This window comes from Nostoc sp., from assembly GCF_036917395.1.
Taxonomy (GTDB): Bacteria; Cyanobacteriota; Cyanobacteriia; order Cyanobacteriales; family Nostocaceae; genus Nostoc.
In genome coordinates, this window is record NZ_JBALDI010000004.1 from 115,343 (window position 1) to 230,685 (window position 115,343).

97 protein-coding genes, 1 tRNA gene, 1 pseudogene and 1 CRISPR repeat array (2 of these 100 running past the window's edge) are annotated in these 115,343 nt (G+C 41.7%); of the genes and pseudogenes, 63 read left to right on the forward strand and 36 right to left on the reverse strand.

Annotated features, from left to right (window positions below; translation table 11 throughout):
- From V7K46_RS02860 to V7K46_RS02885, 7 genes are all read left to right on the forward strand, one after another.
- A protein-coding gene (locus V7K46_RS02860) for an ATP-binding cassette domain-containing protein (RefSeq protein ID WP_335110854.1) crosses the window boundary here: on the forward strand, positions 1-1,840 show its 3' portion. 158 nt of this gene lie to the left of the window's left edge; 1,840 of the gene's 1,998 nt are visible here — the last part of the coding sequence; its start codon lies off the left edge, out of view; its stop codon occupies positions 1,838-1,840.
- A gap of 19 nt (positions 1,841-1,859) precedes the next feature.
- On the forward strand, positions 1,860-2,999 hold the full coding sequence (locus V7K46_RS02865; protein ID WP_335110856.1) for an ABC transporter permease: 1,140 nt from the start codon (positions 1,860-1,862) through the stop codon (positions 2,997-2,999).
- 200 nt (positions 3,000-3,199) lie between these two features.
- The gene (locus V7K46_RS02870; RefSeq protein ID WP_335110858.1) at positions 3,200-4,324 is read left to right on the forward strand and encodes an ABC transporter permease; all 1,125 of its coding nucleotides are present in this window, start codon (positions 3,200-3,202) and stop codon (positions 4,322-4,324) included.
- Positions 4,325-4,546: 222 nt separating this feature from the next.
- Positions 4,547-4,753: a pentapeptide repeat-containing protein gene (locus tag V7K46_RS02875; RefSeq protein WP_335110860.1), complete on the forward strand. Its 207-nt coding sequence runs from the start codon at positions 4,547-4,549 to the stop codon at positions 4,751-4,753.
- Positions 4,750-4,941 carry a pentapeptide repeat-containing protein gene (locus tag V7K46_RS31925; RefSeq protein ID WP_442939799.1) on the forward strand — a complete coding sequence of 64 codons (192 nt, stop codon included), beginning with the start codon at positions 4,750-4,752 and terminating at the stop codon, positions 4,939-4,941. The genes V7K46_RS02875 and V7K46_RS31925 overlap by 4 nt, the downstream gene beginning before the upstream one ends.
- A 297-nt stretch (positions 4,942-5,238) precedes the next feature.
- Positions 5,239-5,730, forward strand: coding sequence for a hypothetical protein (locus tag V7K46_RS02880; protein WP_273769091.1), 492 nt, complete (start codon positions 5,239-5,241; stop codon positions 5,728-5,730).
- Between the two features lie 1,218 nt (positions 5,731-6,948).
- Positions 6,949-8,058, forward strand: a complete 1,110-nt coding sequence (locus tag V7K46_RS02885; protein WP_335110862.1) for a response regulator — start codon at positions 6,949-6,951, stop codon at positions 8,056-8,058.
- A 649-nt stretch (positions 8,059-8,707) separates the two neighbouring features.
- Here the strand turns inward: V7K46_RS02885 and V7K46_RS02890 are convergent.
- Entirely contained in the window at positions 8,708-9,679 is a 972-nt protein-coding gene (locus V7K46_RS02890; RefSeq protein ID WP_335110864.1) for an SGNH/GDSL hydrolase family protein, read from the reverse strand.
- Positions 9,680-10,062: 383 nt separating this feature from the next.
- Between V7K46_RS02890 and V7K46_RS02895 the strand changes: the two genes are divergently transcribed.
- Together V7K46_RS02895 and V7K46_RS02900 are read left to right on the forward strand one after the other, a co-directional pair.
- A complete protein-coding gene (locus V7K46_RS02895; RefSeq protein WP_335110866.1) occupies positions 10,063-11,412 on the forward strand; it encodes a helix-hairpin-helix domain-containing protein in 1,350 nt (449 codons plus the stop codon).
- Between the two features lie 202 nt (positions 11,413-11,614).
- Positions 11,615-12,196 (forward strand): hypothetical protein, encoded by a 582-nt coding sequence (locus tag V7K46_RS02900; RefSeq protein WP_335110868.1) that lies wholly within the window; start codon positions 11,615-11,617, stop codon positions 12,194-12,196.
- Between the two features lie 891 nt (positions 12,197-13,087).
- Here V7K46_RS02900 and V7K46_RS02905 read toward each other — a convergent pair.
- Entirely contained in the window at positions 13,088-13,447 is a 360-nt protein-coding gene (locus V7K46_RS02905) for a 2OG-Fe(II) oxygenase (RefSeq protein WP_335110870.1), read from the reverse strand.
- 766 nt (positions 13,448-14,213) lie between these two features.
- On the opposite strand from V7K46_RS02905, the gene V7K46_RS02910 reads away from it, so the two are divergent.
- From V7K46_RS02910 to V7K46_RS02920, 3 genes are all read left to right on the forward strand, one after another.
- Positions 14,214-14,744, forward strand: coding sequence for a hypothetical protein (locus V7K46_RS02910; RefSeq protein WP_335025993.1), 531 nt, complete (start codon positions 14,214-14,216; stop codon positions 14,742-14,744).
- A gap of 182 nt (positions 14,745-14,926) precedes the next feature.
- Positions 14,927-15,241, forward strand: a complete 315-nt coding sequence (locus V7K46_RS02915) for a hypothetical protein (RefSeq protein ID WP_335110872.1) — start codon at positions 14,927-14,929, stop codon at positions 15,239-15,241.
- Positions 15,231-15,599 (forward strand): pentapeptide repeat-containing protein, encoded by a 369-nt coding sequence (locus V7K46_RS02920; RefSeq protein ID WP_335110874.1) that lies wholly within the window; start codon positions 15,231-15,233, stop codon positions 15,597-15,599. Before V7K46_RS02915 ends, V7K46_RS02920 begins: the two co-directional genes overlap by 11 nt.
- A 182-nt stretch (positions 15,600-15,781) precedes the next feature.
- Here the strand turns inward: V7K46_RS02920 and V7K46_RS02925 are convergent, their stop codons facing one another.
- Positions 15,782-16,774 (reverse strand): LysR substrate-binding domain-containing protein, encoded by a 993-nt coding sequence (locus tag V7K46_RS02925; RefSeq protein WP_335110876.1) that lies wholly within the window; start codon positions 16,772-16,774, stop codon positions 15,782-15,784.
- A gap of 314 nt (positions 16,775-17,088) precedes the next feature.
- On the opposite strand from V7K46_RS02925, the gene V7K46_RS02930 reads away from it, so the two are divergent.
- From V7K46_RS02930 to V7K46_RS02940, 3 genes are all read left to right on the forward strand, one after another.
- Complete coding sequence (locus V7K46_RS02930) at positions 17,089-17,784, forward strand: cadmium resistance transporter (RefSeq protein WP_335110878.1); 696 nt, start codon at positions 17,089-17,091, stop codon at positions 17,782-17,784.
- 437 nt (positions 17,785-18,221) lie between these two features.
- Positions 18,222-18,884 carry a hypothetical protein gene (locus V7K46_RS02935; protein ID WP_335110880.1) on the forward strand — a complete coding sequence of 221 codons (663 nt, stop codon included), beginning with the start codon at positions 18,222-18,224 and terminating at the stop codon, positions 18,882-18,884.
- 320 nt (positions 18,885-19,204) lie between these two features.
- The gene (locus V7K46_RS02940) at positions 19,205-19,633 is read left to right on the forward strand and encodes a YidH family protein (protein ID WP_335110882.1); all 429 of its coding nucleotides are present in this window, start codon (positions 19,205-19,207) and stop codon (positions 19,631-19,633) included.
- A gap of 8 nt (positions 19,634-19,641) precedes the next feature.
- Here the strand turns inward: V7K46_RS02940 and V7K46_RS02945 are convergent, their stop codons facing one another.
- From V7K46_RS02945 to V7K46_RS02970, 6 genes are all read right to left on the reverse strand, one after another.
- The gene (locus V7K46_RS02945) at positions 19,642-20,364 is read right to left on the reverse strand and encodes a class I SAM-dependent methyltransferase (protein ID WP_335110884.1); all 723 of its coding nucleotides are present in this window, start codon (positions 20,362-20,364) and stop codon (positions 19,642-19,644) included.
- A complete protein-coding gene (locus V7K46_RS02950; RefSeq protein WP_335110886.1) occupies positions 20,357-20,623 on the reverse strand; it encodes a hypothetical protein in 267 nt (88 codons plus the stop codon). The genes V7K46_RS02945 and V7K46_RS02950 overlap by 8 nt, the downstream gene beginning before the upstream one ends.
- A gap of 321 nt (positions 20,624-20,944) precedes the next feature.
- Positions 20,945-21,565 carry a hypothetical protein gene (locus V7K46_RS02955; protein ID WP_335110888.1) on the reverse strand — a complete coding sequence of 207 codons (621 nt, stop codon included), beginning with the start codon at positions 21,563-21,565 and terminating at the stop codon, positions 20,945-20,947.
- 144 nt (positions 21,566-21,709) lie between these two features.
- Entirely contained in the window at positions 21,710-22,426 is a 717-nt protein-coding gene (locus tag V7K46_RS02960) for a pirin family protein (protein ID WP_335110890.1), read from the reverse strand.
- 539 nt (positions 22,427-22,965) lie between these two features.
- The gene (gene dps / locus V7K46_RS02965) at positions 22,966-23,538 is read right to left on the reverse strand and encodes a DNA starvation/stationary phase protection protein Dps (protein WP_335110892.1); all 573 of its coding nucleotides are present in this window, start codon (positions 23,536-23,538) and stop codon (positions 22,966-22,968) included.
- Positions 23,539-23,652: 114 nt separating this feature from the next.
- Complete coding sequence (locus tag V7K46_RS02970) at positions 23,653-24,702, reverse strand: aldo/keto reductase (protein WP_335110896.1); 1,050 nt, start codon at positions 24,700-24,702, stop codon at positions 23,653-23,655.
- 130 nt (positions 24,703-24,832) lie between these two features.
- On the opposite strand from V7K46_RS02970, the gene V7K46_RS02975 reads away from it, so the two are divergent.
- The 9 genes and pseudogenes from V7K46_RS02975 to V7K46_RS03015 all read left to right on the forward strand — a co-directional run bounded on the left by V7K46_RS02975 (position 24,833) and on the right by V7K46_RS03015 (position 35,189).
- Positions 24,833-25,081 carry a hypothetical protein gene (locus V7K46_RS02975; protein WP_335110899.1) on the forward strand — a complete coding sequence of 83 codons (249 nt, stop codon included), beginning with the start codon at positions 24,833-24,835 and terminating at the stop codon, positions 25,079-25,081.
- A gap of 87 nt (positions 25,082-25,168) precedes the next feature.
- Positions 25,169-25,774: a Uma2 family endonuclease gene (locus tag V7K46_RS02980; RefSeq protein ID WP_335110901.1), complete on the forward strand. Its 606-nt coding sequence runs from the start codon at positions 25,169-25,171 to the stop codon at positions 25,772-25,774.
- Positions 25,775-25,924: 150 nt separating this feature from the next.
- On the forward strand, positions 25,925-26,329 hold the full coding sequence (locus tag V7K46_RS02985) for a thiol-disulfide oxidoreductase DCC family protein (RefSeq protein WP_335110903.1): 405 nt from the start codon (positions 25,925-25,927) through the stop codon (positions 26,327-26,329).
- A gap of 476 nt (positions 26,330-26,805) precedes the next feature.
- Complete coding sequence (gene treZ / locus V7K46_RS02990; protein WP_335110905.1) at positions 26,806-28,653, forward strand: malto-oligosyltrehalose trehalohydrolase; 1,848 nt, start codon at positions 26,806-26,808, stop codon at positions 28,651-28,653.
- 421 nt (positions 28,654-29,074) lie between these two features.
- Positions 29,075-31,897 (forward strand): malto-oligosyltrehalose synthase, encoded by a 2,823-nt coding sequence (gene treY / locus V7K46_RS02995; protein WP_335110907.1) that lies wholly within the window; start codon positions 29,075-29,077, stop codon positions 31,895-31,897.
- Between the two features lie 91 nt (positions 31,898-31,988).
- A complete protein-coding gene (locus V7K46_RS03000) occupies positions 31,989-32,207 on the forward strand; it encodes a hypothetical protein (protein WP_335110909.1) in 219 nt (72 codons plus the stop codon).
- A 315-nt stretch (positions 32,208-32,522) separates the two neighbouring features.
- On the forward strand, positions 32,523-34,055 hold the full coding sequence (locus tag V7K46_RS03005) for a trehalase family glycosidase (RefSeq protein WP_335110911.1): 1,533 nt from the start codon (positions 32,523-32,525) through the stop codon (positions 34,053-34,055).
- Positions 34,056-34,160: 105 nt separating this feature from the next.
- Positions 34,161-34,295 (forward strand): annotated as a pseudogene (locus V7K46_RS03010) (BrnT family toxin); the annotation flags it as partial.
- A gap of 246 nt (positions 34,296-34,541) precedes the next feature.
- A complete protein-coding gene (locus tag V7K46_RS03015) occupies positions 34,542-35,189 on the forward strand; it encodes a DUF938 domain-containing protein (RefSeq protein WP_335110913.1) in 648 nt (215 codons plus the stop codon).
- Positions 35,190-35,341: 152 nt separating this feature from the next.
- On the opposite strand, the gene V7K46_RS03020 is transcribed toward V7K46_RS03015, so the two are convergent.
- Entirely contained in the window at positions 35,342-35,491 is a 150-nt protein-coding gene (locus tag V7K46_RS03020) for a nicotinate phosphoribosyltransferase (RefSeq protein WP_334721861.1), read from the reverse strand.
- 451 nt (positions 35,492-35,942) lie between these two features.
- On the opposite strand from V7K46_RS03020, the gene V7K46_RS03025 reads away from it, so the two are divergent.
- From V7K46_RS03025 to V7K46_RS03040, 4 genes are all read left to right on the forward strand, one after another.
- Complete coding sequence (locus tag V7K46_RS03025; protein WP_335110915.1) at positions 35,943-37,352, forward strand: nicotinate phosphoribosyltransferase; 1,410 nt, start codon at positions 35,943-35,945, stop codon at positions 37,350-37,352.
- Positions 37,353-37,458: 106 nt separating this feature from the next.
- Positions 37,459-38,058, forward strand: coding sequence for a nicotinate-nucleotide adenylyltransferase (locus V7K46_RS03030; RefSeq protein WP_335110917.1), 600 nt, complete (start codon positions 37,459-37,461; stop codon positions 38,056-38,058).
- Positions 38,019-38,765: an NUDIX hydrolase gene (locus tag V7K46_RS03035; protein WP_335110919.1), complete on the forward strand. Its 747-nt coding sequence runs from the start codon at positions 38,019-38,021 to the stop codon at positions 38,763-38,765. Before V7K46_RS03030 ends, V7K46_RS03035 begins: the two co-directional genes overlap by 40 nt.
- A 139-nt stretch (positions 38,766-38,904) precedes the next feature.
- Positions 38,905-40,623 (forward strand): NAD+ synthase, encoded by a 1,719-nt coding sequence (locus tag V7K46_RS03040; RefSeq protein ID WP_335110921.1) that lies wholly within the window; start codon positions 38,905-38,907, stop codon positions 40,621-40,623.
- Between the two features lie 383 nt (positions 40,624-41,006).
- On the opposite strand, the gene V7K46_RS03050 is transcribed toward V7K46_RS03040, so the two are convergent.
- Together V7K46_RS03050 and V7K46_RS03055 are read right to left on the reverse strand one after the other, a co-directional pair.
- On the reverse strand, positions 41,007-41,189 hold the full coding sequence (locus V7K46_RS03050; protein ID WP_335111321.1) for a hypothetical protein: 183 nt from the start codon (positions 41,187-41,189) through the stop codon (positions 41,007-41,009).
- Between the two features lie 115 nt (positions 41,190-41,304).
- The gene (locus V7K46_RS03055; protein WP_335110923.1) at positions 41,305-44,268 is read right to left on the reverse strand and encodes a COR domain-containing protein; all 2,964 of its coding nucleotides are present in this window, start codon (positions 44,266-44,268) and stop codon (positions 41,305-41,307) included.
- 485 nt (positions 44,269-44,753) lie between these two features.
- On the opposite strand from V7K46_RS03055, the gene V7K46_RS03060 reads away from it, so the two are divergent.
- Positions 44,754-45,662 carry a peptidoglycan-binding protein gene (locus tag V7K46_RS03060; RefSeq protein WP_335110926.1) on the forward strand — a complete coding sequence of 303 codons (909 nt, stop codon included), beginning with the start codon at positions 44,754-44,756 and terminating at the stop codon, positions 45,660-45,662.
- A 185-nt stretch (positions 45,663-45,847) separates the two neighbouring features.
- On the opposite strand, the gene hemJ is transcribed toward V7K46_RS03060, so the two are convergent.
- The 4 genes from hemJ to psbQ form a co-directional block, all read right to left on the reverse strand.
- Positions 45,848-46,429, reverse strand: a complete 582-nt coding sequence (hemJ, locus tag V7K46_RS03065) for a protoporphyrinogen oxidase HemJ (protein WP_298919039.1) — start codon at positions 46,427-46,429, stop codon at positions 45,848-45,850.
- Between the two features lie 188 nt (positions 46,430-46,617).
- Positions 46,618-47,469 carry an alpha/beta fold hydrolase gene (locus V7K46_RS03070; RefSeq protein ID WP_335110928.1) on the reverse strand — a complete coding sequence of 284 codons (852 nt, stop codon included), beginning with the start codon at positions 47,467-47,469 and terminating at the stop codon, positions 46,618-46,620.
- A 551-nt stretch (positions 47,470-48,020) separates the two neighbouring features.
- Positions 48,021-49,190: an NAD(P)/FAD-dependent oxidoreductase gene (locus V7K46_RS03075; RefSeq protein WP_335110930.1), complete on the reverse strand. Its 1,170-nt coding sequence runs from the start codon at positions 49,188-49,190 to the stop codon at positions 48,021-48,023.
- Between the two features lie 191 nt (positions 49,191-49,381).
- Positions 49,382-49,837 carry a photosystem II protein PsbQ gene (gene psbQ / locus V7K46_RS03080; RefSeq protein WP_335110932.1) on the reverse strand — a complete coding sequence of 152 codons (456 nt, stop codon included), beginning with the start codon at positions 49,835-49,837 and terminating at the stop codon, positions 49,382-49,384.
- Between the two features lie 664 nt (positions 49,838-50,501).
- Here psbQ and V7K46_RS03085 point away from each other — a divergent pair.
- Complete coding sequence (locus V7K46_RS03085; RefSeq protein ID WP_335110934.1) at positions 50,502-50,945, forward strand: hypothetical protein; 444 nt, start codon at positions 50,502-50,504, stop codon at positions 50,943-50,945.
- A gap of 104 nt (positions 50,946-51,049) precedes the next feature.
- Here the strand turns inward: V7K46_RS03085 and V7K46_RS03090 are convergent, their stop codons facing one another.
- A complete protein-coding gene (locus tag V7K46_RS03090; RefSeq protein ID WP_335110936.1) occupies positions 51,050-52,741 on the reverse strand; it encodes an NAD-binding protein in 1,692 nt (563 codons plus the stop codon).
- A 212-nt stretch (positions 52,742-52,953) separates the two neighbouring features.
- Complete coding sequence (locus V7K46_RS03095) at positions 52,954-53,265, reverse strand: hypothetical protein (RefSeq protein ID WP_335110938.1); 312 nt, start codon at positions 53,263-53,265, stop codon at positions 52,954-52,956.
- A 165-nt stretch (positions 53,266-53,430) separates the two neighbouring features.
- Here V7K46_RS03095 and V7K46_RS03100 point away from each other — a divergent pair, with 165 nt between their 5' ends.
- The 3 genes from V7K46_RS03100 to V7K46_RS03110 all read left to right on the forward strand — a co-directional run bounded on the left by V7K46_RS03100 (position 53,431) and on the right by V7K46_RS03110 (position 55,981).
- Complete coding sequence (locus tag V7K46_RS03100; RefSeq protein ID WP_335110940.1) at positions 53,431-54,531, forward strand: D-alanine--D-alanine ligase family protein; 1,101 nt, start codon at positions 53,431-53,433, stop codon at positions 54,529-54,531.
- 200 nt (positions 54,532-54,731) lie between these two features.
- Positions 54,732-55,385, forward strand: coding sequence for a hypothetical protein (locus V7K46_RS03105; protein ID WP_335110942.1), 654 nt, complete (start codon positions 54,732-54,734; stop codon positions 55,383-55,385).
- 332 nt (positions 55,386-55,717) lie between these two features.
- Positions 55,718-55,981 carry a hypothetical protein gene (locus tag V7K46_RS03110; RefSeq protein ID WP_335110944.1) on the forward strand — a complete coding sequence of 88 codons (264 nt, stop codon included), beginning with the start codon at positions 55,718-55,720 and terminating at the stop codon, positions 55,979-55,981.
- Between the two features lie 250 nt (positions 55,982-56,231).
- On the opposite strand, the gene V7K46_RS03115 is transcribed toward V7K46_RS03110, so the two are convergent.
- A complete protein-coding gene (locus tag V7K46_RS03115; RefSeq protein WP_335110946.1) occupies positions 56,232-56,363 on the reverse strand; it encodes a hypothetical protein in 132 nt (43 codons plus the stop codon).
- A 97-nt stretch (positions 56,364-56,460) separates the two neighbouring features.
- On the opposite strand from V7K46_RS03115, the gene V7K46_RS03120 reads away from it, so the two are divergent.
- Complete coding sequence (locus tag V7K46_RS03120) at positions 56,461-56,868, forward strand: hypothetical protein (protein ID WP_335111305.1); 408 nt, start codon at positions 56,461-56,463, stop codon at positions 56,866-56,868.
- Here V7K46_RS03120 and V7K46_RS03125 read toward each other — a convergent pair.
- Positions 56,857-57,132 carry a hypothetical protein gene (locus V7K46_RS03125; protein WP_335110948.1) on the reverse strand — a complete coding sequence of 92 codons (276 nt, stop codon included), beginning with the start codon at positions 57,130-57,132 and terminating at the stop codon, positions 56,857-56,859. The two genes, V7K46_RS03120 and V7K46_RS03125, sit on opposite strands and share 12 nt — an antisense overlap.
- A gap of 273 nt (positions 57,133-57,405) precedes the next feature.
- Between V7K46_RS03125 and V7K46_RS03130 the strand changes: the two genes are divergently transcribed.
- Entirely contained in the window at positions 57,406-58,179 is a 774-nt protein-coding gene (locus tag V7K46_RS03130; RefSeq protein WP_335110950.1) for a hypothetical protein, read from the forward strand.
- A 1,117-nt stretch (positions 58,180-59,296) separates the two neighbouring features.
- Here V7K46_RS03130 and V7K46_RS03135 read toward each other — a convergent pair.
- The 3 genes from V7K46_RS03135 to V7K46_RS03145 form a co-directional block, all read right to left on the reverse strand.
- A complete protein-coding gene (locus V7K46_RS03135; RefSeq protein WP_335110952.1) occupies positions 59,297-60,181 on the reverse strand; it encodes a hypothetical protein in 885 nt (294 codons plus the stop codon).
- Positions 60,182-60,251: 70 nt separating this feature from the next.
- Positions 60,252-60,842 (reverse strand): DUF1517 domain-containing protein, encoded by a 591-nt coding sequence (locus V7K46_RS03140; protein WP_335110954.1) that lies wholly within the window; start codon positions 60,840-60,842, stop codon positions 60,252-60,254.
- A 232-nt stretch (positions 60,843-61,074) separates the two neighbouring features.
- The gene (locus V7K46_RS03145) at positions 61,075-62,652 is read right to left on the reverse strand and encodes a pentapeptide repeat-containing protein (RefSeq protein WP_335111307.1); all 1,578 of its coding nucleotides are present in this window, start codon (positions 62,650-62,652) and stop codon (positions 61,075-61,077) included.
- 67 nt (positions 62,653-62,719) lie between these two features.
- On the opposite strand from V7K46_RS03145, the gene V7K46_RS03150 reads away from it, so the two are divergent.
- Positions 62,720-63,559, forward strand: coding sequence for a prephenate/arogenate dehydrogenase (locus V7K46_RS03150; protein WP_335111309.1), 840 nt, complete (start codon positions 62,720-62,722; stop codon positions 63,557-63,559).
- A 238-nt stretch (positions 63,560-63,797) separates the two neighbouring features.
- Positions 63,798-64,091: a hypothetical protein gene (locus V7K46_RS03155; RefSeq protein ID WP_335110956.1), complete on the forward strand. Its 294-nt coding sequence runs from the start codon at positions 63,798-63,800 to the stop codon at positions 64,089-64,091.
- 150 nt (positions 64,092-64,241) lie between these two features.
- On the opposite strand, the gene V7K46_RS03160 is transcribed toward V7K46_RS03155, so the two are convergent.
- Positions 64,242-64,754, reverse strand: a complete 513-nt coding sequence (locus V7K46_RS03160) for a DUF3122 domain-containing protein (protein WP_335110958.1) — start codon at positions 64,752-64,754, stop codon at positions 64,242-64,244.
- 392 nt (positions 64,755-65,146) lie between these two features.
- Here V7K46_RS03160 and V7K46_RS03165 point away from each other — a divergent pair, with 392 nt between their 5' ends.
- Positions 65,147-65,305: a hypothetical protein gene (locus V7K46_RS03165; RefSeq protein WP_335110960.1), complete on the forward strand. Its 159-nt coding sequence runs from the start codon at positions 65,147-65,149 to the stop codon at positions 65,303-65,305.
- A 118-nt stretch (positions 65,306-65,423) separates the two neighbouring features.
- Here V7K46_RS03165 and V7K46_RS03170 read toward each other — a convergent pair whose 3' ends face one another.
- Both V7K46_RS03170 and V7K46_RS03175 read right to left on the reverse strand, forming a co-directional pair.
- Positions 65,424-66,014: a prolyl hydroxylase family protein gene (locus V7K46_RS03170; RefSeq protein ID WP_335110962.1), complete on the reverse strand. Its 591-nt coding sequence runs from the start codon at positions 66,012-66,014 to the stop codon at positions 65,424-65,426.
- A gap of 139 nt (positions 66,015-66,153) precedes the next feature.
- Positions 66,154-71,736 (reverse strand): translocation/assembly module TamB domain-containing protein, encoded by a 5,583-nt coding sequence (locus V7K46_RS03175; RefSeq protein WP_335111311.1) that lies wholly within the window; start codon positions 71,734-71,736, stop codon positions 66,154-66,156.
- Between the two features lie 1,169 nt (positions 71,737-72,905).
- Between V7K46_RS03175 and V7K46_RS03180 the strand changes: the two genes are divergently transcribed.
- The gene (locus V7K46_RS03180) at positions 72,906-74,351 is read left to right on the forward strand and encodes a pentapeptide repeat-containing protein (RefSeq protein WP_335110964.1); all 1,446 of its coding nucleotides are present in this window, start codon (positions 72,906-72,908) and stop codon (positions 74,349-74,351) included.
- 511 nt (positions 74,352-74,862) lie between these two features.
- Here the strand turns inward: V7K46_RS03180 and V7K46_RS03185 are convergent.
- From V7K46_RS03185 to V7K46_RS03205, 5 genes are all read right to left on the reverse strand, one after another.
- On the reverse strand, positions 74,863-75,081 hold the full coding sequence (locus tag V7K46_RS03185; RefSeq protein ID WP_335110966.1) for a hypothetical protein: 219 nt from the start codon (positions 75,079-75,081) through the stop codon (positions 74,863-74,865).
- Between the two features lie 73 nt (positions 75,082-75,154).
- Positions 75,155-75,433, reverse strand: coding sequence for a hypothetical protein (locus tag V7K46_RS03190; RefSeq protein ID WP_335110968.1), 279 nt, complete (start codon positions 75,431-75,433; stop codon positions 75,155-75,157).
- Entirely contained in the window at positions 75,433-76,533 is a 1,101-nt protein-coding gene (locus V7K46_RS03195; protein ID WP_335110970.1) for a T3SS effector HopA1 family protein, read from the reverse strand. Before V7K46_RS03195 ends, V7K46_RS03190 begins: the two co-directional genes overlap by 1 nt.
- Before the next feature lie 26 nt (positions 76,534-76,559).
- The gene (locus tag V7K46_RS03200; protein ID WP_335110972.1) at positions 76,560-77,732 is read right to left on the reverse strand and encodes a phosphotransferase family protein; all 1,173 of its coding nucleotides are present in this window, start codon (positions 77,730-77,732) and stop codon (positions 76,560-76,562) included.
- Positions 77,733-77,936: 204 nt separating this feature from the next.
- Positions 77,937-78,167 (reverse strand): hypothetical protein, encoded by a 231-nt coding sequence (locus V7K46_RS03205; RefSeq protein WP_335110974.1) that lies wholly within the window; start codon positions 78,165-78,167, stop codon positions 77,937-77,939.
- 460 nt (positions 78,168-78,627) lie between these two features.
- Between V7K46_RS03205 and V7K46_RS03210 the strand changes: the two genes are divergently transcribed.
- The 5 genes from V7K46_RS03210 (at position 78,628) to V7K46_RS03230 (ending at position 85,124) form a co-directional block, all read left to right on the forward strand.
- On the forward strand, positions 78,628-79,188 hold the full coding sequence (locus tag V7K46_RS03210; protein ID WP_335110976.1) for a helix-turn-helix domain-containing protein: 561 nt from the start codon (positions 78,628-78,630) through the stop codon (positions 79,186-79,188).
- 26 nt (positions 79,189-79,214) lie between these two features.
- Positions 79,215-82,256, forward strand: coding sequence for a peptidase domain-containing ABC transporter (locus tag V7K46_RS03215; protein WP_335110978.1), 3,042 nt, complete (start codon positions 79,215-79,217; stop codon positions 82,254-82,256).
- 66 nt (positions 82,257-82,322) lie between these two features.
- Positions 82,323-83,705, forward strand: a complete 1,383-nt coding sequence (locus V7K46_RS03220; RefSeq protein WP_335110981.1) for an HlyD family efflux transporter periplasmic adaptor subunit — start codon at positions 82,323-82,325, stop codon at positions 83,703-83,705.
- Between the two features lie 90 nt (positions 83,706-83,795).
- Positions 83,796-84,527, forward strand: coding sequence for a peptidylprolyl isomerase (locus V7K46_RS03225; RefSeq protein ID WP_335110983.1), 732 nt, complete (start codon positions 83,796-83,798; stop codon positions 84,525-84,527).
- A gap of 366 nt (positions 84,528-84,893) precedes the next feature.
- Positions 84,894-85,124: a hypothetical protein gene (locus V7K46_RS03230; RefSeq protein ID WP_335110985.1), complete on the forward strand. Its 231-nt coding sequence runs from the start codon at positions 84,894-84,896 to the stop codon at positions 85,122-85,124.
- A gap of 125 nt (positions 85,125-85,249) precedes the next feature.
- Here V7K46_RS03230 and V7K46_RS03235 read toward each other — a convergent pair whose 3' ends face one another.
- Positions 85,250-85,615: a surface-adhesin E family protein gene (locus V7K46_RS03235; protein ID WP_335110987.1), complete on the reverse strand. Its 366-nt coding sequence runs from the start codon at positions 85,613-85,615 to the stop codon at positions 85,250-85,252.
- 1,296 nt (positions 85,616-86,911) lie between these two features.
- Here V7K46_RS03235 and V7K46_RS03240 point away from each other — a divergent pair.
- The 14 genes from V7K46_RS03240 to V7K46_RS03305 all read left to right on the forward strand — a co-directional run bounded on the left by V7K46_RS03240 (position 86,912) and on the right by V7K46_RS03305 (position 101,790).
- Complete coding sequence (locus tag V7K46_RS03240; RefSeq protein ID WP_335110989.1) at positions 86,912-88,651, forward strand: Mu transposase C-terminal domain-containing protein; 1,740 nt, start codon at positions 86,912-86,914, stop codon at positions 88,649-88,651.
- A gap of 62 nt (positions 88,652-88,713) precedes the next feature.
- Positions 88,714-89,550 carry a TniB family NTP-binding protein gene (locus V7K46_RS03245; RefSeq protein WP_335110991.1) on the forward strand — a complete coding sequence of 279 codons (837 nt, stop codon included), beginning with the start codon at positions 88,714-88,716 and terminating at the stop codon, positions 89,548-89,550.
- Positions 89,550-90,053 (forward strand): TniQ family protein, encoded by a 504-nt coding sequence (locus tag V7K46_RS03250; protein ID WP_335110993.1) that lies wholly within the window; start codon positions 89,550-89,552, stop codon positions 90,051-90,053. Before V7K46_RS03245 ends, V7K46_RS03250 begins: the two co-directional genes overlap by 1 nt.
- 58 nt (positions 90,054-90,111) lie before the next feature.
- On the forward strand, positions 90,112-90,246 hold the full coding sequence (locus V7K46_RS03255; RefSeq protein ID WP_335110995.1) for a hypothetical protein: 135 nt from the start codon (positions 90,112-90,114) through the stop codon (positions 90,244-90,246).
- 216 nt (positions 90,247-90,462) lie between these two features.
- Positions 90,463-91,098 carry a hypothetical protein gene (locus tag V7K46_RS03260; RefSeq protein WP_335110997.1) on the forward strand — a complete coding sequence of 212 codons (636 nt, stop codon included), beginning with the start codon at positions 90,463-90,465 and terminating at the stop codon, positions 91,096-91,098.
- A gap of 14 nt (positions 91,099-91,112) precedes the next feature.
- A complete protein-coding gene (locus tag V7K46_RS03265; protein WP_335110999.1) occupies positions 91,113-92,675 on the forward strand; it encodes a type I restriction-modification system subunit M in 1,563 nt (520 codons plus the stop codon).
- Positions 92,665-93,996, forward strand: coding sequence for a restriction endonuclease subunit S (locus tag V7K46_RS03270; RefSeq protein ID WP_335111001.1), 1,332 nt, complete (start codon positions 92,665-92,667; stop codon positions 93,994-93,996). Before V7K46_RS03265 ends, V7K46_RS03270 begins: the two co-directional genes overlap by 11 nt.
- A gap of 41 nt (positions 93,997-94,037) precedes the next feature.
- On the forward strand, positions 94,038-94,292 hold the full coding sequence (locus V7K46_RS03275; RefSeq protein WP_335111003.1) for a hypothetical protein: 255 nt from the start codon (positions 94,038-94,040) through the stop codon (positions 94,290-94,292).
- A gap of 180 nt (positions 94,293-94,472) precedes the next feature.
- Complete coding sequence (locus V7K46_RS03280) at positions 94,473-95,159, forward strand: hypothetical protein (protein ID WP_335111005.1); 687 nt, start codon at positions 94,473-94,475, stop codon at positions 95,157-95,159.
- A gap of 5 nt (positions 95,160-95,164) precedes the next feature.
- A complete protein-coding gene (locus V7K46_RS03285) occupies positions 95,165-98,269 on the forward strand; it encodes a type I restriction endonuclease subunit R (protein WP_335111007.1) in 3,105 nt (1,034 codons plus the stop codon).
- A 144-nt stretch (positions 98,270-98,413) separates the two neighbouring features.
- Positions 98,414-98,830 carry a hypothetical protein gene (locus V7K46_RS03290; protein WP_335111009.1) on the forward strand — a complete coding sequence of 139 codons (417 nt, stop codon included), beginning with the start codon at positions 98,414-98,416 and terminating at the stop codon, positions 98,828-98,830.
- Between the two features lie 192 nt (positions 98,831-99,022).
- On the forward strand, positions 99,023-99,259 hold the full coding sequence (locus tag V7K46_RS03295; RefSeq protein ID WP_335111011.1) for a hypothetical protein: 237 nt from the start codon (positions 99,023-99,025) through the stop codon (positions 99,257-99,259).
- 197 nt (positions 99,260-99,456) lie between these two features.
- On the forward strand, positions 99,457-99,777 hold the full coding sequence (locus V7K46_RS03300) for a hypothetical protein (RefSeq protein ID WP_335111013.1): 321 nt from the start codon (positions 99,457-99,459) through the stop codon (positions 99,775-99,777).
- Between the two features lie 90 nt (positions 99,778-99,867).
- The gene (locus tag V7K46_RS03305; protein ID WP_335111015.1) at positions 99,868-101,790 is read left to right on the forward strand and encodes a GmrSD restriction endonuclease domain-containing protein; all 1,923 of its coding nucleotides are present in this window, start codon (positions 99,868-99,870) and stop codon (positions 101,788-101,790) included.
- A gap of 208 nt (positions 101,791-101,998) precedes the next feature.
- Here the strand turns inward: V7K46_RS03305 and V7K46_RS03310 are convergent, their stop codons facing one another.
- Positions 101,999-102,244 (reverse strand): hypothetical protein, encoded by a 246-nt coding sequence (locus V7K46_RS03310; protein WP_335111017.1) that lies wholly within the window; start codon positions 102,242-102,244, stop codon positions 101,999-102,001.
- An 88-nt stretch (positions 102,245-102,332) separates the two neighbouring features.
- On the opposite strand from V7K46_RS03310, the gene cas12k reads away from it, so the two are divergent.
- Positions 102,333-104,507, forward strand: a complete 2,175-nt coding sequence (gene cas12k / locus V7K46_RS03315; RefSeq protein WP_335111019.1) for a type V CRISPR-associated protein Cas12k — start codon at positions 102,333-102,335, stop codon at positions 104,505-104,507.
- A gap of 504 nt (positions 104,508-105,011) precedes the next feature.
- Positions 105,012-105,770: a CRISPR direct-repeat array (repeat unit 37 nt; unit sequence GTTTCAACAACCATCCCGGCTAGGGGTGGGTTGAAAG).
- A 255-nt stretch (positions 105,771-106,025) separates the two neighbouring features.
- On the opposite strand, the gene V7K46_RS03320 is transcribed toward cas12k, so the two are convergent.
- Positions 106,026-106,099, reverse strand: a tRNA-Pro gene (locus V7K46_RS03320).
- Positions 106,100-106,235: 136 nt separating this feature from the next.
- On the opposite strand from V7K46_RS03320, the gene lipA reads away from it, so the two are divergent.
- From lipA to V7K46_RS03340, 4 genes are all read left to right on the forward strand, one after another.
- Positions 106,236-107,114 carry a lipoyl synthase gene (gene lipA, locus V7K46_RS03325; RefSeq protein WP_335111021.1) on the forward strand — a complete coding sequence of 293 codons (879 nt, stop codon included), beginning with the start codon at positions 106,236-106,238 and terminating at the stop codon, positions 107,112-107,114.
- Between the two features lie 58 nt (positions 107,115-107,172).
- Positions 107,173-108,099: an NAD(P)H-dependent glycerol-3-phosphate dehydrogenase gene (locus V7K46_RS03330; RefSeq protein WP_335111023.1), complete on the forward strand. Its 927-nt coding sequence runs from the start codon at positions 107,173-107,175 to the stop codon at positions 108,097-108,099.
- A 690-nt stretch (positions 108,100-108,789) separates the two neighbouring features.
- Positions 108,790-110,040 (forward strand): RNA polymerase sigma factor SigC, encoded by a 1,251-nt coding sequence (sigC, locus tag V7K46_RS03335; RefSeq protein ID WP_335111025.1) that lies wholly within the window; start codon positions 108,790-108,792, stop codon positions 110,038-110,040.
- Between the two features lie 671 nt (positions 110,041-110,711).
- The gene (locus V7K46_RS03340; RefSeq protein WP_104906331.1) at positions 110,712-111,167 is read left to right on the forward strand and encodes a Fur family transcriptional regulator; all 456 of its coding nucleotides are present in this window, start codon (positions 110,712-110,714) and stop codon (positions 111,165-111,167) included.
- A gap of 132 nt (positions 111,168-111,299) precedes the next feature.
- On the opposite strand, the gene V7K46_RS03345 is transcribed toward V7K46_RS03340, so the two are convergent.
- Positions 111,300-112,409: a peptidoglycan-binding domain-containing protein gene (locus tag V7K46_RS03345; protein ID WP_335111027.1), complete on the reverse strand. Its 1,110-nt coding sequence runs from the start codon at positions 112,407-112,409 to the stop codon at positions 111,300-111,302.
- A 9-nt stretch (positions 112,410-112,418) separates the two neighbouring features.
- Positions 112,419-115,343: the 3' portion of a cobaltochelatase subunit CobN gene (cobN, locus tag V7K46_RS03350; protein WP_335111029.1), read on the reverse strand. Its footprint extends 1,266 nt past the window's final position; only the last 2,925 of its 4,191 coding nucleotides appear in the window; the start codon falls outside the window, past its right edge — the gene reads right to left on this strand; it ends in the stop codon at positions 112,419-112,421.

Below are 115,343 nucleotides of genomic sequence, written 5' to 3' on the forward strand. Positions count from 1 at the left end.
CTTAATTGGCCCTGATGGTGCGGGAAAAACAACCACCTTCCATATTTTGGGTGGGGTCATGGAAGCATCTGCTGGCAATATCCAGATTTTAGGCAAACCACCCCGCGATGCTCGTTTATCTATTGGTTATTTGACACAGCAATTCTCACTGTATCTCGACTTGAGTATTGATGAAAATCTGCGTTACACTGCGGGATTGCGGGAAGTTCCCGAACAGCAATTCTTTGGGCGTCGTCAGAAATATCTGCGATTAATGAGTTTGGATAAATTTGGCGATCGCTTGGCTGGTCGCCTCTCTGGTGGGATGAAGCAGAAATTAGCTCTGTGCTGTGCATTGATTTCTCAACCCGAAATTCTCCTGTTGGATGAGCCAACTACAGGAGTTGACCCGGTATCTCGGCGAGAATTTTGGGATGTTCTCGCCGCCATTGCCGCAGAGGGAGTGACAGTAGTTGTGGCGACACCTTATTTAGATGAAGCCGAAAGGTGCGATCGCATTGCTTTAATGTATGAAGGCGAAATTCAGCAAATTGGCACCCTTTCTCAGTTGCGAGAGAGTCTGGGTTTGCAGCGTTTGGAAGTTCGGACTCAGCACATTGAAGCAGCTGAACGAGTATTACATGAGGCGACAAATAGCAAACAGACATCAATTGTCGATGTGCAAACCTTTGGCGATCGCCTGGATGTACTAGTTAAAGATGTCGCAGTCGGTACAGCCGCAGTTGAAACAATTTTCACTCAGCAGCGGCTACAACTTGACAGCATTCAAACTACTGACGCTACCTTAGAAAACGTTTTTGTTTCCCGTCTGCGTGCAGCTGGGAATGACCCAGAATTTATGGCTTTTCCCAGTACAAAAAGAAGGTCTGAGGAAAGAGGAATTACATCTATTGCTATTGGTGCAAATAGACTCAGAAAGGTATTTGGTGACTTCCAGGCAGTTAAGAGTGTAGATTTGGAAGTTAGCTATGGTGAAATTTACGGGTTGCTAGGAGCGAATGGTGCGGGAAAGACAACTACGATTAAGATTCTCTGCGGTCTTTTAGAACCAACATCTGGAAAAATTTCTTTAGCTGGACAAACTCAGAATCTGCGTAGTAGGGCTGTGCGCCAACGCATCGGTTATATGAGCCAAAAATTCACCCTCTACGATGATTTGACTATTATCCAGAATCTGGAATTTTACTGTGGAGTTTATGGTGTACCAAGTCGGTTACGCCGCACCAAAATTGATTGGGTACTTGCCACCTGTGGTTTAGTTGGCAGAGAAAATATGCTCACAGGACAACTACCAGGAGGATGGAAGCAACGGGTAGCTTTTGGCGCTTCAGTGATGCACGAGCCAGAAATTTTGTTTTTAGATGAACCGACATCAGGAGTAGACCCCTTAGCACGTCGTCAGTTCTGGCGATTGATTAATGAGTTTGCCAGAGCAGGTACAGCAGTACTGGTGACTACCCATTATTTAGAAGAAGCAGAACAATGTAACAGGATGGGGTTTATGGTGGCGGGTGAAGTGGTAATACAGGGTTCGCCGAGTCAGATTAAAGCTGCTCAACCTGGTCAACTGGTGGAGGTAGTGACCGATAAAATCCAAAATGCCTCTAATTTACTCAAAACTCAGTTGGCACCGTGGCGGGTATCGATTTTTGGCGATCGCTTACATCTTGTTCTCGATCATCCAGACTCAGATATTCCTTATATCCGCTCAATTTTACAAACACAGCAGATCAATATTCGCTCTCTACGACCTATTCCCTTTTCTCTTGAGGATGCATTTATTGGTATTGTGCAACGGACTCAAGAAGAGGAAAAGGGGCAGGGGGGAATTAATAACTAAGGAAAAATGACCAATAAAAATGAAACGAATTTTTTCTCAATGTCGCAAGGAATTAGCCCAATTTCAGCGCGATCGCTTTACTTTAGCACTAGCATTCCTCCTACCATTTATCAGCTTAATTATCTTCGGTTTTGCTATTCGATTAGAATCTAAAAACATTCCTTTATTCGTACAAGATTTTGACATCAGTCCCCTCAGCCGTGCTTATACTGAGCGTTTATTTGCGACCAATCAATTTGAACAAATTAATAATTATAGCTTTTCGCTTCTGAATTCAAATGCAAAGCCTAAAATCCAAAATCCTGAATGGGCAATTGATCAGGGACTTGCAAAAGCTGCTGTGGTCATTCCCCCAGATTTCAGTCGTCGCATTAAATCTGGTTTAATTAGCACAGTACAAATTTTAGTTGATGGAACTGATGTTAATAACGCACGAGTTATCAAAAACAGTATTCAAGCAACAACAAGGTTCTTTCTTCAACATTCTGGTTTCCAACCTTCATCTGATAAAGTTATTGCCCATATCCGCCTCTGGTTTAATCCAGGAAGAAAAGAGTCTCTTTCAATAGTACCAGGTGTTTTTGCAGTGATTTTGTGGATTTTTCCCTCATTATTAACAGCAATTACTATGGTGCGAGAAAAAGAAAAGGGGACAATATTACAAGTATATACTTCTAGCCTCAGCGCTGAAGAATTCCTTTTAGGAAAAGCTTTAGCTTACCTACTAATTGGAATTAGCGAAGCTTCACTTATTATGATCATGAGTGTAATAATTTGGCAATTGACATTAGCTGGAGATCCAACACCATTATTAATGGGTACACTAATGTTTTTGATAGATAGTACTATGTTTGGTTTATTAATTGGGATTCGCTCTCCCACTCAAAATGCTGCCGTCCAGACTATTGCGTTACTAGGTTTTTTGACATCTTTATTACTAAGTGGATTCATTTATCCGCTTAGTAATATACCCTTTCCACTCTCACTAATTACTTATATTGTTCCAGCACGTTATTATATTGAAATTACTCGTGATGCCTATGTACGCGGCACTGGGTGGGCAGGGGTCTGGTTATCATTTTTAATGCTAGTTATCTTAGGGTTATTGCTATTTAATGCAGCCCGTGGGATATTAAAACGAATGCAATTACCAGATTAATCATTACCTGAATATTATATTTATTCTTTTATACAGCAGTTTGCAACTAAATCAAGTACAGTACCTCACCCTGAAAGCCAGATATAAAGCTTCTTTAACTCCTGTAGAGACGCGATTAATCGCGTCTCTCCTCCTAACTCTTGTACAGACGCGATTAATCGCTATATATACCCTTTTTATAATTTAGAACTAAATTAACTATGAAATTAATCCAAAAATTGTTCAATAGCCGATTCTGGAGTTTAGCAATTAAAGAATTTCACCAAATATTGAGGAGTAAAGAAACACTAGTATTATTGATAATTCCTCCCACAATTCAAATGCTAATTTATGGGTTTTGTCTGAATCCAGATGTGCATTATCTAAAATTAGGAATCGTTGATTATGCTAATACTTATGAAAGCCGAGAGCTAGTTGCTGAATTAACTGAAAATAAAGTCTTTGTAGTTGAAAAATATATGTTCAACGATCAGGACTTAGGTGAGCAAGTGCGACAGGGAAAAATCACAGCAGGATTGGTAATTCCCTACGATTTTAACCGCCATTTATCCGAAGAGAAACCAGCCGACATACAGGTTTTAGTTGATGCAGTAGATGCTAATACTGCTGGGATTGCTCAAGGTTATTTAAATCAGATTATTTATCAATTTAATCAGCGTTTTTCATCTAATCAAGCACCAGCATTAATTAACCCGGAAACAACCTTTCTTTATAATCCTGGACTAGTGAGTAGTTGGTTTTTCATCCCAGGAGTTTTAGGAGTAGTTTTAACACTAATTAGTTCTCTAGTTTCTTCAGTCACAGTTGTCCGAGAAAAGGATACAGGAACTCTGGAACAACTGTTAATGACTCCAGCTGAAGCTTGGGAAATTTTGTTAGCTAAAATTGTGCCGCTGTTTATTCTGTTGATGGGCGATGTCATCTTAGCTTTAAATTTGGGAAGATTAGTTTTTGGAGTGCCTTTTCGAGGCAATGCTTTTCTATTTTTAGGACTATCAGGACTTTATTTATTTGTAGGAATTGGCATTGGGATTATGCTGGCAACAATATGTCGTACTCAGCAACAAGTTGTACTGACATCATTTTTTATTAATTTACCATTGATTCAACTTTCTGGTGCGATCTCTCCCGTTGAAAATATGCCTTTAATATTGAAGTATATATCGCTACTAAATCCTCTACGTCATTATGTAGCGATTGTCCGGGGGATACTGCTCAAAGGCTCAGGTTTGGACGTACTTTGGTTGAATGCGATCGCACTTTTGGTTTTTGCAATAGTACTTTTATCTATCAGTATTAACCAATTTCGTCGTCAACTAAGCTAACCTTCATTGGTAGCTTAATTTAGGACTAGCAACACTTATCATCAACTTTTAGCACTGCCACAATATTTAAGTCAAACTATACTGCATATAAACCACTACCGATCATTTTTTTCGTTTCCAGCCAAAGGCTAGAAATGCATTAAAAGCGGCTTTGCCGCAAATTCAGGAGGCGGCAGCCCGTACATTAGCCATTCTCAGTCAGAGACTGGGAACTAGGTAACTATGACTGCTGAGGAATTGTTGCAACGTTACGCTGCCGGGGAACGGGATTTCAAAGGTGTTGACTTGAGTGGAGCTAACTTGAGTGGAGCTAATTTGAGTGGGATTAATCTGACTAACGCTGACTTAAGCAGCATCGACCTGACTGGATCGGATTTGACTGGGGCTGATTTGAGTGGCAGTAACTTGATGTACAGCTGCGAGGTGTGAGGCTCATTGGTTGCAAATTCAATAGCACTAACCTCTTGGAAGTTGAATGGCGAACCACCGATTTTACGGATGTCAAATTGTCCGGAGCCATTAATTTCTACTCTGGATTGCTGGAGAACGTTTTGCTTTGCAACACCACGATGCCGGATGGCAATGTCATCACTGAAGAGACTTATTGGGAAGCCTGAATGATGGTAGGTTTCTGTGCTTGCTAGCAGAGAATAAACTAACGCATCTCCCTTGCTATTGCTATCGATATTGCTTGACCAGTTACTTTCGATATAAAAAAATTGAGTATTTCTAACAGGTAAAATCTATGTAAATTACTTTTTAAAATATCTTAATATTTCTCAACTAAGTTTAAAAAATCTTGGGATTGGATTAAGAATGAATTAAGAGCGATCGCTTTGTAAAGGTTAATTGATATTTCTTGTCAAACAGCGGAAGAAGTTAGAAACTAAGAATACAACACATGCAATTATTTTATGACTGCTATTTCTAGCCTTGAATTCAAACGACCAATTTGGCAAACTGCGATCATATTGACTTTGGGCTTTTGGCTCAGTGCTAGTCTAGTTTTAGACTGGGTAATTATGCCTAGTCTTTATCTTTCTGGGATGATGAGCCAAGCAGGTTTTACGACAGCAGGCTATACGATTTTTTGGAATTTCAATCGGATGGAATTATTATCTGCTGCTGTAGTATTGACTGGGGCACTAGCTTTGGGCAAAATCCGATATCACTGGCGTATTGGCAGTATTGTTTTATCTGGGCTGCTACTAACTATAGCTATGCTTGACACCTATTTCTTAACTCCGCAAATGTGCGCTATAGGAGTTCAACTCAACCTATTTGAAGCTGCTGCTGCTATTCCATCGACAATGAATTTACTACACGGCAGTTATTGGGTACTGGAAGTAGTTAAGCTGGTGGCTGGTGGTACACTTTTAAGCTGGTGCTGGCGGGAGCAATTTTAAGTAAATGACGAAGTATAACAGTGAGATTATTCACTTCTAAATCTCACGTCAAAGACGCAAAGAATTTCTTTGCGTCTTTTTGCTACATATATCTTATGAGTTAATGAATGCGATGTCTACCACGGGCTACGCCTACGCGTACAACTTCGTATTTATATTTGTGACTTTTAAAACTTGAGATTCTTATGGTAAATTGCTACCATAAAATGATTCACTCATTTATAAGTGTAATTCAATAAGCAGAGAAAATTATCTTTTACTGTACATTTTCAGTCTTTCAGGACATCTGAACAAATAAATACTAGAAGATTATATTAATTAGTTTTCATGTTTACTTTACTGATTTATCATGAAGTTTATATATTTCTGCTAACTTTTTTTGAAAATTATAGTAATCTGAATTTTAGTGAGTACGTTACTTGTTATCTACCATCTAGCTGAAAATAGCTATTTTGCAGGTATGTACTAGCAATCAAGAACATCGCTGTAAGTTCTTGAATTTGTCACTCCAGTGTAGGGTGACTATTTAGCCCCACACAACATTAGAACCCGTTTCCAGTGCTTATGAAGAGATTCCCTTCTGCTGATTTAGTCGCCTGTGCATCTCACCACACACCATCATGGCGGCAATTATCAGCTAACTCATTTTTGGTCGGAGGTTACCATTCTTGTTGTGCAAGTGATAATTTTGCCCAATCCCAACACTAAGAGTTGCTCTACAATCACAAACCTAAGTAAGACATTGAACTCTTTATTGGGGATTAGAGACTGAGAACTGGGAAGATCAGGGGCAAAACAACTTTTGTAAGATAACTAAGTATCTGCAATTTTAGGCTGCAAAATACGGATAACAATGATACTTTTGTGACTGATGGGCGAGAGCCAATGGTGTGTGCGTCACATTTAAGCTACTGTTAGATCGGCTAGATTAGCGAAAGATACAGAAAACCAATCTAATTTTTGAAATACTATATCCTGGCAACCAGTCAGGCGATTTTGCTATTGGGCTATAACATGAATTGGTTTAGTTGTAATTCGTGCCTTATAGCTTAACAGAGATTGGTGAATTAGGAGTTGGGGGGTGTGGAATCTCTGTACTAACTCAAATGTGACCGCTATATTTATCTGATAGTGCTTCCAACAAAGTCGCGGTGAATTCCGATAAGGTAATTCACTAATTTTGCCTGCAAATGTTAATTTTATTCCAGAGCCATCCCAATGAAGACACTTCCGATTAGTAGATACAGATTTTTCCAAAAGCTCCAGCCTTTACCTCTGTTGAAAAAAATCACTGGTAAGTCGGTTACTGGTTGTTTGCAGGTGTTTAGCACGTCAGGCTGTTGGTCTATATATGTGGACGAGGGTAAACTCATTTATGCCTCCTACTCAGAGAAAATGTTTGAGCCGCTTTACAGGAATTTGCAACGCTTGAGTCAGGAAATTTCTACTCTCCCTGGCGGAATCAAAGAACAGTTGCGGGCGATATTTGAAACTGGTATTGAAAATCAGGCAATACCAAACCCAGATTATCTGGCTATTTGCTGGTTAGTCAATCAGAAATATATCAGTCCCTTCCAAGCGGCGATACTGATAGAGGAACTGGCCTTAGAAGTTCTAGAGTCTTTTCTGAACTTAGAACAGGGGAGTTATGAATTTATTCCTGAAAGCTTTCTGGATGACATGCCAAAGTTTTGTCATCTAAATCTCCGCTTATTAGTTGAACGATGTCAAACACCCCGAAGCGTTAGCGTCTCTGAAAGAGAAGCCTCTCGTAGAGAAGCGGCTTATCATCAGACATCGCCAACTTCTCAATCGCACCCCTCACAATTGTTCCAAATAAATGAGCTGAAACCTAAAACTACACCAAAGTCGTCTAAAACAAACAGCTATAAACCACCAGCTTACTCTATTAATACTAATGAACATAGGGATCAACGAATCACCCAACCACCTGTTGATAAAAAAGTCTACACAATCCTTTGTATTGATAACAGTCCTACGGTATTGAATGCTATTAAGAGTTATTTAGATGAGCAAACCTTTTCTGTTGTTGGAGTCACGGATTCTTTAAAAGCTTTAATGCAGATTATTCGCACAAAACCCGACATAATTTTGTTAGATATTTCAATGCCTAATTTAGACGGATATGAACTCTGCTCTTTGCTGCGTAAACACTCACATTTTAAAAATACACCCGTGATTATGGTGTCAGGAAAAGTAGGATTTCTAGATAGAGCTAAAGCTAAGATGGTCAGAGCATCAGGCTATTTAACTAAGCCTTTTACACAAGGGGATTTACTAAAAGTAATCTTTAAACATATCATTTAATTTATTAATATAATAAGTAACTCCATGAAAGCCAACATATTTTTTTGGAGATTTAAGGTTGGTTCTTACCTAAATTGCTACTATTATAGTTATAAAATATTGTCTGATTAAATTGAAATTAATTAGTCATTATCTCAGCGCTCAGGATAAAATGTAATTAAAGTAATTAGTGCTAAATAAGCTCTAGAAATAATCTTAGAAGAAAAGCCTGATGCGATTGTTACGGATGTAGTAATACCAGGAATAAGTGAATTTGAATTGTATCGCTTCATCAAAACAAATCCGACCAATCAAAAAGCAATACGCTTGGGTTAGCGCCAAAAACCTTTCAGGACTTAGGGAAAAACTCTCTAAAACTCTTATTCCTACCCTGCGGGTTCGCTCTTAGCGTTCTCGCAGAGTAGCCGCTGCTGCGTCTATGTGTCCTTTGCGACGGCACTCGCTCATAGGGGAAACCCCCAGACGCTCTCTACGAGACACGCAAGGGACGCAGGCTCGCTACCGCTGCGCTATGCGCGGCATCATCTCCCCTTCTCACATTGGGAGAGGCTAACGCCTGCCGTAGGATGCCCAAAGGGCTGTAGGGAGAAGACCGCGCTGCCTCCCCTTTGCTCACTACGAACCTTTTTTTGGGTTGAAATTGACAACTTTAATAGCTCTGAGGAAGTGATGCCTCCCCCAGTATTTCCAAAAGCGATCGCTCCATAACTTCACTGACAAATTTATTACCTTGTAAGTTGAGGTGAATGTGATCGTGATACAAACCTTGCGGGTTGGTAGTTGAATTGAATAGTGGTAAAAAATCTATATACTTAATTTGCTGTACTTTGGTAAAATCGTTCAAGCGCTGCCGTGCTCTAATTTCGTAATCGCGGGGGCCTAATTCACCAATTTCTCGCAGCAAGGGAGTCATGACTAGTATAAATTGGCTGTTGGTTTGGCGAGTCAGGGCTTGAATTTTGCTGATCGCCTCTAGATTAATCCCAACGCGATCGCCTGCTTCATTATGCACTGCTTTCATTTCCGGAATTGGCTTTTGCTTGACGATATAACGTTGCCACACTTCCACTAATGCCAGGGGAGGTTTACTGTCGGGATAGTTGCGATCGCGTCCTACCGGCAAGGAAGTGGGAGGAGTAGCAAACAAATCATCGGTATTAATTAATAACACTACCACCTGCGCGTTGAAATTGCTAAATTTCTGTAAATAAGCTAACTCGTTCCTTGGGCCCCAAGAGTTAGCTGAAGCATTCAGCACTTCTACTTCCTGATAATTACTATTAGCGAATGATGCCAGAGAACGCATCATCATCGTGGATATTGTATTAGTCTGATCTGTCCACCAGCCACCATTAGCAATAGAATCCCCTAACAGTAAAACTCTCAGCCCAGAAGGTGCAGGTATCTTTTTGATCGGACTACCTCGCATAGAATACTCATTAATTTCAATGCGATTACCAAAACGACGGGTACGCTGGTTAGGAGCCAATAAATAACCAATCTGCTCATCACCAATGTAAATCAGGGGATTACCAAAGCCAAAGAGCGATCGCAGTCCGATCTCAACTACCACAAACAATCCCACAACCACCGCCAAAATTACGATCAGCGCCACTTTCACCTACTCACACCCTTTTATACCGAGTTGCTTTTCAACGATCGTAACTGACGCATTGGGCATTGGAAAGAGGCAGAGGGGCGTGGTGCAGAACGGAAAACTTTTTTCCCCTACTTCTTCCCGACTCCCCAGGCATCTGACTAAGCGGATTAATATCTATTGAAATGTGTTTAATAAGCTTTAAAAACAGCAATTACATGCTTATTAACTGTTTATCTAATAGTTTACCAACGTTTTGATATATTTGGGCTACTTTTGTGTAAGAGTATAGCAGTGTTTTCTAGTGATTTATTTTGTATTATAGGTATTACTATAGCTACAATTTTGAGCGTTTTATCAATTAATTTCGCAAAACTTCGCAATTTTTTTTTCGGGGGTAGGGTAGGATGATCAAAATAGCCACACGTAAATATTTAGGCAAACAAAATGTCTATGACATTGGGGTTGAGCAAAACCATAATTTTGCGATCAAAAATGGCTTAATAGCTTCCAATTGCTTCAATAAATCCCATTCGACTGCCTATGCTTATGTAACTTATCAAACAGCATATTTAAAAGCTAATTACCCATTGGAATATATGGCGGCACTGTTGACGGCAAACAGTGGCGATACAGATAAGGTACAGAGATATATTACTAACTGTACTAATATGGGTATTTCTATAGATCCGCCAGATATTAATCGTTCTGGGGTTGATTTTACACCGACAGCGGGAAAGATTCTGTTTGGATTTTCGGCGGTGCGTAATGTGGGACAGAATGCGATCGCCTGTATTTTGGAGTCGAGAAATGAGATAGGATTTAAATCCCTTGCTGATTTTTGCGATCGTGTCGATTTACGTGCTGTTAACCGCCGGACTCTGGAATCGCTGATTTATTGTGGAGCCTTTGACAAAATTGAACCAAACCGCCAACAGTTAATTAACGACTTAGAATTAGTGTATGATTGGGCACAATCTCGCGCTAAAGATAGAGCCAGTGGTCAAGGGAATCTTTTAGATTTATTAGGTGACGGATTTTCTTATACTCAGAATAAAAAAGCAAATAATGCCTTTGAAACTGCTCCCAAATCTAAACCTGTGATGGATTTTACCCCACAGGAAAAGTTGCAAAAGGAGAAAGAATTATTAGGCTTTTATGTATCAGATCATCCCCTGAAATCCTTACGGCAAATAGCACCACTTTTAACTCCAATTAACCTTTCGCAACTGGGAGAACAAAAGGAAGAAATAAGGCTTTGTGCAGTTGTCATGTTGAATAACGTGAAAAAAGTGGTTACTAAAAAAGGCGATCAGATGGCAATTTTGCAAATAGAAGACCTAACTACACAATCAGAAGCTGTAGTTTTTCCTAAAACCTATGAACGCATTAGTTCCCTACTGCAAGTTGATACTAGATTGATTATTTGGGGAAAAGTAGATCGACGCGACGAGCAAACTCAATTTATTCTAGAAGATGCAGAACCAGTGGAAACAGTGCAAATGGTGATGGTGGAATTAAATCCCCAGCAAGCAGGTAATATCGAAGAACTACATCGCTTGAAAACAATTTTGCAAGAACAGTCAGGAGACAAAGAAAAGGCAAAAATGCCAGTGATTGGAATTATCCAAACTGAAAATTCTCGTAAACTTGTTCGTTTGGGTTGGCAATTTTCCGTACAAGATTCTAGAATAACTGTTCAAGCTTTGCAAAACGCCAGTTTTCCTGCTCATCTAAAATCGTTAACTAGTAGCTGACGCCAAGACTGAAAAGTTCACTAATACTGAAAAGCAGCTAAAAAATCAGTTTTACTGAACTGTCAACAGTAAATAGACTTAAGTACATAGGATTCTGATCAGTTTTTTAGTTACTTCTGCGGATGATGATTTCCGTTAGAAAATAGTATCTTTTTATGCCAAGGGACTTGAGGCTGCGATCGGGGGAAGGAGTTAGAACTTGATGATTGTCAACGAGCTAGATAAATTTGTTTCATACTGTAAAAGAATTCAACCCCAAACTCAGGAGGACATTCAAAAGTTTTTTGAAGGAGTAATCTTGTTTCCTTATGATAAGGAACTTCTATTACAAGCTTATTTATTTCTGAATATCAAAGAGTTGTTTCCTTCATGCGCCCAACTGCTGTTATTTGAAAAATCTCCAATTTCAGATTATACAGATTTAGGGAAGTGTGATTTTGTCTACCTGACCTTTAAAGGTAGTCTGTTTTTAATTGAAACTAAGTTTATTGATACAGAAGCAACGGGAGCGACAGAAAGAAAAAGAAGAAATAAGCATAGAAACAAGGTATTTGAGCAAGTTATTACTTTAAAAGGTCGATTTAGTGAATATTGGAATATGAGGCTAGATCAATTAGAGTGCGGGGTTTTCACAACAGATGCAGAAGTTGCTTGGCGAGGAAATGGTGTAAATGTTGTATCTAAATCAATATCTATAGATAATCTCGAAAAATGGCGAAGAAGTTATCACACTAGTGAAAAAGGTTATCAAGTAAGCAAAATGGCAGTACAAAAACCGAATTAGTCTTCGTGATGCAAGTCAGTTAGTTGCAGTTTCGTTTTTAATTTTCGCTAAAACTGAATCCCTACCACTTTAGTCTAATTTTTAGCAATTTTTAATTTTACAAGCATAATTCTGCCTGACGATGCTTTCATCTTCGTAGATAGTATGATGTATGTAAATAATCGTTACGATATTACAATACGGTTCAGTTAGTCCTAAAAATCTTAAGCTGCGTAGGTTGGGTTGCAGCAAGATACCCGTAGGGTATGAAGTGAAACCCAACAATTAACGCTTAATGTTGGGTTTCGTTCTTCAACACAACCTACGATTATTCTTAACTGAGCCGTATTGTACGATATTATTGATATTAATGTCAAACTTTTAATAACAAGTTAATCTTAAAACTTTAGTTGTATATTCTTAACCTTAACTTAATTATATTACCGGAATCTTTTCATTATCAATCACAAAATTGGTAGCAATCAAGTTGAAATTAAAATAGCAAATTCTCAAGATAAATAATTCCTGAAACACCGATAAATATGATAAAGAAAATTTCAACTTTAACGAATTAGTAACCAAATACCTTTGTAACCAAGTATTTATCACAGCATTCTATATAGTTTGAGCTTCGCTGGTTCAGTTCTCCAACTATTAATTCTATTGAATCATAATAACAAATATCTTACCTATGACCTTACCAATGGGCCTTCAGGTAAGAGAGTTGATGACTTTTCTGCTCCAGAAATGAATCTTAAAGTTGCCTTGGAAAATGGCAAATTAGTTGATCAATCAACTGTTATAGAGGGGAGTATTCAGCGATACCTACGGTACACTGCGTGAACGCTCGTTTTTTGCCAATCTCACAAAATCACATTGCTCCTATCTACCAGTAACACTGGAATTTTTGCGCTATTCCTTGGTTGACTCTTCCTTTAAAGCAGACCCAAGAAGATGCTGATTTGCCTGCCGAACCTTAGCTCTTGCCTCATCATAGAGGAAGGGTAAATAGGCATACCGCCGTCCTTGAGTTATAGGTGTCGCTTCGTGCAACAGGGAACAGGAAAAGACGATAGCTCCACCCACAGGCGGTTGATAGGTTTGCTGACCAAATTCTGGAAATCGCAAACATCCACCTTCGTATTCACCCGTATTCAGATTCAATGACACCGCAAAGCAGGGATGAGCAGTCCCTTTCGTAGTATTGTCCCGGTGGGGTCTAAAGTGTCCACCGATTTGGCTGTCATAGCAAGCAACAATGTGACGCTCCATTCGGCTTGCTTGAAACTGAAAGGCTTTGAAAATTTCGGTTCTTTCAATTCCTACTCAGCCTGGTTTTCGGATGCAGCGTTTTTTAAAGAAAGTAGCATTACTAAAATCTTATCGGGGTATAACAACGATTCATAAAAATTTCGCCATTTGGTGTGAAATGCTTTACTTAGACAAAAACAAATGAGAGATGTTTTCTGTACTTAAACCCTTGGCTGTCTTATTGGTATCTAATAACGAATTTGAAAGCTTGAACCCCACCATAATCGTTAAGGAATAAACGCAAATAAGCTAAAACACATTTAATTTGCATATTAAATTTTCTTAATATCTTGTGGGGTGAGCATCTTGCCTGCCCTAATTATGCAACTTGGATGCCGATTAGCTTATACTCAGGACTTACGCACGGGTCATGAGAGAACGAACCACAGAGACACAGAGTACACGGAGGAATGAGAGTTTGAGAGGTTTTTTGCGTAAGTCCTAATACTGATTAAACAGTCAGGGACTCCAACTCCAAATGAACTGATAGCAAACAATTTCGCTGATAGACAAAATCTAAAGAGGTATATCAGGAGCCACAGAGCCAACCAAAAACGCACTTTTAACAATTGGTACTCGTGATCAAGCCTTATTTAGAGCCGCTGTCATGAGAAAGTGCTTTTTCTTCTCCAGTAAAAATCGCGTCCAACCATAAGCAACCTTTACCCGAAAAACATGTCAGATTAGTTGAACAAGTAACCAAAAATCTGACAGGAAAACCATACTAATGAGAATTTGGGCTACTATTGCTGTGCTAGCTTCTTCTTGGCTAATATTTGGGGTCATAGCTTCTGAGCCGATCGCTGCTAATTCTATTGTAGTACAAAATGTAATACCTTTTCCTTTGCCAACAAATGCCAAACAGATTACTGTCAGTAGCGCTCTGTTTGGGTTGAAGAGAGTTGACACCAAAGGTAACGTTACCATTTTCCAGACAACAAGAGTGCCACTTCAGGAAGGAAACGCCTACGGATGGCGAATTAAACTCAAAGATTATCAAGGTGAAGTGAAATGGCGCGAAGTCTTGCATTTACCAAAACCTCCAGAAAGTTGGGGTACAGATAATGGTGAAGACTTCTCAATATCAGCAGACGGCACTACATCTGTGACACGGCGCACACAGTCGGCTCCAGAGGGTGTGATTGAGAATTTTTGGACGATCGCTCCTGGCGATCCAGTTGGTAAGCATAGAATAGAGGTCTATATTGATGACCGTTTGATCAGTACTTTCGAGTTTGAAATTATTCCAGTCAAGTAGATATGAGAGGATGTTTAGAAAGTGGGGAGTATTGTAAGAAAGGTCACAAAGCTTAGAGGATGTTTGGAAAGTTAAAAAAGCTCTAGTCTTTGCCCCCCTGCAACGCCAGCTCCCTGCTCCCCTTAACCTTAAGTTGAGGAGTATCTTAGATATAGAAGTTTAATTCTTGTTGGGTGGCGATCGTGAATACAGAGGAATTCCTGCGATTAATCGAAAAGCAGCCCCTATGTCCTCAGACACTGCCAAAAGGGCTGCAAGCAATGTGGTATGACAAAAAAGGTGATTGGAACAAAGCTCATGAAATACTTGGAAATGCCAGCGATGCCGATAGTGCTTGGGTTCATGCTTACCTGCACCGCAAAGAAGGCGATTTGAACAATGCCCATTACTGGTATCAGCGCACTGGTCAGCCAGAGTTTCCAGGAGAACTAAGCCAGGAATGGGAACAAATAACTTCTGTATTGTTAACGAAGGTCAACGTGACGCATGAATGCTGAAGAATTAAAACGGCGTTTTGCCGCCGGGGAAAGATATTTTCCAGCCGTCAACTTGAGTAGGGACAAGCTGATTGGAGCTTATTTGCCTGGAATCAATTTATGGGGATCTGACTTGAGTGAAGCTAACCTAGCTAAAGCTAAACTCTGGGGAGCAGATTTGAGTAGAGCTAACTTAGCCAAAGCGAACTTGACCAGAGCTAATTTGAGCGGTGTCAAACTGAATGAAGCAAATCTCCGGGGAGCCAAACTCAACTATGCCAAGTTATATGGAGCGAATCTGACTGGCGCTTACTACGATGAAAGCACGCGGTTTTCTAGAGGTTTTGACCCCATCAGTAGAAATATGCAGAAGGTGTGAAGGAGATTGGGGAACTCGGAGTTCCCTCTGGGGATAAGGGCAATGGGGACTGGGGACTTCCTTGCAAGCGGATTTAAGATTACAGCATTTTTCAATTCATCCGCTAGTCATAGAGAATTCAGCATGAGTTCTCTATGACTAACTCCTTGATTATTTCTAATTAAATTGGCGAAAATGTTGCTTTAAATAACTGATTTTGATCCGTGTTGATGTGAGCCATCTAACATAGATGATATCAACATTTGTTCAAAGACTTTAGAAAGAGCAGTTTGAAAACGTTGACGATGTTTGAGTTTGAAAAAAGGTCGAATTATTTCTGCGTAGGCGTAGCCCGCCGTAGGCATCGCACCGTTGCCTTCTCTGTTATCAATAACTCGAATTGTCCGCAGAGTTCCCAACTGTATTTCTTTTTTTACCATCAACTCAGAAATTCCAATTGCACCGACACCATCTTCGATCGCAGCTTTTGTCATCTCTCCACTGTTGAATACTAAAATTACATCCAGTTCACTGAGATTGATTCCCCAATTTTGTAAGGCTTCCTCAAACCTTTGCTGGGTTCCAGAACCTGGTTCTCGCATCACCCAAACGGTTTTAGTCAATTGGGTTAAATCAATTTCTCCCCACTCAAACCAAGGGTGTTTTTGACCTACCACAATTTGCAAGCGATCGCTCCCCACTATTTCGTACTCTAGAGTATTCTGGAGCGCTGGCTTCACATCTCCTTCTACCAAACCCAAATCAAACTGTCCTGTCGCCGTTCCGACACAAATCTCTTCTGTATTGGCAAGGCTACAGTCAATCTGGATACCGGGATATCGGCTCTTAAACTCACTAATCTTGCTTGGTAGCCAGTAGTTACCAATTGTCAGACTCGACCCTAATTTCAATTCACCCCGTTGCAGATTGTTCAATTCTCGCAATCCCCTTTCAGTCAAGGAAACTTGATCGAGAATTTTCTGCGCTTCCACTTGCAGTAATTTACCAGCCTCAGCAATCTCAATATGGCGACCAATCCGATGGAACAGTTTCACTCCGTATTCTTGCTCTAAGTTGTGGATCGCTGCACTGACGGCAGGTTGTGTAATATAAAGCTCCTCAGCTGCGCGAGTAAAGTGTAACTGCTGCGCTACAGCCAGAAAGATTTTTAGCTGCTCAAGCGTCATTCCTGCCATTTATGGTATCCCTACAACTTGGTGTCAAAATTTTAATCACTTTCATTTATCATTTTGACAAACAAAAGCATTTGATTCTATCGGTTAGTTTGACTAAAGTATAAATCAAGGCTTCGGCACAGACCAAAACAGCCAAAGCAGAGTTTAAAAATTTCAGCAGAGCGAAGTACATGACGCATCAGTGACAACGACACAGGTCATAATTTAGTATTCCTATTCAATATAAGATTTTTGATACCAATATTTTGGATATCGTAAATCCAATCCAAAATCCAAAATTGAATGACCAAGTATGAAAATAAGGACTTCCACAAATGAGCGGTTTAGTAACTGCAATTACCACAGGGATCACAGCATTTAGTGCCACCAACATTGATGATATTGTCATTCTGACGTTGCTTTTTTCACAAATAAATAAAACGTTCCGCAGTCGTCACATCCTTGCTGGTCAGTATCTCGGTTTTGCTGCATTGATCATTGCTAGCCTTCCTGGTTTCTTCGGTGGACTAATCATACCGCAGGACTGGATTAGACTACTTGGTTTAATGCCCATAATCATTGGTATGAGTAGTTTACTAAAACGCGAAGAGGATTCATCAGAGGAAGCCGAAGAAGAAACCGAGCCGTATTGTCCTTCTATAATTGCCAGTTTTTTCTCTCCGCAAACATGCAATGTAGCTGCGATCGCCTTTGCAAATGGTAGTGATAATATTAGCGTCTATGTACCTCTGTTTGCCAATTCTGAATTAGATAGTCTACTGGTAATACTAAGTGTATTCTTTTCTTTAGTAGGTGTGTGGTGTTATACCGCTTATAAGTTAACCTACTTACCTGCGATCGCACAATTTTTAACTGAGAATGGCAATACTTTTGTGCCTTGTATATTGATTGGACTGGGTATATTTATTGTTACAGAAAATGTTACTTTGACTCTTATATCTGTAGTTTCTAGTTATATATTTTCATTGATTTTAAGTTTCAATACTCAGCCGTCGAGTGAAGAACATTGAAGAAAGAGACTTGGGGACAAGGGGAGTCTTGTAGATGCGGATTGGAACACCACCTGAAGATCAGCCACTAAAAAGTGGTGCTTTTGTATTAAATCCAAGGGTGTAGACCTACTTGAGGACTCTTAGAGGATGTTTGAAAAGTCCTCTTGTCGGTAGCAAAACGTTTTAGATCCCTCTAAATCCCCCTTTTTAAGAGGGACTTTGATTCCGGTTCCCCCCTTTTTAAGGGGGGTTAGGGGGGATCTAGAAGTGCCTAAAGTCACAGCGAAACACTTTTCAAACAACCTCTTAGACAATTTCTCCAAGTCTCCAAATCTGGCCAGCCCTTGAGTCCTCCTAATAAAAATTTAGTATCTAAAAATAGGTGCATCATGAATTTTCTGCTCAAAATGAATTCCAAACTGCAAAATATATTATCCATTAACAGGAGTCAAAACATGAAAATCTGGAAATCTCTGCTAATTGTCTTGATGATTTTCGCTAATCTCGCCTTTACTCAACCTTCTTTTGCTGATAGACCAAAATTTAGCAAAAACCCTGACTATATCGAAGTCACTAAAGCTCTTAACGAAATTTCTCAGACAAAAGATGCCCAAACTGAAGTTGAAGGTTTCACACCAAAAGAAATTCAGAAGAGAATCGAGGAATTAACACTGCAAAAATATGCTTTAGAGACGGGAATCAACTGGGGTCAATGCAATAACCAAACAGGTAATACCATAGCAGTATACGGCAAAAAACCAAATGATGAAGACAATGAAGATGCCGTATACGACAATAATTTGTATTTTCTAGCTAATGGTCAGTCTACTAAAAAGAATTGGGATTGTGATGGGATCTATCTAGGGAATGATGTCAAGATAGCAAATTTCACTTCTAGTCTTAATGGGCAAGGTCAAAAATTAACAGGCCCGGCTGCTCTCAAGATCCTTGATGGAACTCAGTTGGTGATTAAAACAAATCCAGATACTGCTGCGATTGAATTGAATGTTCCGACTGTGAAAGTTCTTAACAGCAATGAGGCTAACTGGTTTATCCCAGATATATCGCAGGCTCTCATAGATACACGAGTTCCTAATGCGCCTAGCAATCACTCTTGAAATAGAACTGCATAGTCTATTTTTGAACGATTGTTCTGAATTTAAATAGGGTAACAGCCAAAATCAGAGGATAAACCTGACTTGCACTGGTGAAAAATCTCTCTGATCTTGGCTGTTTTCTTGAATTTATCTATCCTCAATCTCAGGCTTGTTTTATTTATATATCTGCATTAAAATAAATTTTGAAAAAAATGTACAATCACAAGAGGTATATTTCATGAGCGCAACTATTGCGCTGGATGCAAGTCATCTGGAAGGAGATTTGCTATTGCCTCGGCATTTTTATAATAAGAGCCGCTTTAGGGATACGGGTGTTATTCATGCAGTTAAAATTGAAATCTACAGAAGAAGATAAAGATAAAAAAAAGCCAGGACGACTGAATCCGTCCCGAATCCGAGATCACTTGGCAAATGAGCGTACCTACCTCGCTTGGATGCGGACAGGGATCGCTCTTTTAGGTTTTGGTGTCGTCATCGTGCGTTTGCGTGCTTTCCAAGTACCTTTGATACCCCGTCCTGGCAATGGCTGGAAGTTGGGTTTAGTCTTCTCGCTGGTGGGTTTAATCACAGTGTGGCTCTCAACAGGACACTATTTTGCAGTCCGTCGTGATATCGAAGAAGATACTTATGAACCAACAGACCGTTGGGTGCTGCTGTTTAGTCTCGCCGTGATGATTCTTGGAGCTGGGGTAATCTATTTTGTTTTTACAACTTCTTTAGATCCATCGAGTTCACTTATCCCTGAGTAACAGTATTTTTAAAACCGCACCTTATACAACTCGAATAATTCCCCTGATTTGTGCGTTACTACTTTACCACCAGCCGCCTTAATCGTTTTTTCCCACTTAGCCAAAGGTTCTAAAAATACCTCAGCCCCCAAATAGGTTTCCAGAACTGCCCAATCTTCCGCCAAAGGCTGTTCTGGATTGAGAACGTCAAACACAAAATGTCCACCTGGTTTTAACACCCGCTTGACCTCTATCAGTACAGCATCCCAGTATTCGAGTGGAAAATAGCAGCTGAATCCTGTTGCGATCGCTAGGTCAAACTGCTCTGATGAGTAGCTTAACTGATGAGCTGCTCCCAACTCAACACCTTTGAACAGCTTAGAATTCAACTGCGGACCACGAGAATTAAGCGTATCCCGTGCCATATTACTGATTTCTTGCCCATGAAAAAATGCTTGCCAATCCCGCCAAGGATAGATTAAAAAGCTGATACCACAGCCGATATCTAAACAGTGCTGGTTTTTTTGAGGTTTGGCAATTTCCCAGAAAGGGGAAGCAATTCTCCCTGAAAAACTACCTCCAATCCACTCGCTAAATATCGGCATCGCCTGTACTTCTGTTGGAAGTTCAAAGGTTTCACCTTGATACTCTCGGTTAAAGCGATAGGCGATTTGGGGTAATCTTTCGTCCCAGTTTGTTGATTTGGGTGAACTAAAGAGATTTTGGAACTGAGAATCGGACTTTTTAGACATTTAGGTTTTTACTGCTCTTTCTAAGGATTGTAGTTAAATTTGCTTTGCGATGGCGTAACCGCCCGCCGGAGGCAATCGCACCCCTAGCCAATATCCTACTGGGGTTTGTTTGTCCGACTTCGTAGGTGTAGCCAACATCCCAAAAGCTGATACTGTAGTCAGTGCGGTTATGCAAGCACTGGTTCATAAACTGGTTGAGTTTATGGCTATTGTAGCGACCATCAACATATTCAACTGTTCGTTTCTCTAAAAAAACCATAGTTGCTGCTTGCAGTGCAAGTTAAATGGCAGTCGTTTTGGTTTTGGCTAATGCACCGACAATTTGATGTTGATAGGTATAGTTGTATCCGCCGTGGTAGTAGCCGTAGTTGGTAATCGAGGTGAGATTATTAAGCAGAATTTTAACTTCAGTTATCAGAGTTAGAGTTGCTTCCTTTGGTGATTCTTCGTAGACAATTTATGTTTATTCAATTTTTTGCTAATGCTTAAAAGCCAGCTAAAAGCTGTTCATTTTATGATTTTCACTGAATTTTTAATTACATATATTTATATCTTTCCATAAATTCCGAGAATAACTGTTTCATGAAGATGCTTCTAATAAAGCATAATTAAAAGGTTGCAACAGAATGCTGAGAATTTTTTCAACATCATTAATATAGTATTCAACTATATCAATGTATGCTGTTACTCCTTGCAACATTAAAAACCGCCAGTTCGTTCCACTGGTGACAACTCCATAGATTGTCTTAACTTCTTGTTGAGTATTTTTATTAAAAAATTGGGCAGATATCATAGTGGCAATACATTGTCCTAATCCACTTTTAATATTTTCATTCTTGGCTTCAACAATTGTAATGACAGGCGCTTTAATGTAAAACTGTTCTTCAGAACCACAGAGAATGAAATCACAAAATCCATTCAATCCCTTACTAGTATCTACATCAAAATCTGTACCAGAAAACAGAGAAATTTGATAATTTAACTGCCGTCTAACTTCCGTTAAAACTGGCATAATTAGTAATTCCGAACGGGCCTTTTCAGTGTTGATGGCAGTTGCTAGTTGGGTATATTCTTCTAAGAGCGTTGTTAAGGTGGCGGAAGGTTGAATAGGCGATACTTCTTTGAAAAGATTGCGCTTTTCATCAATTACAAGCTGAAAAGTATCTCGAACTTTGGCGAGTGTGAAATCACTGTATGCCATCTACAACATCCTTCATTATTCACAGTTTGATTTATTATTGCCCACTTATAGTAATTCTAAATCAAACGCCCATAAATAAGATCCCCGACTTCTCAAAGAAGTCGGGGATCTGGGGCTTACAATGCTCACTTTACAGACTTAAGATTAGCCCAAATCAAAAAGCAAGATTTCGCCGCCGATGTTGGTGCTAATTTCTAGCTGTTCTTCGCCGTTGATTTGCACTCCATCGCCTGCTCTGAGTTCCTCGCCATTCAAGTTAACTATGCCTTGCGCTATTTGTAACCAGGCATAGCGACCAGGTTTGACTTGATAATTAATAACATCACCATCCTCTAAAACAGATGTGTATAAATCAACATCTTGGTAAATTGTCACAGCACCATCGCGCCCATCCCTAGCAGCAATTAAGCGGAGTTTGCCGCGCTTTTCTTCTAGAGGAAAAGTTTTTTGTTCATATCTTGGTGTCAATCCTTGTTGCTCAGGAAGAATCCAGATTTGCAGCAAGTGTAGTGGTTCAGTTGGCGAAGGATTAAATTCGCTGTGGCTGATTCCAGTACCAGCACTCATAATCTGTACATCACCGGGATAAATTATCGAGCCTGTACCCAAGCTGTCTTTATGCTCTACTGCACCTTCTAAGACGTATGTGAGGATTTCCATGTCGCGATGACCGTGGGTAGGGAATCCAGCACCAGGGGCCCCGCGATCGTCGTTAATCACCCGCAGAGAGCGAAATCCCATCCGGTTAGGATCGTAAAAACTACCGAAGGAAAATGTGTGATAAGTATCGAGCCAGCCCATATTAACGTGACCACGGGAATTGCGATCGTGAATTAAGTGGGTAATTGTATTTTGAGACATAAATTTACCTCGTTGTTAATGAATATTTAGTTAGAAGTCGGTCAATTTTTGATTTTAGATTTTCCTTCAATTGCCGAAGATATTTTTTAATTTTTCAACCTTGTTTTGAACTATTTCAATAGTAAAGCATGTACATATAAAATGAAAAGTACGCACTTAAAAGTGGTGTACTTACCAAAAAGATACTGTGAGATTTTGATTTAAATCAGTCGTGCTAGTAGGGTGTGTTATGCCGTAGGCTAAGGCATCTTTAATGGTCGCTGGTGCTGTACTTTTAGCAATCACACATTATATATAGCAATCCTATCTGAGTTGCGGAAAATTATTTTGTTTAATGAACCAGGACGCATACTCCTACGGAGAAGCAAGCTACGCGCAGAGTCTTGTAGAGAAGGACGCAAAGTGGAGAAAGAGAAAATTTTACAAATGATTTAGAACTGCTATATCAATTCTGGATCAAGATGTCCTATGAAATGGTGCGTTAGGCTAAAGCCGTAACGCACCCTACTACTAATGAAAGCGGATCTTCTCAGAAGTGCTTATATTACACCAGCAGGTATCTTTTGAGTTGTAGTAGTATCCGCTTTGCCATTCTCTGCCTTAATTTCTGCTACTTGCAGATGAGCTTCTAAGAACCAGAGTCGTTTGTCAATGGTGCGGGAAATTTCAGTGTAAAGGTCGGCGGTATCAGCATCACCTAAGTCATTAGTTTTAGCGATCGCCTCTCTAATATGTTTAGCATAGGGTGCAAAGCGATCTGCTAAGGCTGTCACATGGTCTTTACCATCCAAAATATCTAAGGGATATTCTGGCAAAATTGAATCACTAGCAGCAGAACGGACTGTTCCTAAGGCATATCCGCCTAAAGCAGTGATGCGTTCAGCAACTAGATCGATGTACTCTTCCAATTCACCAGCAAGTTCATCAAACAATTGGTGTAGCTGATAGAAGTCAGTGCCTTTAACATTCCAGTGCGCTTGCTTTGTCTGGGTTTTCAGATCCAAAGTAGCTGCCAAAGTTTGATTGAGAAGTACCACGATTTGCACTCGTGCTTGCGGGGGAATGTCAATCCGGGTGGGGTACAGGCGTGATGAAAGGGTGTTGTCACTCATGATTCTACTTAATGCCTCTTATATCTAACTCTACAGATAGTGGTTGGCTGTGCGAAACTCTCTGACAAGAGATTGAATTAATGCCTGAATCTGTCAATATTTATGACTATTGCGTTAACTGCGATGGTTTTCTATGGTATCGAATGTACCACCGAAAAGGCGTTCGTGAATTATATCACTCTGCAAAAAGTCATGGGGAAAACCCAGTTCAATTTGACTCACTTCATCTAACCGTTGCAAATGTTCTGGTGAGAGGCTGACATCTAAAGAAGCTAAGTTATCTTGAAACTGAGTTAATTTACGTGCGCCAATGATCGGAATAATCACACCACTTTGAGCGCGTAACCAAGCTAATGCTACCTGTGAGGGTGTGTGTCCAATTTTTTCTGCAACTTCACTGACAACTTTCGCGATCGCTAAATTCTTTTCAGAAACCTCTCCCCCCGTAGTTTTGAATCGCCCTTGTTCACCCCCTTCTTGAGGAGGTTTATTGTACTTCCCTGTTAGCACACCACCACCCAAGGGCGACCACGGCGTTACTGCTAAATCAAAGGCTTTAGCCATCGGTAGTAAGTCACGTTCTGGTGTTCGCTGAATTAAACTATACTCAATTTGCAGGGCGACAAACTGCGTCCATCCTTGGTATTGGGCGATGGTATTTGCTTGGGAAATGATCCAAGCGGGTGTGTCAGAAATGCCGATGTAAAGTACTTTACCTTGACGGACTACATCATCAAGCGATCGCAATACTTCTTCAATAGGTGTTGTAAAATCCCAAGCGTGCAACCAGAATAAATCAATGTAATCGGTATTCAGCCGTTTTAGGCTAGCTTCTAAAGACTGAATTAAGTTCTTGCGATGGTTTCCACTGGCGTTAGGGTCGCCCGTCTTATTATTCATCTGCAAGGGAAAGGAATATTTTGTAGCAACTACAAAGCGTTCCCGTTCTTTAGCGATCAACTCACCAACAATTTTTTCACTGCTACCATCGGTATAACCGTTGGCGGTGTCAATGAAATTGCCCCCTGCTTCTACATAGGCATCAAAGATTTTACGACTTTCGTCAACAGATGCACCCCAACCCCAATCTTCACCAAAGGTCATGGTTCCCAAGGAGAGTTCAGAGACTCTTAACCCGCTTTTGCCCAAGAGTTTGTATTTCATGAATATTTTCTCATTAATGAAAAAAACTATCGAATACCATCCCAAAAGCATGATAACTGCAAACCGGGGGTGATGTTTGAGGACAAGCCCTTTAGTCTATCTAAATGTAACCTCTTGCATTGTGAATGCGATGGCTTACATTGTGAATGCGACGACTTGCATTGTGAATGCGATGGCTTGCATTGTGAATGTGATGGCTTACATTGTGAATGCGACGACTTGCATTGTGAATGCGATGGTTTACATTGTGAATGCGACGACTTGCATTGTGAATGCGATCGCTTACATTGTGAATGCGATGGTTTACATTGTTAATGCGACGGTTGCCTTGTTAAAAGTAGGTAAACTTCTGCCGTGCTGTACTAGTGTATGGGACTGACGCAATAATTATTGAAACCTTATTCCTGACTGTACTTTGCAACGGCAGTCGCTAGAATAAGCCAAAGTCCAAGTAAAAGTAAGACCTATGACCTATACCTCACCCAAACTATTTACCTTTGAGGAATTTATAGTCCAATATGGTGATAATACACGCTACGAACTAATCGATGGACAAATAAGAGACATGGAACCTACAGGGCCACACGAAGCTGTTGCTGGTAGTATTGCTGGTAGAATCTATGTTGAAATTTTTAGTTCTAATTTCAACTGGCTAATTCCAAAAACTTGTCTGATAAAACCACCTGCCGCTGAAGCAACAGCGCTGCGTCCTGATGTAATTGTTTTAGATAAAGCCGAACTTAGTAAAGAACCGCTCTGGCAAAAAGAACCTATTATTTGTAACGGCAGTACAGTCAAGCTTGTTGCTGAAGTTGTAAGCACTAACTGGCAAGATGATTATGCAAGAAAAGTGGAAGAATATGCTTTTCTTAATATTCCAGAATATTGGATTGTGGACTTTCGTGGCTTAGGTGGTTTGCAATTTATCGGTAATCCCAAACAACCCACATTCACCGTTTGTCAGTTAGTTAACGGTGTGTACCAGCAGGAACAATATCGCTTAGGGGATACTATTTCGTCTGATATCTTGCCAAATTTACAACTTAAACTCGACGATATTATGCATATTTAACAAATCAAATTTTGTTTTGGCTGAGGTGAATCGGATTACTCAGCACTGCTTTAGTGATGCCAAAGCGATCGCCACGGTTTTCTAAGCTAGAATACCAAAGTTGTATTTAAACACATCTGACAAGTCAATTGTCAAAGAACCGTTATTTTTATGAATTACTACGTAATCTACGACGAAAATTGTAATCTCTGCGTTAGTCTAGTGCGATCGTTAGAATCCTTAGACCAAGGAAAGCTGTTTCGCTACGCTCCTATGCAAGATGAGCAGACACTTTTACGATGGGGAATTACAGCCCAAGACTGTGAACAGGGGATGATTTTAATTGATGCCAACGAACCTCAAAGACGTTGGCAAGGTAGTAACGCTGCGGAAGAAATTGGGCGGTTATTGCCAGCAGGAAGTATATTTGTAGACGCTTATCGAGCATTACCGGGGATGAAGTGGGCAGGCGATCGCTTTTACGAACAAATCCGCGATAACCGCTATGCACTCTTCGGTAAACGTTCTAATACCTATGAATCGTCATACTGTGTTGATGGTAGCTGCAAGCCGTAGGTAGTAGAGGTGAGGGTATTGCCAGTCTGAGGCAGGAAGCAGTTCTTGCTGACTTCGCCGTGAGCGTCAGCCGAAGGGGAGCAGGGAGATGAGGGGAAACCCCATAAATAAATGTATTGGCTCTGAGACAAATACGCATTATTTCTCGTCGCACTTTCCGCTCAAAATAAATATTTTTCCCTTGAGCATAAATATATTTATTAGCTTGTAACCCTTGACTGCTAGGGAATTCCAGCATCTTTCTCCCCCTGCGCCCTGCCCCCTGCTCCCCTGCCTCTTTGGTCATTAGACAGAATTTATTTTGGTAAAAATCCGCCTCCAGGTGCTAGTAAAAAGTCTGCAAGACCAACCATTATGCTATCTGGCGTGTTTGTAAACATTGTACAATCAATGACATTTGTGATCGCCTACGGCGGGCGGGTACGCCATCGCGCCACAATTCGGCACAACAAACTGAACTGATGGGAGGATACTGCGTGAGAATTGGTGCTAACTACTTGGGTAACGGAGAGTGTGAGTTTACAGTTTGGTCTCCGCTATTAGATAGCGTCACTGTAAAAATTTTGACGCCAGAACCGCAGTTAATTCCTCTCAAGCCTCAGTCTGAGGGATACTGGCAGATAAAAGTGAACGATGTGTATCCAGGCACGCTTTATCAGTATGTCTTGAATGGCCAAGATACCTTTGCTGATCCGGCGTCGCAGTATCAACCTGAAGGGGTACATGGGCCGTCTCAAATTGTCGATCAACACTTTGAGTGGACTGATGAAGGGTGGACTGGCATTCCTGTGGAGTCGCTGATTTTTTATGAACTTCACGTTGGGACATTCACGCCTGAAGGAACTTTCACCGCCATCATTTCCCGCTTACCGGAACTGAGGGAACTGGGAATTAATGCCATTGAAATCATGCCCATCTCCCAGTTTCCGGGAGATACCCATGTTGAAGCTTCTTTGACATATCGCAACTGGGGCTATGATGGCGTTTACCCTTATGCTGTCCAAAATTCCTACGGTAGCCCAGCTGACCTGAAGCAACTGGTAAATGCTTGCCACCAACACGATATCGCCGTAGTGCTGGATGTGGTGTATAACCACTTTGGTCCAGAAGGTAATTATATGGCGCAGTTCGCGCCCTACTTTACTAAAACCTATAAAACACCGTGGGGCGATGCGCTAAATTTTGACGATGCCCATAGTCAAGGTGTGCGAAACTATTTTATCGAGAATGCGCTTTACTGGTTAGGTGAGTTTCACATTGATGCATTGCGGCTGGATGCCGTTCAAGCAATTTACGACTTGGGAGCCAAGCATTTTTTGTGGGAACTGGGGGAAGCAGTTCATCATTTTTCACAACAAGGGCAAAAATGGAAACGCCATTTAATTGCCGAAAGTGATATGAATAATCCGCAATTAATTCGTCCGGCAGAATTGGGCGGATATGGACTTGATGCCCAGTGGAGTGATGATTTCCACCATGCATTACACGCACTTTTAACAGGCGATCGCCAAGGATATTATCAAGATTTTGGGCAAACTGCTCAGTTGGCGAAAGCTTATGAAGATACTTTTATCTACGATTGGAAGTACGCACCACATCGCAAGCGATTTCATGGCGTATCTTGTCGTGATCGCCCTTTATCACAGTTTTCTGTCTGCATTCAAAATCACGATCAAATCGGCAATCAAATGAAAGGAGAACGCCTTACCCAGCGGATCTCTTTTGAAGGATTAAAGTTAGCCGCCGGCGCTGTGCTGCTGTCGCCCAATTTACCCCTGTTGTTCATGGGAGAGGAATACGGAGAAACAGCACCCTTCATTTACTTTGTCAGTCACTCCGATACTGATTTAATTCAATTAGTTCGAGCCGGACGCAAACAAGAATTTGAAGCATTTCACTACGCAGATGATCCCCCAGATCCAGAATCGGCAGAAACTTTCTTAAAGTCCAAACTCAATTGGGAATTACGTAATAACGGTAAGCACAAAGTTTTGTGGGATTGGTATCGCCAGTTAATTAATTTACGCAAGACGCATCCAGCCCTTTTGAATCAAGACCGCAATTTCATCCAAGCGACTAATGATAAAGAGAAGGAGTTGGTCATTGTGCGTCGTTGGTGCGAATCAACTGAACTAATATTTGTGATGAATTTCAATTCGTCTGCAATGACGGTGGCTTTGCCAATTGGGCAAAATGCTCATAAGCTATTAGACTCAGCAGATACCTCATGGTCTGGGCATGGTTCTGAAGCCGCTGAACATCTCTCTGTGGGCCAAGAAGTGAAAATAAAACCTACTAGTATAGTCCTGTATGAAAGGGAATGAGGGGGAGAGTTAGAACTTAAAGTTTCAGCCTCATAACCTCAAGTTTCAAGCTAAAAGGCTTAATGTTCAAGCTAAAAGGCTTAACGTTCAAGCTAAAAGGCTTAACGTTCAAGCTAAAAGGCTTAACGTTCAAGCTAAAAGGCTTAACGTTTGAGCTAAAAGGCTTAACGTTCGAGCAAAAAGGCTTAACGTTCAAGCAAAAAGTTTCAAATTCCTGCAAGTAATATCATGTCCGCTAAATTACCCATAAAAAAAGAACCCCACCCCCAACCCCTCCCCGCAAGCGGGGAGGGGAGACAAAGCACAGCTTTGGCGGGGTGGGGTTCTTCGGGTTTAATTAAGCAATCAAGCGAACATGATATAAGTCCTCATCCCCCTCACTCCCCACTCCCTACTCCCTACTCCCACTAGAAAAAAAAATATGCGAATTCCTACCGCAACTTATCGAATTCAGTTTACACCTGAGTTTGGCTTTGACAACGCTAAAGCGATCGCAGCTTATCTGGCAGATTTAGGTATTTCCGATTTATATGCCTCCCCCATTTTCAAGGCACGATCCGGGAGTACGCACGGCTACGATATAGTAGATGCCAATCAACTTAATCCAGAACTGGGAACTAATGAGTCCTTTGATGCATTAGTTGGCGAAGTCCAATCCCTTGGTATGGGCTGGTTACAAGATATTGTGCCAAACCACATGGCCTATACCAGCGAAAACCCTTACTTGATGGATATTTTAGAATATGGCCCAGATTCCAGCTATACCGACTACTTCGACCTTTCTTGGAATGCTCCCTTTGGCGATCGCCAAGAGCGAATCCTAGCGCCGCTACTGGGAGACTTCTACGGTGTATCCTTGGAAAACGGAGACATTAAACTAGAATATGAAGAAAACGGTTTAACTGTAAACTATTACAGCTTGAAACTGCCGTTGCGGTTAGAGTCTTACACAAAAGTTATCACTCAGAATCTGGGTAAACTCACGCGCACACTAGGACGCAATCACCCCGATTTTATTAAGCTATTGGGGATTCTATATATTCTCAAAAGTGTGCCCTCAGAGGTTGGGGGAAAACAGCGACAAGACCAAATTGCATTTATTAAAGGATTAGTTTGGGAACTTTACACCACAAACGATATTATCCGCGAGTTCATTGACGAAAATATCCAAACTTTCAACGGAGAACCAGGCAATTCAGAAAGCTTTAACCTCCTAGATGATTTACTGAATGACCAGTTTTACCGTCTCGCCTATTGGAAAGTTGGGGCGGAGGAAATGAATTACCGCCGTTTCTTTACTGTCAATGAACTGATTTCCGTTAAAGTTGAAGAAGTGCGAGTTTTTAATAACACCCATAGCCTAATTCAAAAGCTGGTTGAGGAAGGCGTATTTACAGGTTTAAGAATTGACCATATTGATGGACTTTATAACCCAATCCAGTACCTCGAAAGGCTGCGGGAAAAGACAGGTGATGTTTACATCACGGTGGAGAAGATTTTAGAAGTCAACGAAGATTTGCCGGAAAATTGGGCAATTGAAGGGACATCTGGATATGACTTTTTGAACTATGTAAATGGCATCTTTTGTCATACGGAAAATAAATCGAAGTTCGATAAAATATACCAGAACTTTATCGGCTCCAGAGTAGATTATGCATCGGTGGTGAGGGATAAAAAGCACCTGATCCTGGAAAAAAATTTAGCAGGAGATATTGACAATTTGGCTCTTTTGTTAAAGAATATTTCCAGCAAATATCGCTTTGGCAATGATTTTACACTGAATGGACTAAAAAGAGCGATCGCCGAAGTTTTAACACTGTTCCCGATTTACCGGACATACATTACGCCCGATGGAATTGGAGATAGCGATCGCGCTACCATTCAAGAAGTAATTGACCAAGCCAAAGAACAAGCGCCCCTGTTATATCATGAATTGAACTTTATTGAAAAGTTAATGCTGCTAGAGTTTGATAATTCTCTTACTCAAACAGAACGCGAACAGTGGATATATTTTGTCTTGCGGATGCAGCAATACAGCGGGCCTTTGATGGCGAAAGGCGTAGAAGACACCACATTATATGTTTACAATCGCTTGCTTTCGCTCAATGAAGTTGGAGGTAATCCTGGTCATTTTGGGATTTCAGTAGCCAAATTTCATACCTTTAACGAACAGCACCAAGCAACCTGGCCTCACACAATGAACACCACAGCCACCCACGACACCAAACGCGGCGAAGATGTGCGCGCCAGGTTGAATGTCCTCTCAGAAATCCCCGATGAGTGGGAACAACAGGTAAATACTTGGAGCGCCATGAATCAAGGATATCGTAGCGATGGCTTCACCAACCCCTACGGTGTACGCCACGGGTTTGCTATGCCCGATCGCAACGATGAGTATTTTATCTATCAAACCCTAGTAGGGGCGTTTCCCTTTGGAGAAGATGAATATGCATCCTTCATGGAACGGGTGAAAGACTATATAATTAAGGCAATCAGAGAAGCGAAAGTCCACACAGCATGGTTGCGACCTGATAGTAGGTATGAAGAAGCTTGTACCTCCTTTATTGACAAGGTACTCGACCCTTCGATCTCCGGGGAATTTCTAGAAGCCTTTCGTCCCTTTCAACAGCGAATTGCAGACTATGGTATATTCAATTCCCTTTCCCAAACTCTGCTGAAGACTACCGTACCCGGCGTACCCGACTTTTACCAGGGAACGGAACTTTGGGAACTAAGCCTAGTCGATCCAGACAATCGCCGTCCCGTGGATTTTGAACAGCGACGTACTTACTTAAGCGCCATCCGCGAACAAGTAAAAACAGACATTCTCGGACTAATTCAGGAGTTATTGAACGACAAAACAGACGGCAGAATCAAACTATTTTTAACGGCTCAATTACTCCAAGCCAGAACAAACTATGTCTCATTATTCCAGGACGGTGACTATCTGCCACTAGAAGTTCAGGGAAGCTACGCCAATCACATTATCGCCTTTGCGCGGCGGGAAGGGAATCAAACTGCGATCGCGATCGCGCCTCGCTTTTTAACTAGCCTCATCCAGCCTGGAGACAACCCCTTGGGCGAGTCAGTTTGGCAAGATACGCACCTGCAATTACCCCCTGGAACTCCCCTCACCTGGAAAAACGTCCTAACTCAGCAACCTTTGGAGGTTACAGAAACATTATCTATCGCAGCAGCCCTTACCCATTTTCCAGTTGCTCTGTTAGTTAGTAGTGCCGAGTAAAACAGGACTTACGCACTGAAACAACCTGAAGCCTCGATTCCCCACTCCCCACGCCAGTCGCTCATGGGGAGTCACTGTATTGGGGAGTGGCGTGGAAACCTTCAGACGTTCGCGGACTCGTAAAGCCTACGGCATAGCTACGCTTAGGGCAAAGCCTCTGGTAGAGTTGAGGCTACGCTATGGCGATATCGTCTCACGCCACTTGACGCTAGTTCGCTCAAGTCGCCACCACCTACACGCCTGGCTCCTCTACTTGGGGAAACTTCAGTTAAGGCAGTGGCTCCCCTTCTTCACATTAGCCACAGCCTAACGCCTCCCGTAGGATGCCCGAACGCGAACAGCGTCTCCTGTCTTGAGAAGGGCTGTAGGGAGAAGACCGCGCCCACTCCCCTTAAAAGGGGGGATCTCTTCTGCCTAAGTCCGATAAAAAAATAAATCTGTCTCGCCCAGAGAAAACGCCGTAAAACCTCTGCGTTACAACCATTCGCGCAGTGTGTCGCTTAGGATAAGTTCAGATGTCTGACGAGAAACCGCTTCGCATCAATGGCAAAAGCCGCCGCTTATACTTCTCTCTGCGTTAAAAAATCCGAACTCTTCAACACCCCGTAAAATTGAAAATGATACTATGACCACTCCATCTTCTATCCAAACTCCAGCGTTTACTACCACGCAGATTGATACCGTGCGGGCCCACATCAAAAAGACATGGAAAACCTTAACGCGATCGCACGAACATTTATTGCAATCTGCAAAGGATACTAAGCTAGAACACAATACAGGCGCTCCTTGGATTGTCTACATTTCACCTTTAGAAGATTGTCCCAATATTCAGAGTGTGTTGGAGCGATCGCTATCTCCCAAGGATATCCAACAGCTGGAAATTCGCACTTTGCCACCTGAAGTCGAGGCGATTAAAAAGCATGGGTTACTATACTTACCAGGGCCTTATGTCGTACCAGGTGGTCGCTTTAATGAAATGTATGGCTGGGACAGCTACTTTATATTACTGGGACTTTTGCACGATGGGGAATTAGAGTTAGCGCAAAGCCAAGTAGACCAACTGCTGTACCAGGTGCAGAATTACGGGATCATCCTCAATTCCAACAGGACTTATATGCTGTCGCGATCGCAGCCTCCTGTCCTCAGCATGATGGTTTTGGCATTATTCCAGCACACCCAGAATGAAGAGTGGTTAAGGTCAATTGTACCGCTGCTAGAGCAATTTTACTATTACTGGGTAGTACCGCCCCACCTAAATTCCGCAACAGGCTTATCTAGATTCTATGCTCTTGGGGAAGGTCCCGCGCCAGAAGTTGTGTTCTCCGAGCGGGATAAGCAGGGGAAAAGCCACTACGATCGCGTCAAGGAGTACTATAAAACTTTTGAAGTTGAGGATTATGACGTTAGTCTTTATTACAACCAGGAAACTGACGAACTGACCAGACTATTTTACAAAAGCGATCGCACGATGCGCGAGTCTGGTTTTGATATCACCAACCGATTTGGCCCTTTCAGTGCTGATATCCTCCATTACGCTCCTGTGTGCCTCAACAGTTTGCTGTATCAGGTAGAACAAGACATGGCACAAATTAAGCATATTCTGGGGAACAAACAATTGGAACAAAAATGGAGCGATCGCGCAGATATCCGCCGCGATCGGATCGATCTGCGTCTCTGGGATGAAGAACAGGGACTTTATCTGGACTATCACTTCCAGAGTGGAAAACGCCGCCGTTACCAATTTGCTACCACGTTCTATCCCCTGTGGCTGGGAATTGCTTCTCCAACCCAAGCCAAACGTGTTGTGGAAAATCTTTCTTTGTTTGAAGCCCCAGGCGGAATTCTTACTAGTACTCATGTCACGGGTAACCAGTGGGATGCACCCTTCGGTTGGGCACCACTGACATTAATTGCCGTCCAGGGACTTCACCGCTATGGGTATCATACAGAAGGCGATCGCATTGCCAATAAGTTCCTGGCGATGGTAATGAAAGAATTTGGGCGTCACAACACCTTAGTTGAGAAATATGATGTTGAACGCTGTTCTGCCAACGTTTCCGACGAAATCTGCTTTGGATATAGTTCTAACGAAGTTGGCTTCGGCTGGACAAATGGAGTCATTCTAGAACTTTTAGCAGCCTCTGGGAAAAAAGTTTAAATCAAAAGGCGTGAAAAAAAAACTCACGCCCTTATCTTATTTATTACACTTGACTCTATATGGATTATGTATAGTTGAATGAAATTTGAATAGGACAAAAATAAAAACCAAAAAACTATCCAGAAACATGGCATTAGTTTTGAAGAAGCTACAGAAATATTTGACGGTGTTGTTTTCACCTCAATTGATGAACGCTACAACTATGAAGAAATTCGAGAAATTAGTATTGGCTCAATCTAATGCGTTGTAATTATTACCGTCGCCCATACAGACAGAAACGGCAAAATTCGATTAATCTCTGCCCGAAAAGCCACCCCCAAAGAAAGGATAACCTACTATGAGTATCTCGCCCAATCGACTTAAATAACTCCAAAATATCCTTGATACAGCGATTGATACTTCAGATATTCCTGAATTAGATCAGCAATTCTGGGAAACAGCCAAAATGTTTCATATTCATATCAATTTTAAAATATAAAAATACAGATGACACCACAAGACGCACGACAATACGCACCAGCAACCCAGCGCAATAGCCAACCAATTCTAGAAGTACTTTTGCAAGTGTTGCCGGAGAGTGGCACGATATTGGAAATAGCAAGTGGTACTGGCGAACATGCAGTATTTTTTGCCCCCAAGCTTAGTCCTCGTCTGTGGCTGCCAACAGATCCAAATCCACAATTACGAGCCAGCATTACTGCATGGGCTGAACACTTTAGCTGTTCTAATCTTTATCCACCGCTTGAGCTTGATGTCAGAGAACCAGTTTGGCCAGTCGAGAATCGTGCATTTGATTGGCTTAATAGAGAGCCAATTGTCGCTATTGTCAACATCAATATGATTCACATTTCACCGTGGTCAGCCTGTCTAGGACTAATGGCAGGGGCAGGTCGGATCTTACCACTAGGAGGTATCCTCTATTTATATGGGCCTTTTAAACAAGGTGGAGAACACACAGCAGCGAGTAATGCAGCTTTTGACAAATCTTTACGCGCCCAAAACCCAGAGTGGGGTGTACGTAACTTGAATGATGTTGTCACAGTAGCTAACGCACAAAATCTTACCTTGAAACAGGCTTACCAAATGCCAGCAAATAATCTTTCAGTAGTGTTTGAACGTTCTGCTAATGAATAATCCTAAAGAGCCAGTCCACTAATATATGTTGACAAAAATGAAGCAAGTGGCGTCAGAGGCTTTGATTTTTGCTCCCCTTCCCTGGTAGGGAAGGGGTTGGGGGTTAGGTCTCTATTGGACTCAACCCAGAAGCTCTATATATTCAACATCTACTAAGTATCATCTGTACGCTTATCGTAAGGCTCACCTGTAAAAGGTTGTACGCCAATAGAAGGATAAGCATCATCCGTAGGGCCAAAAATCCGCATTGCAGCTTCAGAAATATACTGGGTTATGTTCGCAATGATTTTGGAAATAGCCATAATATTGGACTCCTTTTTTCGAGTCGCTTTAATTGTGATACCTAATACTCTAATGCTGATATTCTTGACTGGCTCCAATTTTCAATATATTGAGAATATATGTAATGTTTATTCAGATAACTTCGCAATACTTTAGTTAGTCAAAAAGTTAAACTTTTCTTTTTCATTCTAATTGAAACTTATCTATTTCTCCAAATCCTGTCTGGGAAGGAGGCTGGCAAACAAACTTGCCTTGGTAGGATATTATTTTCTTTCATTAGCCGGCCGTTAAGATAACATTATTGCTAGCTTTTACTATTAACAAACATTAAATATTCTATGAAACTAGGATTAATTTACCTATAAATCTACTGCTACATAGCAATCTATAAAATATACCTGCTAGGAGTTGACATTATTTATAGTAAATATTACCATAAATAGAAGAAGCATCTTGTAAGGAAGCTCTTGCATGACAACTTTCTTAGATTTGGACTATGTACATAAACAGCAAAGCCAGCAGAACCAGGAATTAAACTTCTGTGCGGATGACTACAGCTTGCTGACGGATCTTTATCAGTTGACGATGGCAGCTTGTTACACAGGCGAAGGTATAGAACAACGACGGGCAAGCTTTGAATTGTCTGTAAGACGTTTGCCAGAGGGTTTTGGTTATTTAATTGCAATGGGGCTGAGGCAGGCATTGGAATATTTAGCCAAATTCCGCTTTAATCCGTCGCAAATTGCGGCATTACAGGCGACGGAAATTTTTGCTCATGCTAGCGATCGCTTTTGGTCACTTTTAGCTGAGGGAAAGTTTACGGGTGATGTTTGGGCAGTACCAGAAGGGACGGTTGTGTTTGCCAATCAGCCACTGTTGCGGGTGGAAGCACCCCTTTGGCAAGCGCAACTAGTGGAAACTTACCTCCTGAATACGATTAATTACCAGACTTTGATTGCCACAAAAGCAGCACGGGTGCGGGATGTAGCGGGGGAAGAAGCAACACTTTTAGAATTTGGGACAAGACGAGCATTTAGTCCGCAAGGGTCTTTGTGGGCGGCGCGGGCGGCGTTGGCAGGTGGGTTAGATTCCACTTCTAATGTGTTAGCAGCGCTACAACTGGGACAACAGCCAAGTGGTACGATGGCACACGCCCTGGTGATGGCGTTGTCAGCAATAGAAGGCACTGAAGAACAAGCTTTTAGTGCATTTCATCGATATTTTCCGGGTGCGCCATTGCTGATTGATACCTACGATACCGTTGCTGCTGCCCAGCGCTTGGCCCAAAAAGTAAATTCTGGGGAAATGCAATTAACAGGAGTGAGATTGGACTCAGGAGATTTAGTTACCTTATCAAAAGAGGTGCGATCGCTCCTTCCTGGTGTGCCAATTTTTGCTAGTGGTGACTTGGACGAGTGGGAAATTGCCAGGTTAAAAGCCGCTGGGGCCGAAATTGATGGTTACGGACTGGGAACGCGACTAGTTACAGGTTCGCCTGTAAATGGAGTCTATAAACTTGTAGACATTGATGGTATCCCAGTGATGAAGCAGTCGAGTGGTAAGGTTACTTATCCAGGGCGCAAGCAGATTTTTCGCTCGTTTACAGGAGGTAAGGTAAAAGCAGATAGGTTGGGACTCTTAGGTGAAAGTCCTGTGGAGGAAGAATCTTTGTTGCAGTTGGTAGTGCAAGAAGGTGAACGGGTGCAACCACTGGAGTCTTTGGCAACAATTCGTCAGCGTACCGCCGCCTCAGTTGCTAGTTTGCCACAACAGACACGGCGTTTGGCTCATCCTGTGGCGGTGCAGGTGGAGATTTCTGCTGCACTGCAAGAGTTGACTGAGGAAACTAAGAAACGTAGACGCACCAGCGGCTTGCCGTAGGCTACCGCAGAGGCGCACAGATCACAGAGGTAAGAAGTACTCCAATCATCTTCTATCCAGGCTTTTTCACTGTGTCTTAATTACGAATTACGAATTACAAATTAGTATGAGAATTGCTTTGTTTGGAACGAGTGCCGACCCACCAACTGCTGGACATCAAGAAATTCTAAGTTGGTTGTCTGAGCGTTATGATTGGGTAGCGGTTTGGGCAGCGGATAATCCCTTTAAGTCCCATCAAACACCCTTAGAACATCGGGCGGCAATGCTGCAATTGTTGATTGCGAATATAGACGCGCCACGGCACAATATTGCTTTGGAACAAGAATTGAGTAGCTTCAGATCACTGGAAACAGTGGAAAAAGCAAAGGTTACTTGGGGTGAAGACGCTGAATTAACGTTGATCATTGGTTCAGATTTACTCAGTCAGCTACCACGTTGGTATCGGGTTGAAGATTTGTTACAGGAAGTGCAACTACTGATCGTGCCGCGACCGGGATATGCAATAGATGAGTCTAGTTCAGAGGTAGTGCAAAAGCTGGGAGGGAAGATTGCGATCGCTAGTCTGACCGGTCTAGATGTTTCCTCAACAGCGTACCGCGAACATGGAGATTCTAAAGCCCTCACAGCCCCTGTAGTTGCCTATATTAATCGAGAGCATTTGTACGAATGCCAGGACGTTCCCAAAAAAAGATACCAACTCCGTTAAACCAACAACCTTTGGCCGATTTCAAGGTTGGTGTTGATAACGTAATTTTTTCTGTAGATACTGCACAAAATCGGCTGTTAGTTTTACTAGTAATGCGACAGCAGGAACCATTTTTAAATCATTGGAGTCTTCCCGGTACTTTAGTGCGTCGAGGAGAGTCTTTAGAAGATGCCGCCTATCGCATTATGGCGGAGAAAATTAAGGTAAATAATCTCTACTTAGAACAACTGTATACATTTGGAGGACCAAATCGCGATCCACGGGAAGCAACCGATAGTTATGGTGTGCGTTATCTATCAGTTAGTTACTTTGCCCTAGTGCGATTTGAGGAAGCCGAATTGATTGCCGATCGCGTGACTGGCATAGCTTGGTATCCAGTAAAACAAGTGCCGCAATTAGCTTTTGACCATAATGAAATTCTGGCTTATGGGCATGGGCGGTTGCGTAATAAATTAGAGTATAGCCCAGTGGCTTTTGAAGTCTTGCCAGAAATGTTCACGTTGAATGATTTATATCAGTTATACGCCACAGTTTTAGGTGACAACTTTTCCGATTATTCTAATTTTCGGGCGCGTCTACTCAAATTAGGTTTTTTATGCGATACCGGAATTAAGGTATCACGAGGTGCTGGTCGTCCAGCTAGTTTGTATAAGTTTGACGCTGAAGCTTTTGCTCCCTTAAAGGATAAACCTCTGGTATTTATTTAATGAACCGCTACGTAGAATTGAAAGTTCAAAGTCAAGGCAATTAATTTTAACCCTTGACTCCTGTACAGACGCGATTAATCGCATCTCTACTAACTCCTAACTCCTGTACAGACGCGATTAATCGCGTCTCTAACCAAAAATGAAGATTGCGATCGCTCAAATTAATCCGACAATTGGTGATTTGCTTTTGAATGCCCAAAAAATTTTGGAGGCGGCACAACGAGCAGCATCTAGCGGTGTGCGTTTGTTGTTAACACCAGAACTTTCTTTGTGTGGCTATCCACCAAGGGATTTATTGCTAAATCCTAGTTTTGTGGAAGCGATGGGCATCACTTTGCAAAACTTGGCTCAAGATTTACCACCAAATTTAGCTGTATTGGTAGGAACTGTTGAACAAAATCTCGAAGCCTCTATTACTGGTGGTAAAACATTATTTAACAGCATGGCTTTGTTAGAGAATGGCAAGGTTAAGCAAGTTTTTCACAAGCGACTTTTGCCTACTTACGATGTATTTGACGAACGTCGCTATTTTGAAGCAGGGTTGCAAGCTAATTATTTCACTCTTGATAATATCCATATTGGCGTAACTATTTGCGAAGATTTATGGAACGATGAGGAATTTTGGGGTAAACGGAGTTATGCAGTAAATCCAATTGCTGACTTAGCAATTCTGGGTGTAGATTTGATTGTCAATTTGTCTGCTTCGCCCTACACTGTGGGCAAGCCGCAGTTTCGAGAAACAATGCTTAAGTATAGTGCAGTACGTTTTCAACAACCGATTATTTATGCTAATCAGGTTGGCGGAAATGACGATCTAATTTTTGATGGTCATAGTTTTGCTTTGAATCGTCAAGGTGAAGTTATATCTCGTGCCCGTGGCTTTGATACCGATTTAATGGTACTTGATTTTGACGAGGCACAACGGGATTTTAAATTAGGTTCTGTAGCACCTGCATATGAATCAGAAGATGAACAAATTTGGCAAGCTTTGGTTTTAGGAGTGCGAGATTACGCCCGCAAGTGTCGCTTTTCTAAAGTAGTTTTGGGTTTAAGTGGCGGGATTGACTCGGCAATAGTAGCTGCGATCGCAACTGCTGCACTTGGTAAAGAAAATGTCCTTGGTGTTCTCATGCCTTCCCCTTATAGTTCCGAGCATTCCATTAGTGATGCTGTGGCATTAGCCGAAAATTTGGGGATTAAGACTAATCTTTTACCAATTGGGGAGTTAATGCAAGGCTTTGATCAAACATTAGGCGATTTGTTTGCAGGTACTGAGTTTGGACTGGCAGAAGAGAATATCCAGTCCCGAATTCGGGGTAATTTATTAATGGCGATCGCTAATAAATTTGGCTATCTCCTTTTATCTACCGGTAACAAGTCAGAAATGGCAGTCGGTTACTGTACCCTCTACGGCGATATGAATGGCGGGTTAGCAGTAATTGCAGATGTTCCTAAAACCCGTGTATATTCACTTTGCCAATGGTTAAATCGCAATAATGAAATCATCCCGCAAAACGTCTTGACTAAACCACCCAGCGCTGAACTCAAACCAGGTCAAGTGGATCAAGACTCTCTACCGCCCTACGAAATTTTGGACGATATTTTGCAACGCCTGATTCATAATCACCAATCAGCAGCGCAAATTGTTGCAGCTGGTCACGATTCGGTAATTGTAGACAGAGTAATCCAAATGGTGGCGCGGGCTGAATTTAAACGGCGACAAGCACCCCCCGGATTGAAAATCACCGATCGCGCTTTTGGAACTGGTTGGCGAATGCCAATTGCTAGTAACTGGGTTAGTGTCAAAAACGCTTACCAGACTAAAAGCATAGCTACACCTAACCTTAGTTTGTTGTGATGGACAAGATGCTCATCCGCGAATCAAGTAATTAGTTATCAAACCTCTCCCTGCCTTGAACTTTTATTAAAGTCTGTCCTTCTTCGATGCGGAGAGGGACAGATTTTGCATAGTAAAATCTTTTTTATTAGGCTGATTCAACTTGATATGAGCGCAGCAGATTTATTCCCAACCTTGCACAAGCTATCTCGCGCAGAGAAACTCAAGGTCATACAGTTTTTAGTTCAAGAACTAGCGACTGAAGAAGAAACATTGTCATTACAGGCAGGAGTCACTTATCATGTGTAGTCTCCCTATAATTCCCATCAAGCTGCGAATAAATTAGCCGCACTGCTAGAAGAAGACAGACAGGTAAACGATGATGCGGATCCGATCGCTCCACCTCAAAGCTTCATCATTCCACCTCTGAACTCGAAGATTGCACCTTTTAACACCAATTGTCGAGTTAAAAGAGCGATCGCTTGACCTTTTATCCTGGAAGTTGCGCCTTTTATCCTGGAAGTTGCGCCTTTTATCCTCGGACTTGCGCCTTTTATCCTGGAAGTTGCGCCTTTTATCCTCATCATTCTACTTCTGAGCTTAAAGCTTGCACCTCAGAACACAAATTATCGAGTTAAAAGGGCGTAGGTGTAGCCCATCGGAGGCATTGCTCAACCTCTGAGCTTAATCAATAGGTTATTTTTACTCATCTAAACGGTGTGCGATCGCATTCAGCAATGACTCAAAGTCTGATTCGCTGTGAATATCAGGGGTGAGCGTGTTCATGTCTTTTAGTAAGTTGGTGAGTTGTGCGATCGTGTTGCGAATCTCGGTGTATTGGTCAATATCGTCACGAAATCCCTGCAAATTAGCTGCGGAAACTCCTTTCATTTCTTTGTCTAATTCTTTAATTTCGTCTTCCCAATACTTAATATATTTAAGTCTTTCAGTAGCTTTAAAAATATTGGCATCTGCTAAAATAATTGGAAATATTCGTTTATAAAATTCTCCATTTTTGGCGATTTCAACCAGTTCATACATACAATTTTCGGACTTTAAATACTGGTCGCTGATTACTAAAATTATGCATATACCACGGCTTAAACGCTGCATATATTCTTTAAATCTTTCTTTATAACCAATTTCATTGCTGTCACGAAGAATTTTGATGCCTTTGGCTTCAAATGCTTGCTCTATTTTTTCTACAAGTGTTTTGTTTTCTTTATCCCGCCAAGTGTACGAGATAAATACTTGCTTTTGATTGCTATCTTGTAATCGATGCGTCAATGATTCATCTCGCTTTCGTTCCAGTTCGTTTTGCAACTGTGCAACCTGTGGATTGAGTTCCTTATCTGGTCTATCGGGTTGGAGCATGACATCATCAATTAACCTACGGATATCTACCATTTCAAAGCTGTTTTCGCACTCAATCTGGTAGCGGCTAGCATTCAAGCGTTTTTTGAGTGAGTCCAGAGAATAGGAATAAGGTAGTGGCAGTTTTTTGCAAGTCTCACAGTTACACGGAACTAGAGTTTGAGGTTGCAAACGTTCGTAAGAGTTGTGGATTTTTTCTAATTCATGGGTGACAACAGCCATTAGTTCTTTTTTGCGGTTTCCGGCTACACGGATTTTAATTTCCCGTTGATCGTAGTTTTCAATGACTTCTGCACGAGTTTGGTCTTTGTTGAGAACAACACCACTTTTCCAAACGAGTTTTTGCTGTTCAATCCAAGGGTGCGTCTCGACGATAAAACGGGTGAGGATTCCTTTTGGCATGAAGTCATAGGTGTAGCGCAGGATGAGGTTGTAGCGATCATCCCAGGTATAATCAGCTTTTTCAATGGAAAGCAATTGAGGCGCAATATAAATGTCACGACGACCCGGAATTTCGTAGCAAAGCTTAAACCGCATCATTAATTGCAGGAGTTCATCTCGCATATCTGCATATTCGCCGTCTTGCCAAATATATTTAAGGTCGTCCTTAGTAAAACAACCCAACTTTTTTTTAACATTGTGATTGTCCAAAACTTTATAAACAGCAGTTGTACCCCATTCTGGTTTGAGTATGACAAGGTGTTTCAGTGTAGAATCGTCTTGAAAGTGGAGGCAAACGCCGAGATCATGGAGATAGTTGCTCAAGCGCAGCATATCTTTACGGTCTGTTAATTTATTAAGTCGGCAAAGGGTACAGTATTCTTCAAAGCTGATGTAATTTCGGGAATCGTTCTCTAACGCTGTTCTGACCCTTACCCAGAGTTTTGGTAGAGGTGTGCCAACATGGTCAAGTCTGCTGATGTAAAGCTGAATCGCGTCTTTAATCTCTGCTAAACCGCGATTAGTATCTAAATTGGTTGCCAGTATTTTCTCCAAGTTGTCAAATTCTCCTCGTAACTGGCGCTCATTGACTTGGCAATCACGGTCTTGTTTTTCGTTTTTGATGATGAGAACTGGACTCTTGTCACTCAAGAGTTCGACAACCTTCAGCCACCAATAAAAATCGGTATTTTCTTTGCGAGTGTCGGCAACTAAAGCATAAAGCGATCGTTTGCTGAGGAAAAACTGATGGGTTTGGTGGTAGATTTCCTGACCGCCAAAATCCCAGATGTTGACGCAAAAATCTTGGCCATTGGGCTGTGTAAAGTGCCACTGGATCACGTCAATGCCTTCGGTTGATTCCTCATCTGGCTGGAGTTCGTAGTTTTCATCTGCAATTTTCTTGGCTAAAGAGGTTTTACCGGCTCCTCCTTCGCCAATAATTAAGAATTTTGCTTCGTAGAAAAGTTCGGTTTCGGCTGGGTCTTGCACCCGGAAATAGAAATCAAGAATTTCATTCACATCACCTGGCTCTTCGGATAAATCCTTCAACCCTAAAATCTCTGGTGGAATCGGAACTGGGTTGCTACGAATATCAAGCTTGTTCAGGTTTTGCAATTGTCTGATTTCCGGTGGCAGACTGCTCAGTTGATTGTTGTAAAGGTTGAGCGATCGCAGGTCGGTGAGTTGCCTAATTTCTGGTGGCAGACTGCTCAGTTGATTGTTGTAGAGGTAAAGGGTTTGCAGGTTGGTGAGTTGTCTAAATTCCGGTGGCAGACTGCTCAGTTGATTACCGCTGAGGTTGAGGGTTTGCAGATTAGTGAGTTGGACTATTTCCGGTGGCAGACTGCTCAGTTGATTGTAGCTGAGGTTGAGGGTTTGCAAGTTGGTGAGTTGGACTATTTCTGGTGGCAGACTGCTCAGTTGATTGTAGCTGAGGTTGAGGATTTGCAGGTTGGTAAATTGGATTATTTCCGGTGGCAGACTGCTCAGTTGATTACCGCTGAGGTTGAGGGTTTGCAGGTTGGTGAGTTGTCTAAATTCCGGTGGCAGACTGCTCAGTTGATTACCGCTGAGTTTGAGCGTTTGTAGGTTGGTGAGTTGGACTATTTCCGGTGGTAGACTGCTCAGTTGATTGCTGCTGAGGTCGAGCGATCGCAGGTTGGTGAGTTGGCCAATTTCCGGTGGCAGACTGCTCAGTTGATTACCGTAGAGGTTGAGCGATCGCAGGTTGGTGAGTTGGACAATTTCCCGTGGCAGCGTTGTTAAGCCTTTCCCAGAAAGGTCTAATTCTGTCACCTTGTCTCTGACAGCTTGTTCAATAATTTCCAGCAGTTCTTCTTCGTTAGTCATTTCGGGTTTTACAGAGGCGATGCCTGACGACGAGTTGCTGCTTGGACGCGTAGCAGAGAAATTGAGCTAATTAATAATCTAGTACGCTACGGCGTAAATAAAGCAACCATTTAAAATCCCTAAAGAGCTTATTCCATAATACTTTTGACTTTTGACTTTTGATTTTTGACTTCCGCCTTGCGGTACTAGCCTGTATCAAGGATTGCATTGAGGCAATGTGCAATAATTGCAGACTCCTATGCCCCTACGAAATCGTTCACCATTCAACCTCTGAACTCGAACCATATTACGGAAAAAAATTTAATATATATTGCCAATAAATAGTTTTTTCTTCAGTGTAATATTTGTGAAATTTTATGTGCTAAATCATAAATTAATAGTAAAAATTGTAACATTATATTGCAGTTTAGCGTATAGTTTCAAACAACATCAGTTATTAAAATGATGTTTATACTTAGAAATAAGTAAATGAAGGTAGGTGCATAATGAAACTACAAGATTTCTTGGGAAAAGAAGAAAAATGGTCATTTGATGCGATCGCTGAAGATGCAGAGTTGGCTCGTCAGATTCAGATATTGCTAATTGGCTTAGGTTTGCTAGAACCTCCAGCTGATGGGAAATTTGGCCCTGTTTCTGTGATATTTCTCAAAAAATTTCAAGAATTAACAAAGACTGAAGAAAGTGGCTTTTTAGGAGCAGTCACAGCCAAAAAACTAATTGAAACCAAAATAGATGATCTTCCTAAACCCCCCTTAAAACTAGGCAATGATATTGCCAGCAGGATTGTGAAATACTTGCAATCTAAAGGTTATCAGGTATTTACCAATCCAAAAGAATACAACATTGTTTATGTAGAGGGTATAGATGCAAACTGGACTCTTAACAGTGATACACCCAATCAATTTAATGATCGGCGGATTGTCATTGAAGTAGTAAATGGCGTTCCCAAAATCGTAGATCACTGGGAAGCTACTACAGAACCAGGGAAATATTACACTTATAATCCGATGAATTCCAAAGGAGCAGCTAGGATTCAGTTTGGACAATACAAGGCTTGGGCTGTTGGTACCCACGGCACAGCAGAGCCTCACGAAGCATTAGTGCAAGTTGGAGATATAACTGTTTGTAGAGATTTTAATAAAGATTTTAAACGGACTGGCGACAAACTTGATACAGGTAATGATTTTTATGTGAATCAACACTACGGCTTTGATTTTCCCCGGAATGATATTCGCCTTGCTAGTGCGGGTTGTTTAGTGGGACGTACCCGTGAGGGACATAGAGAGTTTATGGCAATTGTTAAACAAGACCGTCGTTATGTCGCTAATCGTAAATATACTTTTTACACTACCGTGATTCCTGGGGATGATTTACTCAAAAAGTTTCCAGGATGAGGTAAGTTGTTCCACATTTAATTTGCACAATTTAGAGGCTAAAACTTATACCCAGAGAACGTCCAGTTGGAAAACTATATGTGGATTAGCTTAACAGGTAATTGGTAGTAGTTGTTGTTGTGATGCAACGTTTGATAGGGATGCACATCTGTGCATCCCTACTTTGTGTGAGACAGCAACTTTGTCTAACTTTGTTCTTGTGGTTGCCCTATTTCTGCCGTCAGCTTCTCTTTATCCTGCCTGCGTTTTTTGGCGTAAAGTTGAATAGTGACTGCCATCAAAATAATCATGGCAAAAATAGCCCAGGCAGCGATATCTGTAGGTAGATTGTTCTTAAATACAGCCAGTAGGACGATCGCTACTAACATAACTGTAGGTGCTTCATTTAAAGCACGTAATTGCTGACTATTCCAGCCACATTCATCTACTGCTAACTTCTTCATCAGCCGAGCGCAGTAATGATGATAACCAATTAAAATGGCAACAAACAGCAGTTTGATATGCAACCAACCCTCTTTTAAAACGTCCGGTTCAGTGCTTAATAGACCGATAGCCATTGCGATCGTCACGAACATTCCTGGGTTAGTGATAATAGAGTAGAGGCGCTTTTCCATAATTTGATACTGATTTTTCAGTATCGTTCGTGCTGGTTCAGGTTCTTGATTAGCTTCAACGTGATAGATAAAAAGACGTACTAGGTAGAACAAACCAGCGAACCAGACTACAAATCCGACAATATGAAAGGCTTTAAACCATGAATAAGCCATGAGTCTTAATCTCCTTTATTTGTGGTTGTGATGTATATTTAATGGTAAGAAAAAGTTCATAAATGCAGGCGGGATAACATTTATAAATTTAGCAAAAATCCAGAATTTATTTCTTGACCACAGATAAATACTGATGATTTCTCTGTGGTTTCATTTTTATAATATCGATTTTTGCCAAAGAGATATTGTCAATGTGTATCTTTACGACGCACAAAGGGTAAAAGGTCTTCTAAAATCGCCTCGTGGTAGTGTTCTTGAGGATAATGTCCGACGTTATTAAGTTTTATTAATTCGGCATTTGGTGCAGAATCTGTAAAATTTTGGGCAATGTCTACAGATAACCAAGGGTCAATCATCCCCCATTGAATCAGAATTGGCTGTTGCCATTCTTTAAAGCCAGATTCGATTTCTGTCATTGCTGAATCAAGTTGTAAATTGCGAATACTTGATAAGAGACTTCGACCAGATGCAGAAGCTTTCAAAAATGGTTTGCGATAAATATCTAAATCCTTATCTCCGATGCGATAACGGCTACCACCTTCTAGCGTCCGGTCAACTAATAGGGGGTCTTGGGTCATGACTTCACCTACCAAAGGTAAACCCATTTGTTTAATTTTCCAGGGTAATTTAGCAGCAGTTGAAATAGGTGTATTTAAGATAGCTAAATTAGCAATTTGTTCTGGATGACGCAAAGCATATTGTAGTCCTACAGAACCTAAAAAGCCTTGTACAACTAAAGAAAAATGTTCAATTTCTAAAGCTTTGACGAATCCCTCTAAAGCTGTGATAAAAGCATCGGGAGTGTAAGCAAAATCTCGTTTTTCTGGTTTTAAAGAATTGCCATAACCAATCCAATCTGGAGCGATCGCTCTTGTACCCTGATTCGCTAAAGCAGGTATAATATTACGCCAACTATAACTTTGTGAAACTAAGCCGTGTAGCAACAACACAGGCGCTAAGTCAGTTCTACCGATTGGTAAAGATTCGCGATAAAACCATTCCAGTGAATCTACATTGATTTTATGTTCTGTTATTGACACGCTATTTTCCTATGGATTGGGCATTGGGCATTAGGCACTTGTACTGAGCATCTCGACTTGCTTCTCTTCGAGAGGCTGCGCCAACGACTGCGCTCAACACAAGTCGCTCGATGGAGCCGGCGTCGTAAAGCCTGCGGCATAGCTACGCTTAGGGCGCAGCCTCTCCAAGAGTTGTATTGGGCATGGGGCATCGGGCATTGGCCAAACAGGGCACTTGTACTGAGCTTGTCCTGAGCGGATCTGTACTGAGCGCAGCCGAAGTATTGCCTTGAGCGAACGCAAGAGCGTCTCTAAGAGTTGCCGAAAGGAGCCGACTTGTGCCGAGTGACTTGTACTGACTAGTACTGAGCATCTCGACTTGCCTCTCGTAGAGAAGTAGCGAAGCCGAGGTAAGCCGAGGTAAGGGCGGCGTCGTAAAGCCTGCGGCATAGCTACGCTTAGGGCGCAGCCTTTCCAAGAGTTGTATTGGGTATTAGTTATTTTCTTTCTCCCCCTGCTCCCCCTGCTCCCCCTGCTCCCCCTGCTCCCTCATCCCCCTGCCCCTTGCTCCCTCATCCCCCTGCTCCCTCATCCCCATTGCCCACTCCCTGAGGAATAATCATCTCACGAATTGCATAAGCTGTGGCGGGTGCAAGTAAAACACCGTTGCGGTAGTGTCCGGTAGCTAGGAGGACATTACTAAACCCTGATAACTTACCAATAACTGGGGCTGGGCGTCCTTCAGGACGGGGACGTAACCCCGACCAAGTGCGGATAATAGTTGCTGTGGCTAACTCTGGGCAAAATGCGATCGCTTGTTCTCTAGCAGATTCCAGCAGTTCTTGATTTGGCGGTATCTCATTTTCATTGCTGGGAAATTCCACTGTTGCACCCACCCAATAATCTCCACCGCCCACAGGAACAATATGGACATCGTTACCTGTAATCGCTGGCTGGAAGTCAGGATTGCCTAATGGATGCCCCACACGTACTTGCAATGCTTGCCCAAGCACAGGACGGATATCAATTATCTGATTTAATTTTGCTGTCAATGGTGTTGAACCTAGCCCTGCTGCGACTACAAACCAATCAGCGGCTATTTTTCCTTCTGTAGTCTCAAGTTGAACGCAAAATTGGGGGGAAGACTCAGGTGGTGAGGTTTGGGCATCCAAAACAGTCACGCCAAATTTGAAAGTTACACCATTTTGCTGGGCAGCCTCAACTAAAGCTAATGTGAGGGCAGTTGGATCAAGTTGACGGTCTTGAGGAGAATAGACAGCGCTAGTAATTTTTTCGTGTAGGCGCAGCCCGTCGTAGACATCAACTTGAGGACACATATCCTGGAGTTTAGCAGTGTCCCAAATTTCTAAATGCCAGCCTTGAGAGTGGCGAATTTCTACTAGTTTTTCCCATGCTGAGATTCCCCCAACCCCCGCGTTCAAGGAGGGATCAGATAAAAGCATGAGAATTCCCTGGCGATTAAAAGGGATTTTGCGACCTGTTAAAGCTTCTAGTTCAGGAATCAAAGTTTCATAGCGTTGGATGCTAGTTTGTCGCATCTGCCAAGCTTTGCCCTTAATTTTTTGACTGATTGCGCCCATCAAAACGCCAAGTGCAGCGCCCGTGGAAGCTTGTGCTGGTGGTTGTCGATCGCAAACCGTGATTTTTAGCCCTTTTACTTGACTCAGTTCATAGGCGATCGCAGCCCCAACTATACCACAACCGATAATAACTACATTCATGACTTGTGCTTAGAGTTATAAGTTATAAGTGAGAAGTTAGAAGTGAGGAGTTAAAAATTTAAAACTCTTAACTCCTAACTCCTGTACAGACGCGAATAATCGCGTCTCTACTCCTAACTCCTGTACAGACGCGATTAATCGCGTCTCTACTTGTAACTCCTGTACAGACGCGATTAATCGCGTCTCTACTCCTAACTCTCTTCTGCTTTAGGAAGCAGATCGAGGAATTTGTCAATATCTGCGAAAGCAGCTTGGGAGTTACTCAAGGCAGTTTGAGGATTGCCAGCACTAGTAGCTCTATCAAGTTTAACCAGGTCGTTAAACAAATCTCGCGTTATTTGACGTGCTGTGGGTTGGTCTTTGGGTAGAAGGTTGGGAGTGACATAAGTCAGGTTCAGCCTTGCTTCTGTTACCGGGCCATGTATAAAGTTACGCACGTTGATCCAATCACCTCTTTGGATCAGGGTTTTCAACTCTTGTGAGCGATCGCGCACACCCTGAATTTCAGGAACATATGCCTGAATTCTTTCAAGTTGTGTTGCCGTGTAAGTTGGAGGTGCCACCGCGACACCAGGACCGCCACAACTAATGAGGAATGTGGCCAATAATACTAGAACAAATGAAAAAATCGAGCGTTGACGCGCCATACACTGAACTTAATTGCTTTTTGTTTACCGATTACCAGTGTCATTTTAGATCGCTAGCGCAATTTATCGTTCACTCTAGTCAACTTTTAATCAAACCGCGCTGCCTGGCTGCAACTTTCATCCTCACCAACTTAACCGGGCGGCCGGAGGCTTTCTCAGTATCTAGCAGTTCGCCCAACTCGTGTATTATGTGATCACTAAGGCGTAATTGTTTGGGTTCAATTATAGTAAAAACCCATTGCCACAAGGCTTTACGACATAAGTCGCTACCTCCTATTGCACACAGCTTTGATGCCCAGTTTCTCCCAATCACCACAAAAGTTCGCCGAAAAATTCATTGCCTTCAGTTTTCTGAAGTAGAACTGACTGGGGATTCATGTCAGCCAAAGATTTTGCAGAAAATTTTGATATTTTTTACAAAGAGCAGAGTTTCATCTGCTTTTAAGGAATTTTTAAGTATAATTACTTAAAAGGTGTTAGCCAGTCCCAACAAGAAGCGATTTTTGGCATCTGTTAGTAACAATGATTGTTAGAGAAGTATGATTTAGAGTTGCTAAATTTCAAAGGTCTTGATAAGCTGAAACACCAATAATATAAGCCTTCTGGCGGTTTTTATGTCTTCAGATCCTTGAAGATGCCGATGTCAATATAGGAGTGTTTTTTAGTGAATGCAGCTGAACAGGCAACGAACCTTGAATTCGCCAGCAACATTGCTACGGTGGTTAATTTGTTCAAATTCGAGTTTCCTGATGCCAAATCTGATCTCAAACCCTGGAAAAATGACCCGGAAACCAGGCAGTTAGTTGATCCAGACTCTATAGACATTGGCTTTCACTTTCCTGGTATCAGCAAATCTTGGCGAAGTCGCAGTATTTTAATTCAAATTCGATTTTATCAAGATCCCATCAATAACTCATGCCGGGCGATCGGCGTGCAGGTAGCTGGATTTGATCATCGCGGCGAGGCGTGGCGACTTTCTACGGTAGAAAATTGGAGTATTGTCGGCGCGTCTTTGCCTTCTGGTGAAATTGGGGATAAGCTCAAACAGATTTGCCGACAGATTTTAGAAGTTTTTAATAAACCAACTGATTTAACTAACACACCGTAGGGGCACAGCATTGCTGATCGGTGTCAAGTCGCTTCGCGAAATTCAAAAGCTGTACCCCTACTCTCAAAGCGTCTTGTAGAAAAGATGTTGGCGCTGCGATCGCCTTAAGTGTGTGATTCGCAAACTCGCTCGTCCCGCCACAATTGATATAGCTGCGTTGCTGGCATCGTCATATATAAAACATCCCCAACACCGAGATAATTTTCTAATAAATCCCAGCCATGATGGATTTGGTGATTTTTTTCTAAGTATAAAGGTACACAATCAGTAGACATGGCTACATCTTTCACCCACTGACCACAAAAGACGTGTGAAGGTGTAATCACAGTTGCAAAAGCCACCCAAAGACTATCGGCTGTGATGCCATTACCGAGGATGCGTCCCCCTAATGCAGCAGCAGCAAAAGCTGGGGCCGCTAGTTCAGCTGGACTCAGTACAGCGTCGAAGCCAAATAGCTGTTGCGCTATGCCAGCAAAATCGGGATCGGCATAATGAACAATCACCGGAATGTTGGGTGTCAAGTTTTTGGCTTTGAGGGCAATTTCCAGATTGGTAGCATCATTGTTAGTAACAGCAAGCACTGCGGCGGCAGACTCTATATTGCTGGCTTTGAGTATTGTGCGAAAGCTGGCATCACCTTGAATGACGGGGATACCGAGTTCGCGGGCGGTGTTGATATATTTATTGTTGGAGTCGGGTTCAACTACTACAACTTCATATCCGCTGGCGTGGAGTTGCTGGACAATTCTCACCCCAATACCACTCAAGCCACAGACAATGTAGTGATATCGCTGGGGAATTCGGGCTGCATCCCAAAATTGCTTAAAGCGGCTTCCCAAGACAAAATCGGTGAGCATTGCATACCAAATACCAATCACCACTGCTCCAACCATCATCATCACAACGGTAAATAGCTTAATACTGTTAGGAGCATTTTCTACTACTTTGTCATTACCACCCGCTCCCGTAATCATGCCTACAGAAAAATATAGAGCATCGACAGGAGACAAACTCAACTCAGTCGACATATAAGTGAATGTAGCAATCGCAATAACCGCCAATAGTGCAATAGCACCCAGTAGTACCGATCGCCCATGTTGCTGAAACAGCCTAATATTAGTCAAGACTTTCAGCAGTTTTTTAATCAATGATCTCCGAGGAGAACGGATACGGGGTTGAGTGCCAATAATTAAGCGATCGCCTACTTGTATCTTTTGTCCAGATATTACAGCTGACACCAAATCCATCTCACCTTTTACTGGCAAGTAATAAATCAGCATCCGCGATCGGTCTTCCCACAATTCACTTAGCTTTCGACCCTTCCACAAATGGTTTTCATCAATGTATTCTTCGTGAATTGGCCAAGTTTGCTCAAATAATTTGATTTGTCCGATCGCTTGGCTTCCCAGTGCTGCAAACGTGAATACGGGTGCTACTAATCCCACAACACTCATACTCAAGTGGTCTGGCAAACTTTGATCAAGGCGCTCTCCCAAATTTGTATTATAAAAACGGTTGATAATCCGAATTTGGGGATTCAGCACCCGCGCTTGCATCATAATAGACAAATTCAGAGCATCTTTAGATCCAGTGATTACTAAAGTGTCTGCCTGTTGAATTCCGGCTGCTGTTAGGGTAGAAGCTGCTTGTAAATCGCCAACAATCACATCTGGTGCTGTTTCGCCAGGGATAGATTGGTGATGAATACCAACAACGAAGGCTCCCTGCTGTCTCAGCAACCGAAAGGTTTTATATCCGGTAAGTCCTAAGCCACAAACAATAATTCGAGGTTTCATGAAACGGCAGCATCTTTTATAGGTAGGGCTGCATTTCTAGTTATTTATCAATATTGTTGCCCACTTTCCTGGAATATAACTGTAGCTGATAACACGATTGTTTTAATTGCAGGCAAGAGGCAGGAGGCAGGAAGTAGAGACACCAAGTAGAAAGAGGATTATAAATTTGATGATTGAGGGTAAAAAGTTTTATAGCACTTCTGGTGTTGAGTTTAATAGAGAGCTAACAAGAACAGCCCCTTCCCTGCAACGAAAGGGGAGTAAGATTTCATTCCTCTCTCCTTTTTACCTAAGGTGTACACACAAGTATTTTGACCTGCAATGCGATTGTTTCGACTGACAATGCGATTGTTTCGACTGACAATGCGATTATATCGACTGACAATGCGATTATATCGACTGACAATGCGATTGTATCGACTGACAATGCGATTGTTTCGGCTGACAATGCGATTGTATCGACTGACAATGCGATTGTTTCGGCTGACAATGCGATTGTATCGGCTGACAATGCCAATGCACACCCTACGTTACCTAGCAGCTTTAAAAGCTCACTATAATTTGACACCTCAAATAGGAGAGTTTTTTGTATCCAGGGTTTGAACAGGCAATAAAATAATATAGAAAAATATGGCAACTTTTGTAGGTTGTGATACGCTATCTGCTTGAGGAGTGTCGAGGAACCGAAAATGACTAAGCTGCGCGTGGGGTTACTATTTGGCGGTCGTTCGGGAGAACATGAAGTTTCGATCAAATCAGCACGGGCGATCGCTGATGCCTTGAGTGCAGAGCAAAATGCTAGTAAGTACGAAATACTGCCTTTTTACATCCAAAAAGATGGACGTTGGCTAGCAGGAGAAACACCCCAAAAAGTTTTAGCAACCGGTAGTCCGCTACTGGAATCGGAAGAATCAACATCTGTTGGACATCTGACATCCAACCCTCAAGCTCAAACCCTCAACAAGTGGCAATCTCCCTCTCAAGTTGCCCAAGTAGATGTTTGGTTTCCTATTCTCCACGGCCCCAACGGTGAAGACGGGACAATTCAAGGGTTACTCACCTTGATGCAAGTCCCTTTTGTTGGTTCTGGGGTGTTAGGTTCGGCAATGGGGATGGATAAAATTGCCATGAAAATGGCCTTTGAGCAAGCGGGACTAGCACAGGTAAAATACAAGGCGATAACTAGAGCGCAGGTTTGGTCTAATCCTTGCGTATTTCCGAAATTGTGTGATGAAATTGAGGCAGCATTAGGTTACCCCGCTTTTGTCAAGCCTGCTAATTTAGGTTCATCAGTGGGTATTGCCAAAGTGCGATCGCGCCAAGAATTAGAAGCCGCCTTAGATAATGCTGCTAGTTATGACCGAAGGCTGGTTGTGGAAGCTGGTGTCGTCGCTAGGGAAGTAGAGTGTGCCGTTTTAGGTAACGATCAACCCCAGGCCTCTGTCATTGGAGAGATTACATATAACAGCGATTTTTATGATTATGAAACTAAATATACTGAAGGACTAGCAGATTTACTGATACCTGCACCGATTCCAGATGCGATCGCCCGTCAAATTCAGGACATGGCTTTGCAAGCCTTTGCAGCTGTTGACGCTGCGGGGTTGGCAAGGGTAGATTTTTTCTACGTGGAAGCGACAAAAGAAGTTTTGATTAACGAAATCAACACCATGCCAGGCTTTACTGCAACGAGTATGTATCCCCAACTATGGGCCCATAGTGGAGTCTCCTTTCCAGAATTAGTTGATCGGTTAATTCAACTTGCGATCGCTAGGCATTCTCCTAGCTGAGGGAGAAAATAAGCAAACTGATTTCAGATTATTACGGCAAAAGTCACAATAAATACAGAATTTTGGCAAAAGTTAGCCGGATTTGGTAGCGTATATTTTACAAAAAAGCTACTTGAATCTAAAATTTTGTTACGGATACCTGATGCTTGACTCCTCCAGTACAATTTATTGACTAGAGGGGTACAAATCTGAAAGTAATCATGGAAAAAAGTCAGAGTGTACAGCGCGAGCGAACCCAACCAAGAGGGGCTACTCCAGAGCTGACAAAAAGGAAATCGAGACTAGAACAAAGCTCGAATGTTCTGATATATCTGGTTGCACATCATCCTTGGCTATTGTTTACTGGGTTTTTAGCCATGTTTATCGGAGGTGGTGGCTTTGCCCTGTATAGCTTAGGTAATGCTGGACAGGTAGCACAAGAAGAACCAGAAAAAATCCCAGTTATAGTTGAACAACCAATCAATGCGCCCTCTGAGAATAGTAATCCGATACCTTTATGGATGGTGGCTGCGATCGCTCTCAGTTGTGGTAGTGGTTGCTTACTCATTTTCCGAATGCTCAACCGGAAAGCACAACCGCAAAAAGTTAAAAAACAGATTAACCGTCATCAGGCACGCTTGGCACAAAGCCATTACCAAAGATTGGAACCACGCCTTCCCAAGAACCAGCCAATTTTTGTGCCACAGCCAAGACTGATGCCCGTTATACAGCAGATGCAACCTAAACCAAAAAATCTGGTGACGGTTCTACCAGCAGAACACAAGCACCACTTGGATACACGTACAGAATCTTTGGCAGACTTGATGGATCTTCGTAAAGATAGTTCATTATCTGCAATTTTACGCCAGTATTAATAGTACTGTAAAGCAAAAACTTGTCAAAATAATCCTTTTTAGGAATTAGGGCACGGTTCTACCGTGTCTTTACTAGTTTATACAGCAGATTTCAAGTTTGTGATCTACAAAAATACCCTACCCGCCCTGTCGCGCAACCTCACATAGAATTGGTATCATATCATGTCCGCTTGATTACTTATTAAACCCGAAGAACCCCACCCCACCAAAGAAAGCTACGCTTTGTCTCCCTGCCCCTAATCCCCAGAGGGGGTACCGAGTTCCCCGCAAGCAGCTACAGTGTACACACAAGTAATGACCAGCATAAGTTTCAATTCTAGTAGTTTCGTAAGGTGCGTTATGGACACGCCGAAATAACAAATGAGTTCGCTGAAATAACAAATGCGTTCGCCGAAATAACAAATGCGTTCGCCGAAGCAACAAATGCGTTCGCCGAAATAACAAATGCGTTCGCCGAAATAACAAATGAGTTCGCCGAAGCAACAAATGAGTTCGCCGAAATAACAAATGAGTTCGCCGAAGCAACAAATGCGTTCGCCGAAATAACAAATGCGTTCGCCGAAGCAACAAATGCGTTCGCCGAAGCAACAATTTAGCTTTGTCACGCCAGCGTAACGCACCCTTCTCCTATGGTCGCTTGCTTCCCCGTAGGGGTTACGGGTGACGCTCCTGCGTCGTTCGGGGAGCGTCTCGTAGAGAAGAGGCTGCGCTAACAGCAGTCGCCTGCACAGGGTTTCTCTACCAAGAGCGCTGCTGAACCGCAAATGCTTTGGTAGATGAAGTTTTTCCGACTTGTGTGTACATCATTGCCGCAAGCAGGGAGGGGATTAAGGGGAGCCAGTGCGATCATTCTCCCATTCGTGAGAGGCTAGCGCCTGCCGTAGATGCCCGTTCGCCCCAAGGCGTCCCGTTAGGGAAGGGCTGTAGGGGTCTCCCCGGAGCATCTGGCGTGTGGGGTGCAACGACTGTGGGAATCATAACTAATTACCTGGACTTGATATCAATGCAGAAAAAGCAGTGGCCCGTCCGGTTAAACTGATAAGGAAGAAAATAGCAGATTCAAGCAGTGAATAACATAGTGCGCTTAGTTTTGACAGCAATATTGCTAGTGCTAGTGACAGCTTGTGGCAGTATTGGACTGCTACCGACTAGCGAATTAGTGCAAAAAGCGATCGCACTTGGACTAGAACAAACTCAACAAAAACTTAGCCAACAGTTGGATCTAGATTTTCAAGGATTTGAAATCAAACGGCTATCAATTACCCAGGAACAACCCCTGACGATTGAAAATTTACCAGCTTTCCGCGTTCGCGGAACCTATGACTTGATTGTTAAGTTACCAAAGCGACGCTTGACACAACCACAACAACCCTTTGACGTTTACCTGCAAATTCAGCAAGAAGGTAAAACTTGGCGATCGCTAATTCCAGAAAAAGGTAGTAAAAGTACTCAATCAACTTGGCGCAGTTATCTAATTGAGTAAACCTGGTACTTTTTTACAGTTGCCTAAAAATTGTAAACCAGTAGCACAAACACCAAATGCCAGTAAACCTGACATAAAACTGGGTTCGGGAACGCTAGTAGTAGATACAGAATTTATACCTACAGCAAAATCTTTATTTAAGTCTACATTATCAACAAATGAGTTGTCGGCAGCACCAATAAATATAAATTTTGCATCAATGGGAACTTGTACAATAGCCCCATTAAAATCTACACGTGAGATGTAAAAAATACTATTCTCCACAGTAGTAGGACTTACGCAATAAAACCTCTCAAACTCTCATTCCTCTGTGTACTCTGTGTCTCTGTGGTTCGTTCTTTCATGACCCGTGCGTAAGTCCTGAGTAGGATATGTGCAACTAGAAAAACTATCACAAGCATACCGAACACAGAAATTTTGAAGTTTGAATTCCGCACAGTGGGATATGTGCTACTATAAAAACCATCACAAGCATTTCCGTATAACTGCCGGGGCAAGTCAGGATCGAGGTGATAGTTTCACCAAAGACAGGGCAAGATGTATATTAACTTTTTCATCAGTTCCATTGCTGGAATTGTAGTTGTGGTGCTGGCGGCTTTTGGCTTACTGCAATGGTTGCACATCCCTGCTGGTAACTTTCTTGATTGGGTGATTGGTGGTGCAAGCTTTTGGTGGCTGTTGGTAATTGTTACCGTTCCGTGGAATGTACATTTTCAAGCCAAAGAAGTCTTAGCAGAAGCAGCACAATCCAAGGAGAAAGGAATTCCAGTCGATGAAAAACAAGTGAAATATGTCACAGTGTTGGCAAAGCGATCGCTCTGGGTTGCCATTGCTTTACACTTATTCTCAACCGTTGGTCTTTATACTCTTGCTGCCACTGGTATTAGTACGGTGGGATATATCAGTTCTGGTGCAGCTTTGTTATTAACAATCCTGCGTCCAGCTATTCGCGCTTACGAGTATTTATATGCGCGGTTAGCGATGATTCGCCAAGAATGGAAGTATCCGCGCGAAGATATTGTTGAACTGCGCGATCGCTTCTCTATATTGGAACAAAAAATCCAGTCATTCGAGGAGCAACTTAACCCAGAACAATCTTATTCATTACCAGCAACTCAACAACGCTTCGCCGAAGAAACTCGCAGAGATTTAGCCCGGATTGCTGCTAATTTGGAGGAATTACGAGCGACCAATCAAACAGAACATGAGCGTTTGGGGAGAGAAGCAAGAAATGCGATCGCGCAACTTTCCACTGACGGACAATTTCTCGATCATGTCCGTGAAATTATTCGATTTTTTAAGACTGCTTAATTATTACTCTCATAGCTAACCAAATTTTAAATTTTGGATAATGTAATTGAATATTCATCATCCAAAATTTAAAAAGTTTCTCCAAAGAGGGTTAACTAGATACAAACAGTAAGATAAGCGACTTTAAAGTAAAAAAATATCCCAAAACTAACACACAAATCTTCTCTATTTCTCTTCTCTCTGTGTTCTCTGCGCCTCCGTGGTAGCCTGCGGCAAGCCGCTGCGCGTCTACGTTTATTTGGATAATTTATTTCTTGGAAATCCCTAAGTTTGACATAAATGGCACAAAGTTAGTACATAAAGACATTAGAATTTACCAGGGCAAGGGAGAAAACAAAATATGTTATAACTTTGTACGCATGATGTTTGGTGAAGCTCACATAACTTCAGGAGTACTCACGGTGAATCAGATACAACTGACTTTAACTATTGGTTACCTGTTGATGACATGCTATTTTTTAAGCAATTGGTTAATATTTTCCCTACGTCATCCTGCTTCTACTCCAGAAGATAAATTTTTATCAGTTGTGATGTTTTTGGTCACAACTATCTTCTGGCCTCTGATGATTCCGATATCTTGTATAGAAATAGTTCAACAAAAGCGAATAGACTTTAGTAAAATGATTCCTGTTCTTTTAGCAATATTTGTATTTGGTATTTCATATTATTTGACCGAATAATTCATAATTAATCGTTATGCTGGAATCATACCAGGCAAAATATCGAATCCGTCACGAGCAAATAAAAAACCCTACATCCGCGTGTGACAGCGATTGTAGGGCTGGTGTGTAATGAGGTGTCGCATTCTGAAATCTTTTAAATTGTATAAAAGGATTTGAAAAGGATTAAACAACTGCGGGGGGATATCTGGGTAATGCTAAGGTTATAGTTTGTTAAATTTGCTGAGGGTTGGCTATTTTACTGAAAAAATTGCTAATCGAATGGTGGTAGCTTTTTCCTAGTTCTTTTTGGAGAGATATCGTCAAATATTTCTCTGACGACATCTCCCAACAACCTACTAACAAAAAGCATTCAGACCGTTAATTAGCTTTAGTTTCTCCCCACTTTGAAACCTTCCCCGCGAAAGAATTCTTCATTGACCAGCAACAAAATTTTCTTAACGGCGTCTGCTGCCAAAACCACTTGAACGGCGGGGTGCTGTGCTACGCCCACTACCAAAACCACTACCAGAATTCCGTCTGATAGTGCTGGAGTTACCAGAGGGTCGCAACGTACTACCACCAAAACCAGAACCCGAAGGACGGTTATTACCTGTAGTACTACGCGGTGTATTGCGTATAGTTGAATTTCCAGGATATGACCTTCTAATTGTCCCTGTATTGCGGAACGCAGTGCGATTTGTCACGGCTGCGGGTGGCGCATTGTAGCGAGTTTGGTAGTGTTGAACTGCTTGTCCATAGCTTCCACCATATCCACCGAAGCCACTTAATCCTTGTCCTGATTGATAGATAGGGGGTACATAATACTGGGGTCTAAACAACATACTACCAATTGCCTGACCAGCCAAACTACCAGCCACAGACCCGGCAAACGGTGCCCAGAAGCTATTTTCTCGACGGACTACAACTGTCTCTTGTTGTCCTGTTTGGGGATTGGTTTTATTCTCGGTAACGTTATGGACGTACTCAATTTTAAAGTCTTCCGTCAGATATAAAATTGGTTGTCCTTTTTCTACCTTCAGAGAGGTCTTCTTACCCTGCTTGATTTCATCATCAGTTAACCGTGCCATTTGCAAATTTTCGGTTGCAAAGGTTGGGGGCTTATTATTAAGTAAAAACAGGTTGTACTCACCACTTGCATCGTCATAAGTAGCTTGTTGTATTTGATACTCACCATCACTCAGCTTTGTGTTAGTAGAAGTTTGGCTAACGTTCTTAGTCGGAGAAGTAGTTTGGTTTCCCCCACCACAAGCGACAGTTGTCATACACAAACTCAGAGCTAAAAAAACGGCAGTAAATTTACGTACTATGGTCATGATCATTGGATTATTGTCCTATCTCTGAGCTTAACAATTTATTGATGTGAGCAGTAAGTACGGACTACCCAACAGATTACAAAGGAATCAATTCTGGGTAATATTGCAACAGTTGATCGCTAGTGAGTTCATCACCTAACTGTGCTGGCGAGAAATGCACTTGGATTGCCTTCAATCTATGTTTATAATGCAAATTTATCAATGCTTTCAATCCTTCTTTGAGTGCCTGAACGTTAGAAAGATCGGTTTCTAATTCTGGTACTTCTCCTTCATAAGCTACTGTAATCATCACAATGACGTTGCGCGTTACAGGTATAGATAAAGGTTCATTCAATCCATTAGGACTGTAATCTGGTTCACTGAGATATCTTTCGGCAGAGTCAGTAAATAATTCATTCACGTAATCTCCTGCCTCGCCTTCATTCCAAAATACGTCACCTTCGTTGGCAGCAGAAAGCCAATATTCATCGTATTGCAGCAGGGTTTGGCTAATTTCTACCAATCCTTCTCCCAAAACTTCTAAGTCGCCATCAACATCGATCGCATCTCGTCCAGCACTATTCAATACTCCCAAAATTGGTGCTACCTCACCTCCCCCTAAGTGTAGAAATAGGCGGAAGACTACATAGCGAGTTCGACCGATCATTTTATTAAAGGTATCGCGCATTTTTTCCTCCAAAATTTTGTTTTTTCTTATTTCTCATTTGCCCAATGACGTTAGTTGCTTGTCCTAAGGGAGACGCTACGCGTAGCTTGCTTCCCCATAGGGGTACAACGGATAGCGTCCCTTGCGCGTCTCTAAGAGTTGCGGTAGCAAGTTAGACGCTTCTACGTCACTAACGCAACGCTTACGAGCGTCGGGAACCTCCGCAACGCACTGGCTCCCCAATGCCCCATGATTAATGACTAATATAGTGAAATCCTTGGACAAAATCTATAACCATATTTAACGGAGGCAATATATCATATTTTATTAATTCATTAGATATATCATCATAAACTGAAGCATTGAGAGCAGAGCGATTAATAAATCTTTTCCCAAAGTTGGGATGGTCATGGACAATCAAAGTGTGGGCGCTAGAATTCGTTAAAATTATTTGGGTTGAGGCTTTACAAAAATTTAACTTTGCAGCTACTTCGATATTTTTTTTCATCTGTTTAATTGTTGTAGCCTGACTCATGGCTTGCTCTACAAAAAGATTTAATTGTTTCACCAGATGGGCAGATTTTAGCGATTTTAAATCTTGGTTTGCAACAACTTCACTGTTAATCATTTCCACCATACTTAAAATATTCTTTTGGGTAGATGCCGCATCTAGAAAGGGAAGAATCACAATGTAAGCAGTGGCAAATAATGCTTCGTCGCTATCTACATGAAAGGTGAAAACAGTTCGGCGACGCCCACTTTCCACGCTTGGGGGTTGTTTCAGCCCCCGGTATTCCTGAGCAATTTGGTAGTAAGCGCCAGCAAGAGCAAAATTGGCTTCGTATTCTAAGGCTGCATCAACAATAATCCGGATTGTTGGCGGTGTTTCGTTAAAAAAATCTCGTGAGTCTTCGGAATGGAAGTTTTGGATAATGGAGCGATCGCCTCTGGGGCTAAGATCAACCCATTCACAAATCATGCCTTCAGTTTTTAAACCAAACCTGGAGGTGGCATAAAGCTTTGCCCCAGTTAAAGTTGCTCCTGTTAAGTCAGCACCGATCCATTCCGCCTTAATTAATTTTGCCTGAGTTAAATTGGCGTGTACTAAACTCGTATTCGTTAAATTGGCATTGCTTAAATCTGCGCCAATTAAAGTAGCCCCGCTCAATTTTGCGCCACTCAAATCTGCCCACCGGAGATTTGCATTGCTCAAATCTGCCCACCGGAGATTTGCCCCGCTCAAATCTGCCCCGCTCAGGTTAGCATGGCTGAGATTCGCTTGTCTGAGTTCGGCATCTCGCAAATTTGCACCGCTAATGTCAGAACGACTCAGGTCAGTGGCGTTTAAGTTAGCCATTTCCAAATTGGCTCTGGTCAAGGAAGCGCCTTTCAAGACGGCCTGACTCAAATTAGCGTGACGGAGATTCGCTTGGCGGAGTGTGGCCTCTCGCAGATCGGCACTGGTGAGATCAGCCTCCAACAGGTCAGCGCGACTCAGATCAGCACGAATTAACTCAGCGCGGATCAACGAGGCTCCTCTAAGTTGAGCGCGACCCAGATCCGCTCGAATCAAATTAGCGACGTTGAAACTAGCGTTGTTCAAGATGGCGCTAGATAGATTCGCCCCACTCAGTCTGGCTACATTCAGCTTGGCATTGCTCAAGTTAGCTTCACTCAGATTCGCGCCACTCAGGTTGACTATACTCAAATTAGCATCGCTAAGATTCACACCACTGAGTTTGGCCCCACTCAGGTTAGCTTCTGCGAGGTCAACACCACAAAAGTTTAAGACTCCTGCTGCGTATTGTTCCAATAATTCCTCTATAGTCATCGATGCTACCCCTTGGATGCCAACTTTAATAGTTGGTATCATAAAAAACGGAATGTCAAAATCAAAAATGAATATTGGGATTTTAGGACTGGGACTGATAGGCGGATCTTTGGGTTTTGATTTGCGATCGCAAGGACATCATATCTTAGGAGTTAGTCGCCGTGAAGCCACGTGTCAAAAGGCAGTTGCCCTCGGCACTGTTGATCAAGCATCAGTTGATCTGAGCCTGTTAGCAGCCGCAGAGGTTGTATTTATTTGTACACCCTTAGCGCTTATTGTGCCCCAATTGAAACAGTTGAGCGCTCATTTGTCTACCGCTACCGTCGTGACTGATGTGGGTTCGGCGAAAGCACAGATAGTCAAGGCGATTTCTCCCCTTTGGAACAATTTTATCGGCGGTCATCCAATGGCGGGAAAAACAGACAGTGGAATAGAAGCTGCACAGCGGCATTTATTTGTTGATAAACCTTATGTATTAACACCGATAACTACAACACCAACCACTGCAATTACGGTGGTGGAAGATATTGTGCGATCGCTTGGAGCGAATATCCACTATTGTCAACCAGAGCAACATGACCGAGCTGTTAGTTGGATTTCCCATTTACCTGTAATGGTCAGTTCCTCGTTGATTGCTGCTTGTTTGAGTGAAACTGACCCTGATGTTTTGCAATTAGCCCAAAAATTTGCTAGTTCAGGTTTTCGGGATACCAGTCGTGTGGGTGGTGGGAATCCAGAGTTGGGTGTAATGATGGCGCGGTATAATCGTCAAGCATTGCTGCGATCGCTGCAACAATATCGTCACAATCTCGATGAGTTGACTAACTTAATTGAGCAAGAAAATTGGGCCGTTTTAGAGCAAAAGTTGAAATCAACGGGGAAGGCACGACCTAATTTTGTTGAATAGTTGTCGGGTGCGTTAGGTTATTGATAACGCACCTATTTCAACATTTAGTGAGTTAATTGCTTAATTGATTTTGAATGCTTTTTAAGGTAGTTGATCAAGTCGGGTGGCTGCTTGCTTGTCAAATCAATAAACATACCTATTTAGTAATTATAACAATAAAATCTTTAAAAAATGCTACTTGACAGTTTGATAGTAACCAAACTGATATACTATACAGGTAAATTTACAAAAATCAACAATGGTAGAACGCCCAATCAAGAAATCGGAACGTCAGGCTCAAGCAAGCACTGACAACAATACCGAAAATTCGGATTCTATACCGCCTATTGAATCCAACCCCAAAAGCTCGAAACCGAGCCGTAATCGCTCGTCTGATACAGGAAAAAAAGCATCCTCTGGGAATGAAAATAGGCAGCAGGGTAATCCTGCCCTAGCGCGTGGCCCAAAACCCGTTAAACCTCCAGCCCCGAAAGTCAAAACAGAAGAACTTGAAACCGAGTCAGAATCTATCTCTGAGGAGTCTCAAGACTAACATTACAAGTGCTGCGTGTGATGTGGGAGGCTATAAGCATATGAAGACTAGGATTTCTGGCTCCAAAGGCAGCGATCGTGACCCACATCACCATTAGGTTATTCTTATGTTGAATGCTTTTATATTAAACTTTACTATTGGTGCATAAAATCAATCAATGTCTGTAACTAGCCATTGCCACTCAGTGACTACAGTGTTGGATATGTTGAGAACCAATTGCTCTCCACTAGAGACTGGCACATAGAGTTTGAGCGCATCAGTTGTTGGTAATTTCCGTAAGATATCAGTTAAGTTATATTCACCCACATTAGGGACAGGTGCAGTTAGAGCGTATGCATCAGATGCACTCAGCAATTTTCCGGCTGCTGTCTTAATCAACAATGGTTGGGGGTGAGCAATTTCAACGACACCCGGAAAAGCAACCAAACGTAACCGTAAGTCTTTGAGTGGACTGTTGTAATTCTGTTTGAACAGCAGCACTTGCCAAGCGTATCCTTTTTCATCTTTGATAGATATTTGTGAGTGGTAGCGTAAGACACCAGGAGAATCATGGTGTTGACGCAGTAGTGCTTGTGCTGACTGCACACTCCATCCACATACAGTTAATGTTAGAAACACTACTAGGGCACAACGCCAGAAATATTGTTTAAATTTTCGCTTCATGCAACACATATTATATCAATTGGTAATTTTGAATTCTCGATTGGAGCATTCTTAATTCAATTGTTGTTTCTAGTAATGTGTAGGGTACGAACGTAGGAGATTTTGCCGGCTCATTTTCTTGAAAACCTTTTTCCATAAAGTGTTTTCAGTAATTCGGTTATCTCTCCCTTGCATATACGCCGCTATGGACAAAAAATCTGACTGTTGGACGAGGAGGGATTGCGATCGCATTAGTTGTTTTTGCTACATGGAAACTAGGAATAATCCTCCTTGGTGTATATAGCCGTTCTCGCTTGCGTCAAATACAAGCGTTCGTAGGGGCACAGCAATGCTGTGCCCCTACCGTTTATCGTGGTGTACTGCATTAAAACGAGAAGCGCTATAGTTATTTTGTGCTAAAGGTGTTAGGTAAATCACCACCAATTGTAGAGCGCCTGCTACTGCAAATCAAATTTGCACTGCGATCGCGATCGCTTTGCATAACGCTAATGCCACAGCCTGTAGACTATACCAACATCCCTATGATCTTTTTTGAATTAAAAGTTAATTAAAGTTCGCCGTGGTGGCACTGGGACTTCTTTATCTAGAAAAATCTAAAAATATTTCAACCAAAAAGTTTTCTTTTGATGATACCGACTATCGGCTTTTCTCTTCCAAGGGAGGTTTAAACTAATAAATTTTCAATTGTTGACGGTACATAATATCTGAGCGTAAAACGTACTTTCGTCCTTGGATAATAGGAGCGCCTTCATGTACTAGTTCATGGACAAAACACAAAACCATACCTGTTACTGGAATCACAGCGATATTAGGTAAATCTTGATAGTATCGGTGAGGAAGATGAAAACGGGTATCACCGCCTTCAAAACCTTCATTAAGGTAAATCATGAAAGTCAATAGACTTTCCTCACCATTAGGTCGCCGATAAGAACCATCATGATGAATCGCAAACCTCTGACCTGGGTCATAGCGATAGAAACGAAAACGCTCATTCAGTCCAATCGCTTGCCATCTGCCAATGGTACTGGGGATATAATTTGACACACGCTGCCATAAATCAAAAGCCCGTTCCTGGTCATCTAAAATAACACGCTGATTATTGCGGATGTCGGGACGTATTTCAAAACCTCGAATGGTAGTAATAGGAGCATCTGTATAACCAATGTTTTCGGTTAAATTAATATATTCAGCACATTCTCCTGTTGAAAGAATATTGTCTAACGTGAAAATTTGGTTGCCAAGCAAATTTTTCTTGGTCATGGTTGAGTCGATTAAGATTTAAGCTTTCTAATAGTGTAAACTAATACCATTTATTTGTTAAGCTGTGCTTAACTAAACTGTATTGCCATTGCATCGGCTTGTAAAAATTAGCCCACCCTGCGTTACCTATTTTCGTAATCTAAAATCGGCTTTCATACTCAACTTGGAATTGATTTTCATCCCCCAAATTAGTTGAGCCTCGCATCAAAATTTCGTCATTGAGTCGATAGAGCACATTGTAACGGAAAGACTCATCATTGTTAGAAAGAGCGTGTGATAAAGAAACAGATGCGTTTTTATTGATGTCAAACACACCTTCTGCTGATAAATTAAGAACTGAACCATTCGCTGCTTTATTAGTATTAGTAGATGGAGTAGGAAATATCCGAAACTCACTGAAACCAACAGCCTGTCCGATCGCAGTGATAGTTCCTTGTAAACCACCTAAAATGGTCGAACTAGCGAAACCAGTCAGCCCTTGTCCTGCATTTGTTTGACCGAAAGAACCCAGAATCGAGCCACCCAGCAGAGCAACTATTTCTCCCTTACTACGGCTAGGTTCACTCGTCAGTTCTAGATTCTCGCTCAATTTACTAGCTGGCCCGTTCACCCTGGCTTGAACGTTAACGCTACGTAAAGTCCCAAAGTTGTTTACAGAAACATCGCTGACTTCAGAAGATAATGGTGATTCCAAAGTTTGACTGTTCCTTGTTGATGCTTCCGGTACAATTGCGGTAAGTCGGACATCGAGAGTAGGGTCAAGTCCTTGACTTGGAGTAAAGCTCGCAGTTTGTTCATAGCCCCGCGCCAAGGTGAACTGAGTGGAAAATACGCTCAGTCCTCCTCCTGTCAAACGAATGACTCCTTGAGGAAGTGGCTTGGCTAATGTACCATTGATGGTCAAGTCGCCTTTGGCGTCAAATTTCAATAGGGGCTGACTCAATGCCGCTCCTCCTGGTACAAAGCTCAGTAAAGACTGAGTGGTAACACGAACACCTTTGTCTAAAGTCAACTTTAAATCTGCAAACTTTATAGGTAAATTGGGTGGAGTGACTGCGCTAGTGCTACTCTTTGCTGTAATCACTGGGTTAGAGCTATTCTCTGGTGTAGGTGTGACGTTAGCATTAACCTCTTCTCTATTTATGACGTTAGCGTTAGCCTCTGCTGTCGCTGCTAATTTTTTCTTCGCAGCAGCCGAGTTTCCAATAATCACCTGACCATCACTCAGTTTAATCTCTCCACCAATTACAGGTTTTAGGGCTGTTCCGCGAATTACGACATCGCCGCCAACACCGCCTTCATACAGTCCTGCAATCTTAAAATTGAGTTTGTCTGCTATTGATACTGTTAGGGGATTCGCTGCGGCTTGCTGCGGATCAAAAATTGGCAGGATGCCTGATGCTGTAACTTGCCCTTTATTGTACGTGCCTTGGATACCTTCAACACTCACCGTATTACCATTAAATCGCGCTATCCCTGTGACATTTGTTAGGGGATCAGATAAGGCTTGAGTGCGAAAAGTTGCATTATTAAGTGTGGCATTGCCATTAATAATTGGTTCCTTTAAAGTCCCTTGAACGTTTAAATCTACTTTTCCTTGACCGTCTACCCAAGCGACTTGATTGTTGGTAAACACGTTTAACAGTGCCAATCCTTCATTTTGCAGATTAGCGTTGATGCTAATTTGATTGCTATCTGGCTGCACTGCGGCAGAAGGTAATGCAGCAGGTACACTACCTGTAATTGCAAGTGGCTGCGTTCCTGTGACTAACAAAGTACTGTCAAAATTCAAGCGAGCTTTGTTGTAGTCAAAGTTCACCTGTCCTGTTTGCACAGGTTGCTTGTTGAGAGTTGCATTCGCCAGCGCCACTTGTCCTTGGACTCTGGGGTCTTTTAAACTACCTCCCAAGGTGGCATCAGCATTTACATTACCAGTAATATCTATGGGGTATTTTTCGATAAAAGGCTCTAAAAGTGATAGAGGTAGACTTGCTACATTCAACTTTCCAGATAGTTGCTCAGTTCCTAACTGTCCCGAAAAAGCCACCAGTCCTTGATTGATTCCAACACTCAATGGCGAAAGTGTGACGATCCCATCAGCAAAAGTACCTTGAGCAACGACTTGATTAATCGAGTATTCACCCCATTGCCAATTAGCACCTTGAAAATTAAAGCCGACATTTAACCCAGACTTCAACGAGCCATTAGCTGTAATTCCTCCACTCAAAGCACCCGTTAATTCTGCAAGGGTGGGCAAAGACGTGGCTTTTTTTCTTTCTACCTGCTGTTGTTTTGCTACCGATGTTGCAATATTAGAGAAATATGCTAATTGTGTTTTCAAATCTGCGTTGGGCAAACTGACAGGCTCGGTATTAAGTACCTCTGCTCCAGCTAATTTCGGAGGCTGTAACCCGCTACCAAAGTCTTTAAAGTCAAAGATATTAAACGCTTGTAAGAGTTTCTCAATTCTGGTTTGGTTTAAATTAGCTTGAACTTGAAATTGCGGGTCATTCCCTGTTTGCACATTTCCACTCAGGGCGATATTGCTATCTGCAATCCGCAATTGACCATTAGCCAGGCTAGCAGTACCATCGGCATAATTTATGGTTCCGCGAAATTCATCTGCTGCAACTCTAGCAACACGAGGCGCAGCGATCGCAACGTCTCCCGCAACTGCATAATTATTTAAATTAACAACTAAATTTCCTGATAATTGCCCCGCAAGTGGTTTCAGTTGATTGTTAGGTAAAAAGCCGCTAACAAGAGCTATGGGAAACTGTTGGGCGTTGATGAGCAAGTTATCTCCTTCAGTTCTACCTGTGGTAACTGCCTCATCGCGCTGGACTAAAAATGAAGTTGGGCGATAATCTGCACCCAGGTTAAGCGCAATCCTATCTTGCTTCCCGGCTAATCGCAGACTTGCCCCCTGTCCCCCTTGAAAATTCACATTTCCAGTTAAAACTGGGTCAAACGCCAAATTACTAACCTGGAAATTCCGCAGCCGGATATTGCCATTAGCTTGCGGAACATCTGGAGTACCTATGACTTTTCCCTTAAAATCAAGTAGCCCCGCTACCGCTACGTCACCAGGAACTTTAAAGCCAGTATTTTTGAGGTTGAAATTCTGCGCCAGTACATTCAGATTAAATCCCCTAATTTCGGGTGCGCCAGTTGGTGGAGTTTGAACAGCGATCGCCCCATTAGCACTCAATCCTGAGGTAGTTGCGTTTTCAACGATAATCTGCTCTCCATTCCACTGCACTTGGGCTGTCAGCGGTTGTGCTAGCAGCGCTAACCCTTGGGAAACGCGGATTTGTCCGGCGGCTCGAATATCTGCAAGCTGGAAAGATTTTGCTGTGCCTGCGAATTGGATATTACTATTGAGCCGTCCTCCCAATTGGGGTGAGAAACGGTTGAGTTGAATTTGGGAAGTGTTGGCAAGCACTTGCCAGCGACCACGATTAAAGCTAACATTCCTGAGATTAACCGTACCTCCTGCTACATTCAGCCTTGCTTGTCCTGTGGCTTGAATGGTTGAGGGTTGGAAAGAAGCAGTGCTTCCTGACAAATTCAAGGCGACATTGCTTAAAACTCCCTGGAATTGGGGTGGTATCTGTCCAAAACGGCTCAATTGCAGTTGTTGGGTATTCACAAAAGCCTGCCAGCGCTGTTGTACAACTTGACCCCTAGCCCTGATTATACTGCCTGCCACGTTCAACACAGCATTTGGCAAGAGGATATTCTGCCCTTGTTGATTAACAACAGCTTCACCTGTAATCGGATAGGTGGCTGTGGGCGCTTGCACTTGCGTTACTGCTTGCAGGTTGCCAAGTGAGCCAGAAATCCTGCTATTTGCTGATACATTCCCAATGGTGATCGAGGGTGAGGAGTTGTACGCTTTAGCGATCGCATCCCCTGGTAAATTTTTTGCTTGTACATTCAAGGCCACCCTACCTTTGGGTGCAAGCTGAAGTTGACCGTTGGCTGTAACTTGCCCTCCCACCTCTGGATTTGCTTGGACGCGAACAACATTGACGTTTAATGGTGTGCCCAGAGAACCAGAAATTTTGGCGTTCGCAGATATACCACCAACATTAATCGGAGTTGAAATACCGTAACCTTGAGCGATCGCATTTCCTGGTAAACCTTGAGCTTGAATACCTATGTTTACTTGACCTTGGGGAGCCAGTTGAATTTGACCACTGGCTGTAATTTGCCCCCCGCTTGGCGGCGTCACTTTAACACTAGTAATATCAAGTTTCAACGGCTGTTTGCCAAGTGAACTAGAAATTTGTGCTTTTGCTGAAACATTTCCAACTGCGATCGGTAGAGTAACGCCATAACCGCGTGCTAGTATATCCCCTGATACACCATCAACTTGAGCATTAAATCTTGCCTCATTTTTAGCTCCCAGTTGAGCTTGACCATCGCCTGTGATTTCACCACCTGCTGCGGGGACTATTTTCAGATTGGAAACGGCAAGTTGAGATGCAGTTTTAGATACATTCAACCGGAAGTCAGTATTGACGGCTTTTAATTGAACACGGTCAACTTGAATAGGTTTTGTGTTACTTACTGTACCGCTGAGGACTGGTTGCTCAAGTGCGCCTAGTACCTGAATATTTGCTTGAATTTCGCCAGTAGCTGGGACTGACGATTTCACTTTGAATGTGTCTAAGATATTTTTTGCACTAACTGGTTTTATCTGAGCAGAGACATTAAAACCTGTTTGGCTATTAATTGTTCCATTTGCCTGAATGGGAACTTTGCCAAAGTTCGTACTCAGATTCTCTAAAGCAACTGTCTGACCTTGAAATAGAAATCTCCCATTAAAATTAGAAACCTGCTGAGGAATATTTTGAATTTTAGCAGTGATTTGATTAGCTGTAGCTGTTCCTGTAATCGCTATTTCTGACAGTTTGGGTGGAATCTGAACCCCTAAGTCAGCATCTAAACGTCCTGCTTGCAAGGCAATTGGCAATTGAATTAATCGACTGACCTCTGATACTTGTAAATTTTGTGCTTGCAGCTTGAGGTTGGTTTGTTGAGCTTTTACTTGTGTTTCGCCAACAATTTTAACAGCGCCTCCCCTAGTGAGTTGAGCATTGATGTCATAACCGATCCTTTGATTTCGATCTGAAAATCGGGCAACACCACCAACTTGATCTAATATTACTGAGCCTTTCGGTTTAGTTGGTGCGGCGAATGGCATCAACTCTACATCACCATCTTGAATTTGAAGTGTCTGCAACTCAGTTTGGATGAAGCCTTGTCCCTCCCCAGCCTTAACTTGGGCTGTAACCCAACGACCATCCTGAGCCTGTTGAATGTAGACATTGGGCTGAACTAATATGACATTTAATACCAGTTTTCGGGTGAGGAGAAGTTGCAACGGCGAGAACTGCACCTCCAAAGCTTTTACTACCACCTGATCTTGATCATTGGGAGTTGCTGGTATCGAAAGAGAGCTAAATCTTAGACTAGAAAGCGAAAAACGTTCAACATTCCCTACTTTTACTGGACGCCCAAGCAATTGCTGGAGATTTTGCTGCACTAATGGTGCTAAATCTTTATATACATAGCTTCTAGCCCACCAAGCACCGACTCCAATTCCAACCAGTAAAACTCCACCCACAGCCAAACTGGTACGTCCTAAGATGAGGAGCCATAAACGACGGTTAGATGGTTTGTGGTTCTTTTCTGAATTTGGAGAGTGCTTCATCATCGTTATCGTTACCAGTACTTTTTTCTGGAGTCAGCCTAGAGAGAGACTAGTTGCAGCTGTATCAGCAAGTTACAAGCTATCGTTTCACAATATTAGACCTTAGGCAAGAACTTTGCGGCAAGGCACTTCTCAACTCTTGGAGAGGCTGCGTCCTAAGCGAACGCAAGAGCGTCTCTAAGAGTTGCTATGCCGCAGGCTTTACAAGACGCTTCGTAAATGTGTCTATGTTATTTTATAATTTTGCGTAATTCCTGAATTTATTTTGAGTTATAGTTTGTCACCAGACATGAATCTTTTGATTATTAAACTTGGGAAATTTTGCGGGGATTAAGAGAATTACTTAGGATTTCCCGAAGTTGAGCATTCATGGTATTTACTTATTTTTTATGTTAACTTTAGAATAATTATAAATTTTAAAATTTATGTCTTTAGATAGATTCAGTGTATTTAAGTATTAATCGTGAGATAATCAGGAATAGGTAATAGTTTGAATATTAAGTTATTTTGTGACAACTCCTGTATACACAACCTTAGCTATAAAATTTAACTGGCGTAGATTACTGCTAGCACATCAAGACATTTAGCAATGATTACTGCATCCATATATGAAGGAAAAATAGGACATCCATTGTTATTTAGGAATAGGATGCGATCACACTTACACAATATCCGTGAAGAAACTTTAGTTTGACGCCAAATTATCAGAGAATTTTATCCAGTAATTCATCAAGTTAAATTTGAGACTCAGGCTGTGCTATCAGACATCAACACGCCCGAAGTATATCAGGAAAAACTGCATAATGTTGGGTAGCAACAGATTACAAATGAGCTAACGTCAATAACAATATTTCCGACTTTACTAACCGACCTCATTTATTAGCAAGCTGGTTATTTTAGTCAATTACCTAAAATCATGAGGTGCTAAATGATTACTCCAATTAACTATGGTAGCTCGATTGTCTGTATACTTAATCTAGTTAATCAGCAAGAGTGCTATACCAACAGTGTAGTATCAATATAAGTGTAGTAGTAGTTGATCACTTTATCGTTTTTATGGGTTCTACGAGTGAAGTTTAATCCCGAATTATGTCGTAGTGTTTTACAAAAATACAACTGGATTACGATATTTAATAATGAATTAATTTACTCAGTTTAATTTTCCCAGGATGGCAAATAAAATTCATCTAAATAAACTTGCAGAGGGAGTTACAGCTTGGAATGACTGGCGAGCAGCAAATCCAAATATAGATGTGAATCTTAGTGGAGTTTATCTGGTTCATGAAATATCTATAAGAAACCAAAAAAAGGCTTGGAGGCTTCTTGCATCTCTCATATCCTTGTTGGTTAATCTTTTTTTACTACAGACTAATGTTACAGATAATTTAATATATTTTTTTGAACACAATCGATTATTTAAAATTAATTTATCTAGTGCAGAGCTAGTATTATATATAATCATCCGTTTTTCTTTATTTTTGATTATTATGTTAATTGTATTTCCGGGATTGGAATTAATGCTGAATTCTTCCAAAGGAAAACTAAATTTAATAAATATCAATATGAAGAAAGTAAACTTATATAGAGCAGACTTAGAAGGAGTTGATTTTAGGTACGCTGATTTCAGCTATGCAGATTTAAGAAATTCCAATTTAAGTTATTTGGAAGCAATTGGTGCAGATTTTAATTATGCTAATTTAACGGGAACTTGTATAGCAAATTTGAATATTGATTCTTCTACTAATTTAAATAATGTAAAATGTGATTATATTTATTACCAGTTTAATGATGAACTAAATAAGTTTGACCAGCGTCGTCCTATAGACATAAATAGTATTTTTGCACCTAATGAGTTTACAGAACGCATCAAAATTGTTGAAAAAGCATTAGAAACCATCGACTTAACTTTTACAGAAGGTATCGATTGGAAAGCATTTTTCAAGTCATTTAACGAATTACGTCAACAATATCCTGAACATAACATTGATCTTCAAGGAATTGAACGTAAAAGTAACACATTAATTGTCCGATTAGATGTGAATATTGAATCAGATATCAACACTGATGTAATTAAAGGTGCTATTGAAACTGGTTTTAAAGAATTTTATGAAACTAATGTTAAGTTATTAGAAGCTCAATATCGGAGAGAGCTTCAAGCAAAAGACGATGAGATTACTTTCTACCGTCAGCAAAGTACAAATATGTTAGAAATGGTTAAGCTGCAAGCAACAAGACCTATTAATGTAGAGAATATTATGTCAGACATATATAACAATAATTTCCATCAACCAAATATTAGCAATTTTACTAACAAAATTGCAGATAATGCACGGCAACAAGCAAACCAAAACATCTACAAATCTGAACAAAAACAAACTCTTGCTGATGCATTAGCTGAAATCCAACGGCTTATAAAACAGTTAGAGCAAAATAATCCTACGGCTAATGAAACTGAGAAGATTGCTTATGTAAATGATGAAACTACTCCTAGCTTGAAGCGTCGCGTTATTGGCGCATTACAGGGACTTAGTGAAGCTGCAATTGAAGAGTTTTTAGATAATTCCTATATCAACATCGGTAAAGCAATCATCAAAGGCTGGATCAAACCAGACTAAATAGTGATTCGTAGGTTGGATGAAAAGTAGCGAAACCAATATAATCAATTGTTTAGTTCCGCAATCGCTTCAGCCAACTTACATGAGAGGCGCTCGCACTACAATTGAGTTAAGTAATGTACTATCCCTATAGCAGTACCAGAAATACTCAGATGCAGAGAGTCATAGTTGATGATATCCAACGAGATCCTTTGAAATACCTTAATCAAGTTGAGGCAGGTGAAAGCTTTCTCATTGTCTAGGCAGATAAACTAATTGCTGAATTAAAACCAATTACAATCACCAACAAACAGCAACACCCATTTTAATTATCTGCTCGATAATTCATAGTGCCTGATGACTTTAATGCACCTTTGCCTAAGGAGATTCTAAATACATTTCAGGGCAGATGAAAATTATCCTATATCCTGATATTTTACAATTAGCAAGCTATATAAATCGCTCTACTTAATGATTCATGAATAACAAAATTCCCGACTTTTTATAAAAGTCGGGAATCTGAGCCTTTCGATTACTCTTGGGTAAATCCGTTCAATTCATCATTTGGTTCATCAATCATTTCGGGTACTAAAGCTGGGTTACTCCTACGTTCTTGTGGTGATTGCTCCCGGATAACATCGTCTATTCTCGCAGGGTGTTTGATTTTGTCTAGTACTTCTGGACTTAATTGCGATGGATCGCCTTCTGGATTTGACTTTTCTGCTTGACTAGGAACTGTTTCCTTATTCATCACTATTTCCCCAAACTTATACACCAAGCTTAAGTTCTTCTGTGGTGAGGTACACACTATCTTGAGACCTATTTCACACAGTGGTAGGTAAAAAGGCGACGTTGATAGCGTTCGCGCAGCGTCTCCGTTGCGTAAAGCCTGCGGCATGGCAACTCGAAGAAGAGGCTGCGCCAACGCTTAGAGCGAGTATTCGTACCCCTACGGGAATCTTGCTAGTAAGAGCGTCAGAGAGCGTCATAGCCCGCCCTAGTTTGCGGTAAAACGGTAAATTGCACTCTGGGAAATTATTTGTTACATGACTAACTTCGCTGGCTGAGGCTACTTTAGGCGGTGCAAGATCGGTTAGTTTCATCAGTCTAATGGGGTGTAGATGTCAAGAGAGTTGGCATTCAGGTAAGAATGCTGCCAATCCATTCCTAGAAGGGAGAAGTGCTGATGGATAGATGCCATTCGGCTCTGGGGCGATTCATCTCCTGTAGCCCGTGCTTCTAGCAAGCCATTGGCAACAATTTGGCAACGGTTCATCCCAAAACTCTCTACAGCAGCAAATTTACAATCTGGTTCTTCTGCTAGAGCAAGTCCAGGCGCAAGTAACTTTGTGAACAAGGGTACTTCCGTCCGAAAATGCGATCGCTTTTCTGCATAAACACTTCTTAGCACTTGCCGGATTGCTTCATAGTTACTTTTCTCAAAGTAGAGAACCCCACTGTCATAGCGTCCGTAATCAGAAGGGTTGTATAGCACTTTAAAGGTAAAAGGAATTCTGATTTGATTCAGTTCCCGTGTCAGGCTTTCCATGAGTGCGATCGCACCTTCGGGTGTCAAGTTAAAGTAAACTCTGACTGTCTGAGGATAAGTGTCTGGGCCGGCATCGCTAACAGCCATGTAAAATCCGTTTTGAACTAAATTACGAGGCATACGGATAGCGACTAAGTTGCCTACAGATGCCGATTGCTCACTAGGTTGTAAATGGCGATCGCGCTCAATATGCAAAGTTAAACCGCCTTTGGTGACAGCGATACTCCCATCACTTTCTTGGCGCAGCACAGACCAACCTGGGTCAAAGTAGCCTTCTCCAAGATTACTTTTATGTAGGCGATCGTAAAACTCCAGGTCTACTCCCAGAAAAGTATTATTCTCTAAATTCTGATGCAGTGCTAAGTTATCTGAACTTGCATCTGCTTTTAGGGCAGCTTGCATAGAGCCGTTGTAATAGATACCGTAGAGAAAACTTTGCAGTTGTAGACTCAGATATTTATTTTGAAGCTCCAAAGGTATTCGTTGAAAACGAGTTACTACCTCACCAGGAATTTCAAAAGGTTTGTAAGCTGGATGGCTAATACAAAAATTGGACTGGATTTGAACATGATTGGCAATATCTTGAAGAGAATTCAGGACGCGCTCTGGCGCAGAAGCTGACAATTGACTTTGAGGAAAATCTAATAATTGCATAATGGTATGGGTGCAACTAAAAATAATTAAGCAAGGGAACTAGTAAGGTCAGTAAGTTCGGTTTCTGCTATTCCAAAAACAGTCGGGATTGATTGTTCTGGGCGACACAACAAAGTCTTGGCAACCTGAAGCATATAAATACCCGTATTATCAAAGGATTTCTGGTACTGGAGCATTGCCTGGATTTGTTGAATGATGGCAAGACCAGAAAACTGGACAACTCGTCTCAAAAAATCAGGGCGATGCTTTAAAATTTCTGGAAAGTTAGCAAAATAAGTTTTAGTCAAGGCTGCAATTGAAGGCTGAAGCTGTTCGAGTGGTGTCATCGCTAATCGCAAAGATTCTTCGACATCAATAGACTTACTCACAACCAAGCTATTTAGCCATAGTTGTAGATAACTGCCAATGAGCATTCCTAAATCAAATGCAGGATCTCCCCAAGCGCCTCGCTCCCAATCAATTAATCGAATCACACTGTTAGTGGATTGTTCTAGGACTTCTTCCCAATTGTTATTTAAGAGGATATTGTTTAGCTTGAGGTCATTATGCGTTAAGCAGCAAGGCACTAATTTAGTAGTGAGTTGTGCGATCGCTTTTCCGAGGCTGTCATATCGCTGATAGAGTGCAAAGAATTTTAGACCATCTGCGGGAACCTGACCGAAAACTTCCGGACTAATCCGTTCTAGCCCAAAATTAAAGTTAAGAGCTTGTTCAATAGATGTATCGTCAGATGTTTGTGAGAAAAATTCTTGATACTTTTGACAGTTGAATGTAGCGCGATGAATTGTAGCTAAAATTGTGCCGATTGAAGTTGCGATCTCAGTTGGGAAAACATTCTCCTTTGTATAAAAATCGGCTAGATCAAGATAGTCATTGAGGTAGTTAAAAATAATAACAGAATGCTCTGCATCAAAATGTAAAGCCTCTGAAAGCATTAACTGGATGTGACTGAGTTCAGGAGTTTCTTGAAAGAACTGATGAATTCGCCATTCACTCAAAAATTCCCTCGCAGTTTTCCCTTCTTGATCGTGACGCTCCTGTTTTACTAGAAGTTGGCGATTATCTTGCAAGCTCACTAATAGATTAAAGTTTTTGGCATCTTTTAGCTCGACTTTGCTTAAAGCTTGCTGTTGTTGAAAAAATAACTTTTTGTTAAGTAAGTAATCTAAAACGTTTTCAGAACTTAATAAAAATGTCACAACTAAAACTCCCTTTAAATGTATTACACAAGACTTATTGCATAGATAATTGTTTTTTGAAACTTCATTAACTTTAATCTGCTAGGGCGTTCAATGGATATTAGTTCTAACACACCAAAAATTTAAGATAGTGGGTATGTCAGCCTGTGGCATAACACACCCTACTCGCGTAGCATTCAGTTGTTAATTGAATTAAGTTAATTTTTATTTACGATGATCCCACCAGCGTTTAGCAGCATTCGCTGCTCCAGCTATACCAGCAGCACATTTTTGAGAGGAACGAACAGCAGCATATCCAATTCGGAAGCAAATAACAGTAGACCCCCCATTGACCTTGACAAGTTCGTTGTCACCTAACTCACTCATGTAACTTTCAGAATCAGAAAATAGATCAGAACCAGCAGGACGTAAATCGGAAATATTGATAGTTGCCATTGAATTTTTACTCTTAGATGAAGTTGTTTAGAATTGGATTAGCTGTGTATTGCCTAATCACATTTCAATCTTCGGAGATTCAATCTATAATTTCAAGACTGAAAAACTTATCGTTTATGCATAATTCAAGGAGTTATGTTTTAATTATTCAAATATTTAATATTCAAAAATAAAAGTACTTTTATCTGAAAAAATTACAGTGCAGTAGCGCGTCACTACTCCGAATCATCTAATTTGAAACTGAAGCGATGTTTTTTGTTGTAGATGGTGCTGTTTTTAGTTTGTCATACCACCAAAGCCTGAAAAGCCACAGTTGTGAATGTTTACCGGATTCTTGTAAAGCTTTGTAACGAGATGTGGAATTCCCGGAGTTTTGATTCAGAGAAGTAACAGAGGTTCTCAGGGATGATCCAGATTAATTTCTATCTGGGCATTGCAAGTTATACCAGGAGAAATTGCTATGGACAAGCAAGGTCTATACTTAACAGCGTTTCAGCGTAAGCTTTTGGTCAAAAGTCTAGAAGCAGATTTACGTCCAGAATACCGCCGTCGTATTGAAATCATATTGTTGGCAGATGTAGGTCAATCTCAGACTCAAATCTGTGAAGTTTTAGGATGCTCTCACGAGACGGCACGGCACTGGATTATGATCGCCCAAACAGGTCAAGCTCACCATTGGAGCGATCGCCCAATGGGTCGTCCCAAAGCCGTGAATGAGCAATATCTGGCTCGTTTGCAAGAACTAGCAAGCCATAGTCCGCGTGAGTATGGCTATCCATTTGAACGCTGGACAGGGCAATGGTTAAGCAAGCATCTGGCAAAAGAGATGGGAATTAAAGTTAGTGCTTGCCACATTAACCGCTTGCTCAAAGAAATGGGACTTTCAACTCGACAGACACGCAAAACTGCTGAGAAAGAAACTGATAACACAAAGAATTCTCGGATTACTATAGGCAACCTGTTACCAAATCCAGAGCCTGATTTTCGGTGGTCATTGAATTTCGCTAAGACAAGTAACTAATTCTGCCGTTAAACTCCCAACAAGTCATGGTTCAGAACAAAGCAGAATTTTCCACTCAACAGCTTGCCCAAACTCTGGGTCAGGCTCTTTCAGAACAGGAATTTTCAGACTGCATCAAACAAATTGAAATTCTCCAACCTAATGCAGGCAAACTGTTCTGGCAGACAGCAGACGCAAGCATTGGCATTTATCTAATTTTGGCAGGTAAAGTCAGATTGCTTGATCGCACCGATAATTTAATCGCCTCTGTAGGTGCGGGAACATCATTTGCAGAACTAACGCTATTTCCAGAGGAGCAATTTCAACCTTACACTGCTAGGGCTTCGGTAAATCTCAAACTTGGTTATATTCCAGGAAATTGTTTGCGATCGCTCATCCGTAAATATCCCTCCATTGGGCAGCATCTTCACCGTCAAGCTGCACTTTGGGATTTACTGCTGTTATGTCGCCAAAATCCGGCGCTGAATAATGCTGCTTACGAAGGTGTAATGCAAATACAACCACTCCTAGAGCAGCACAATCTCCAAATTAACAAACTTCCATCTTCTTTACTTAAAGACCAGCAGCTGTGGATACTGCGTTGCGGCGAACTATTGCACACATCAGGACTCAAACTCATTGCTGGCAATATTTATGCCTTATCTCAGTTACCCAAAGAACGTGGTTGGCAGGTAACCCAACCAACGCAACTATACAGCCTCAGCTGTTCGCATTGGGAAACTGCATTGCAATACGTGCCACAACTGGCTGAACTCGATGCTACCCCATCGGTCAACAACCATCCAGTTGCAGCGTCTGAGCCTGTTATATTTTCCCAATTTACTATTGAGCCAAAAAACCAGTTCCAGAAAAAAATTAATAAAGCCTACTTCCCAAGCCCAACCGTAAAAATCGGTCATCTATGGCAACGTATCACTCGACGCTATCCTTTCTTTGAACAACAAAGTGCATCTGACTGCGGTGCGGCTTGTTTAGTGATGCTTGGTCTCTACTGGGGTAAGCGTTTTAGCATCAATCGGCTGCGAGACATTGCCAACGTTGATCGGGATGGGTCATCGCTGCGAGGTTTAGCAGCAGCAGCAGAAAGCATCGGGTTTTCGACTCGACCTGTAAAAGCCAGCCTTGATAAACTTGCCCAGCAAAGCCTACCTGCTATTGTGCATTGGGAAGGCAAACATTATATTGTCGTCTATGAAGTTAGAGGCGATCGCGTTATCGTGGGAGATCCTGGTATTGGTCAGCGTACCCTCACTCATGCAGAATTTAAAGCAGGTTGGACTGGCTATACTTTATTACTCCAACCCACGGCCTTACTCAGAGAGACAAAAGAAACTAGCACTCCTTTCTGGCAGTTTTTTGAATTAACTAAATCTCACTGGCTGGTGTTGTTGGAAGTATTCATTGCTTCCATCCTCATTCAAATTTTTGGCCTGATCACACCACTATTTACGCAATTATTGTTAGACCGAGTAGTTGTGCAGCGCAGTGATCTAACATTAACGGCTGTAGGCATAGGCTTGGTCATCTTTAGCCTTTTTAGAGTTGCTATAACTGGGTTGCGGCAATATCTTCTAGACCACACAGCTAATCGAGTGGATCTAGCCTTGATTGTGGGTTTTATTAGCCATACTTTCCGTTTACCTCTGAACTATTTCGAGTCCCGTTACGTTGGCGATATTATTTCCCGCGTACAGGAAAATTACAAAATTCAACGTTTCTTAACTGGTGAAGCCCTATCTATCTTTCTCGATTTACTAACAGTATTTGTCTATGTAGGGTTAATGTTTTGGTATAGTTGGAAAATGGCATTAATGACTTTAGTAATTGTGCTACCATTCGGATTATTGGCGCTGATTGCTACACCTTTCTTACAGCGTGTTTCCCGCGAGATTTTTGGGGCACATAACGAAGAAACTGGGTATTTGATTCAGTCTCTCACTGGTATCCGCACGATTAAGTCTATGGCTGTTGAGCAGACAGTCCGCTGGCATTGGGAAGAACTTTTTGGTAAATCAGTTAAAAAGACTTTTTCCGGGCAGGTCATTGGCAACACGCTGCAAATATTTAGCTCTGGCATTGAAGCTGTAGTCACCGCAGTTTTACTATGGTTTGGGGCATGGCAAGTGATTCAAAATGAACTCACAATTGGGCAACTGATTGCTTTTAATATGTTGCTGGGTAATGTTATTAATCCCTTTCAAAGACTAATTTTGCTGTGGAATGAGTTGCAAGAAGTACTAATTGCTGTTGAGCGGATTAATGATGTGATTGATGCTGAACCAGAAGAAGATTTACAACACCAGTCTCATCAACATTTACCACTAATTCGCGGCTACATTCACTTTGATAAAGTTACTTTCCGCTATCATCCAGAAAGTGATATAAACACCTTAGAAAACATCAGTTTTGAAGTCCAACCAGGACAGACGATCGCGCTTGTAGGACGCAGTGGTTCGGGAAAGACGACTATTTCTAAGTTGATATTGGGACTGTACCCTACCACAGAAGGAAAAATTTTGATTGATGGGTATGATATCACCAGCTTGTCGCTGCGATCGCTTCGTCAGCAAATTGGTGTAGTTGACCAAGATACCTTTTTGTTTGGTAGTACGATTCGGGAAAACATTAGTTTAGGTCATCCTGAAGCTTCTTTAGAAAAAGTTATAGAAGCAGCTAAACAAGCAGGAGCGCATCAATTTATTAAGGAACTACCGATGGGCTACGAAACTCTTATCGGTGAGGGGGGAGGAATGCTTTCTGGGGGACAAAGACAACGGTTAGCGATCGCTCGCGCTCTTGTAGGAAATCCCCGATTACTGATTTTAGATGAAGCTACCAGTAGTCTTGATGCTGAATCTGAACGCATCATCCAGACTAATCTAAACACAATTCTCCAAAATAGAACAACAGTGGTGATTGCACATCGCCTCTCAACTGTACGCAATGCTGACAGAATTTTAGTGCTAGATAAAGGCTTATTAGTTGAAAGTGGCACTCACGATGAATTAATGGCTAAACGCGGTCAATACTTCTATCTCAATCAACAACAACTGACTGTAGCAATTTAAGTCAAAGTTACTTTTTGTTTAGCGTTATTCAGCTTTGTTAACAACATTTATATCAGATAAACAACAATGACAAACGAATTTCCGACACAAGAACAGTTCAGTCAGAACGGCCACTACCCTAGTAATCAAGCGGACTTAAAACCTCAGTCAAAATCTTCTACATCCCTCAGTGAAGACTGGTCTTCTTTAACCAAAGAATTAATTGATACATTGCCACGAGTTTGGACACGCGGATTGCTGTATTGGCTAGTAATATTTGCAGCGATCGTTTTACCTTGGGCGATGCTATCTAAAGTAGATGAAACAGGGAGTGCTAGAGGACGGATTGAACCTCAAGGTAGAACTTTGAGATTGGATGCACCTGTTACTGGAAAAGTTACATCTATCAAGGTTAAAGAAGGTCAAACTGTTAAAGCTGGACAAATTTTATTGGAGTTGGAATCAGATTTAAATCGCACTGAACTACAACAAAACCAGGCCAAGCTTGAGGGTCAAAAAAATCGAGTCAATCAGCTTCAGTTATTAAAAAATCAATTAGCAATGTCTTTACGCACTCAGCAATTACAAAATCAAGCCCAAGAATCTGAACAACTTGCTCAACTTGACCAAATTCAGCAACGGTTTAAGTCTAGTAAACAAGTATATATCTTAGAAAAAGGCCGTCTTAAATTAGCTAATAATGAAAGACAACGTTATCGATATCTTTGGCAAAAAGGTGCTATTTCTAAAAGTAAATTAGAAGAAATAGAAGGCGCTATGTTTGAACGCCAGAGACTTTTAGAACAAGCTCAATCAGATATCCAACAAGCTACTACCGAAATTACTAAACAACAAAGCACCAATCAACGCATCAGTCGTACAGGTGAACTCGCACTTTTAGATAGTCAAAAACAAATTAAAGAGCTTCAATCTCAAATTGTCGATGTGCTATCAGAAATTGACCAAACCAAAAAACAAATCCAGTCTTTGCAATTTCAAATACAACAGCAAACTTTTCGCACTCCTATTGATGGCACAATTTTTCAGTTATCTATAAATAATGCCGGAGCAGTTGTGCAACCAGGGCAAATGGTTACTCAAATTGCACCTCAGGGAGTGCCTTTGATATTTAGAGCCGAAATGCCCAGTCAAGAAAGTGGTTTTCTCCGTATAGGAATGCCTGTCAAACTGAAATTTGATGCTTATCCTTTCCAAGATTATGGAGTAACCGAAGGCAAACTTCGCTGGATTTCGCCAGACTCTAAAGTTGTAGAGACTGCCCAAGGCAAGGTAGAAAATTTTGAACTAGAAATTGAATTGCCAAAAACTTATATCCAAACTAAAAACAAACGTATTTTATTAACACCAGGTCAAACAGCAACTGCTGAGGTAATTGTTCGGCAGCGCCGGATTATTGATTTTGTGCTAGATCCGTTTAAAAAGTTGCAAAAAGGTGGTTTGAAACTATAAAGAGAAATAAATGCCAAAAAGTTACTCCTTCTTGTTTCATTTTTAACATTGTCAAATTCAGCTTCAAGTTTATTACTAAAGAGTTATCCTATGTCAGAAGTGCTAACTGTTTCTCAAGACGAAATTCTCAACCAAATCAAGCTTTCATGCCAAATTCCTTCTGTGATAGAAGATATTCTTACTCGCAAGATTATTTCACATACGGCGAAAGAGGTTGGTATTAAAGTGGAGCCAGAAGAACTACAGCAAGCGGCAGATAGCTTGCGTTTGATGAACAAATTGACTAGCGCTGATGCTACTTGGTCATGGCTACAAAAACACAGTTTATCTCTAGACGAGTTTGAAGAATTAGTTGATTACACAGTAATTTCCTCAAAATTAGCTCAACATCTATTTGTATATAAAGTCGAAGCTTTTTTTGTGGAACACCAGATTGATTATGCCCAGGCAGTTATGTATGAAGTGGTTTTAGATGATTTTGATTTGGCGATGGAACTGTTTTACGCATTAGTTGAAGGTGAGATGAGTTTTCATGAAATTGCTCATCAATATATTCAAGATACAGAACTACGCAGAAAAGGAGGATATCGAGGGATATTAAAACGTGCAGATTTGAAACCAGAAATTTCTGCTGCTGTTTTTGCGGCAACTCCACCGCAAGTTGTCAAACCAATATTGACATCCATTGGGGCACATCTGATTTTGGTTGAGGAACTCATTGAGCCACAATTGGACGAGATGTTGCGCTTAAAAATTCTCTCAAACTTATTTTCTGAATGGCTAAAGCAACAAATTGAGCTAATTTCTGTGAGTTTGACATAAGCCTGAGTTGGATTAAAATTACTTATGCGTATTGCCACTGCAAGCTTGCAAACCATCAAAGGAAAAATTAAGAGCATGAACGGCATTTCGCCAGTCACGCTCAATAGAACTGAAAAGATAAAATATCAATAGTAAGTATTAATTTATACACATAAATTAATAGCTTTGAGCTATGTTGATAAGCGATCGCCATTTTTAGCTATGGTTATGTAGGTTTGAGTTAATCTTCTGACTGGGATGCTTAATTTTAGCGACTTGCCTAATTAAGCTGCCCTGTTCTGTTCATACAAATACTGCTGAAACCCGATAAATACTTCACTAATATTGGCAACGCTCCCTAATCAATTAGTTATCAAGCTATGAAGTTTGTTTATAGGTGAAACTCCAAACTCCAATCAGGTTGATGAATCTTTGCTTTTGCATGATCGCTCCGATCAGGTTGATAAAACCTCGGAGAGTGCAGATGCAAAAGAAAATAATGTAATTGTTACTGAACTCTCGACAGAGGCTAAGTTGAGAGTGGAGGTATTACAAAGTCTGATTGAGCCATGCGATACCTTCTCTACGAGACGCTACGCGAACGGTAAGCTTCGCTAACACAAAACCTACGGAATTAAATTAAAGCAAGCCGCAGAAAAACTTGGCAAAACGGTTCGGACAGTACAGCGACTATTATTCAACCCTGGATTGGGGCTAGCTGATTAGCCCCCGCCTTTCTTTTTTTACTTACAAATGGTTTGCCATAAAACAGATGTAAGACTATCTACCATAATAGGTTTAAAAGTACTATCAGCAGCTTGGCGGGACTCAATTATCTGTCCACTATTATCATACGAGTCATAGCTAATTAATCTTTCACTTCTTGTTTTACAAGACATCTCACTATACCCAATCATCCCTCTGTTTTCACTTTGATCTAAAATCATTGTTTTGTAACGATACAATCCATCAACTTTAGTTAAAGACTCAGCATCAAGAGATAAGACTGTTTTGCCATCTTCACTAGTAGCAATATGTTGCCAAGATTCAGACATAGCAGGAAAAACCACAGACAAAGTAATAGCCAAGCTCAAAAAAATTGTTTTCATAATAATCCTAAAAAATCATTACCATCCAGGCGTTAGCCCAAAACGACATTAACTAATTGGTGTTTTTAGTATCTTTCCTTATTTAATCCTTATCGTAGAGTACCCAGAAAACTAGATAAATCTTTAGGTGTTAGATTAGGTTTTGCAGTATAAATAAAGTAAAAAGTTTCAACCATCATTCCGGCTAGGGGTGGGTTGAAAGATTTATGAAGGAACTCTTAGTAGTGGTGAAAAAGGTTTCAACCATCATTCCGGCTAGGGGTGGATTGAAAGTTTTTATCTACTATTCTTGCAGGAGATAAGCTATAACGTTTCAACCATCATTCCGGCTAGGGGTGGGTTGAAAGGCTTCCTTCAGATTGATTTTCCCAATTCCCAAAGTTTCAACCATCATTCCGGCTAGGGGTGGGTTGAAAGATAATGCCTTGTATTATAGAAGAAAATCCAGAGTTTCAACCACCATTCCGGCTAGGGGTGGGTTGAAAGATAAAGCAATATTTGCAAGCCATAGGATAAGTGGGTTGTTTCAAGAACCATCAAGGCTACGAATAAGTTACTAATATTGTTGAATTTTTATTTAGATTGCAAGCTTTTTGGGAGGGTTGAAAGGCGCACTTCGTTCGGGATGATCCTGAATGTTTGCAGATATATTGGAATTATGGTGAGCTTATAACTGAGCCTCCTACTCCATTCCAAGAAAGTCAGCTATATTTAAGTCCATAGGAGAGCCGTTGACAAATAATTTGTCGCTATGGAAATTTTGACAAATATTTTGTCGCCAGGGTCAAATAATTTGTCGCTCTACAAATAAAGTGTCCGTTAACTAATTAAATGTCGTCTTAACAAATTAATGTCGTTTCTTTAAAATAGCTATAAGTATTACAACATAAAGGATATAGCTTTTGTCAGCTAAATTTAATGCCATGTATAATTTAACTCATTAGTTGTCGTAAATTAAATATATAACATTTTAAGCGTCGTCTTTTCAAAAAAAGCTTTAAAAATTTTTTTGCCTATCCATAACGAAATAAGTGTCGTTTTTGTGAAATAACTAAAAAATAAAAAGTTAAATGTCGCTTTTTGGACAAAATTAGTATTATATTAACTAGCACACAAAAAACAATAAGCAATAAATAAGACATATATGTATTAGTGTCTTATTGTTTCTCTCTACTTGCGAGGTCATATTCCTATTCCGGCTTAATTTTGATGCAAGCTAAATCTGTAAATTTGGCTTTTCTTAGAGAGACTTGCTGTACTGCCTAATCAATTAGTTTCAAGCTATGAAGTTTGTTTATGGGTGAAACTCCAAACACCAATCAGGTTGATGAATCTTTGCTTTTGCACGATCGCTCGGATCAGGTTGATAAAATCTCCGAGAGTGCAGATGCAAAAGAAAACAATGTAATTGTTACTGAACTCTCGGCAGAGGCTAAGTTGAGAGTGGAGGTATTACAAAGTCTGATTGAGCCATGCGATCGTAAAACCTACGGAATTAAATTAAAGCAAGCCGCAGAAAAACTTGGCAAGACGGTTCGGACAGTACAGCGACTCGTCAAAAAATATCAAGAACAGGGGTTATCAGGCGTTACTGAAGCCGAACGTTCTGATAAAGGTGGCTATCGGATTGATGATGGTTGGCAAGATTTTATCGTCAAAACTTATAAAGAAGGTAACAAGGACGGTAGAAAAATGACACCGGCTCAAGTCGCAATTCGAGTTCAGGTTAGAGCCGGACAGCTAGGTTTACAGAAATATCCCTGCCACATGACGGTTTATCGCGTTCTTAACCCAATTATTGAACGTAAAGAGCAGAAGCAAAAGGTAAGAAATATTGGTTGGCGTGGATCGAGAGTTTCCCATCAAACTCGTGATGGACAGACGCTCGATGTACATCATAGTAACCATGTTTGGCAGTGCGACCATACAAAATTGGATGTCATGCTGGTTGATCAATATGGTGAAACTTTGGCACGTCCTTGGTTGACAAAAATTACAGATAGCTATTCGCGCTGTATTATGGGCATCCATTTAGGTTTTGATGCACCTAGTTCTCTGGTAGTCGCCTTAGCTATGCGTCATGCGATGTTACGCAAGCAGTATAGTTCGGAATATAAACTTCATTGCGAGTGGGGAACTTACGGGATTCCAGAAAACCTATTTACTGATGGCGGGAAGGATTTTCGCTCGGAGCATTTGAAGCAAATTGGTTTTCAACTTGGTTTTGAGTGCCATTTACGCGATCGCCCACCGGAAGGTGGTATTGAAGAACGCGGATTTGGGACTATCAACACAGATTTTTTGTCAGGATTTTATGGTTATCTAGGTTCAAATATTCAAGAACGCCCAGAACAAGCGGAGGAGGAAGCGTGTATTACTCTGCGGGAATTAAATCTGCTGATAGTGCGTTACATCATTGATAACTACAATCAGCGAATAGATGCTCGCAGTGGAGATCAAACACGGTTTCAACGCTGGGAAGCGGGATTACCTGCGCTGCCAAGTTTGATTAATGACCGAGAATTAGATATCTGCCTGATGAAAAAGACACGTCGCAGCATCTATAAAGGCGGATATGTAAGCTTTGAAAATATTATGTATCGGGGAGATTACCTGCCAGCTTATGCAGGAGAAAGTGTGTTGCTGCGATACGACCCCAGAGATATATCAACTGTTTTTGTATACCGTCAAGATTCAGGAAAAGAAGTGCTACTGTCTCAAGCTCATGCGATTGACTTAGAAACTGAGCAAATCTCCTTGGAGGAAGCAAAAGCTGCAAGCCGAAAAATTCGTAGTGCAGGCAAGCAATTAAGTAATAAATCTATCCTTGCAGAAGTGCAAGACAGAGATACTTTTATTAAGCAAAAGAAAAAGACCCATAAGGAACGCAAGAAAGAAGAACAAGCTCAGGTGCATTCTGTAAAACCGTTTCAAACTAAAGAGCCAGTAGAAACTGTCGAAGAAACCCCTCAACCTCAAAAGCGTCGCCCCAGAGTATTTAACTACGAGCAACTTCGCAAAGACTACGATGATTAATCTGATTGAGGCTTCTGGTTGATCGATTTTAAACGCACTTTATATTTGAGAAACCACGGATTATGGCAGAAGATTATTTGCGGAAGTGGGTGCAGAATTTATGGGGAGATGACCCGATACCGGAAGAATTACTACCGATAATTGAACGGCTAATTACTCCTAGCGTTATCGAACTTGACCATATCCAAAAAATCCATGACTGGTTAGACAGTTTGCGCCTTTCTAAACAATGTGGTCGAATTGTTGCACCACCACGAGCTGGTAAGTCGGTGACTTGTGATGTTTATAAGCTGCTGAATAAGCCACAAAAAAGAACAGGTAAGCGCGATATTGTACCCGTATTGTATATGCAAGTGCCTGGAGATTGTTCTGCTGGAGAGTTACTAACTTTAATACTTGAAAGTTTGAAATATGATGCAATTTCTGGAAAGCTTACAGACCTGAGACGCCGAGTATTAAGACTTTTAAAGGAATCAAAAGTTGAGATGCTGATTATCGATGAAGCAAATTTTCTGAAGTTAAATACTTTTAGTGAAATTGCCCGTATTTATGATTTATTGAATATTTCAATTGTTCTTGTGGGAACAGATGGTCTGGATAATCTCATTAAAAAAGAGCCATATATTCACGACAGATTTATAGAATGTTATAGATTACCATTAGTATCAGAAAAGAAATTTCCCGAATTTATCCAAATTTGGGAAGATGAGGTTTTGTGTTTACCTGTCCCATCAAATTTAACTAAACAGGAAACTTTAATGCCACTATATCAAAAAACAGGGGGCAAGATTGGTTTAGTAGATAGGGTATTAAGACGGGCTGCAATTTTATCCCTAAGAAAAGGGTTGAAAAATATTGATAAGGCTACTTTGGATGAGGTTTTGGAGTGGTTTGAATAATGAAAGCATCTTCAGAAACACCCCGCTTTTTTCAAGTAGAGCCGCTCGAAGGAGAAAGCTTGAGCCATTTTTTAGGTCGTTTTCGCAGGGCAAATTATTTAACTGCAACTCAATTAGGTAAATTAACAGGACTTGGTGCAGTTATTTTGAGATGGGAGAAGTTTTATTTCAATCCATTCCCGACGCAGCAGGAGTTGGAAGCGTTAGCCTCTGTAATTGGGATTGATGCTGATATACTAACTCATATGCTGCCGCAAAAGGGTGTGACGATGAAGCCTAAACCAATTCGGTTATGCGCGGCTTGCTACGCAGAGAACCCTTGTCATCGTATTGAGTGGCAGTATAAGGAGAAAATAAAGTGCGATCGCCACCAGTTGCGTCTGCTAACCAAATGTACTAACTGTGAAACACCTTTCCCAATTCCCGCAGATTGGGCGCAAGGTGAGTGTTATCACTGTTTTTTGCCTTTTACTACGATGGCGAAGCGTCAAAAGCGTTATTGACATAAAGCTCTTGTGTAATTATATGAGTGACCTCATTAATAGGGTCTCACAAAAGGCGATGTCTACGACGGGCTACGCCTACGCAGTCTCTTCCCGGAGGGCGATCGCCTTTGTTTTTTCTATCAATCATCTACCTGTCATGGATGAGGCACGAGTGCGATCGCACGTATTCAAATTCAATTGGTGGCTGTAAATTAAAATCTATAGTGCTCAAAGTTATTAACAAAAGTAGTAAATATACTACTTAGTATTAAAAATTTTAGAGCTTATACTTATGAAGCTAGAATTCTAAGGAATTTTTTTTAGCTTCAAATCCTGCTGTAAAGGATTTCTGCCATTAAAGGCAGTTTATGTGGCATAAGTTTTACAAAAGCCTTCAGAGTAAATTTTGACTTGGGGTGGCTAGGGTATGGATGAAGTCGTCAAAAAAGTAGCTGCTTTGGGTTTACCTGGTGTGATTTTGGTAATCACGATGGCAGCTACAGGGTTTACAGGTGCTGCTACCATTACCGCAGCTTTAGCTTTTCTAGGTGGGCCTGCGGGGATGTTGGGTGGAATTGCAGTTTTGGGGCTAACAGGATTAATTACAGATGCTTTGGCAAAAGTCAGCCTAGAAGATTTTCTCACAGCAGTTTATTGCCAACGCCGACAGGATGAGCCACATGGCAAGCTGCTAGAAGAGATTAACTCGTTATCACTGTTTGACGGCGACATCAGAGATAGGCTCAAGACGACTGTAACTGATGGATGCGGTTGTGCAACGGTGGTTAACTCTAGTACAACAGATGATGCAAGAGAAGCGATCGCTATTTTAGAGAATGTCCCTGGCATGACTCCTGCACACCACAGAGATTTTAAAAGTTCTAATCCGATTATCAGGCTCAGGGACGGGACAGTAGTGAGAACTTGGAAAAACCCCGTTGGTGTTGACCATGTTTTTTTAGGCGATCGCAGTGACAAAATGATTTACGGCGGGTTTGTCGGTTGGATTCACAGTGAAGGTTTAAACCAGGCAATCGTTCGCATCAGAAGAGACTTTACTTAAGGGAGTAGTACTTAGTGGCTCGTGGTCAGAAAAAAACCGAACAGAATAACGGTAATGGGGCGACTTTAGGCTTTGAACAAGCTCTGTGGTTAGCTGCGGATAAGCAGCGAGGTCACATGGACGCAGCGGAGTATAAGCACGTTGTCTTGGGGTTGATTTTTCTTAAATATATTTCCGATGCTTTCAGTGAGCTTTACGACATCCTGGCAAATCAACCATACGCTGATCCGGAAGACCGCGATGAGTACACAGCAGAAAATGTTTTCTGGGTTCCTAAAGAAGCCCGATGGTCATTTTTACAAGCTAACGCTAAACAACCAAGCATTGGCAAACTACTAGATGAGGCGATGGATGCTATTGAGAAGGAAAACCCATCGCTCAAAGGCGTGTTACCCAAGGATTACAATAAGCCAGCCCTAGATAAACAACTGCTGGGAGAAATCATTGACCTGATTAGCAAAATTGGCTTAGGAGATGAAGCAAGCCGTTCCAAGGATATTTTGGGGCGAGTTTACGAGTATTTTTTGGGACAGTTCGCCACTGCGGAAGGTAAGAGAGGCGGACAGTTTTATACACCGCGTTGTGTGGTGCAGTTGTTAGTAGAAATGATTGAACCCTACAAGGGGCGAATTTATGACCCCTGTTGCGGTTCTGGGGGAATGTTCGTGCAGTCGGAGAAGTTTGTCGAAGCACATGGGGGAAAGATTGGCGATATTTCCATTTATGGGCAAGAGTCAAACCCGACAACTTGGAAACTGTGCAAGATGAATTTGGCAATTCGCGGGATTGATGGGAATATTGGCGATCGCAATGCTGATACTTTCCACAATGACTTGCACAAAGACCTCTTGGCTGATTTTATTCTAGCTAATCCCCCATTTAACATGAGCGATTGGGGTGGGGAAAGATTGCGAGAAGATAGGCGATGGCAGTATGGTACTCCACCCGTAGGTAATGCTAACTATGGTTGGGTACAGCAGATAATTCACCATTTAGCAGAAAATGGTATTGCTGGTTTTGTGTTGGCGAATGGTTCGATGAGTTCTAACTCTTCGGGAGAGAGTGAGATTCGCCAAGCCCTTATTGATGACGATTTGGTCGATTGTATGGTGGCATTGCCTGGGCAGTTATTTTACAACACCCAGATTCCCGCGTGCCTGTGGTTTTTGGCACGGAATAAGGAAGATGGCAAGTTTCGTAAACGAACTAGGGAAATATTATTTATAGATGGGCGAAAGATGGGGGTGTTAATTGATCGAGTACACCGGGAACTGACGGATGAAGAAATCAAGCGGATTGCTCAAACTTACCATGCTTGGCGGAGTGAGAAGGAAGCGGGTGAGTATGAGGATATCCCTGGTTTTTGTAAGAGTGCCACCAAAGATGATATTGAGGCTCACGGTTATGTTCTCACGCCAGGACGATACGTGGGGGCAGAGGAAATTGAAGATGATGATGAAGCGTTTGAGGAAAAAATGCTGCATTTGACAAAGAAATTAGAACAGCAATTTGAGCAATCAGCAATCCTAGAAAAGGAGATTAGAACGAATTTGACGAGGTTGGGATATGGCTCTTGAATTATCAGAAACAAAAAGCACATCGCCTCTCGGTTCTCTTCCCCCTGGTTGGAAGCTTGTAAAATTGCAAGAAATAACAACAAAGATAGGAACAGGTGCTACACCAAGGGGTGGAGAAAAAGTTTACCTATCAACGAGAAAGAATTTTGCATTGATTCGTAGCCAGCACGTATTTGATAGATATTTAAAAAGTGAAGGAATTGCTTTTATTTCTGATGAACACGCTGCTGAACTCCAAAATGTTTGGGTTCAAGCATGTGATTTATTACTAAATATCACTGGCGATGGCATAACCTTTGCAAGAGCCTGTTTAGTTCCTGAAAATATACTTCCTGCCTGTGTTAACCAACACGTTGCAATTATTCGACTAGATAAATCGCAGTGTGTGCCTGGATATCTGCTCTCATATCTAACTCATCCCTTAATTAAAGAATATATTGAATCTTTTAATTCAGGTGGTAGCCGTCGGGCTATTACTAAAGGACATATAGAGTCTTTTGTAATCCCTCTACCTCCCCTGCCCGAACAAAAAGCGATCGCCCACATCCTCGGTACACTTGACGACAAAATCGAACTGAACCGGGAGATGAACCGGACGCTGGAAGCAATGGCACAGGCAATTTTCAAATCCTGGTTTGTGGACTTTGACCCTGTTCGCGCAAAGATGGAAGGACGACTGCCAGCTGGGATGGATGCTGCAACTGCTGAACTTTTCCCTGATGAGTTGAAGGAGTCGCCGTTGGGGATGATTCCGAAGAGTTGGGATATAAAACTACTTCCCGACGCAATAGATGTTAACCCTAGCCGAAGACTTGCAAAAAGCGAAATAGCACCATATCTTGATATGGCGAATATGCCAACACAAGGACATCGCCCCGATAATTGGATAAACAGAACTTTTAGTTCAGGAACAAAATTTATAAATGGTGACACGCTTTTAGCACGAATTACACCTTGTTTGGAAAATGGTAAAACTGCTTTTGTAGACTTTTTGGAAGATGAACAACTTGGTTGGGGTTCAACAGAATATATTATTTTACGGCCCAAACCGCCTTTACCAGTTGAGTATGGTTATTATCTAGCACGAAGTGATGAATTCCGTACATTCGCTATTCAGAATATGACTGGTTCTAGCGGTCGTCAACGAGTACCTAATGAGTGCTTTTCACAATATTTTTTAGCTCTTCCATCTCAAAAAATAGCTAAATTATTTGCAGATATTGTGAAATCATTGATGGCAAGAATTAGCTCGAATAGTGAGGAATCCCGCACCCTTATTTCCATCCGCAATACCCTAATACTAAAACTCCTATCAGGCTAAATTCGTTTACATGAAATTGATAATATATCGGGAGTTGATGAATGAGTTTAATAAATATTGAGTATGATGAAACTCTTGCGGAGAAGGACATTATTAAATTAAGTTTATGCAATGAAGAAGATTACCCTGATTTAGTTTATGAAGCTAATGAAGATTTTAATCAATATATCGACGAACAATATATTAATGGAATAAATATTTACGGTTCAATTTTTCAGCCCAGTAAGATATTGTACGAATTAGACAATGAAAATTACCGTATAGCTCTACAGGAGTTTAGAGCAGAAGAAATATAAAAATTTAAAGAACTTGTATTTGATGAATTTCCAACACCTATTGCATACAACTTTTACCGATTTGAACATGGTTTTGACAATGACAATCAACGCCGTGACTTTTTACGTGATACATGGGAGTCAATTATATTTTTAATTTATGCAATAGTTGTTGGAGAATTTCGTTGCTCGAAGCTATCGATGGAAGATACAGATATAAAGATGCAACAAGTTCTATCAGACAGCTTGGATGCAAAGTTGTCAATTGTCACAAAACTTATTAAAATAGCAATAGATAAAGGGTTTAAATTATCTTCGCTGAATGTTATCTCACTTGATTTAATTGACAAGCTTAGAGAATTAAATCGCCTTAGAAATGGCTTTTCACATACAGGAGCTATGTCTGAAGAGCAAGCAAAAAAGTTCATTCTCAAGTATCAGGCGGATGTTTTATCAGTATTACAATCTTGTAGAGATTTAAGGTTGGTAAAATTAATTAAGTATAAGAAAAGTGAAGGTAAAATAACCGAAATAAGATGTGAAGTATTTAATGGACATTCTATGAATAGAAAATATGAAAAATTTTCTTTGGCAAAAGAAGACTTAGACAAATGTACTGATTATTTAGAGCCTAACACCATACTAGTAAATATTAATAATCATATTTTTAGTATTTCCCCATTTTTTCATTTTAAGCCCACTGTTTCAGGGCATCAAACTAAACTATGTTGCTATAAAAAGAAAAAAGGCGAAACTCCTAACCAAAAATTTATTTATGAAGTTATAGGAGATGCTTTAGAAATGGATTTAGATAGTACTGATTTTAAGATTGTAATTGAAGATATACGTAATTTATTACCAGATTTATCAGGTAGAAGCGGGGATTAATCGGAATGAATAATTTGACTGAAGTAATAGTTGAAACTGCAACCATAGAATGGTTTACTGAACTTAACTACAGATCGCTAAACGCCTCAGAAATAGCCCCTAAAGAACCCAACGCCGAACGCCAAGACTATGCAGATGTTGTCCTAATTAATCGCCTTTATTCTTCCCTAATAACAATTAACCCCCAGATTCCTGCCGGCGCTATCGAAGAAGCCATTCGCAAACTTACACGCAGCGAAACTCCCAGCCTATTTGAAAATAACCGCCGCTTCCATAAATTCCTCACCGATGGCGTAGATGTCGAATACCAAACATCAGAAAGAATTGTCTACGACCAAGTTAAAATAATCGACTTTATTAACCCAAACAAAAACGACTGGTTAGTAGTTAATCAATTTAATGTTATTGAAAATAAACAAGAACGCCGCCCTGATGTAGTAGTATTCATTAATGGCTTACCTTTAGCTGTAATTGAACTCAAAAATCCAGCTACCGAAAATGCCACAATTCAAAGCGCATTTAACCAACTCCAAACCTATAAACAAGATATCCCTAGTTTATTTACATATAACGAAATCTTAGTAGTTTCCGACGGTACAGAAGCCAGAGCCGGAACCCTCACCTCTGACTGGGAAAGGTTCATGCCTTGGCGCACAATTGATGGAAAGAACATTGCTCCTAAAAAGACCGCAGAACTAGAAGTTTTAATTAAAGGCATCTTTGAAAAACACTGCTTTCTCGACTTACTAAAACACTTCATTGTTTTTGAAGTAGACGGTAGCAATATTACAAAAAAAATGGCGGGCTACCACCAATTCCATGCAGTCAATAAAGCCATTGAACGTACTGTGACAGCTACATCACCAGCAGGTGATAAACGTGTCGGTGTGGTGTGGCACACTCAAGGTAGCGGAAAGAGTTTAACAATGGCATTCTACGCCGGAAAAATCATCCAGAATCCAGAAATGGCAAACCCAACTCTGGTTATTCTGACAGACCGCAACGATTTAAACGATCAATTATTTAACACCTTTGCTTATTGTTCTGACTTGCTGCGCCAGAACCCAGTCCAAGCCAAAGATAGGGAAAACTTAACAGAACTTCTACAAGTTTCGTCTGGTGGCATTGTCTTTACCACCGTTCAGAAATTCGCACCAGAACCAAGGCAACAATACCCAGAACTTTCTCTCCGTCGCAACATCGTTCTGATTGCAGATGAAGCACACCGTAGCCAATACGGTTTAAAAGCGCGCGTAGTCATAAGTCAAGATGAAAGCAACACCTGTATTGCTTATGGTTTTGCCAAACATTTAAGAGATGCTTTACCTAACGCCTCATTTATTGGCTTTACAGGAACTCCTATAGAATCAACTGATATTAATACACCAGCAATATTTGGTGACTATATTGATATTTACGATATCCAAAGAGCAGTTGAAGATGAAGCCACAGTCCGAATTTATTATGAAGGACGTATGGCGAAACTGGAACTCTCAGAATCAGAACGCCCTCACATTGATCTAGAATTTGAAGAAGTCACCCAAGGTGAGGAACAGTTAACCAGAGAACAGTTAAAAACCAAATGGGCAAGATTAGCAGCTTTAGTAGGTGCAGAAAAACGCATTGCCCTAGTTGCCAAAGACATTGTAGAACATTTTGAGCATCGCCAAGAAATTATCAACGGTAAGGCAATGATAGTCTGCATGAGCCGTAAGATTTGCGTAGAATTGTACGATGCAATTATCAAAATTCGTCCAAATTGGCATCATCTCGACGACGATAAAGGAACGCTGAAAGTTGTGATGACAGGTTCAGCAGCAGATCCTTTAGAATTTCAACCACATATCCTTAATCAATCAAGACATGAAGTACTAGCAAAGCGATTGAAAAATGAACATGACCCGATGAAGTTGGTAATTGTGCGGGATATGTGGTTAACAGGATTTGATGCGCCATGTTTGCACACCATCTACATTGATAAACCAATGCGTGGTCATGGGTTAATGCAAGCCATAGCCAGAGTTAACCGCGTCTTCAAAGACAAACCAGGCGGTTTAGTTGTGGACTACTTGGGCATTGTTGACCAACTCAGATCAGCGCTGAGAGATTATAGTGCTGACAGTCAAGGTCAAACAGGCATTCCTCAAGAACAAGCGATCGCTCTCATGCTAGTAAAGTACGAAAACGTCACAGCACTGTTAGACGGTTTTGACTATTCGCCGTTCTTTACAGGTACTCCATCTGTGTGTGTCTCCACCATCCCCGCCGCAATGGATCATATTCTGGGATTGGAAGATGGACAACAGCAATTTATCAAAGCTGTGAACGAATTAGCCAAAGCCTTTGCTTTGTGCAGTTCTAGTGATGATGCGATCGCAATTCGGGATGAAGTCGGTTTATTCCAAGCTATTCGCGCTGCTTTTGTCAAACACACTACAACTGGAGGTAAAAGCCCCGAAGATGTAGATACTGCAATTCGCCAGATTGTTTCTAACGCCGTTGCGAGTGATGAGGTAGTAGATATTTTCGCTGCTGCTGGGGTGAAAAATCCTGATATTTCCATCCTCTCCGATAAATTTTTAGCAGATGTCCGCCAACTACCCCAGCGCCACCTAGCTTTAGAACTGCTGCGGAAATTAATTAACGACGAAATCAAAACGCGATCGCATCGTAACTTAGTACAGTCCCGTTCCTTTGCCGAAATGCTGGAACAGACAATCAAAAGATACCAGAACCGCGCCATCGAAACTGGCCAGGTGATGAGCGAATTAATCGAACTAGCAAAAGAAATCCGGGAAGCGACAAAGCGAGGCGAAAGCCTGGGGTTATCGGAAGATGAACTAGCTTTTTATGATGCCTTGGATTTAAATGATACTTCAGTTCAAGCATTAGGTGATGAAACCCTCAAAGCGATCGCTCGTGACCTTGTAGATACAGTTCGCCGCAACGTTACCATCGACTGGACACAAAAAGAAAGCGTCAAAGCCAACCTGCGCCGCTTAGTCAAGCGCCTACTGCGGAAATACGGCTATCCACCCGAAAAGCAAGAGAAAGCGATGGTGACAGTCCTGCAACAGGCAGAGTTACTGTGTAAAGATTGGGCTGCGTGAGGAGGAGAAAGTGCGATCGCACTCACTATAGAGAGTGGTTTACCTACAAGCAGTTTGTACAAGACAATGCTTTCTAATCTTTGATAGTTTAGAGATTAGAAATTTAACACTTCCTTTAACCGTCCAAAATTACGGTAAATAAAAATGAATACATTACTTTTTCAAGTTCAACTTGAAATGCTCCATTTATGTCTGTTATGCAGCGAAAGTGAAGTCAAAGAAATTGAACTCATCCTGCCATCAGCAGCAAGTATGGCAGCACTACGCGGAGTTGCATTACATAAAAAGTTCAGTGGGGGGAAAAATTTGACCTTAGCTGAAGCGATCGCACAACAAAAACCTCTCACCCTTGAAGATATTGATAAAATGGTGGATTTTTTTGAGAAATTCAAACCAGACATGGATGATCCAGGGTGGTACAACCCTGAAAACCCTTCTGTAGGTTGGATTCGTTGGTCTCTCATGGGAGGCCAGTCTGGTAAAAACTGGTCAATAAACACCAAAAAGATGCTTGAAGAAGGTTTGAAAGATAAATCTATAAAAATAAAGACGCTCGAATAAATATACAGCAGGAAAAATACTAAAGCTTCCAGTTTTTCTAGGTAGGTCTATTTATTTGGCGATCGCAACCAGGAATACTAATATAAGTATAGTCGTGAACTCCGACTCTTACCACAACCACAGCGAGAAAAGGTGATAGACAGCGATACGCTTTCAACCCAATATATAATCGACGTACTCAGTAGACTACCTTTGGAGCCTCTAGAATACTGTCAGCGATGGGTTGAAATACCTTCAGATGAACGTGGTTATCGCAAAGCTTGTGTTACGGCTCTAGCCGAGGCTACAGGCTTAAGTCCACGTACAATTAATGACTGGGGCCCGAACTTTGAAAGGCGACCAGATCACGTTTTACACGTTCTCAGAATGGCGGATATGCTTAACCAGATCAGGAAAATAGTCTTACCGCCTGATTATCCGCAAAAATAATTTAATCGGGTTTTCCGACTAAAGTACTGGTATTGTGGGCAGAGATTTCTTAATCTGTAGACTGCTGTATTAGACTGCCGCTTGAGTACAACAGCAGTTGCCTACACTTTTGAATCAACAAATTAAAAGTAGGCAATTGCCAACATCAAATCACTCAAGCCTTCATCTGGTACTTGCCCATCCATTACCAGCCAAGATTGCTTGTGAGACTTTCCCCTAGTCCAGAAGAGCAGAGGATTGATGCTATCCGTCAGCTGCCTTTGGAGCCGATGGAATATTGTCGTAGGTGGGTAAATATTGACCCAGCCAGAGGTTATCGTAAAGCTTGTATCAATGCTCTGGCACAAGCCACAGGGTTAAGTCCTCACACCATCAAAGACTGGGGAACCAACTTCGACAGACGACCACATTACATTCCTTTCCTGCTGCGACAGGCTGATTTACTCAATCAATTTAAACAACTAGTTATCAGCCAACAAATAATTTTGCCTACCAACTTTCTGACTAACTGTTCGTGATTTGCGAGTAACTTATGATAAAAGCTCTTGCTGATACAGCTAGAGACGTTTTATTCTGTCCTACATCTGTATTCATTCGTGTGAAAATAAGTGACATTTTATCATCCTAAAATTGCTCGCATTTCACAAAATAAAACTAATTTACCTGCGCTGGCAGCAGTATCTGAACAAAGGGCAGTAACTTCAGAACAGCAAATGCATTCTATCAGTACATTTGATATCACAAAATATCCTTTACTAGATATTTTAAAAGATATAAAAACTGGACGTATTCAACTGCCAGATTTTCAACGAGATTGGGTTTGGGATGATGCTCGTGTACGTCGCCTACTTGCCAGTATCTCACTTGCATACCCCATTGGTGCAGTCATGATGCTCCAGCAAAGTAACCAGCAAGTCCAATTCAAACCCCGCCTCATCGATAACGTTAAAGAGCCAAAGTATGATAAGCCCAACCTGTTAATTCTTGACGGTCAGCAACGCTTAACCACTTCATTTATGGTTTTGCTGTCAGAACAACCCGTTGTCATTAAAGACCAAAAAAGCCAAAAGCTGATAAAAAAATGGTATTACCTCGATATTGCCAAATCCCTTGACCATAACATCGATCGCCGTAGTGCTATTATTGCTTTCCCGGAATCAAAACAACTCCGAACATTTGGTGGTGAAATTATAGACTGTTCCACTCCAGAAAATGAGTATGAAGCAGGACTATTCCCATTATCAAAAATCTTTTTATTTTCGGAATGGAGAAGTAAATATTCCAAATATTGGCAATATGATGCCCAAAAACTTGAACTCATCGACACTTTAGAACTAGAGGTACTCAAAAAATTTGAGCATTATCAAATACCAGTAATTCAACTGCGGGACTCCTTACCCAAAGAAGCAGTTTGCCAAGTCTTTGAAGATACCAACACCTCTGGTTGTGATCTTAACTACTTCGACTTGATGAGTTCCAGCTATTGCGCCAATGACTTCAGCCTTAGAGACGACTGGAAACTGCGGGAAGCTCGTTTTCAGCAATTTAAAGTATTACGTTTAGTCCGTAACACTGACTTTGTGCAAGCCGTAACTTTGGTAGCTGGCTACGTGCGGAGAATGGAAGTGATGAATAAAGGCGGCAATTTAGACAAATTGCCTGGTGTATCCTGCGGTCGTGGAGATGTTTTAAAACTTTCCATTCCAGAATACTCTACCTGGGCTGATAAAGTTACTACAGGATTTGAGGAAGCAGCCAGATTCCTGCATGGGCAGAAAATTTTTGACGCAATGGATTTGGCTTATCCCATTCAACTAGTTGCCTTGGCGGCAATTTTGGCTGTTTCAGGAGAACGTTCGCGCTCTGTTAAATCTCGTTCTATGCTGGAACGTTGGTTTTGGTGTGGGCTGTTCAGTGAGATGTACACAGGTTGGCACGAAACTCGCACAGGACGAGATGTAGTAGAAATGCCACTGTGGCTGCAAAAAGGGGGTTCACTGCCGTCGACAATCCGGGAAGCCAATTTCTTCCCAGAGCGGTTACTGACCGTAAGAAAGCGTTATGGTGCAGTTTACCAAGGTTTATCAGCCCTGCTGCGGCTTTCTGGGGCAATTGATTTCATTACAGGCGAAGAAATCAATGATGTGCTTTATTTTGAAGAACAGATTGATTCTCACCACATCTTTCCCGTCGCTTGGTGCAGAAAGCAAGGCATCGACTCCAAAAAATATAACTGCTTAGTCAACCGCACTCCTTTAAGTGCCAAAACCAACAAAAAGATTGGTAGTAAACCACCTTCGGCTTACCTCCAAGAGCTTGAGATGTCTGGCGTATTATCTCAGAGACTCGATGAAATATTGCGATCTCATGCCATAGATCCCGAAACTCTGCGGCGAGATGACTTTGAGGGATTTTTCCAAGCACGGACAAAGGCATTGTTGGAGTTAATCGGCAAAGGGATGGGTAAGTGCTTATACATTGAGGCTTTAGAGGATTTAGGCGGAAAGCATCAAAACAGATTTATTAACTAGACTGAATTCGGAAAGTTTATTCAAGAACTATTTGTAGTAATTACAACTTTGCTATAAGTCAAACTTAAGTGCAAACTAAAACAAAAGCAATGAGTAAGCCCTTTGATACTAATCGAGTGGAACAAGACTTGAAAGCAACACTGATTAGTAACGAGTCTCTGCCACCAATAGAAGAGGTAGCTAGGAACTGCAATCGCCAACTCTCCTGCTACTCTTCATCGGTAGCGGACTCTTTCTTTTTCAACCAGTGTCTAATCGCCTCCTCTAAAGCTGCTGTCTGCGTAACTTCCAGACGAGCGCAGGCAATTTCAAAAGCAATTTTTAAATCTTTAGGAATTCTTCCTCGAACTTCTCTAGTTTCTTCTGCCATCTGCACATACTGTCTTAGTTCGGGCTTAATTGTGGCACAGCCTTTTGACAAAAACACATTTGAGCTAAAAAGCTTTTGCGCCATTGCGTTATTACGCTTATAATATAGGTGGCAAAATTCAGTCAAAGACTAATAGAGCAACTCTCATTAAAGCTATATAGCGAAACACACTATGAGTTTTATCAATATTCAATGTCGTCTGGTCGCTCATGAAGCAATTCTTTGCCTCCTGTGGAAACTGATGGCTGAGAAAAACACGCCGCTTATTGATGAATTATTAGAACAGCTAGCAGAACATCCTGACTTCGAGACTTGGTTAGAAAAAGGTGAAGTGCCTAAAGGCACTATCAAGACAATATGCGACTCTCTCGAAACACAAGAGCGCTTTGCTGACCAGCCAGGTCGTTTTTACACATCAGCAGTTACTCTAGTCAATGAAGTTTATAAATCTTGGTTCGCTTTACAACAGCGACGACAGCGCCAAATAAAAGGGAAAGAGCGTTGGTTAAAGATGTTAAAGAGCGATATAAAACTACAGCAAGAAAGTCAATGCAATTTAGATGTAATTCGCGCTAAAGCTACTGAAATTTTAGATTCGTTTTTAACCAAGTTCGCTCAGGATAAAAATAAGCAATCCAAAACAAAAAAAGCCAAGAAGACTAAGAAAAATAAAAAAATATCTTCAAACACCACACTTTTTGGTGGATTATTTGATACTTACGATGAAATGGAAGACTGCCTATCCAAGTGTGCGCTTGCCTATCTGCTCAAAAATAACTGTCAGGTCAGTAAAGTTGATGAAGACCCTGATCAATATGCTAAAGGTAAACGTAAAAAAGAAATTGAAATTGAACGTTTAAGAAACCAAATCAAAAGTCGGAAGCCCAAGGGTCGAGATATTACAGCAGAAAATTGGTTAGAAACTTTAGAAGAGGCGACCAAGAAAGTTCCTCTAAATGAAGATGAGGCAAAGTCTTGGCAAGCTAGCCTCTTAAAAGTAAATAACTATATGCCATACCCTGTTGATTACGAAAGTAATTTAGACTTAGATTGGTTTATACACTCTGATGTTGCAACCAAAATAAAGTTAATCACAGCTTGCTTAAAGTTTTTAAAATGGTCACTAGATTGCGGCTCATATAGCTTCATGAGATATATTTATTCAGAAGTAGGATATATTTTCAAGAAAGATGTTAATTTATTGCTAGATTCTGATGAATTCATTCCACTTTTGCAAATATATTTTTTTAAATGGGCGCTAAATTCAGAAATGTACAGTTTTATGATGTATGTTTATGACAAATTATTGAAACTAAACAATAAAAAAGGTCGTATTTTTGTCAAGTTTAATGGATTGAAAGAAAACATAAAAAATCCTGAGTTTTATGTCTGTTGTGACTATCGCCAGCTTCATTATTTTCAACGCTTATGCCAAGACTGGCAAATTTGGCATGATGATCAAAATAAATACTCTGCTGGACTATTCTTACTCCGTTCTGCGCGTCTGCTCTGGCAGGAAAGAAAAGGTAAAGGTGAACCCTGGAAAATTCACCACTTGATTCTCCAATGTTCTATTGATACACGCTTATGGACAAAAGAAGAATCAGAAATAGTCCGCCTTGAAAAAATAGATAACACTAAGGAAAGTATTTCGGAAAAGAAAGGTAATCTCCGCAAGAGACAAAAATCGCATCACAAAAGCAATCTAACCAACAAACGAAAACTTAATAATCCATTCCCTGAGCGACCCAGTAAGCCTCTATATCAAGGTAAACCTGATGTTCTTGTTAGCGTTAGCTTTGGTCTAAATAAACCAGCAACTGTTGCTGTGGTAGATGCTGCCAGCAATCAAGTTCTGACTTATCGTAGTGTGAAACAACTACTCGGTAACAACTACAACCTACTAAACCGCCAGCGACAGCAACAGCAACGTCTGTCGCACGAACGCCACAAAGCTCAAAAACAAAACGCACCAAACTATTTTGGTGAATCAGAATTAGGACAATACATTGACAGATTATTAGCAGGTGCAATTGTAGCGATCGCAAAAACTTACTCTGCTGGCAGCATTGTTCTACCCAAACTCCACGATATGCGAGAAATAGTTCAAAGCAAGGTTCAAGCAAAAGCAGAGAAAAAAATTCCAGGTTACAAGGAAGGTCAACAAAACTATGCAAAAGATTATCGTATCAGCGTCCACCGTTGGAGCTACGGTCGATTAATCGAGAGTATTAAAACCCAAGCTGCAAAAAGTGGAATATATATCGAAAGCGGGTCACAGCCGATTAGAGGCAGCCAACAGGAACAAGCTAGAGATTTAGCTTTGTTTGCTTATCAACAGCGCTAAGTTGAGGTGCTTTAGTTAAAAAACTGAACCTTGAAAATATAATATGAGAATAATAGCGCCGCAGTTCATGCTTTTCGGAGCCAATGTACTGTGAAAAATCTGGGTTAGTTTGACGGTTGTCAGACCGTTTTGCTTTCTGACCCTGGTAGCTGCCCGCTTCTGATGCTGCTGTCGCAAGACAGGATAGGTGCGCTCCCTGCAATAAGAAGTAAGGCTTGAAAAAGTAATAGCCGTTGCTAGCAACGGTGCGGGTTACCGCAGTGGTGGCTACTAAATCACCCCCTTCGTCGGGGGAACCCTCCCAATATTTTTTTTGGCGTGTCGAAGTGGGGGCAAAATCCCTGGAGTCCCGCCAAAACTTTAAAATCCTTATCCAGTCTTGACTTAATAAACTAGCATGTCAATGCATTTAGTTTTTTAATTTTCAGTTCGAGACTTTTTTAAGCAGACCTGCCAAATTATGTGTATGGAAAGCTTTTATAGCAAGGGTTCTAGACGGGTAGAGTTTCAACAACCATCCCGGCTAGGGGTGGGTTGAAAGGGCGAAGTTGTCGGATACCGCGATCGCAATAAAGAGTTTCAACAACCATCCCGGCTAGGGGTGGGTTGAAAGTATTTAATAAATACATCATCCAAAAATCAGATGGGGTTTCAACAACCATCCCGGCTAGGGGTGGGTTGAAAGTCCAACAACTTCACCTACCTGCACCAGAGCCTCATGAGTTTCAACAACCATCCCGGCTAGGGGTGGGTTGAAAGTTTCAAGCTAATGTCAGACCAATTAAGCTTAAGGTTTCAACAACCATCCCGGCTAGGGGTGGGTTGAAAGAATTAACTGGCCGCAGCCACGCTATCAGAATTACGGTTTCAACAACCATCCCGGCTAGGGGTGGGTTGAAAGGGATCGGTGCTGCTTTGAATCACAGCAAGTTTTAAAAGTTTCAACAACCATCCCGGCTAGGGGTGGGTTGAAAGATCCAGAAGAAGTAGCCGCTGCTGCTGTTCAAAGTTTCAACAACCATCCCGGCTAGGGGTGGGTTGAAAGTTGAGCGATAACACGTGAACAGGCTACTATGCACTATCGTTTCAACAACCATCCCGGCTAGGGGTGGGTTGAAAGGGGAATATTGATGAATATGTTGCGATCGCACTTTCGTTTCAACAACCATCCCGGCTAGGGGTGGGTTGAAAGAAGCTGTAAGATGCGGTCGTCGTATAGGCTTTAGGTTTCAACAACCATCCCGGCTAGGGGTGGGTTGAAAGTAGATACGACTTAGACATATTTTTCAATGAGAGGGTTGAAAGGCGCACTTCGTTCGGGATTCTTCTGAGATTTGTGAGTATATTAGAAATGTAGTGGATAAAGTCCACATCAATAAAGAAAGTCGCCGACAGTAATTTGTTAACGGATGTCAGAAGTCAATCAACGACACTAATTTGTTAATACGACAAACAATTCGTTAATAACGACATTAATCTGTTAACGACGACAAATAATTAGTTATTCGACATAAAGAATCGGGATGACTGGATTCGAACCAGCGGCCCCTTCGTCCCGAACGAAGTGCGCTACCAAGCTGCGCCACATCCCGCCATAGAAATGGCATTATCAATTAAGAATATCACAACCTGTGCCAAATGACAGAATTACATCTATATATGATCACTTTATCTAAGGCTTTGCTTGCTACGATTAAATTTGTATAACTCTAGTGGTAAAAGCGGATTGTGACTGTAAAACCAGACTGGTTGCGGGTGAAAGCACCTGGACGTGAGCGCATCGGTAACGTTAAAGACATTTTGCGGGATTTAGCCCTCAATACAGTTTGTGAGGAAGCGTCCTGTCCGAATATTGGTGAATGCTTCAACGCCGGGACTGCCACGTTTTTGATTATGGGTCCGGCTTGTACACGCGCTTGTCCCTACTGCGATATTGATTTTGAGAAAAAACCCAAACCATTAGACCCCACGGAACCTGCACGACTAGCGTCAGCTGTTCACCGCATGAAACTTAATCATGTGGTAATCACTTCTGTAAACCGAGATGACTTGCTTGATGGTGGTGCATCTCAGTTTGTGGGGTGTATTAATGCGGTTCGCTCTGTTTCACCCAACACCACAATTGAGGTGCTAATTCCTGACTTGTGCGGTAATTGGAATGCCTTAGAGTTGATTCTACAAGCTGCGCCAGAGGTATTAAACCACAATACGGAAACTGTTCCACGCCTGTATCGCCGGGTGCGTCCCCAAGGAAACTACGATCGCACATTAGAATTATTGCAACGCACTCGTCAACTTTCTCCTAGCACATACACTAAATCCGGGATCATGGTTGGACTCGGTGAAACTGATGCCGAAATTCGCCAAGTCATGCAAGACTTGCGAACTGTAGATTGCGACATTTTGACAATCGGGCAATACCTCCAACCCAGTCAAAAACACTTGCAGATAAATGAATTTATCCACCCAGAACAATTTGCTGCTTGGAAGGCATTCGGCGAAGAAATCGGATTTTTACAAGTTGTTTCTTCACCCTTGACAAGAAGCTCATATCATGCAGGGAAAGTCCGGGAATTAATGGAACGTTATCCCCGCAGCCAATTTTAGATTTTAGATTTTAGATTGGTGAGCTAAGAGGATGCGGTGATGGGGAGACTCTTGATTAATGACTAATCCAAAATCTGTAGCAATTCTTGGTGCGGGTGCTTGGGGTGCATCTCTGGCAAATCTCGCCGCAGCGAATGGTCATAGGGTGCGCGTCTGGTCGCGTCAAGGTTCCCAAATCCAAGCAGTTTTAAAAGATGTCCAAATAGTCCTGTCCGCTATCTCGATGATTGGTGTGAGGGATGTTGCTTCCCAAGTTCAGTCTTTCCCCCTTTCTCCAGAGACAATTTTTGTCACAGCGACGAAAGGTTTAGACCCTCAAACCACCTGTACGCCGTCGCAAATTTGGCAAACAGTATTCCCTAACCATGCAGTGGTTGTCCTGTCTGGGCCTAATTTATCTAAAGAAATTCAACTAGAATTACCAGCAGCAACGGTGGTAGCCAGTAATATTCCCACGGCTGCTCAAGTAGTGCAGTTAGTATTTTCTTCTCAACGTTTCCGGGTATATACCAATCCCGATCCCTTGGGCGTGGAACTGGGGGGAACACTGAAAAATGTGATTGCGATCGCAGCTGGTGTATGCGACGGTTTACAACTGGGAACCAATGCCAAAGCTGCTTTAGTCACCCGTGGACTTACAGAAATGGTTCGCATTGGTAACGACTGGGGTGCAAAGACGGAAACATTTTATGGTTTATCGGGTCTAGGAGATTTGTTAGCAACCTGCAATAGTCCCTTAAGTCGTAATTACCAAGTTGGCTATCAGCTAGCTGGTGGTAAGTCACTCACTGAAATTCTGGCAAATTTACAAGGAACTGCTGAAGGAGTAAACACTTGTCAGGTTTTAATGCAACGAGCCAAGCAACAAAACATTCCTGTCCCGATTACCGAGCAAGTTTATCGGTTACTTCAGGGTGAAGTCACACCCCGACAAGCGCTTGATGAACTGATGCTGCGAGATATAAAGCCAGAGTACAACTACTAGTGCAGCGGGTGCGGAAGTCTGTCTACCTTTAACAAGGGATTTTGCCCTTTGTTGTCTAGTTAATTGAGATGGTAGCTGGATTATATGCGCCCACTGTACTAGTAGTCTGTCAAGTTGAAATTCATCGGTTAAAACTGACATGGTGAAATTTTCATTCTCCGCGTCTTTCAAAGTTCCGAGCGCCGGAATTTTCTCTGTGTCTCACTCTCTCTGTGTCAATATAATTTTTGCCGTTAATACTAATCACTTCGCTGATATCTATTAGTTATACTTATACCTTAATTATCCTGAGAAAAAATTGGTAAATCGTCAGGATATTACTTTTATAGCCATGTAAATGTGACTATGCCAATTATAAACATGATATTTACTGAAGTATTTTATACCCTATTATAAAATTTACTACCAGTAACCTTCAAGGTTGAAATGTTAACTAAGTAGTTTAAATATTGAAAACCTAGCTGCGGATTTGAATAGCTATTGGTTCAATCAAAAGTTTAGCAGCCGATTAAGTTCAGTAATACTGTATCCAATAAAACCATTCCAGTTAATTTCTAAAAAAATTGTAATGGAACCTTCAACCGTGTTAGTTCATCGTAAATCACGGGAACAATAGCAACAGTTGAATAGCTGACCGTAATCTAAGCTGACCGTACTCTATTGTTACCTGGAGCCATTGAGACAATCTTTATGCCAGCAACATCTTTTTATGCAGATGCCCCCTACAATACCAAAAAGTCCCCCCAGACTTTGGACTCGGATCTCACGGTTGATGAGAGTGAGTTATCGGTAGATGATTTACAGGAACTGGAGATAGCTTCTGTTGACCATGCTAACTTTGCTGCTAATACTAACCGTCGGAGTACAGACTTAGTACGTCTATATCTTCAGGAAATTGGTCGGGTTCGGTTGTTAGGGCGCGATGAAGAGGTTTCAGAAGCTCAAAAAGTCCAGCGCTACTTGCGGATGCGGATAGTGCTTGCTAACGCTGCCAAGCAAGGGGATGAAGTTATTACGCCCTATCAGAAGTTGGTTGAAGTTCAGGAGCGTCTGACCTCGGAACTAGGACATCGCCCGTCTTTAGAAAGATGGGCTGCCACTGCTGGCATAATTCTATCAGATCTCAGACCGACTTTGGCAGATGGCAAACGTCGCTGGGCGGAAATCGCCAAGTTGACAGTAGAAGAATTGGAGCAAATTCAGTCCCAAGGACTCCAAGCAAAAGAGCACATGATTAAGGCTAATCTTCGCCTAGTTGTGTCTGTTGCTAAGAAGTATCAAAATCGCGGTTTGGAATTATTGGATTTAGTCCAAGAAGGCACACTGGGTTTGGAGCGGGCTGTAGAAAAATTTGACCCAACTAAGGGTTACCGCTTCAGTACCTATGCCTACTGGTGGATTCGTCAGGGAATTACCCGAGCGATCGCAACTTCTAGTCGCACCATCCGCCTCCCTGTCCATATTACCGAAAAGTTAAACAAAATCAAAAAGGCCCAACGCAAAATTGCTCAAGAAAAAGGTCGCACCCCAACTCTAGAAGATTTAGCTACTGAGTTAGAGATGACACCGACCCAAGTCCGAGAAGTTTTGTTGCGGGTGCCTCGCTCCGTTTCTTTAGAAACCAAAGTAGGCAAGGATAAAGACACTGAGTTAGGCGAATTACTCGAAACTGACAGTGTAACCCCAGAAGAGATGTTAATGCGAGAATCTTTACAAAGAGACTTGCATCATCTTCTGTCAGATTTGACTAGCCGTGAGCGCGATGTAATTTTGATGCGGTTTGGTTTGGCAGATGGTCATCCTTATTCTTTAGCAGAAATTGGCCGCGCTCTTGACTTATCGCGGGAACGAGTCCGACAAATAGAATCCAAGGCTTTGCAAAAGCTACGTCAACCCAAGCGACGCAACCTCATCCGCGACTATTTGGAGTCTCTAACTTAGTCATTTGTGATTAGTCATTTGTCATTAAAAAACTGCACTTGACAAATGACTAGTACACTGTGGCGTCAGGTTGGCTACCTTTAACAAGGAATTTTGCCCCTTGTTAAGCCCCAAGTCTTGTTAATTGAGATGGTAGGTGGATTTATGCGCCCGCTGTACTAGGGATAAAGGACTGATTTGATCCCAGATTAAAAGCCTCTTAAATTAAAAACTTGGTTCTCTTGAACCGGCAACAATTTTTTCCATGTCACTGATTATCGGTGAAATCGAAAAAGTAAAACTAGCGTCCCACAAAGGTTTCAGCCTCAGCTTGAGCGTTGTCAAAAAATGAATAAAGTCGAGCTTAGAGACTTGTAGCAAATAATTTGCATTTAATTGTACAAGAGTTTCCCCAGACCTTTGCTCAGATATCTTGAAGGTGGGGATCAACTAAGCAATTCAAAACTCACTCATTCAAAATTCAAAGTCAAGTGATGCAATCGTTACAAGTATGCTAACTATTAACTGTATGCAAATTAAATGCACTACAGTTTATTACTTGAATTTTGATCAAGATTTAATGAATATTTCTTAAATATTTAGTAATAATTATCAATAGAGAATGATTGTTGCAAATCACTCCAAATATTTGTTATATTCTCAACTAACAGGCTTTGTTGAGAAATATTAGTATGACTGTCTACACGACTACTTCACTCAAGGCAGAATTGAACGACCGAGGTTGGCGTTTAACTCCCCAGCGCGAAACAATTTTACACATTTTTCAAGAACTTCCGCAAGGTGAACATCTGAGTGCCGAGGATCTTTATCATCGGCTAGAAACTGATGGTGAAGGGATCAGTCTGTCAACTATTTATCGGACTTTGAAGTTGATGGCAAGGATGGGAATTTTACGGGAACTAGAACTGGGCGAGGGACATAAGCATTATGAGATCAACCAGCCCTATCCCCATCACCACCATCACCTAATCTGTGTCCGGTGCAACTCAACTATTGAGTTTAAAAACGACTCAATTTTAAAAATTGGGGCGAAAACCGCTCAAAAAGAAGGTTTTCACCTGCTTGACTGTCAAATGACCATCCATGCAGTGTGTCCTAAGTGCCAACGGGCACTGATGCCGCTTTAGCTACTTGGGTGGATAACAAGACGAAACTACTCAAATTAACCAAATAAGTGGAATTTTGAGCAGTTCGTAATTTGCTATTACTGGAGGCAAGCAACCAGTTGAGGACTGATACTAACAACGCCAAAGCGGATGCTAAAAGCGTCCGCTCTTAACATCCTTGAGACTGATGCCATAGAACTCTTGGGCTTGTTTAATCGCTTTTTTGGTGTCATCTGCCATCACACCGTTCAGCTTGCCTTTATAAAAACCCCGCTCCCGTAGTCGCGTTTGGATTTCCAGGGTATCAAACTCGCTTTTGCTAGCAGTATTAACTGAGCTATATAACTTAGATCGGGTAGTTGGGCCAGCAACGCCACTTGCTGCCAAGTGATTAGCTGTCTGAAATCTCTTTACAGCATTTGCAGTGTAGGGGCCATAGTAGCCATTTGGCTCTCCCTCTAAATATCCTGCCTGGATCAATTGTTCTTGAACAATTCTAACTGGCTCACCGCGATCGCCTACACGGAGTTTATCTCGGTTGACTACCTTTTTGGGAGCCTCTTCTCCATCACCAATGCCAATTCCCGGCAATTTACGTAATGTTGCTGGGCCAACAATCCCATCAACGCTTAATTTGTAAGAATCTTGGAAGCGCTGGACAGCTTCTTCGGTAATTGGACCAAATATCCCTGTGGCGTTTCCGTAATAAAAGCCTGCGATTCTTAAGCGTTCTTGCAAAACCCTGACATCTTCACCTTCATCCCCCTTGGCAAGGTAGTTGGGATTGCGACGCTGGCTAGTTGCTGAACTAGCTGAACTAGTAGTGCTGGGCTTTTTGGCTAGTAAAGTCGTAGAACTAGATTTTTTGGCTTGCCAGTTTTCTAATTTTTGCAGGGTGCTTCCTCCAACAATGCCGTCCACTGGTAAACCAGCGGCCTTCTGGAAGCGCCGCACAGCTTCTTGTGTAGATACGTCATATACTTTGGTAACTGGAGCTTGATAAAAGCCTGCTCGTTTCAACTGTTGTTGTATATTTCTGACAGAAGGGCCTTGATCGCCTCTTTCCAGTGCCATGACGCTGCTGAGAGCGCCAAGAATGGACAAAGACAGAGCAAGGGGCAACATATACTTCCAAGCCCTACCAGAAAGCCGTTTCCAGTCTGGTGCAGCTGCTTTGTTAAACAAAGAGCTGAGGAAGACTAATTCACTGGGTGTGCTGTCTTCGTAGGCGAAAGCTAAGTGCAAATACGCAAGATTCTCCATATTGATTTCCTACACCATTGATTTTTCTTCGATAACTGCTTCAGCTTGATGTACTAGGTTCCTCAAAGCTTCTAATGTTCCTATATTTACATTTTCCCACAAATTGCGCTTGTGTGCTTCTAATAATCTTTCAGCAATATCACGTAGTGCATAAGGGTTCTTTTGCTGAATAAATTCTGAGACAACTGGATCGAGCAAGTAAGCTTCTACTATGCCTTGATACATATAATCTTCAACACATTTAGCTGTTGCATCGTAGGCAAACAGATAATCCACCGTCGCTGCCATTTCAAACGCACCTTTGTAACCGTGGCGCATGACTCCCGCAATCCACTTAGGATTAACAACGCGAGAACGATACACTCGTGCGATTTCTTCTTTCAGTTGGCGGACTCGTGGTTGGGCAGGTATGGAATTATCACCAAAATAGGTTTGAGGATTTTTTCCCTGTAGAGAACGCACCGCCGCTGTTAAGCCACCCTGAAATTGGTAATAATCATCAGAATCGAGTAGGTCGTGTTCACGGTTGTCTTGATTGTGCAGCACAACTTGCATTTGCGCCAAACGTTGCTTGAAGGCTTCGGGATTGGGTATTGGGGATTCGGGATTGGAGATTTTATCCTCTCCTGCTCCCCCTGCTCCCCTGCTCCCCTGCTCCTCTGCTCCGTTTCCCGAAGAGTAGGCGTAAGAACTCCAGTTGATGTAGGCGCGGGCTAAATCTTGGTCATCTGTCCAGTTTTGCGATTCGATTAAACCTTGAAGTCCGGCGCCGTAAGCACCTGGACGAGAACCAAAGATGCGATAGCGCGATCGCACCACTGCTGCTTCTAAAGTTAATCCTTGTTTTGTCCACAAATCAGTTTCTTGGCGAACTGCATCCGCTAGGGGATTTTGTTCTGGCGGTTCATCCAAGTCTGCTACTGCTGACACTGCTTGATCGAATAAGTCAATTAAGTTGGGAAAAGCATCCCGGAAGAATCCCGAAATTCGCAAGGTGACATCTACCCGGGGACGCCCCAAAATTGCCAGGGGCAAAATTTCAAAATCTACTACTCGCCGTGCTGCACCATCCCACACAGGTTGGACTCCAAGTAAAGCCAAGGCTTCGGCAATGTCATCACCGCCAGTTCTCATGGTGGCTGTGCCCCACATTGATAAACCTAGTGTTTTGGGATATTCTCCATGCTCTTGAGTGTAATATTCTACGAGGGTTTCAGCGGCTTTTCTACCGATATCCCAAGCTGTCTCTGTGGGAATGGCGCGAATATCGACAGAATAAAAGTTTCTCCCTGTTGGTAGAACTTCTGGGCGGCCGCGCGTGGGTGCGCCAGATGGGGCACTGGGGACATATCCGCCATCGAGTCCGTGTAATAAATGGGTAATTTCTTGGTGGGTTTGTTGTAAAGCTGGAAGTAGGCGATCGCGTATCCAGGTAGAGACGCGATTCATCGCGTCTGTGCTGGGGGGAGAGACGCGATGAATCGCGTCTGTGCTGGGGGGAGAGACGCGATGAATCGCGTCTGTACAAGAGTCCTGATTTATTAGTTTTTCTACTAAATGGGCGGCGTGTTCTTCTAGGACTTCGACGATATCACCGAGGGTACGGCATTCTGTGCCATTGACTATTGAGTATTCACCACTAGTCATTGACAAATCTGCTGTGAGGGGATCGAAATCTAGACCCCAATTTTGGGCTATGGCACGGGTAATACCTGAAGAATAGCGATTGGGTATGCGAGCGATCGCTACTATTAAATCTCGTAGCTGGCGTCCTTCGGGACATTGCCCAAAAATGTGCAACCCATCGCGGATTTGAGCTTCTTTCAATTCACAAAGATAGCCACCAATAGAATTAAAAACTAGAGATTCAGAATTAAAAATTTCTGTTTCATTTTGGATTCCTAAATCTAGATGGAGATTTTCTTTGATCACCAGTTCGCGGATGCGATCGCGAATCACTGGCAAACGCGAAGGATCTAAACTGTCCGCTTCATAATATTCATCAATTAAATTTTCTAATTGTTGCAAAGAACCGTAGAGTTCTGCACGAGTCATCGGCGGCGTTAAGTGATCTATAATCACCGCTTGAGCGCGACGTTTGGCTTGGGAACCTTCACCAGGGTCATTCACAATAAACGGGTACAGGTGGGGAAGTGCGCCGAAAGCTACTTCTGGATAACAATTACTCGATAAAGCCACACTTTTACCGGGTAGCCATTCTAGATTTCCGTGTTTGCCCACATGAACCACAGCATCAGCACCAAAACATTCTCTAACCCAATAATAGAAAGCTAAATAAGCATGGGTTGGTTCTAAATCCGGCGCATGATAATTCAAGCTGGGGTCATTATCATAACCCCTTGGTGGCTGAATTCCCACGAAAACGTTGCCGAGTTGAATTCCAGGAACGGGGAAAGAGGCAGAGGGGCAGGGGGGCACAGGGGCAGAGGGGAAGAATTCTTGATTGCTCCCCTGCTCTCCCACACCCCAACGATCACTAATACCCTGCTGGACTGCTGGCGGCAAAGAAGCGAAATATTCTTGATATTCTTCCCAAGAGACACTTTGGTGTACCGGACGCCATTCTCGACCTTCCGGATCATTTGTTATGCCATCTGTCAACCGTTGAATCAACTCATCTCCTTGAGCAGGTGGATTTTCTACTTCATACCCAGCCAGATGTAAAGCTTGCAGGATTTCTACACAACTAGCTGGGGTGTCCAGTCCCACACCATTAGCGAGACGTCCATTCCGGTTGGGGTAGTTTGCCAGAATTAGGGCAATTCGCCGTTCTTGAGGGGGTTTGTCACGCAGACGCGCCCAATTTGCTGCTAGTTTAGCAACGAACTCGACGCGATCGCTCACTGGTTCATAAATTACCACATCTGTCTCTAGATGGGGATTACGAGTTTGCACTTCTTTAAAAGACACAGC

Bases quoted from the DNA above. Each gene is read 5' to 3' on its own strand.
- V7K46_RS02865 (WP_335110856.1), top strand. From the start codon at position 1,860: ATGAAACGAATTTTTTCTCAATGTCGCAAGGAATTAGCCCAATTTCAG.
- V7K46_RS02870 (WP_335110858.1), top strand. From the start codon at position 3,200: ATGAAATTAATCCAAAAATTGTTCAATAGCCGATTCTGGAGTTTAGCA.
- V7K46_RS02875 (WP_335110860.1), top strand. From the start codon at position 4,547: ATGACTGCTGAGGAATTGTTGCAACGTTACGCTGCCGGGGAACGGGAT.
- V7K46_RS02880 (WP_273769091.1), top strand. From the start codon at position 5,239: ATGACTGCTATTTCTAGCCTTGAATTCAAACGACCAATTTGGCAAACT.
- V7K46_RS02885 (WP_335110862.1), top strand. From the start codon at position 6,949: ATGAAGACACTTCCGATTAGTAGATACAGATTTTTCCAAAAGCTCCAG.
- V7K46_RS02895 (WP_335110866.1), top strand. From the start codon at position 10,063: ATGATCAAAATAGCCACACGTAAATATTTAGGCAAACAAAATGTCTAT.
- V7K46_RS02900 (WP_335110868.1), top strand. From the start codon at position 11,615: ATGATTGTCAACGAGCTAGATAAATTTGTTTCATACTGTAAAAGAATT.
- V7K46_RS02905 (WP_335110870.1), bottom strand. From the start codon at position 13,447: ATGGAGCGTCACATTGTTGCTTGCTATGACAGCCAAATCGGTGGACAC.
- V7K46_RS02910 (WP_335025993.1), top strand. From the start codon at position 14,214: ATGAGAATTTGGGCTACTATTGCTGTGCTAGCTTCTTCTTGGCTAATA.
- V7K46_RS02920 (WP_335110874.1), top strand. From the start codon at position 15,231: ATGAATGCTGAAGAATTAAAACGGCGTTTTGCCGCCGGGGAAAGATAT.
- V7K46_RS02925 (WP_335110876.1), bottom strand. From the start codon at position 16,774: ATGGCAGGAATGACGCTTGAGCAGCTAAAAATCTTTCTGGCTGTAGCG.
- V7K46_RS02930 (WP_335110878.1), top strand. From the start codon at position 17,089: ATGAGCGGTTTAGTAACTGCAATTACCACAGGGATCACAGCATTTAGT.
- V7K46_RS02935 (WP_335110880.1), top strand. From the start codon at position 18,222: ATGAAAATCTGGAAATCTCTGCTAATTGTCTTGATGATTTTCGCTAAT.
- V7K46_RS02940 (WP_335110882.1), top strand. From the start codon at position 19,205: ATGCAGTTAAAATTGAAATCTACAGAAGAAGATAAAGATAAAAAAAAG.
- V7K46_RS02945 (WP_335110884.1), bottom strand. From the start codon at position 20,364: ATGTCTAAAAAGTCCGATTCTCAGTTCCAAAATCTCTTTAGTTCACCC.
- V7K46_RS02950 (WP_335110886.1), bottom strand. From the start codon at position 20,623: ATGGTTTTTTTAGAGAAACGAACAGTTGAATATGTTGATGGTCGCTAC.
- V7K46_RS02955 (WP_335110888.1), bottom strand. From the start codon at position 21,565: ATGGCATACAGTGATTTCACACTCGCCAAAGTTCGAGATACTTTTCAG.
- V7K46_RS02960 (WP_335110890.1), bottom strand. From the start codon at position 22,426: ATGTCTCAAAATACAATTACCCACTTAATTCACGATCGCAATTCCCGT.
- dps (WP_335110892.1), bottom strand. From the start codon at position 23,538: ATGAGTGACAACACCCTTTCATCACGCCTGTACCCCACCCGGATTGAC.
- V7K46_RS02970 (WP_335110896.1), bottom strand. From the start codon at position 24,702: ATGAAATACAAACTCTTGGGCAAAAGCGGGTTAAGAGTCTCTGAACTC.
- V7K46_RS02975 (WP_335110899.1), top strand. From the start codon at position 24,833: ATGGCTTACATTGTGAATGCGACGACTTGCATTGTGAATGCGATGGCT.
- V7K46_RS02980 (WP_335110901.1), top strand. From the start codon at position 25,169: ATGACCTATACCTCACCCAAACTATTTACCTTTGAGGAATTTATAGTC.
- V7K46_RS02985 (WP_335110903.1), top strand. From the start codon at position 25,925: ATGAATTACTACGTAATCTACGACGAAAATTGTAATCTCTGCGTTAGT.
- treY (WP_335110907.1), top strand. From the start codon at position 29,075: ATGCGAATTCCTACCGCAACTTATCGAATTCAGTTTACACCTGAGTTT.
- V7K46_RS03005 (WP_335110911.1), top strand. From the start codon at position 32,523: ATGACCACTCCATCTTCTATCCAAACTCCAGCGTTTACTACCACGCAG.
- V7K46_RS03015 (WP_335110913.1), top strand. From the start codon at position 34,542: ATGACACCACAAGACGCACGACAATACGCACCAGCAACCCAGCGCAAT.
- V7K46_RS03020 (WP_334721861.1), bottom strand. From the start codon at position 35,491: ATGGCTATTTCCAAAATCATTGCGAACATAACCCAGTATATTTCTGAA.
- V7K46_RS03025 (WP_335110915.1), top strand. From the start codon at position 35,943: ATGACAACTTTCTTAGATTTGGACTATGTACATAAACAGCAAAGCCAG.
- V7K46_RS03030 (WP_335110917.1), top strand. From the start codon at position 37,459: ATGAGAATTGCTTTGTTTGGAACGAGTGCCGACCCACCAACTGCTGGA.
- V7K46_RS03035 (WP_335110919.1), top strand. From the start codon at position 38,019: ATGCCAGGACGTTCCCAAAAAAAGATACCAACTCCGTTAAACCAACAA.
- V7K46_RS03040 (WP_335110921.1), top strand. From the start codon at position 38,905: ATGAAGATTGCGATCGCTCAAATTAATCCGACAATTGGTGATTTGCTT.
- V7K46_RS03050 (WP_335111321.1), bottom strand. From the start codon at position 41,189: ATGATGAGGATAAAAGGCGCAACTTCCAGGATAAAAGGCGCAAGTCCG.
- V7K46_RS03055 (WP_335110923.1), bottom strand. From the start codon at position 44,268: ATGACTAACGAAGAAGAACTGCTGGAAATTATTGAACAAGCTGTCAGA.
- V7K46_RS03060 (WP_335110926.1), top strand. From the start codon at position 44,754: ATGAAACTACAAGATTTCTTGGGAAAAGAAGAAAAATGGTCATTTGAT.
- hemJ (WP_298919039.1), bottom strand. From the start codon at position 46,429: ATGGCTTATTCATGGTTTAAAGCCTTTCATATTGTCGGATTTGTAGTC.
- V7K46_RS03075 (WP_335110930.1), bottom strand. From the start codon at position 49,190: ATGAATGTAGTTATTATCGGTTGTGGTATAGTTGGGGCTGCGATCGCC.
- psbQ (WP_335110932.1), bottom strand. From the start codon at position 49,837: ATGGCGCGTCAACGCTCGATTTTTTCATTTGTTCTAGTATTATTGGCC.
- V7K46_RS03090 (WP_335110936.1), bottom strand. From the start codon at position 52,741: ATGAAACCTCGAATTATTGTTTGTGGCTTAGGACTTACCGGATATAAA.
- V7K46_RS03100 (WP_335110940.1), top strand. From the start codon at position 53,431: ATGACTAAGCTGCGCGTGGGGTTACTATTTGGCGGTCGTTCGGGAGAA.
- V7K46_RS03105 (WP_335110942.1), top strand. From the start codon at position 54,732: ATGGAAAAAAGTCAGAGTGTACAGCGCGAGCGAACCCAACCAAGAGGG.
- V7K46_RS03115 (WP_335110946.1), bottom strand. From the start codon at position 56,363: ATGATTCCCACAGTCGTTGCACCCCACACGCCAGATGCTCCGGGGAGA.
- V7K46_RS03130 (WP_335110950.1), top strand. From the start codon at position 57,406: ATGTATATTAACTTTTTCATCAGTTCCATTGCTGGAATTGTAGTTGTG.
- V7K46_RS03135 (WP_335110952.1), bottom strand. From the start codon at position 60,181: ATGATCATGACCATAGTACGTAAATTTACTGCCGTTTTTTTAGCTCTG.
- V7K46_RS03140 (WP_335110954.1), bottom strand. From the start codon at position 60,842: ATGCGCGATACCTTTAATAAAATGATCGGTCGAACTCGCTATGTAGTC.
- V7K46_RS03145 (WP_335111307.1), bottom strand. From the start codon at position 62,652: ATGACTATAGAGGAATTATTGGAACAATACGCAGCAGGAGTCTTAAAC.
- V7K46_RS03150 (WP_335111309.1), top strand. From the start codon at position 62,720: ATGAATATTGGGATTTTAGGACTGGGACTGATAGGCGGATCTTTGGGT.
- V7K46_RS03155 (WP_335110956.1), top strand. From the start codon at position 63,798: ATGGTAGAACGCCCAATCAAGAAATCGGAACGTCAGGCTCAAGCAAGC.
- V7K46_RS03160 (WP_335110958.1), bottom strand. From the start codon at position 64,754: ATGAAGCGAAAATTTAAACAATATTTCTGGCGTTGTGCCCTAGTAGTG.
- V7K46_RS03170 (WP_335110962.1), bottom strand. From the start codon at position 66,014: ATGACCAAGAAAAATTTGCTTGGCAACCAAATTTTCACGTTAGACAAT.
- V7K46_RS03175 (WP_335111311.1), bottom strand. From the start codon at position 71,736: ATGAAGCACTCTCCAAATTCAGAAAAGAACCACAAACCATCTAACCGT.
- V7K46_RS03180 (WP_335110964.1), top strand. From the start codon at position 72,906: ATGGCAAATAAAATTCATCTAAATAAACTTGCAGAGGGAGTTACAGCT.
- V7K46_RS03185 (WP_335110966.1), bottom strand. From the start codon at position 75,081: ATGAATAAGGAAACAGTTCCTAGTCAAGCAGAAAAGTCAAATCCAGAA.
- V7K46_RS03190 (WP_335110968.1), bottom strand. From the start codon at position 75,433: ATGAAACTAACCGATCTTGCACCGCCTAAAGTAGCCTCAGCCAGCGAA.
- V7K46_RS03195 (WP_335110970.1), bottom strand. From the start codon at position 76,533: ATGCAATTATTAGATTTTCCTCAAAGTCAATTGTCAGCTTCTGCGCCA.
- V7K46_RS03205 (WP_335110974.1), bottom strand. From the start codon at position 78,167: ATGGCAACTATCAATATTTCCGATTTACGTCCTGCTGGTTCTGATCTA.
- V7K46_RS03210 (WP_335110976.1), top strand. From the start codon at position 78,628: ATGGACAAGCAAGGTCTATACTTAACAGCGTTTCAGCGTAAGCTTTTG.
- V7K46_RS03215 (WP_335110978.1), top strand. From the start codon at position 79,215: ATGGTTCAGAACAAAGCAGAATTTTCCACTCAACAGCTTGCCCAAACT.
- V7K46_RS03220 (WP_335110981.1), top strand. From the start codon at position 82,323: ATGACAAACGAATTTCCGACACAAGAACAGTTCAGTCAGAACGGCCAC.
- V7K46_RS03225 (WP_335110983.1), top strand. From the start codon at position 83,796: ATGTCAGAAGTGCTAACTGTTTCTCAAGACGAAATTCTCAACCAAATC.
- V7K46_RS03235 (WP_335110987.1), bottom strand. From the start codon at position 85,615: ATGAAAACAATTTTTTTGAGCTTGGCTATTACTTTGTCTGTGGTTTTT.
- V7K46_RS03240 (WP_335110989.1), top strand. From the start codon at position 86,912: ATGGGTGAAACTCCAAACACCAATCAGGTTGATGAATCTTTGCTTTTG.
- V7K46_RS03245 (WP_335110991.1), top strand. From the start codon at position 88,714: ATGGCAGAAGATTATTTGCGGAAGTGGGTGCAGAATTTATGGGGAGAT.
- V7K46_RS03250 (WP_335110993.1), top strand. From the start codon at position 89,550: ATGAAAGCATCTTCAGAAACACCCCGCTTTTTTCAAGTAGAGCCGCTC.
- V7K46_RS03255 (WP_335110995.1), top strand. From the start codon at position 90,112: ATGTCTACGACGGGCTACGCCTACGCAGTCTCTTCCCGGAGGGCGATC.
- V7K46_RS03260 (WP_335110997.1), top strand. From the start codon at position 90,463: ATGGATGAAGTCGTCAAAAAAGTAGCTGCTTTGGGTTTACCTGGTGTG.
- V7K46_RS03270 (WP_335111001.1), top strand. From the start codon at position 92,665: ATGGCTCTTGAATTATCAGAAACAAAAAGCACATCGCCTCTCGGTTCT.
- V7K46_RS03275 (WP_335111003.1), top strand. From the start codon at position 94,038: ATGAGTTTAATAAATATTGAGTATGATGAAACTCTTGCGGAGAAGGAC.
- V7K46_RS03280 (WP_335111005.1), top strand. From the start codon at position 94,473: ATGGAAGATACAGATATAAAGATGCAACAAGTTCTATCAGACAGCTTG.
- V7K46_RS03285 (WP_335111007.1), top strand. From the start codon at position 95,165: ATGAATAATTTGACTGAAGTAATAGTTGAAACTGCAACCATAGAATGG.
- V7K46_RS03290 (WP_335111009.1), top strand. From the start codon at position 98,414: ATGAATACATTACTTTTTCAAGTTCAACTTGAAATGCTCCATTTATGT.
- V7K46_RS03310 (WP_335111017.1), bottom strand. From the start codon at position 102,244: ATGGCGCAAAAGCTTTTTAGCTCAAATGTGTTTTTGTCAAAAGGCTGT.
- cas12k (WP_335111019.1), top strand. From the start codon at position 102,333: ATGAGTTTTATCAATATTCAATGTCGTCTGGTCGCTCATGAAGCAATT.
- V7K46_RS03330 (WP_335111023.1), top strand. From the start codon at position 107,173: ATGACTAATCCAAAATCTGTAGCAATTCTTGGTGCGGGTGCTTGGGGT.
- sigC (WP_335111025.1), top strand. From the start codon at position 108,790: ATGCCAGCAACATCTTTTTATGCAGATGCCCCCTACAATACCAAAAAG.
- V7K46_RS03340 (WP_104906331.1), top strand. From the start codon at position 110,712: ATGACTGTCTACACGACTACTTCACTCAAGGCAGAATTGAACGACCGA.
- V7K46_RS03345 (WP_335111027.1), bottom strand. From the start codon at position 112,409: ATGGAGAATCTTGCGTATTTGCACTTAGCTTTCGCCTACGAAGACAGC.